Origin of the sequence: Cupriavidus oxalaticus (genome assembly GCF_004768545.1) — a bacterium.
In the GTDB taxonomy this organism is placed as follows: Bacteria; Pseudomonadota; Gammaproteobacteria; order Burkholderiales; family Burkholderiaceae; genus Cupriavidus; species Cupriavidus oxalaticus_A.
In genome coordinates this window covers 1,984,860-2,097,254 of sequence record NZ_CP038634.1, presented here as the reverse complement: position 1 = coordinate 2,097,254, position 112,395 = coordinate 1,984,860, and the positions used below count along the sequence as shown (strand labels likewise).

General features: G+C 67.4%; 109 protein-coding genes and 1 pseudogene (2 of these 110 running past the window's edge). 61 read left to right on the top strand and 49 right to left on the bottom strand.

Annotation, left to right across the window (positions count from 1 at the left end; all coding sequences use genetic code 11):
- On the top strand, positions 1-499 hold the 3' portion of the coding sequence (locus E0W60_RS09380) for a LysR substrate-binding domain-containing protein (RefSeq protein ID WP_133095281.1). 404 nt of this gene lie to the left of the window's left edge; only the last 499 of its 903 coding nucleotides appear in the window; the start codon falls outside the window, past its left edge; its stop codon occupies positions 497-499.
- Here the strand turns inward: E0W60_RS09380 and E0W60_RS09375 are convergent.
- Positions 496-1,725 carry a M20 aminoacylase family protein gene (locus E0W60_RS09375; RefSeq protein WP_135703749.1) on the bottom strand — a complete coding sequence of 410 codons (1,230 nt, stop codon included), beginning with the start codon at positions 1,723-1,725 and terminating at the stop codon, positions 496-498. The genes E0W60_RS09380 and E0W60_RS09375 overlap by 4 nt on opposite strands.
- Positions 1,726-1,733: 8 nt before the next feature.
- Positions 1,734-2,738, bottom strand: a complete 1,005-nt coding sequence (locus E0W60_RS09370) for a Bug family tripartite tricarboxylate transporter substrate binding protein (protein WP_135703748.1) — start codon at positions 2,736-2,738, stop codon at positions 1,734-1,736.
- 129 nt (positions 2,739-2,867) lie between these two features.
- On the opposite strand from E0W60_RS09370, the gene E0W60_RS09365 reads away from it, so the two are divergent.
- A complete protein-coding gene (locus tag E0W60_RS09365) occupies positions 2,868-3,779 on the top strand; it encodes a LysR family transcriptional regulator (RefSeq protein WP_133095284.1) in 912 nt (303 codons plus the stop codon).
- Between the two features lie 35 nt (positions 3,780-3,814).
- On the opposite strand, the gene E0W60_RS09360 is transcribed toward E0W60_RS09365, so the two are convergent.
- Positions 3,815-4,711, bottom strand: a complete 897-nt coding sequence (locus E0W60_RS09360; protein WP_135703747.1) for a LysR family transcriptional regulator ArgP — start codon at positions 4,709-4,711, stop codon at positions 3,815-3,817.
- Between the two features lie 74 nt (positions 4,712-4,785).
- Between E0W60_RS09360 and E0W60_RS09355 the strand changes: the two genes are divergently transcribed.
- Entirely contained in the window at positions 4,786-5,436 is a 651-nt protein-coding gene (locus E0W60_RS09355) for a LysE/ArgO family amino acid transporter (RefSeq protein ID WP_135703746.1), read from the top strand.
- 52 nt (positions 5,437-5,488) lie between these two features.
- Here the strand turns inward: E0W60_RS09355 and E0W60_RS09350 are convergent, their stop codons facing one another.
- The 5 genes from E0W60_RS09350 to E0W60_RS09330 all read right to left on the bottom strand — a co-directional run bounded on the left by E0W60_RS09350 (position 5,489) and on the right by E0W60_RS09330 (position 10,631).
- Positions 5,489-6,511, bottom strand: a complete 1,023-nt coding sequence (locus tag E0W60_RS09350; RefSeq protein WP_135703745.1) for a transketolase family protein — start codon at positions 6,509-6,511, stop codon at positions 5,489-5,491.
- A complete protein-coding gene (locus tag E0W60_RS09345; protein WP_135703744.1) occupies positions 6,508-7,353 on the bottom strand; it encodes a transketolase in 846 nt (281 codons plus the stop codon). The genes E0W60_RS09350 and E0W60_RS09345 overlap by 4 nt, the downstream gene beginning before the upstream one ends.
- A 56-nt stretch (positions 7,354-7,409) precedes the next feature.
- The gene (locus E0W60_RS09340; RefSeq protein WP_135703743.1) at positions 7,410-8,738 is read right to left on the bottom strand and encodes an MFS transporter; all 1,329 of its coding nucleotides are present in this window, start codon (positions 8,736-8,738) and stop codon (positions 7,410-7,412) included.
- 83 nt (positions 8,739-8,821) lie between these two features.
- The gene (locus E0W60_RS09335; RefSeq protein WP_135703742.1) at positions 8,822-9,571 is read right to left on the bottom strand and encodes an SDR family NAD(P)-dependent oxidoreductase; all 750 of its coding nucleotides are present in this window, start codon (positions 9,569-9,571) and stop codon (positions 8,822-8,824) included.
- 172 nt (positions 9,572-9,743) lie between these two features.
- Positions 9,744-10,631: a LysR substrate-binding domain-containing protein gene (locus E0W60_RS09330; RefSeq protein WP_133095291.1), complete on the bottom strand. Its 888-nt coding sequence runs from the start codon at positions 10,629-10,631 to the stop codon at positions 9,744-9,746.
- Positions 10,632-10,964: 333 nt separating this feature from the next.
- On the opposite strand from E0W60_RS09330, the gene phaP reads away from it, so the two are divergent.
- Both phaP and E0W60_RS09320 read left to right on the top strand, forming a co-directional pair.
- Positions 10,965-11,360: a TIGR01841 family phasin gene (gene phaP / locus E0W60_RS09325; RefSeq protein WP_167884564.1), complete on the top strand. Its 396-nt coding sequence runs from the start codon at positions 10,965-10,967 to the stop codon at positions 11,358-11,360.
- An 85-nt stretch (positions 11,361-11,445) separates the two neighbouring features.
- Entirely contained in the window at positions 11,446-12,306 is an 861-nt protein-coding gene (locus E0W60_RS09320; protein ID WP_240745768.1) for a response regulator transcription factor, read from the top strand.
- 307 nt (positions 12,307-12,613) lie between these two features.
- Here the strand turns inward: E0W60_RS09320 and E0W60_RS09310 are convergent.
- Positions 12,614-13,521, bottom strand: a pseudogene (locus tag E0W60_RS09310) (LysR family transcriptional regulator).
- Positions 13,522-13,716: 195 nt separating this feature from the next.
- Here E0W60_RS09310 and E0W60_RS09305 point away from each other — a divergent pair.
- Positions 13,717-15,690 (top strand): aconitase family protein, encoded by a 1,974-nt coding sequence (locus E0W60_RS09305; protein ID WP_135703739.1) that lies wholly within the window; start codon positions 13,717-13,719, stop codon positions 15,688-15,690.
- A gap of 47 nt (positions 15,691-15,737) precedes the next feature.
- Here E0W60_RS09305 and E0W60_RS09300 read toward each other — a convergent pair whose 3' ends face one another.
- The 4 genes from E0W60_RS09300 to E0W60_RS09285 all read right to left on the bottom strand — a co-directional run bounded on the left by E0W60_RS09300 (position 15,738) and on the right by E0W60_RS09285 (position 18,406).
- Positions 15,738-16,283, bottom strand: a complete 546-nt coding sequence (locus tag E0W60_RS09300) for a hypothetical protein (RefSeq protein WP_135703738.1) — start codon at positions 16,281-16,283, stop codon at positions 15,738-15,740.
- 28 nt (positions 16,284-16,311) lie between these two features.
- Positions 16,312-17,136, bottom strand: a complete 825-nt coding sequence (locus E0W60_RS09295; RefSeq protein ID WP_135703737.1) for a DUF2092 domain-containing protein — start codon at positions 17,134-17,136, stop codon at positions 16,312-16,314.
- 388 nt (positions 17,137-17,524) lie between these two features.
- Positions 17,525-17,980 (bottom strand): carboxymuconolactone decarboxylase family protein, encoded by a 456-nt coding sequence (locus tag E0W60_RS09290; RefSeq protein ID WP_135703736.1) that lies wholly within the window; start codon positions 17,978-17,980, stop codon positions 17,525-17,527.
- 9 nt (positions 17,981-17,989) lie between these two features.
- The gene (locus E0W60_RS09285) at positions 17,990-18,406 is read right to left on the bottom strand and encodes a cupin domain-containing protein (RefSeq protein ID WP_133095299.1); all 417 of its coding nucleotides are present in this window, start codon (positions 18,404-18,406) and stop codon (positions 17,990-17,992) included.
- Between the two features lie 87 nt (positions 18,407-18,493).
- Here E0W60_RS09285 and E0W60_RS09280 point away from each other — a divergent pair, with 87 nt between their 5' ends.
- Positions 18,494-19,909: a PLP-dependent aminotransferase family protein gene (locus E0W60_RS09280; RefSeq protein WP_135703735.1), complete on the top strand. Its 1,416-nt coding sequence runs from the start codon at positions 18,494-18,496 to the stop codon at positions 19,907-19,909.
- 160 nt (positions 19,910-20,069) lie between these two features.
- Here the strand turns inward: E0W60_RS09280 and E0W60_RS09275 are convergent, their stop codons facing one another.
- The gene (locus E0W60_RS09275) at positions 20,070-21,560 is read right to left on the bottom strand and encodes an HDOD domain-containing protein (RefSeq protein WP_135703734.1); all 1,491 of its coding nucleotides are present in this window, start codon (positions 21,558-21,560) and stop codon (positions 20,070-20,072) included.
- Between the two features lie 9 nt (positions 21,561-21,569).
- A complete protein-coding gene (locus tag E0W60_RS09270) occupies positions 21,570-23,405 on the bottom strand; it encodes a putative bifunctional diguanylate cyclase/phosphodiesterase (protein ID WP_240745767.1) in 1,836 nt (611 codons plus the stop codon).
- A gap of 302 nt (positions 23,406-23,707) precedes the next feature.
- Between E0W60_RS09270 and E0W60_RS09265 the strand changes: the two genes are divergently transcribed.
- Complete coding sequence (locus E0W60_RS09265; RefSeq protein ID WP_135703733.1) at positions 23,708-25,114, top strand: 3-deoxy-D-arabino-heptulosonate 7-phosphate synthase; 1,407 nt, start codon at positions 23,708-23,710, stop codon at positions 25,112-25,114.
- A 24-nt stretch (positions 25,115-25,138) separates the two neighbouring features.
- On the opposite strand, the gene E0W60_RS09260 is transcribed toward E0W60_RS09265, so the two are convergent.
- The 4 genes from E0W60_RS09260 to E0W60_RS09245 all read right to left on the bottom strand — a co-directional run bounded on the left by E0W60_RS09260 (position 25,139) and on the right by E0W60_RS09245 (position 31,346).
- Positions 25,139-27,505, bottom strand: coding sequence for a DNA polymerase II (locus E0W60_RS09260; protein WP_135703732.1), 2,367 nt, complete (start codon positions 27,503-27,505; stop codon positions 25,139-25,141).
- Positions 27,506-27,550: 45 nt separating this feature from the next.
- On the bottom strand, positions 27,551-28,597 hold the full coding sequence (locus E0W60_RS09255; protein ID WP_135703731.1) for a hypothetical protein: 1,047 nt from the start codon (positions 28,595-28,597) through the stop codon (positions 27,551-27,553).
- Between the two features lie 57 nt (positions 28,598-28,654).
- Positions 28,655-29,842 carry a monovalent cation:proton antiporter-2 (CPA2) family protein gene (locus E0W60_RS09250; protein ID WP_133095305.1) on the bottom strand — a complete coding sequence of 396 codons (1,188 nt, stop codon included), beginning with the start codon at positions 29,840-29,842 and terminating at the stop codon, positions 28,655-28,657.
- A 292-nt stretch (positions 29,843-30,134) separates the two neighbouring features.
- Complete coding sequence (locus E0W60_RS09245) at positions 30,135-31,346, bottom strand: NAD(P)/FAD-dependent oxidoreductase (protein ID WP_135703730.1); 1,212 nt, start codon at positions 31,344-31,346, stop codon at positions 30,135-30,137.
- 305 nt (positions 31,347-31,651) lie between these two features.
- On the opposite strand from E0W60_RS09245, the gene E0W60_RS09240 reads away from it, so the two are divergent.
- The 5 genes from E0W60_RS09240 to E0W60_RS09220 all read left to right on the top strand — a co-directional run bounded on the left by E0W60_RS09240 (position 31,652) and on the right by E0W60_RS09220 (position 35,741).
- The gene (locus tag E0W60_RS09240) at positions 31,652-32,236 is read left to right on the top strand and encodes a TetR/AcrR family transcriptional regulator (protein ID WP_135703729.1); all 585 of its coding nucleotides are present in this window, start codon (positions 31,652-31,654) and stop codon (positions 32,234-32,236) included.
- A gap of 53 nt (positions 32,237-32,289) precedes the next feature.
- Entirely contained in the window at positions 32,290-32,511 is a 222-nt protein-coding gene (locus tag E0W60_RS09235; RefSeq protein WP_133095308.1) for a DUF2798 domain-containing protein, read from the top strand.
- A 30-nt stretch (positions 32,512-32,541) separates the two neighbouring features.
- Positions 32,542-33,507: an alpha/beta fold hydrolase gene (locus tag E0W60_RS09230; protein ID WP_135703728.1), complete on the top strand. Its 966-nt coding sequence runs from the start codon at positions 32,542-32,544 to the stop codon at positions 33,505-33,507.
- Between the two features lie 283 nt (positions 33,508-33,790).
- Positions 33,791-35,119, top strand: a complete 1,329-nt coding sequence (locus E0W60_RS09225; protein ID WP_135703727.1) for an epoxide hydrolase family protein — start codon at positions 33,791-33,793, stop codon at positions 35,117-35,119.
- A gap of 193 nt (positions 35,120-35,312) precedes the next feature.
- Entirely contained in the window at positions 35,313-35,741 is a 429-nt protein-coding gene (locus tag E0W60_RS09220) for a hypothetical protein (protein ID WP_133095311.1), read from the top strand.
- A gap of 81 nt (positions 35,742-35,822) precedes the next feature.
- Here E0W60_RS09220 and E0W60_RS09215 read toward each other — a convergent pair whose 3' ends face one another.
- The gene (locus E0W60_RS09215) at positions 35,823-36,203 is read right to left on the bottom strand and encodes a VOC family protein (protein WP_133095312.1); all 381 of its coding nucleotides are present in this window, start codon (positions 36,201-36,203) and stop codon (positions 35,823-35,825) included.
- A gap of 305 nt (positions 36,204-36,508) precedes the next feature.
- Here E0W60_RS09215 and E0W60_RS09210 point away from each other — a divergent pair, with 305 nt between their 5' ends.
- Positions 36,509-36,697: a hypothetical protein gene (locus E0W60_RS09210; RefSeq protein ID WP_133095313.1), complete on the top strand. Its 189-nt coding sequence runs from the start codon at positions 36,509-36,511 to the stop codon at positions 36,695-36,697.
- A 33-nt stretch (positions 36,698-36,730) separates the two neighbouring features.
- On the opposite strand, the gene E0W60_RS09205 is transcribed toward E0W60_RS09210, so the two are convergent.
- On the bottom strand, positions 36,731-39,994 hold the full coding sequence (locus tag E0W60_RS09205) for a bifunctional cytochrome P450/NADPH--P450 reductase (RefSeq protein ID WP_135703726.1): 3,264 nt from the start codon (positions 39,992-39,994) through the stop codon (positions 36,731-36,733).
- Between the two features lie 177 nt (positions 39,995-40,171).
- Here E0W60_RS09205 and E0W60_RS09200 point away from each other — a divergent pair, with 177 nt between their 5' ends.
- Positions 40,172-40,819 (top strand): TetR family transcriptional regulator, encoded by a 648-nt coding sequence (locus E0W60_RS09200; RefSeq protein ID WP_133095315.1) that lies wholly within the window; start codon positions 40,172-40,174, stop codon positions 40,817-40,819.
- A gap of 21 nt (positions 40,820-40,840) precedes the next feature.
- On the opposite strand, the gene cyoD is transcribed toward E0W60_RS09200, so the two are convergent.
- The 4 genes from cyoD to cyoA form a co-directional block, all read right to left on the bottom strand.
- The gene (gene cyoD, locus E0W60_RS09195; RefSeq protein ID WP_133095316.1) at positions 40,841-41,266 is read right to left on the bottom strand and encodes a cytochrome o ubiquinol oxidase subunit IV; all 426 of its coding nucleotides are present in this window, start codon (positions 41,264-41,266) and stop codon (positions 40,841-40,843) included.
- Entirely contained in the window at positions 41,263-41,919 is a 657-nt protein-coding gene (cyoC, locus tag E0W60_RS09190; RefSeq protein ID WP_133095317.1) for a cytochrome o ubiquinol oxidase subunit III, read from the bottom strand. The genes cyoD and cyoC overlap by 4 nt, the downstream gene beginning before the upstream one ends.
- Complete coding sequence (gene cyoB / locus E0W60_RS09185; protein ID WP_135703725.1) at positions 41,912-43,915, bottom strand: cytochrome o ubiquinol oxidase subunit I; 2,004 nt, start codon at positions 43,913-43,915, stop codon at positions 41,912-41,914. The genes cyoC and cyoB overlap by 8 nt, the downstream gene beginning before the upstream one ends.
- Before the next feature lie 82 nt (positions 43,916-43,997).
- Positions 43,998-44,969, bottom strand: coding sequence for a ubiquinol oxidase subunit II (cyoA, locus tag E0W60_RS09180; protein WP_240745766.1), 972 nt, complete (start codon positions 44,967-44,969; stop codon positions 43,998-44,000).
- Between the two features lie 221 nt (positions 44,970-45,190).
- Between cyoA and E0W60_RS09175 the strand changes: the two genes are divergently transcribed.
- Entirely contained in the window at positions 45,191-46,510 is a 1,320-nt protein-coding gene (locus E0W60_RS09175; protein ID WP_133095319.1) for an MFS transporter, read from the top strand.
- 479 nt (positions 46,511-46,989) lie between these two features.
- Here the strand turns inward: E0W60_RS09175 and E0W60_RS09170 are convergent, their stop codons facing one another.
- Positions 46,990-47,940 carry a GlxA family transcriptional regulator gene (locus E0W60_RS09170; RefSeq protein ID WP_135703724.1) on the bottom strand — a complete coding sequence of 317 codons (951 nt, stop codon included), beginning with the start codon at positions 47,938-47,940 and terminating at the stop codon, positions 46,990-46,992.
- A gap of 397 nt (positions 47,941-48,337) precedes the next feature.
- Between E0W60_RS09170 and E0W60_RS09165 the strand changes: the two genes are divergently transcribed.
- Entirely contained in the window at positions 48,338-48,688 is a 351-nt protein-coding gene (locus E0W60_RS09165; RefSeq protein WP_135703723.1) for a hydroxyquinol 1,2-dioxygenase, read from the top strand.
- A gap of 88 nt (positions 48,689-48,776) precedes the next feature.
- On the opposite strand, the gene E0W60_RS09160 is transcribed toward E0W60_RS09165, so the two are convergent.
- Complete coding sequence (locus tag E0W60_RS09160; RefSeq protein WP_133095403.1) at positions 48,777-49,685, bottom strand: LysR family transcriptional regulator; 909 nt, start codon at positions 49,683-49,685, stop codon at positions 48,777-48,779.
- 148 nt (positions 49,686-49,833) lie between these two features.
- On the opposite strand from E0W60_RS09160, the gene E0W60_RS09155 reads away from it, so the two are divergent.
- From E0W60_RS09155 to E0W60_RS09140, 4 genes are all read left to right on the top strand, one after another.
- Positions 49,834-51,015, top strand: coding sequence for a M20 aminoacylase family protein (locus tag E0W60_RS09155; protein ID WP_135703722.1), 1,182 nt, complete (start codon positions 49,834-49,836; stop codon positions 51,013-51,015).
- 24 nt (positions 51,016-51,039) lie between these two features.
- Positions 51,040-52,047, top strand: coding sequence for a Bug family tripartite tricarboxylate transporter substrate binding protein (locus E0W60_RS09150; protein ID WP_135703721.1), 1,008 nt, complete (start codon positions 51,040-51,042; stop codon positions 52,045-52,047).
- 72 nt (positions 52,048-52,119) lie between these two features.
- Positions 52,120-53,028, top strand: coding sequence for a DMT family transporter (locus E0W60_RS09145; RefSeq protein WP_135703720.1), 909 nt, complete (start codon positions 52,120-52,122; stop codon positions 53,026-53,028).
- A 202-nt stretch (positions 53,029-53,230) separates the two neighbouring features.
- On the top strand, positions 53,231-53,854 hold the full coding sequence (locus tag E0W60_RS09140; protein ID WP_135703719.1) for a hypothetical protein: 624 nt from the start codon (positions 53,231-53,233) through the stop codon (positions 53,852-53,854).
- A 19-nt stretch (positions 53,855-53,873) separates the two neighbouring features.
- On the opposite strand, the gene E0W60_RS09135 is transcribed toward E0W60_RS09140, so the two are convergent.
- Positions 53,874-54,803: a 2-hydroxyacid dehydrogenase gene (locus tag E0W60_RS09135; protein WP_135703718.1), complete on the bottom strand. Its 930-nt coding sequence runs from the start codon at positions 54,801-54,803 to the stop codon at positions 53,874-53,876.
- 36 nt (positions 54,804-54,839) lie between these two features.
- Positions 54,840-55,610, bottom strand: a complete 771-nt coding sequence (locus E0W60_RS09130) for a class II aldolase/adducin family protein (protein ID WP_133095327.1) — start codon at positions 55,608-55,610, stop codon at positions 54,840-54,842.
- A 109-nt stretch (positions 55,611-55,719) separates the two neighbouring features.
- Here E0W60_RS09130 and E0W60_RS09125 point away from each other — a divergent pair, with 109 nt between their 5' ends.
- Complete coding sequence (locus E0W60_RS09125) at positions 55,720-56,424, top strand: Crp/Fnr family transcriptional regulator (RefSeq protein ID WP_135703717.1); 705 nt, start codon at positions 55,720-55,722, stop codon at positions 56,422-56,424.
- Positions 56,425-56,446: 22 nt separating this feature from the next.
- On the opposite strand, the gene E0W60_RS09120 is transcribed toward E0W60_RS09125, so the two are convergent.
- From E0W60_RS09120 to E0W60_RS09105, 4 genes are read right to left on the bottom strand one after another with little or no spacing between them, the layout of a single operon-like run.
- Entirely contained in the window at positions 56,447-57,403 is a 957-nt protein-coding gene (locus tag E0W60_RS09120; RefSeq protein WP_135703716.1) for a Bug family tripartite tricarboxylate transporter substrate binding protein, read from the bottom strand.
- A gap of 47 nt (positions 57,404-57,450) precedes the next feature.
- Entirely contained in the window at positions 57,451-58,605 is a 1,155-nt protein-coding gene (locus E0W60_RS09115; RefSeq protein ID WP_133095330.1) for an L-talarate/galactarate dehydratase, read from the bottom strand.
- Between the two features lie 2 nt (positions 58,606-58,607).
- Positions 58,608-59,489: a 2-hydroxy-3-oxopropionate reductase gene (glxR, locus tag E0W60_RS09110; protein WP_084254807.1), complete on the bottom strand. Its 882-nt coding sequence runs from the start codon at positions 59,487-59,489 to the stop codon at positions 58,608-58,610.
- A gap of 54 nt (positions 59,490-59,543) precedes the next feature.
- Positions 59,544-60,350: an HpcH/HpaI aldolase family protein gene (locus E0W60_RS09105; protein WP_135703715.1), complete on the bottom strand. Its 807-nt coding sequence runs from the start codon at positions 60,348-60,350 to the stop codon at positions 59,544-59,546.
- A gap of 351 nt (positions 60,351-60,701) precedes the next feature.
- On the opposite strand from E0W60_RS09105, the gene E0W60_RS09100 reads away from it, so the two are divergent.
- The 5 genes from E0W60_RS09100 (at position 60,702) to E0W60_RS09080 (ending at position 63,873) form a co-directional block, all read left to right on the top strand.
- Positions 60,702-60,983, top strand: coding sequence for a hypothetical protein (locus E0W60_RS09100; RefSeq protein ID WP_135703714.1), 282 nt, complete (start codon positions 60,702-60,704; stop codon positions 60,981-60,983).
- A 146-nt stretch (positions 60,984-61,129) separates the two neighbouring features.
- Complete coding sequence (locus E0W60_RS09095) at positions 61,130-61,324, top strand: hypothetical protein (protein ID WP_133095334.1); 195 nt, start codon at positions 61,130-61,132, stop codon at positions 61,322-61,324.
- A 119-nt stretch (positions 61,325-61,443) separates the two neighbouring features.
- Positions 61,444-61,965: a hypothetical protein gene (locus E0W60_RS09090; protein WP_133095404.1), complete on the top strand. Its 522-nt coding sequence runs from the start codon at positions 61,444-61,446 to the stop codon at positions 61,963-61,965.
- 136 nt (positions 61,966-62,101) lie between these two features.
- Positions 62,102-63,325: a phosphoglycerate dehydrogenase gene (gene serA / locus E0W60_RS09085; protein WP_135703713.1), complete on the top strand. Its 1,224-nt coding sequence runs from the start codon at positions 62,102-62,104 to the stop codon at positions 63,323-63,325.
- Positions 63,326-63,513: 188 nt separating this feature from the next.
- A complete protein-coding gene (locus E0W60_RS09080; protein WP_135703712.1) occupies positions 63,514-63,873 on the top strand; it encodes a hypothetical protein in 360 nt (119 codons plus the stop codon).
- A 38-nt stretch (positions 63,874-63,911) separates the two neighbouring features.
- On the opposite strand, the gene E0W60_RS09075 is transcribed toward E0W60_RS09080, so the two are convergent.
- The 4 genes from E0W60_RS09075 to E0W60_RS36985 form a co-directional block, all read right to left on the bottom strand.
- A complete protein-coding gene (locus E0W60_RS09075) occupies positions 63,912-64,907 on the bottom strand; it encodes a tripartite tricarboxylate transporter substrate binding protein (protein ID WP_135703711.1) in 996 nt (331 codons plus the stop codon).
- A gap of 234 nt (positions 64,908-65,141) precedes the next feature.
- Positions 65,142-65,453, bottom strand: a complete 312-nt coding sequence (locus E0W60_RS36995) for a hypothetical protein (protein WP_167884563.1) — start codon at positions 65,451-65,453, stop codon at positions 65,142-65,144.
- Between the two features lie 168 nt (positions 65,454-65,621).
- The gene (locus E0W60_RS36990; RefSeq protein ID WP_167884562.1) at positions 65,622-65,969 is read right to left on the bottom strand and encodes a hypothetical protein; all 348 of its coding nucleotides are present in this window, start codon (positions 65,967-65,969) and stop codon (positions 65,622-65,624) included.
- Positions 65,970-66,071: 102 nt separating this feature from the next.
- On the bottom strand, positions 66,072-66,761 hold the full coding sequence (locus tag E0W60_RS36985) for a hypothetical protein (protein WP_167884561.1): 690 nt from the start codon (positions 66,759-66,761) through the stop codon (positions 66,072-66,074).
- 22 nt (positions 66,762-66,783) lie between these two features.
- On the opposite strand from E0W60_RS36985, the gene E0W60_RS38060 reads away from it, so the two are divergent.
- The 15 genes from E0W60_RS38060 to ccmI all read left to right on the top strand — a co-directional run bounded on the left by E0W60_RS38060 (position 66,784) and on the right by ccmI (position 79,326).
- The gene (locus E0W60_RS38060) at positions 66,784-67,971 is read left to right on the top strand and encodes a LuxR C-terminal-related transcriptional regulator (protein WP_276609538.1); all 1,188 of its coding nucleotides are present in this window, start codon (positions 66,784-66,786) and stop codon (positions 67,969-67,971) included.
- A 137-nt stretch (positions 67,972-68,108) separates the two neighbouring features.
- On the top strand, positions 68,109-68,273 hold the full coding sequence (gene napE, locus E0W60_RS09065) for a periplasmic nitrate reductase, NapE protein (RefSeq protein WP_029044694.1): 165 nt from the start codon (positions 68,109-68,111) through the stop codon (positions 68,271-68,273).
- A gap of 86 nt (positions 68,274-68,359) precedes the next feature.
- A complete protein-coding gene (locus E0W60_RS09060) occupies positions 68,360-68,686 on the top strand; it encodes a chaperone NapD (RefSeq protein WP_133095339.1) in 327 nt (108 codons plus the stop codon).
- Positions 68,683-71,178 (top strand): periplasmic nitrate reductase subunit alpha, encoded by a 2,496-nt coding sequence (gene napA / locus E0W60_RS09055; RefSeq protein ID WP_135703710.1) that lies wholly within the window; start codon positions 68,683-68,685, stop codon positions 71,176-71,178. Before E0W60_RS09060 ends, napA begins: the two co-directional genes overlap by 4 nt.
- 26 nt (positions 71,179-71,204) lie before the next feature.
- Positions 71,205-71,735 (top strand): nitrate reductase cytochrome c-type subunit, encoded by a 531-nt coding sequence (locus E0W60_RS09050; protein WP_133095341.1) that lies wholly within the window; start codon positions 71,205-71,207, stop codon positions 71,733-71,735.
- Positions 71,736-71,793: 58 nt separating this feature from the next.
- Entirely contained in the window at positions 71,794-72,381 is a 588-nt protein-coding gene (locus E0W60_RS09045) for a cytochrome c3 family protein (protein WP_116319902.1), read from the top strand.
- Positions 72,382-72,384: 3 nt separating this feature from the next.
- Complete coding sequence (gene ccmA, locus E0W60_RS09040) at positions 72,385-73,035, top strand: cytochrome c biogenesis heme-transporting ATPase CcmA (protein WP_431189857.1); 651 nt, start codon at positions 72,385-72,387, stop codon at positions 73,033-73,035.
- Positions 73,032-73,709, top strand: a complete 678-nt coding sequence (ccmB, locus tag E0W60_RS09035; protein ID WP_135703709.1) for a heme exporter protein CcmB — start codon at positions 73,032-73,034, stop codon at positions 73,707-73,709. Before ccmA ends, ccmB begins: the two co-directional genes overlap by 4 nt.
- Positions 73,706-74,476 carry a heme ABC transporter permease gene (locus E0W60_RS09030; RefSeq protein WP_135703708.1) on the top strand — a complete coding sequence of 257 codons (771 nt, stop codon included), beginning with the start codon at positions 73,706-73,708 and terminating at the stop codon, positions 74,474-74,476. Before ccmB ends, E0W60_RS09030 begins: the two co-directional genes overlap by 4 nt.
- Positions 74,473-74,631: a heme exporter protein CcmD gene (gene ccmD, locus E0W60_RS09025; protein WP_133095344.1), complete on the top strand. Its 159-nt coding sequence runs from the start codon at positions 74,473-74,475 to the stop codon at positions 74,629-74,631. Before E0W60_RS09030 ends, ccmD begins: the two co-directional genes overlap by 4 nt.
- Positions 74,628-75,098: a cytochrome c maturation protein CcmE gene (ccmE, locus tag E0W60_RS09020; RefSeq protein WP_133095345.1), complete on the top strand. Its 471-nt coding sequence runs from the start codon at positions 74,628-74,630 to the stop codon at positions 75,096-75,098. Before ccmD ends, ccmE begins: the two co-directional genes overlap by 4 nt.
- The gene (locus E0W60_RS09015) at positions 75,095-77,131 is read left to right on the top strand and encodes a heme lyase CcmF/NrfE family subunit (RefSeq protein WP_135703707.1); all 2,037 of its coding nucleotides are present in this window, start codon (positions 75,095-75,097) and stop codon (positions 77,129-77,131) included. The genes ccmE and E0W60_RS09015 overlap by 4 nt, the downstream gene beginning before the upstream one ends.
- A complete protein-coding gene (locus tag E0W60_RS09010; RefSeq protein WP_135703706.1) occupies positions 77,128-77,670 on the top strand; it encodes a DsbE family thiol:disulfide interchange protein in 543 nt (180 codons plus the stop codon). The genes E0W60_RS09015 and E0W60_RS09010 overlap by 4 nt, the downstream gene beginning before the upstream one ends.
- Positions 77,663-78,130 (top strand): cytochrome c-type biogenesis protein, encoded by a 468-nt coding sequence (locus E0W60_RS09005; protein ID WP_135703705.1) that lies wholly within the window; start codon positions 77,663-77,665, stop codon positions 78,128-78,130. The genes E0W60_RS09010 and E0W60_RS09005 overlap by 8 nt, the downstream gene beginning before the upstream one ends.
- On the top strand, positions 78,127-79,326 hold the full coding sequence (gene ccmI / locus E0W60_RS09000) for a c-type cytochrome biogenesis protein CcmI (protein WP_135703704.1): 1,200 nt from the start codon (positions 78,127-78,129) through the stop codon (positions 79,324-79,326). Before E0W60_RS09005 ends, ccmI begins: the two co-directional genes overlap by 4 nt.
- A 3-nt stretch (positions 79,327-79,329) precedes the next feature.
- Here ccmI and E0W60_RS08995 read toward each other — a convergent pair whose 3' ends face one another.
- Together E0W60_RS08995 and kbl are read right to left on the bottom strand one after the other, a co-directional pair.
- Entirely contained in the window at positions 79,330-80,286 is a 957-nt protein-coding gene (locus tag E0W60_RS08995; RefSeq protein WP_135703703.1) for an L-threonine 3-dehydrogenase, read from the bottom strand.
- Positions 80,286-81,485, bottom strand: a complete 1,200-nt coding sequence (kbl, locus tag E0W60_RS08990) for a glycine C-acetyltransferase (protein ID WP_135703702.1) — start codon at positions 81,483-81,485, stop codon at positions 80,286-80,288. Before kbl ends, E0W60_RS08995 begins: the two co-directional genes overlap by 1 nt.
- A 113-nt stretch (positions 81,486-81,598) precedes the next feature.
- Between kbl and E0W60_RS08985 the strand changes: the two genes are divergently transcribed.
- Entirely contained in the window at positions 81,599-82,195 is a 597-nt protein-coding gene (locus E0W60_RS08985) for a helix-turn-helix domain-containing protein (RefSeq protein ID WP_133095352.1), read from the top strand.
- A 52-nt stretch (positions 82,196-82,247) separates the two neighbouring features.
- On the opposite strand, the gene E0W60_RS08980 is transcribed toward E0W60_RS08985, so the two are convergent.
- The 8 genes from E0W60_RS08980 to E0W60_RS08945 all read right to left on the bottom strand — a co-directional run bounded on the left by E0W60_RS08980 (position 82,248) and on the right by E0W60_RS08945 (position 91,058).
- Positions 82,248-83,414 (bottom strand): xanthine dehydrogenase family Fe-S subunit, encoded by a 1,167-nt coding sequence (locus E0W60_RS08980; protein ID WP_135703701.1) that lies wholly within the window; start codon positions 83,412-83,414, stop codon positions 82,248-82,250.
- Positions 83,415-83,424: 10 nt separating this feature from the next.
- The gene (locus E0W60_RS08975) at positions 83,425-84,252 is read right to left on the bottom strand and encodes an FAD binding domain-containing protein (protein WP_135703700.1); all 828 of its coding nucleotides are present in this window, start codon (positions 84,250-84,252) and stop codon (positions 83,425-83,427) included.
- A gap of 3 nt (positions 84,253-84,255) precedes the next feature.
- Positions 84,256-86,655 carry a xanthine dehydrogenase family protein molybdopterin-binding subunit gene (locus tag E0W60_RS08970; protein WP_135703699.1) on the bottom strand — a complete coding sequence of 800 codons (2,400 nt, stop codon included), beginning with the start codon at positions 86,653-86,655 and terminating at the stop codon, positions 84,256-84,258.
- Between the two features lie 128 nt (positions 86,656-86,783).
- Entirely contained in the window at positions 86,784-87,410 is a 627-nt protein-coding gene (locus tag E0W60_RS08965; RefSeq protein ID WP_135704017.1) for an N-carbamoylsarcosine amidohydrolase, read from the bottom strand.
- Positions 87,410-88,468, bottom strand: coding sequence for a 2,5-dihydroxypyridine 5,6-dioxygenase (locus tag E0W60_RS08960; RefSeq protein ID WP_135703698.1), 1,059 nt, complete (start codon positions 88,466-88,468; stop codon positions 87,410-87,412). The genes E0W60_RS08965 and E0W60_RS08960 overlap by 1 nt, the downstream gene beginning before the upstream one ends.
- Positions 88,459-89,313: an alpha/beta fold hydrolase gene (locus E0W60_RS08955; RefSeq protein WP_135703697.1), complete on the bottom strand. Its 855-nt coding sequence runs from the start codon at positions 89,311-89,313 to the stop codon at positions 88,459-88,461. Before E0W60_RS08955 ends, E0W60_RS08960 begins: the two co-directional genes overlap by 10 nt.
- 9 nt (positions 89,314-89,322) lie before the next feature.
- Entirely contained in the window at positions 89,323-90,075 is a 753-nt protein-coding gene (locus tag E0W60_RS08950) for a maleate cis-trans isomerase family protein (protein WP_135703696.1), read from the bottom strand.
- A gap of 20 nt (positions 90,076-90,095) precedes the next feature.
- Positions 90,096-91,058 (bottom strand): amidohydrolase family protein, encoded by a 963-nt coding sequence (locus E0W60_RS08945; protein ID WP_135703695.1) that lies wholly within the window; start codon positions 91,056-91,058, stop codon positions 90,096-90,098.
- A gap of 450 nt (positions 91,059-91,508) precedes the next feature.
- Here E0W60_RS08945 and E0W60_RS08940 point away from each other — a divergent pair, with 450 nt between their 5' ends.
- From E0W60_RS08940 to E0W60_RS08895, 10 genes are all read left to right on the top strand, one after another.
- Entirely contained in the window at positions 91,509-93,125 is a 1,617-nt protein-coding gene (locus E0W60_RS08940; RefSeq protein WP_135703694.1) for an MFS transporter, read from the top strand.
- A 164-nt stretch (positions 93,126-93,289) separates the two neighbouring features.
- Positions 93,290-94,507 carry an ABC transporter substrate-binding protein gene (locus E0W60_RS08935; RefSeq protein WP_135703693.1) on the top strand — a complete coding sequence of 406 codons (1,218 nt, stop codon included), beginning with the start codon at positions 93,290-93,292 and terminating at the stop codon, positions 94,505-94,507.
- Positions 94,508-94,515: 8 nt separating this feature from the next.
- Complete coding sequence (locus E0W60_RS08930) at positions 94,516-95,289, top strand: ABC transporter ATP-binding protein (RefSeq protein WP_135703692.1); 774 nt, start codon at positions 94,516-94,518, stop codon at positions 95,287-95,289.
- Positions 95,286-96,023: an ABC transporter ATP-binding protein gene (locus E0W60_RS08925; RefSeq protein WP_133095363.1), complete on the top strand. Its 738-nt coding sequence runs from the start codon at positions 95,286-95,288 to the stop codon at positions 96,021-96,023. The genes E0W60_RS08930 and E0W60_RS08925 overlap by 4 nt, the downstream gene beginning before the upstream one ends.
- 12 nt (positions 96,024-96,035) lie before the next feature.
- Complete coding sequence (locus E0W60_RS08920; RefSeq protein WP_133095364.1) at positions 96,036-96,920, top strand: branched-chain amino acid ABC transporter permease; 885 nt, start codon at positions 96,036-96,038, stop codon at positions 96,918-96,920.
- Positions 96,917-97,963 carry a branched-chain amino acid ABC transporter permease gene (locus E0W60_RS08915; RefSeq protein WP_240745765.1) on the top strand — a complete coding sequence of 349 codons (1,047 nt, stop codon included), beginning with the start codon at positions 96,917-96,919 and terminating at the stop codon, positions 97,961-97,963. The genes E0W60_RS08920 and E0W60_RS08915 overlap by 4 nt, the downstream gene beginning before the upstream one ends.
- Before the next feature lie 82 nt (positions 97,964-98,045).
- Complete coding sequence (locus E0W60_RS08910) at positions 98,046-98,351, top strand: non-heme iron oxygenase ferredoxin subunit (protein WP_133095365.1); 306 nt, start codon at positions 98,046-98,048, stop codon at positions 98,349-98,351.
- 11 nt (positions 98,352-98,362) lie between these two features.
- A complete protein-coding gene (locus tag E0W60_RS08905) occupies positions 98,363-99,643 on the top strand; it encodes an NAD(P)/FAD-dependent oxidoreductase (protein WP_135703691.1) in 1,281 nt (426 codons plus the stop codon).
- Between the two features lie 12 nt (positions 99,644-99,655).
- Positions 99,656-100,945: an aromatic ring-hydroxylating dioxygenase subunit alpha gene (locus E0W60_RS08900; protein WP_135703690.1), complete on the top strand. Its 1,290-nt coding sequence runs from the start codon at positions 99,656-99,658 to the stop codon at positions 100,943-100,945.
- A gap of 37 nt (positions 100,946-100,982) precedes the next feature.
- Positions 100,983-101,498: an aromatic-ring-hydroxylating dioxygenase subunit beta gene (locus tag E0W60_RS08895; RefSeq protein WP_195431450.1), complete on the top strand. Its 516-nt coding sequence runs from the start codon at positions 100,983-100,985 to the stop codon at positions 101,496-101,498.
- Positions 101,499-101,592: 94 nt separating this feature from the next.
- Here E0W60_RS08895 and E0W60_RS08890 read toward each other — a convergent pair whose 3' ends face one another.
- On the bottom strand, positions 101,593-102,123 hold the full coding sequence (locus E0W60_RS08890; RefSeq protein ID WP_133095369.1) for a MarR family winged helix-turn-helix transcriptional regulator: 531 nt from the start codon (positions 102,121-102,123) through the stop codon (positions 101,593-101,595).
- A gap of 111 nt (positions 102,124-102,234) precedes the next feature.
- Entirely contained in the window at positions 102,235-102,906 is a 672-nt protein-coding gene (locus tag E0W60_RS08885) for an ankyrin repeat domain-containing protein (RefSeq protein WP_133095370.1), read from the bottom strand.
- 472 nt (positions 102,907-103,378) lie between these two features.
- Between E0W60_RS08885 and E0W60_RS08880 the strand changes: the two genes are divergently transcribed.
- From E0W60_RS08880 to E0W60_RS08845, 8 genes are all read left to right on the top strand, one after another.
- Complete coding sequence (locus E0W60_RS08880) at positions 103,379-103,588, top strand: hypothetical protein (protein ID WP_133095371.1); 210 nt, start codon at positions 103,379-103,381, stop codon at positions 103,586-103,588.
- Between the two features lie 34 nt (positions 103,589-103,622).
- Positions 103,623-104,315, top strand: a complete 693-nt coding sequence (locus E0W60_RS08875) for an intradiol ring-cleavage dioxygenase (protein ID WP_135703688.1) — start codon at positions 103,623-103,625, stop codon at positions 104,313-104,315.
- A gap of 385 nt (positions 104,316-104,700) precedes the next feature.
- Complete coding sequence (locus E0W60_RS08870; RefSeq protein WP_133095408.1) at positions 104,701-105,744, top strand: TRAP transporter substrate-binding protein; 1,044 nt, start codon at positions 104,701-104,703, stop codon at positions 105,742-105,744.
- A gap of 19 nt (positions 105,745-105,763) precedes the next feature.
- The gene (locus tag E0W60_RS08865; RefSeq protein ID WP_133095373.1) at positions 105,764-106,390 is read left to right on the top strand and encodes a TRAP transporter small permease subunit; all 627 of its coding nucleotides are present in this window, start codon (positions 105,764-105,766) and stop codon (positions 106,388-106,390) included.
- A complete protein-coding gene (locus E0W60_RS08860) occupies positions 106,387-108,303 on the top strand; it encodes a TRAP transporter large permease (RefSeq protein WP_135703687.1) in 1,917 nt (638 codons plus the stop codon). Before E0W60_RS08865 ends, E0W60_RS08860 begins: the two co-directional genes overlap by 4 nt.
- A 37-nt stretch (positions 108,304-108,340) precedes the next feature.
- On the top strand, positions 108,341-109,831 hold the full coding sequence (locus E0W60_RS08855; protein ID WP_135703686.1) for an MFS transporter: 1,491 nt from the start codon (positions 108,341-108,343) through the stop codon (positions 109,829-109,831).
- A gap of 530 nt (positions 109,832-110,361) precedes the next feature.
- Positions 110,362-111,765: an HlyD family secretion protein gene (locus E0W60_RS08850; RefSeq protein ID WP_135703685.1), complete on the top strand. Its 1,404-nt coding sequence runs from the start codon at positions 110,362-110,364 to the stop codon at positions 111,763-111,765.
- Positions 111,766-111,809: 44 nt separating this feature from the next.
- Positions 111,810-112,395, top strand: the beginning of a protein-coding gene (locus E0W60_RS08845) for a hypothetical protein (protein WP_218959729.1). It continues 776 nt past the right edge of the window; only the first 586 of its 1,362 coding nucleotides appear in the window; its start codon is at positions 111,810-111,812; its stop codon lies off the right edge, out of view.

Genomic DNA, 112,395 nt, shown 5'->3' with positions numbered 1-112,395 from the left:
GTCGCTGGTCGACACCAGTTTCGACGTGGCGCTGTACTACCTGCGCGAAGGCCCGCCGCAAGGGCTGGCCGCGCAGCGGCTCTACGACGAGGAAGTGATACCGGTATGCGCGCCCGGCTACCTGCGCGGCCGGCGGCTGGCCGTGGCCGACCTGCCGGCCGAGACGCTGCTGGTGCTGGAAGACGCGCAGCGCCAGTGGATGTCGTGGCCGGCGTGGCTGGCGCAGAACGGGCTGGGCAAGGCGCGCGTGCAGAATACGGTGGTGTCGAACGCCTACCCGATCCTGGTGCAGCTGGCGATCGAAGGCCACGGCATCGTGCTGGGCTGGCGCCACATGATCGACGGCTGCCTGAAGGACGGCCGGCTGGTACGCGCGTGCGAGGCCACCGCCACGCTCGGCGGCGGCTACTACGCGCTATGGCACCGCGACCGGGTGGAGACCTCGGTCGCGCGCACCTTCCGGCAATGGCTGGTGCAGCAGAGCGGCAGGCCGGCCTAGGCGTTCGCCGCGTTCGCCGCGTTCTCCATGTGCTCCACGTGCTCCGGCCACGGCTGGTCCACCAGGAAGCGCTCGCATAGCAGCGCCCAATACGCCGCGCCAACCGGTATATTGCCGTCGTTGAAGTCGTAGCCGGGGTTGTGCACCATGCAGCCCCCCTCGGCCCCCTCGCCGTTGCCGATCCACAGGTAGCAGCCGGGCACCTCATCCAGCATGAAGGCGAAGTCCTCGCTCGCCGCGATCGGCGGCGCCTGGCAGTCGACGTGGCCGGGCCCCAGCAGCTCCAGCGCAACCTGGCCGGCAAGCGCCGTTTCCGCCGGCGTGTTGACCAGCACCGGGTAGCCGCGCGCGTAGTCGATCCGCGCCGTCACGCCATAGCTTTGCGCCTGCGCGGAGACCAGTGCGCGGATGCGCTGCTCGAGCTGGTCGCGCACGCGGCGGTCCAGCGCGCGCACGCTCAGGCGGAGCACGGCCTGCGCGGGAATGATGTTGGAGACGGTGCCGGCCTGGAACGCGCCCACCGTGACCACCGCCGTTTGCAGCGGGTCGACATTGCGCGCCACGATGGTCTGCAACGCCATCACGATCGAAGCGCCGGCCACGACCGGATCGGCCGCGTTGTGCGGGAACGCCGCATGGCCGCCGATGCCGGCGAGCGTGATGGTCACGCTGTCGGCCGAGGCCTGCGCGGCGCCCTGGCGCAGCAGCAACCGGCCCGGCGCCGTGCCGGGGACATTGTGCATGGCGAAGACGGCATCGCACGGGTACTTGTCGAACAACCCCGCTTCCATCATCCGCTTTGCCCCGCCCAGCCCTTCCTCCGCCGGCTGGAAGATCAGGTTCAGCGTGCCGCTGAAACTGCCGTGCCGCGCCAGATGTCTGGCGGCGCAGAGCAGCATGGCGGTATGCCCGTCGTGTCCGCAGGCGTGCATCACGCCGGGATGGCAGCTGGCATAGGGCAGCCCGGTGGCTTCGGCCAGCGGCAGCGCGTCCATGTCGGCGCGGATGCCGAGACTGCGCCTGCCGCTGCCCCGCCGCAGCCGGCCAACGACGCCGGTAGTGCCGAGCCCGCGTTCCACCTCGTAGCCCCATTCGGCGAGCAGGCTGGCCACGATGTCGCTGGTGCGGTGTTCCTCGAAGCCGAGTTCCGGATGGCGATGGATATCGCGGCGGATGGCGACGAAGGCTTCCGCACTGTCTTGCAGCGTTTCCAGGAGGGGATGCATGGCGTCCTTCATTGCGGCTGCAGGCCGATGGCACGCGCGATGCCGCGGTACTGGTCGATGCTCTGCTGGTACGCCTTCTGGCTTTCCGCCAGCGATGCCGGACGGGATGCGGGCAGGTTCGCGGCATCCAGGCTGGCACGCACCGCCGGGTCGGCCAGCGTCTGCGCCAGCGCCTTGTGCAGCGCCTGCACGACCGGCTCGGCGGTGTCCTTCTTCACGAAGACACCGGCCCAGGTCGAGTAGTTGAAGCCGCGCAGCGCCTTGCTTTCATTGACGCTCGGCACGGACCTGACCGCGTCGAGCCGCGTCGGCGACAGCACCGCCAGCATCCTGACCTGGCCGGTGCGCATGCGCTCGATGTCGGGCTTGCCGAACGGCGAGATAAAGATATCGACGATGCCGCCCACCAGGTCCTGGATCACGGGCGCGCCACCCTTGTAAGGCACGTGCGTCATCGGCGCGCCGATGGTCTGCGACAGGTGCGCCCCGAGCAGGTGGTAGAGCGACCCGATGCCGACGCTGGCATACGTCAGCGGCTTGCCCGCCCGTGCTGCCTGCGCGGCATGGGCCGCGAGCTCATCGACATCCTTCACCGGCAGGTCCTTGCGCGCCAGGATGGCCAGGTCGACCGCGCCGACCATGTGGACCAGCCGGAAGTCCTCGCTCTTGTACTTGATGGCCGCGTTCGCCAGCGGCGTCGTGATCAGTTCGCCGGGGCCGGCCTGCAGCAACAGGTGCCCGTCGGCCGGCGCATGCAGGACCTTCTGCGCGGCGATCGCGCCGCCGGCGCCGCCCAGGTTCTCGACGATGACCGGCTGGCCGAACTGCCGCCCCAGCGGCGCATTGAGGTTGCGGGCGACCACGTCCGACAGCCCTCCCGCCGGGAACGGCACCAGCAGCGTGACGGGCCGGTCGGGGTAGGCGTGGGCCGGCGCCAGGCCCACGCACAGCAGGCCGGCCACCGCGCCGCGCAGCAGCCGGCGGGCAATGTTCTGGAATCGGATTCGGGTCATGGCAGTCTCCTCGGCGCCTTGCGTCGCTTCGTGTGGGTGTTGTGCGACGGATCGTATCGGCCAGCCCGCTATGTGTCCAATGCATTACTCGTCTAAAATTTATTCATAAAACTCATCCACAAGGCATCGATGCACCTCAAACACCTGCGGCACCTGCTCATGGTCGCGGACGTGGAATCGTTCAGCCGCGCCGCGCAACGGCTGCACCTGACCCAGTCGGCGCTGAGCCGCAGCATCCAGGCGCTGGAGGACGAGCTTGGCGGCAAGCTCATCGACCGCCATGGCCGGCGCAATGTGCTGACCCCGCTGGGCGAACTGATCGCCGAGCGGGCCCGGCGCATGCTGTTCGAGGAAGCCGAGCTGCATCGCAGCGTCGAACTGTTCCACCGCCATCACCTCGGCGCCATCCGCGTCGGGCTGGGCGCTGGCCCCGGCGCGGTGCTGATGACGCCGTTCCTGCGCCACATGGCCATGCACCACCCCGGCATACAGGTGGCGGTGTCGCTCGGCACTTCCGACGCGCTGATGATCCAGCTGCGCCAGCGCACGCTGGACGCGGTCATCGTGGAGGTCACCAGCGTGGCGCCGGCCACCGACCTGCGCCACGAATTGCTGGCGCAGCTGCAGGGCCGCTTCATCTGCCGCGCGGGCCATCCGCTGCTGCTGCAGGCCGCCGCCGGCGAGGCCGTGACCTTCGACGATGTCATGCGCTATCCGCTGGCGTCGGCACCGCTGAGCCCGGAAGTCGCGCGCGGGCTGGTCAAGCGCTTCGGCCCGCGCGCCGATCCCGAGCATTGCCTGAGCCTGCGCTGCGAGAACGTGCGCAGCCTGGTCGAGGCCGTGCTGGTCTCGGACGCGATCCTGTTCAGCATCGTCGCGGCCGTGCGGACGGAAATCGCCGAGGGGAAGCTGTGCGAACTGGCGACCACGCCCGCGGTCGACGACGGCCCCCGCTACGCTTTCTTCACGCTGGCGGGCCGGACCGAGGCGCCGAGCATGGCGCTGTTCCGGCGTTTCGTGGACGAGCACCTGCACGACTGACCCCGGCACGCCGCCGGTGGCTTACCGCTGCCAAGTCAGGGCGCCAGCAACGCGGCGCGGCCGGCCGCCAGCACCTCGCGGCTCAGGCCGTCGAGCAGGCCGGACGCGGCGCGCGCGTATTGCCAGTGCAACGGCACGTCCAGCGGCGTGCCCGGCACCAGCTCGACCAGCGAGCCGTCGCCGAGATGCTGCGCGATCAGCGACTGCGGATGCAGCCCCCAGCCCATGCCGGCCAGCGCCGCAGTCACGAAGGCCTGCGAGGAAGGCAGCATGTGCCTGGGCAGATCAACATGCCGATGGCACAGCCGCCGCGCCCAGCGCACCTGCAGTTCATCCTTGGTGTTGAACAGCAGGCTGGGGGCCTTCGCCAGCGTGCCGGCTCCCACGCCGCCGGCAAAATGCTGCCGCACGAAGGCCGGGCTGGCGGCCGCCAGGTAGCGCATGGCCCCCAGCGGCTGGCTGTTGCAGCCTGCCGCCGGGCGCGCCGTCGCGGTCACGGCGGCCAGCACGGTGCCGCTGCGCAGCCACTCGGTGGTGTGATCCTGGTCGTCCACGGCGACTTCCATCAGTACGGGGCTGGCCGCGGCGAAGGCCGCAATGGCCGACGCGGCCCAGGTCGCAAGGCTGTCGGCATTCACCGCGATCGGCAGCGCGACGCGTGCGATGCCCTCCGGCGCCAGCGCCGGCAGCGCGCCCTGCAGATCCTGCTCGAGCAGCCGCACGCGGTCGACGTGCTGGCACAGCCTGCGGCCCGTCTCCGTCGCGCGGCAAGGCTGGTCGCGCACCACCAGCGCGCAACCCAGCCGCTCCTCCAGCAGCCGGACGCGCTGGGAAATGGCCGACGGCGTGACATGAAGCGCGCGCGCGGCACGCTCGAAGCTGCCTTCGCGTATCACGGCGGCCAGTGCGGAGAGGGCCGAATAGTCCAGCATCGCCTTAAGTTTTCCTAAACCAGATAAAGGAAAGATAGTTTGTCTTCATCTGCGCGGCCAGGCAAGCTGCCCCCATGATGACGCCGCTCGCCACTTCCTCCCTCTCCTTGTCTGTCTGGCTCCAGGGTATGGCCCTCAGCCTGGGCCTGATCGTCGCGATCGGCGCCCAGAACGCCTTCGTGCTGCGCCAGGGCCTGCGCCGCGAGCATGTCGGCAGCGTGGTGCTGTTCTGCGCCGTCGCGGATGCCCTGCTGATCGCAGCGGGGGTCATGGGCATGGCCCGGGCGCTGGGCGAGAACCCCGGCCTGGCGCGCGCGCTGGCGCTGGCCGGCGCCGCGTTCCTGGCGCTATACGGATGGCGAGCCCTGCAGCGCGCGCGCCAGTCGCACCAGCTGCGGGCGGGGGCAGGACAGGAGGGCCTCAGCCGCGGCGCCGCGCTGGCGCAGGCGGCTGCGTTCACGCTGCTCAATCCCCATGTCTATCTCGACACGGTGCTGCTGGTCGGCAGCATCGGCGCGCAGCAGCCGGCGGCGCTGCGCGGCTGGTTCGTGGCGGGCGCGAGTTCGGCCAGCCTGTTCTGGTTCGGGCTGCTGGGATTCGGGGCGCGCTGGCTGGCGCCGTGGTTCGCCCGGCCGTTGGCCTGGCGCGTGCTGGACGGGTTGATCGGCGTGACGATGTTCGTGCTGTCGGCACTGTTGCTGCATCACGCCGTTGCTGGAGTCTGAAGGTCATTCCCGCGGCAGCGGAAATGACCATGGGGGATGCGAAAGACGGCCGTCAGGCGATCCAGTCGCGGATCGATTGCGCCATCACGCCCGCCGAGATGCCATAGCGGTCGTGCAGCGTGGGCAGTGCGCCGGCATCGAGGAATGCGTCGGGCAACCCGACCTGCCGGAACGGCACCATGGTGCCCGCCTGCATCAGCGTGGCCGCGACCGCCTCGCCCAGGCCGCCGATCACCGTGTGGTTCTCGGCCACCACCACCAGGCGCCCTTGCCGCTTCGCTTCGCGCACGATGGTTTCGGTATCGAGCGGCTTGATGGTCGGCACGTGCAGCACCGCCACGCCGATGCGGTCCTTCTCCAGCGCCTTGGCCACCTCCAGCGCTCGCATGGTCATGATGCCCGACGAGATCACCAGCACCTCGGCGCCATCGCGCAGCAGCTTTGCCTTGCCGAGCTCGAACTTGTAGTCGTACTCGTCCAGCACCACCGGCACGTTGCCGCGCAGCAGGCGCGCGTACACCGGGCCGTTGTGCGCGGCAATGGCCGGCACCATCTGCTCGATGTCGATCGCGTCGCACGGGTCGATCACGGTCATGTTGGGCATGGCGCGCATCAGCGCCAGGTCCTCGGCGGCCTGGTGGCTGGGGCCGTAGCCGGTGGTCAGCCCGGGCAGCGCACAGACGATCTTCACGTCGAGGTTGTCCTCGGCGATGGTCTGGTGCATGAAGTCGTAGGCGCGGCGCGTGGCGAATACCGCGTAGGTGGTGACGAAGGGCTGTGCCCCTTCATGCGCGAAGCCGGCGGCGGCACCCATCAGCAACTGTTCGGCCATGCCCATCTGGTAGTAGCGCTCGGGGAACGCCTGCGCAAAGATATGCAGGTCGGTGTACTTGCCCAGGTCGGCGGTCATGCCGATCACGTCCTGCTTCTGGCGCCCCAGTTCCACCAGCGCGTGGCCGAATGGCGCGGATCGGGTGGCCTGTCCTTCGCCGGCGATGGAGGCGATCATGGCCGAGGTCTTCAGCTTAGGCTTGGTGTTGGTGTTGGTGCTGGCGGTGGCGATGGTATTGCTCATGCTTGTCTCCCGGCTTCCAGGGCCTGCAGTGCGAGTTGCCATTCGTGGGCATCCACGCGGATAAAGTGGTTCTTCTCGCGCTGCTCGAGGAACGGCACGCCGCACCCCATGCGCGTATCGCAGATGATCATGCGCGGCTGCGCGCCGCTATGTTCGCGCGCCGCACGGAAGGCGGCAGCCACGGCGTCGATGTCGTTGCCGTCGACGCGCTGCGTGAACCAGCCGAATGCTTCCAGCTTCGGCACCAGCGGCTCGAACGCCATGACCTGCGTGGACGGGCCGTCGGCCTGCTGGTTGTTGACGTCGACGATCGCGATCAGGTTATCCAGCTTCCAGTGCGCGGCGGACAGGATGCCCTCCCAGATCGCGCCCTCGTCCAGCTCGCCGTCGGAGAACAGCGTGTAGATGAAGTTGCCGGAGCCCTTGCGCCTGAGGCCGAGGCAGCGGCCCACGGCGATGGTCAGGCCCTGCCCCAGCGAGCCGCCGGACATTTCCATGCCGGGCGTGTAGCTGGCCATGCCTGACATCGGCAGGCGGCTGTCGTCGCTGCCATAGGTCTCCAGCTCTTCGGCGGGCAGGATGCCGGCCTCAAGCAGCGCCGCGTACAGCGCGATGGCGTAGTGGCCGTTGGACAGCAGGAAGCGGTCGCGCCCTTCCCATTCGGGATCTTCGGGGCGGTAGCGCATGGCGTCGAAGTAGGCCACGGCGAGCACGTCGGCGATATCGAGCGCCTGGCCGATATAGCCCTGGCCCTGGACTTCGCCCATCAGCAAGGCGTTGCGGCGGATGCGGTAGGCGCGTTCCCGCAAGGACACTGCCTTGTCGGTGGTTGCTTGTTGCATGGTGTCTCCAGCAATCGGTTCGATCAGAGTTTCAGAAATTCGGCAAAGAGGGGGTGTCAGCGGTTCACGGACCTGGCGGGGACCAGGAGCACCAGCATCGCGCCGAAGACAACCGTGCCCGAGATGAACATCAGGCCGGCGGTGGACTTCCCGGTCAGGTCGTTCAGCCAGCCCACGATGGCGGGCGAGAAGAAGCCAGCCAGGTTGGCCACGCAGTTGACCGCGGCGATGCCCGCTGCGGCCGACATGCCGCCCAGCAGCGCGGTAGGCAACGCCCAGAACTGCGACGACGAGGCCAGGATGCCGGCGGCGGCGATGCACAGGCATACCAGCGATGCACTGACACTGCCCAGCAGCGGCAAGGTGGCAAACCCGGTGGCGGCGACCACCATCGGCACGATCAGGTGGAAGCGGCGCTCGCGGCGGCGGTCGGCGCTCATGCCCACCAGCGGCAGCGCCACGATCGCGCACAGATACGGCAGCGCGGTGTAGATGCCCACCCACAGCGGATCGGCGACGCCGGCCTTGCGGATGATGGTCGGCAGCCAGAAGGTCAGCCCGTACTGGCCCAGCACCACGCAGAAGTAGATCGCTGCCATCAGCCACAGGCGGCGGTCCGCCATGAACGAGCGGATCGACATGTGTTCCATCTTGTGCACGTTGTCGCCCTCGATATTGCGCTTGAGCAGGGCCTTCTCGGCGTCAGTCAGCCAGTGCGCGTGGTCGATGCCGTTGTCGAGGTAGAACAGGATGGCCACGCCCAGGCACAGCGAAGGCAGCGCTTCGATCAGGAACAGCCACTTCCAGCCGGCCAGGTCGCCCACGCCGTGGAAGGCATGCATGATCCAGCCCGACAGCGGCCCGCCCACGATGCCGGCCAGCGGGATCGCCATGAAGAACATCGACAATGCCTTGGCACGCCGCTCGGAGGGGAACCAGTACGTCATGTACAGGATCACGCCCGGCGCGAAGCCGGCCTCCGCCACGCCCAGCAGAAAGCGCAGCACGTAGAACTGGGTTGGCGTGGTGACAAAGGCGAAGCACGCCGAGATCACCGCCCAGGTCAGCATGATGCGCGCCAGCCAGCGCTTGGCGCCGACCCGGTGCAGGATCACGTTGCTCGGCACTTCGAAGAGGAAGTAGCCGAGGAAGAAGATGCCGGCGCCGAGGCCGTAGATGGTTTCGCTGAACTGCAGGTCGCTCAGCATCTGCAGCTTGGCAAAGCCGACATTGACCCGGTCCAGGTAGGCGCCCAGATAGCAGAGCATCAGGAACGGGATCAGCCGCTTCACCACCTTGGCGTAGGTGCGGGTCTCGAAGGTGGCGGAATCGGCGTGCAGCGTCGCTTCGCCGCCGATGGGCGAAGCCGCGTATTTGGTCTTCATCGGTTGTCTCCTGCCTGGTGGCGCCGCGCTGCGGTGCCCCGGCTGTTGAAGGCTGCGCCTCTGTCGGGCGGCTTCACTTGAATTTAGTGGATCAGCATGCCGCCGTTGACGTCCAGCGTGATGCCGGTCAGGTAGGCGGACATGTCGCTCGCCAGGAACACGCAGGCGTTGGCCACGTCGGCCGCGTTGCCCAGCCGGCCCAGCGGGATGCCCTTGATGATGTCGGCGCGCATCTCGGGAGTGAGCTTGTCGCCGGTGATGTCGGTCTGGATCAGGCCCGGCGTGATCGAATTGACGCGGATGCTGTCGGGCCCGAACTCGCGCGCCATGGCGCGCGCCAGGCCCAGCACGCCGGCCTTGGCGGCGCTGTAGTGCGGCCCGCCGAAGATGCCGCCGCCACGCTGCGCCGACACTGACGACATGCACACGATGCTGCCGCGCTTCTGCTCGCGCATCTGCGGCAGCACCGCCTGCGACATGTACAGCGTGCCGCGCAGGTTCACGTCAAGCACGGCGTCGTAGTCGGTCGCCTGGATATCGAGCGTGCGCACCGGCTGGGTGATGCCGGCGTTATTGACGAGCGCGTCGATGCGACCGTAGCGCTGCAGCACGGTCTGCGCCGCGCGTTCGCAGGCGGCCTTGTCGGTCACGTCGCAGGCCAGGCCCATGTGGCGGTCACCCAGCTCACCGGCGGCAGCCTGCGCGTCTTCGAGGCGCAGGTCCAGGATCACCACGGTGGCACCCTGCGCGGCGAAGGCCCTGCCGGTGGCCCTGCCGATGCCGCGCGGCGAGGCGGCGCCGGTGATGATGACTACGTTGTTCTCGACCAGCATCTTTGTCTCCTTGCAATTGGACTTGGGATGTGTCGAGTTTTGTCGCTGGCGGCCTGACGATCAACGCGGTCTGCCTCAGCTATTGCTGAGAAATTTTCAAACATCGGCAGACGGTCGCCTCGAAGCGCGCCGTCTCGTTCACTTCATCGGCCGCGCATGTGGCATCGCGCGTTCAGCGCGGCGCCGGCAACTGGCGGTCGAGCCAGGCCAGGAAGCGCGCCACACGCGGCAAGCCGGCGTTCTGCGCCGGGCAGACCACGTGGTGGCTGCCCACCTCCAGCGCGTGGCTGTCGTCGAACACGGGCATCAGTGCGCCCTTGCGGATCTGCACCGATGCCAGCAGCGTGCTTTCCAGCGCCACGCCCAGGCCCAGTGCGGCGGTCTCCAGCGACATGTAGGAGCGGTCGAAGCTGAAGTCGAAGGTCTTGTGCGAAGCCGGCACGCCGAACCGCGCGAACCACTGTTGCCACTGCACCAGCGGCGTTTCGGAATAGATCAGCCGCTGCGCCAGCAGATCCTCGGGCGTACGGATCGGATGCTTTTCGAGATAGGCAGGAGAAGCCAGCGGCGCGATCGTCTCGCGCCGCAGCGTCTTCACCTGCAGGTCGCGCCAGTGCGCGTAGCCATGGCGGATATCGACATCGTAATAGCCGCTGGTGAACGATACGTCTTCATACGAGCACGACAGGTTGAGCTGGATATCGCCATTGTCGGCCTGGAACGATTCTAGCCGTGGCAGCAGCCACATCAGGCCGAAGCTCGGGCTCGAATGGACGCGCAGGATCTCGATATTGGCCGGGCTCGAGGCGCGTTCGGTAGCGCGGTTGAGATCGGCCAGCACGCCGGTGATATCGCGCAGGTACTGCTCGCCCACCGACGTCAGCGCCAGCCCGCGCCCTTGCCGGAAGAACAGCGGCTGGCCCAGGATCTCTTCCAGGTTGCTGAGCTGGTGGCTGACGGCGGAAGCGGTCAGGCCGAGTTCTTCAGCGGCGCGGCTGACGCTCTTGGTCCTGGCGACGCTTTCGAAAGCGATGATGGCCTTTACCGGGGGAATCCGCATGGCATGTCGAGGGGATGGAGTCGCAGCGATTCTACTTGCCGCTATGCCGATCTCCTCCGTCATTCGTCGCGCATTGCGGCTGTGTTCCGGAACGCGCCGGCCGAAATGCCAAACGAAAACGAAAAAAACAAAATCGTACAGAAACGCTGAAGCCATCGGGGAATCCCCCTAGGCCTGCGGATCACATTGTTTAGAGTGCTTACTCTAAAATTGGGCGCGAATGATGCAACGCAGCACGCCGGGCGCCTCCTCCGACGCACTCCTCCGGTCGTGCGTTCACCCGCAAACCTGTCGTCGGGCACCATGCCCCGGCGGATCCAAGGAAACCATTGCATGCCCGATTTCGCGCCCGATCAGTTCCCTGCCAGTCACGGCAGCGGCTTCGCTGACTGCTTCGCCTACTCCAGCATCCTGTTTGCCGGCTTCCAGCGGATCGCCGAGCTGAACCTGCAGACCGCGCAGGCAGCCTTCGACGAAAGCCAGCAGCGGATGCAGGCGCTGCTGGCCAGCAGGGACCTGCGCAAGGTCCTCGACATGCAGAACGGCCTGACGCCCGTTGCCGCAGACAAGGCCTGCGCCTACACGCGGCAGCTGTATGAAATCGCGTCCGAAACGCAGGCCGGGCTTGCCCAGCTAGCGCAGGCCCGCTTCCAGCAAGCGGTCGAGCTTGCGCAATCCAGGCTGAGCCACGCCACCATGTCGCCAGTCGCAACGCGAGCCGCCGCATAAATCACGGCCGCCGGACGTACGATGCCGCATGCCGCTCCCTGCCGCGGCCGCGGCGCCGCGTCCGCGCGCAAGAGAGACATGTGCAATGAAGGTGCTGTTGATTGAATCCCACGCTTTGCTGCGGGTGGCGTTGCGCAGGACACTGGAAAACGTCGACGCCGTCGGCGAACTCGTTACCGCCGACCCGGCTGAACTCGCGGGGCACTGCGCTGCCGGCGAAGGCATCACATTGGTCGTGCTGGGGCTGCCGGACGATCCGGAGGCTGCATGGCAGCTGCTGTGCCAGGTCGGCAGGATTTGGCCCGCGGCGCGGCTGCTGGTACTTTGCGACATCGCGCCCCGGAACTGGGTCGATGACAAGGTCACGGCGGGCGTCGTGGGTTGCCTGCCGAAATCGGTGCAGCCCGATGTGCTGGAAGCAGCGATCCGGCTGGTCGGCAGCGGCTACCAGGTCAGCCTGAGGCCGTTCAGCCGGCGGGCGGCGCTGGAACCGGATATGGCACCGGATACTGCGCCGGCATCGCACGATGGCATGCGCCAAGGCAGCGCCGGACGAAACGCGGAGCGCCGCGCCAAAGGCGCCTTTACTGCAAACGACGACACGGTGGCCGACGTCCGTTCGCCCGGCGAGGCCCACGCGCTCGGCCTCACGCCGCGCCAGTACGAAATCCTCGTACTGCTCGCACGCGGCTATCCCGCCAAGACCATCAGCCGGCAGCTGAACGTTTCAGTGGCGACGGTCAAGTGCCATTGCAACGCCCTTTACAAGGCGCTCGGCGTCCGCAGCAAGGGCGAAGCCGTCCATGTGGCGCTGCAACGCGGTGCGCGTCTGGGACAGGCCCTGGCTCCCGGCCCTGGGCAACCGGCACCGAAGCCCGTGGCAAGCACAACCAAGCCGGTGCCGCGTGCGGCTGTCGCGGATCCGGAAGACTGCGCCGCACTGTAACCGACTGGCCCAGGTGCTTGCCCAGCGGCTGGCTCAGCGCACGCGCCACGGCGTCGGCCTGCGATCCCGGCTGGGTTGGCACGATCAGCCTGACCGGCCTGGTTTCCTGGGCGTTGACCGCGCCAGGCAGGCCGCCCAGCATGGCCAGTGTGGTGATACCCGCAAGCGCATGGCACGCCCGCCGAAACAGCGTTGTCCGCATTCCTTGTCTCCGTTTATTGAAATCGCACCGTGGGCGGTGGCCTTGGGTCGGAGTGTAGGGCTGCGTCGCTGCGCGGCAGAGTGCTAATCCGCTGGACCGGCTATCTCAGCCCGGCATAGCCTCCGTGGTGCCTGGCTGGAGCGCGCGGATCATGGCCGCGATCGCGCGCAGCCGCGGCTGCTTGTAGGGCGCGTAGATCAGCAGCTGCCGCTCGCGCCATGGCTCGTCCAGCGGCACGCGCACAAAGCCGCGCGTGCCGGCATAGGCAGCGCCGGCACTGGCCGGCAGCACGGCGATGCCCAGGCCGGCCTCGACCATGCGGCATGCGGCTTCGAAGCTTGACACCGTCACGCTCTGGTTGAACGGCAGGCGCAGGTTCGCCGCCTGTTCGCGCAGCTCCTGGTCGAGCGCGCCGCCGGGCTGCACCACCACCAGCGGATGCTCCAGCACTTCGGCATAGCGGATGCGCTTGCGCCGCGCCAGCCGGTGCGACGACGGCAGCACGACATTGAGCGGATCGCTGGCGAACGGCCACGACTCCAGCCCAGCAGGCGTCTTGGCCGCGACGCCGATGCCGATGTCGACGCGGTCATCGAGGCAGGCGCGGATCGATTCGGCAGTGGAACGTTCGTACAGCGCGATCTCGACCAGCGGATGCGCCGCCTTGAACGCATGCAGCCGCTCCGGCAGGAAGCCGATGATGGCCGACGGACTGGCCGACACGCGCACCACGCCGGCCACCTGGTCGCCGAGATCCTGCACTTCGCGCGCGAAGCTGGCGATGTCCTCATTGAGCTTGCGGCCCAGTTCGAGCGCGCGGGCGCCAGCATCGGTCAGCACCACGCCGGCGGGCGAACGCACGAACAGCACCACCCCAAGGCTGCGCTCCAGTTCGGCGATGCGCCGGCTAGCGCCGACTGCGCAATGTGTTCGGTCTCCGCCGCGCGCTTGATCGAGCCTTCGCGTGCCGCGGCCAGGAACAGCTGGATATTGACGGGGTCGATGCGGTGCATGGTCTTCAGGATGCCGGCGGCGAGCCGCGTGTCGCCGAATACTAACGCCTGCGCACAGGCCTGCCGCATGCACCACGCCGAACACATGGGTTAACCCTGATATGCCACCCGCAGATAGCAGACATGCCGGATCAGCGCTTCGTGCCGGCGCGATGCAGCCAGTAAAGTGCCGCCAATATGCCACTGGAGACCCGCATGAGCGCCCAAGATTTCGCAGGCCGCATCCTGTTCCTCGCCGACTCGGCGGATGCCATGGCGCGCCAGCTGCAAGGCGAGGCCCTCACGCCTGAGCAAGCCGGGCCCCTGCGCGACGACGTGTCCACCGACGAGATCACGCCGGTGCCGATCCTGACGCACTATGACGACAAGCTCGGCCGCTACCCCTATACCGGCTACAAGGTCGGCGGCACCTGCCCGGTCGCGCCCGGCGCGATCCGCGAGGGCGGCTTCTCGGTGACGGTCGCGGGCAACCGCTACGGCAAGGGATCGTCGCGCGAGCATAGCCCGGCGGCAGAGAAGCTCGCCGGCATCCGGCTGGTGATCGCGCGCAGCTTCGAGCGCATCTACCGACAGAACGCCGACAACATCGGCCTGTTCACCTCGACCGACTTCGGCCTGCTAGCGCGCCTGCAGGCCGGCGAGCCGATCGCCGCGCAAGCGCTGGTGGCCGGGCGCGACGCGCTGGCCGCCGCCATCCTGCTGAGCGGCGGGCTGCTGAAGTTCGGCCAGCAATACCTGGGCAAGGTCGAACCGGCCGCCGCGACGCCGCCCGCGGCACCGCAAACCCTCTTTGAGAAGATCGTCCACCGCCACCTGCTGGCGACGCCCGTGACGCCGATATCCCTGGCGGGCCCGCAACCGGGCGACGGCATCTTCGTGCGCGCGGACTGGCGCTTTATCCACGAGTACTACACCGGCATGTGCGCCCACATGCTGCACGCCACGTTTGGCAGGCCGCTGCGGCTTGAGGATCCCGAGCGCATCGTGGTATTCGAGGACCATACCTCCTACGTCAATGAAAGCCCCGCGCATGTGCGTGGCGGGCTGGTCGACAACATTGCCCGGATGTGCGCGGCACAGCGGGAGTTCGTCGACGCCTACCAGCTGCGTTGCCACCGCACGCTCACAGAGGAAGCGTCCCGCACCGACGACGGCAGCCACGCCGCGGGCATCTCGCACGCGATGATGGCCGAGCGCTATGCACTGCCGGGACAGGTCGTGGTGGGCACCGACTCGCACACCCCCCATAGCGGCGCGCTGGGCTGCGTGGCCTTCGGCGTCGGCACGACCGACATGGCCAATGCGTTCATGACGGGTGCGGTGCGCATGACCATGCCCGAGGGCATCCGCGTCGCGCTCCACGGGGCACTTGCGCCTGGCGTCACGGCCAAGGATGTGGTGCTGCACCTGCTGGCGCAGGCCGGGATCAAGGCAGGCGCCGGGGTCGGCAAGGTGTTCGAGTTCACCGGTCCCGTCGTGCGCGCGATGTCCATCGACGAACGCGCCACGCTGACCAATATGTGCGCCGAGTTGGGCGGCTTCACCGGCATCGTCGCGCCGGATGCGCAGACGGTGCGCTTCCTCAGGGAGCGCCGGGGCATCGATTTCGTGATCGAGCCGTGGATGCGCAGCGATGACGATGCCGCCTTCGCAGCCACCATCGAACTGGACTGCAGCACGCTCGGCCCGATGGTGGCCCGCCCCGGCGACCCCGGCAACGGCTTGCCGCTGGCCGCGCTGGACCGGCGCGTGCGCGTGGATATCGCCTACGGCGGCTCCTGCACTGCCGGCAAGCGCGAGGACTTCGACCTGTACCACGAGGTGCTGCACTGGGCGGTGCAGCGCGGCCTGCGGCTGCCGCCGCATGTCACGCTCTACCTGCAGTTCGGCACCACCGACGTCCGGGACTACTGCATCCGCCAGGGCTACATGGAAACGTTCCATGCGGTCGGCGCGCGCATCCTGCAGCCATCGTGCGGGGCGTGCGCCAACTGCGGCCCGGGTTCGTCGGAACGGGCCGGGCAAGTGACAGTGAGTTCGATCAACCGGAATTTCCCCGGGCGCTCGGGTCCCGGGCAGGTGTGGCTGGCCAGCCCGCCCACCGTGGCTGCCAGTGCGATGGCCGGCGAGCTGGTGTCATTCCATGACTTGCAGCGGCGCCATGGGTAAGCCCGCCGGGCCGGCGAGGTAGCCCGCCGGCGCGCCCAGGCCTGTCGTCAGTACGGCGGATTGACCACGACGTACTGCGCGCCCTGCGGCATGTACCAGGTACTGCCGCACTGCTGGTAGACCATGCCGCCGTAGTTGACCGGCACGCAGCTCGGCGGGACCGAGCGCACCATGGAACCCACCACCGCCGACGTCACGGCGACAGTGGCCGTGACCGCAGCGGCCGTCGCCACCGGGTGGTAATCGTTGTCCCAGCCGCAGCAGCCGCCATGACTGTCGACGTTCACGTTGACGTTACGGCTCGTATTGACGTTGACGTTGCGGTTGGCGTTGACGTTGTTGACGCTGGTGTTGCGGACGTTGTTGGTGCGCGCGTCGGCACGCTGGTTGTTCACCTGTCGCGCTTCGCGGTTGGCGCCGCCGGCAGCGGCGCGCTGGCCGCCGGCAGCGTGTCCACCGCCCGCGGCAGGTCCGCCACCGCCGCCATGCCCGCCGCCACCGCGGGCGGCCTCGGCCACCGGTGTCCAGCCGGAGGCCACCAGCACGAGCGCGGCCGTGCACACTGCGAGCGGCTTTGCGAATGTGTAGGTCATGGCAATGCTCCTTTTGTCCATGGTCCCGTTACCGGGTGGCCTTCAGTGGAACGAACTCCGCCTTCCTGGCGTCCTTGGGCGGCGTGAAGGCGAACGCCGAATTGCCGAACTTCGGATTGAGGTTCCACTTGTACAGCGTGACCGATTGCGGCCTGGCCTCGTCGGCCCGGTTGGTGATGACGAGCTTGCGCGGCAGCGGACGGTTGCCGCTGGCGATCCATATCTGCCAGTCGAGCTGCCCCTGGCGGAAGGCATAGTGGTCGCACAACTCGCCGCCGATGATGTCCTGGCCGGCGTTCATCGCCGATTCCATGTTGTCCAGCGGCGCCGCGGGCGTGCCCCACAGGAACAGGTCGGCCGACGGAATCTCCACGCCGAAGCGTTCGCGCAGCCGCTGCGCCAGCACGCCCAGGTTGTCGCTGAAGTTGACCTGCGAGTACGACTTCTGCGCGGGCGAATACAGCGTGACCTGCTTGCCGTCATAGATCAGGTCGCGCTGCGAGCGCGCGCTGCGCATCAGCGCGCGCAGCCGGTCCGGCCGCTGCACATCCAGGTCCGCCATGGCGGTGTGCTGCAGTTTCTGGCCGTCCTGCAGCACCCGTTCACCAGACAGGTCGATAAAGACCTCGAACTGGCGCAGGGATTGCAGGTACTTGCCCATGTCGTTGAGCGCCTGGATCGCTGCAGGGTCGACTGCGTTCGGCTGGGGTTGCGCCTGTGCCTGCACGTTACCGGCCGGTCCCGCGGCGGATGCGGCCGATGACGCGGGCGTTGCGGGTGGCGGCGCGGGCGGCGTACTGCTGCAGGCCGCCAGCGCGATGACAAGCAGGGTCAGGGCCGGTATGCGTGCCATGGTGAACTCCCAATTGACTGGACAATCGCCCGGCCGCATGCGGCTTCAGGCCGGAGATGGAGATGCTGGGGAATCTTCTATGACGGAAGGTGGGAAGTGAAGTGAATCTTTTTGTGGGAGCGGTAAGCCGTGTTGTAGTGGGGGTGCAGTGGGTCGTACCGGCGGGCGGATGGAAGCCGAGCCAGACCGGAATGCCGTGCAAGTCATTTCGGATTCACCCCAGGAACGAGGAGGCGGTCAAGAAAAGCGAAATTCTTGTGTGCCGGGGCTGTTTTGCTGCTGACCAAGAAGTCGCCGAAGGAACTACTGGCCGCAATCAGGAAAAACGCGCCAGAACAGGCGCGTTTTCTCTCAACCGGCTCCGCTCGATACAGAGGGACGACAGGCCTCAGTCTTGCGCAGCCAGCGCGGAATCCGGTGCGCGGCGAAAGCTGATGGCAAGCCGGTTATAGGCATTCATCAGGCTGATCGCCATCGTGAGGTCAGCGAGTTCTTTCTTGCTGAACACCGCGGCCGCGGCCTTGAAGTCCTCCTCGGGCACATGTGTGTCCGCCACCAGCGTGACCGACTCAGCCCATGCGAGTGCGGCCTTCTCGCGGTCGCTGAACAACGGCCCTGCTTCATGCCAGGCTTGCACGAGCGCGAGCTTTGCAGGGGTGATGCCCTTCTTGATCAGGTCACGGGTATGCATGTCGAGGCAATAAGCGCACCCGTTGATCTGGCTCACGCGCAGATAGACCAGTTCGACTAGCACGTCTTCAAGGCCCGATTGCATGACATAGCCGTACACGCCGCCAAATGCCTTGACACCGCCCGGCGATGCTTTGGTGTAATCCAGTCTCATTTCAAACTCCTAGTTGTCGTTGATCGTCAGTTCCTTGTCGGCCGAGTCGACCACGAACACGGCCAGCAGCTTTGCCGGCTTTGTCTTGCTCGCGTTGCGGCTCACCGGATGGCGGGAGCCAGGCTCCTCGAAGAAGCTCTCCCCCGCCTTGTACACACGTTCCGGTTCGTCATTCACCTTGCTCGCGATGCTGCCCGAAACGACGTATGCATAGATGAACGACGATTTGGCATGGCTATGCGGCAGCGAAGCGCCACCGGGCGGATAGAAAACCTCCACGGCAATGAGCGACTTGCCTGGGATATTGGGAATCTCTTTCGAGAAGTTGGGCTTGACCGTGTCGCCCGCGCCGTGGGCCGAAGCGACCCCGGTAAAGGCCATGCCCGTAGCCGCCACCAGCGAGAGAAGAAAGCGTTGCAGTTTCATGTTTGGCTCCTTGGAGGCTAGAATCATGCGCTCCACCTGGTTCACAAAAAAGAACCAAAAACGCAATTTCTGAATGCACCAGAAGCGATGACGAAGATCCTGGCGCTGAAGCTGGACCGTGCGTCCAGGACTTCACTGGCGGAACAGATACGGCTGGGTATCACCGCTGCCATCGAGAGTGGCGTACTCGTTCCGGGCGCCAGATTGCCTTCGTGGATGGACCTCGCTGCCCAGCTTGGAGTGGCTCGAGGCACCGTCAAGACAGCGTACGAGCGGCTGACCGATGCGCAACTGGTGGTCTCGTCGCGCGCCGGCGGGACCAGGGTTTCCGACCATACCGCGGTCGCAAGGCCTGTCGCGGAACAGGCGCGCTCGGTCGAGTCGGATCTGCGCTCGGAGCTGTACCAGCACTTCCTGCCCGGTCCCGCGGTCTTTCAGATGGGCGTGCCGGCATCGGATTGCTTCCCTGCCACCTTGTTCGCGCGGCTGCGATCGCGTGCGGCACGTGACGAGGTGGAGGCGCCGGCGGCCTACCCGGATCCGCGCGGCGAGCATGAACTCCGGCGGGAAATCGCCGCACACCTGGCCTTGTCGCGAGGTATTGAATGTCAGCTCTCGCAGATCTTCATTACCACAGGCTTTTCGGGGGCGCTCGGTGTAACGCTGCGGGTGATTCAGGCCGAGGGCCGAAAAGCCTGGGTCGAGAACCCCGGATTTATGCCCAGTCGCAGGGCCATGTCACTTTCCCGGCTCACGACGGTTCCCGTTCCTGTGGACGAAGATGGCATCGACGTCAGCTATGGCGAAGAGCATGCACCGGATGCCGCGGTGGCCCTGGTCACCGCAGGGCAACAGGCGCCTCTGGGCCCGACACTGTCGCTCGGTCGTCGCGTGCAACTGCTCGAATGGGCAAGCCGCGCGGGTGCCTGGATCATCGAGGACGACTACCTTGGCGAACTCCAGCTCAGGCGCCGGGCGGCTCCCGCACTGGCATCGCAGGATCGGGCGGGACGGGTCATCCATATCGGGTCTTTCAGCAAGACGCTCAGCCCGACGCTGCGGCTCGGCTTCGTCGTCGTGCCGCCCGGCCTGGTATCGCGCTTCGATGAAGTCGTCGCCTGCCTTGCTTCCGCGCCCGGGCCGGCGGTGCAGATGGCGACGGCCGAGTTTATGCGCGATGGGCACTATATGCGGCATCTGCGTCGTATGAAACGCATTTACGCAGCCCGCAGCGATGCGCTTCTGGCGGCGCTCAGTGCCAGGGGATTCCAGGCCTATCCGGCAGGCCTTGCCGTAGTGGTGAGGCTGCCGGACGGCGCCGACGACAAGAGGATCGCCCGGGAAGCCTATGCCTACGGGCTGGCGCCCGCACCGTTATCGGGCTGGTACTGCTCTGCCTCCACGCAGCGGTCTGGCCTGCTTCTTGGTGTCGCGACAGCGATTGAACACCAGGTCCCGGCCGCCTGCGATCGCTTGCAACACCTGATCCGCAAGTTTTCGTAGGGCAAGGGCACTGGACCCGGCGCCGCGGCCTGGCCGCCTGGCTGGCGTGGCGGCTGCATTCCGTCTATGGCACGCCGTGGGGCGACGCCGCCTGGAACGGGCTGTTCCATGCCATTTCCCGCGTGAGCGCGGCGCCGCCAGCCGCGCCTGCCCTGCCCGCCTATCGCGCCGGCGCCGACCGCAGGAAGCCGGCCGAAATCTCCGCCGCCAGCTGGACGATCGCGTCGGCCTCCTCCGCGCTCAGCGCACCGGTGAAGCGCGCGTCGCCCCAGTCGCCGCAGATCAGGGCCACGCAGCGATTGCGCACCCGCACCGGGATCAGCAGCAGCGCGCGGGCATCGGGCATGGCTTCGCGATACCAGCGCGGCACGCGGTGCGCGGCCTCCCTGTCAAAGGTGTCCTCGATCAGCAAAGGCCGGTCCGCCAGCGTGGCGAAGTGGAACACGTCCGGAACGAAGCCCTCTTCGAAGGACAGCTGGTCGAGCTTCTCGCGCATGCCCTCGCCAAAGCCGAGCCGCGCGCCGAAGCGCCTGGCCGATGGGTTGAGCAGCATCAGGAAGCAGCGCGAGAAGTTCAGCGCGCGCATTGCCGACTCCAGCGCAAAGGGCGCCAGCTCGGCAATGGACATCGCCCCGCCCTCCTGCCGGACTTCCGCGACGGCGCGCTGCAGCCTGGCCAGCGCATCGGCGGGCTTGCTGCCTTGCTGGCCGGCGTCGTCGCCGGCCTGGCTGGCGGCGTCCGTGGCTGCCATCGAGGTCGTCAGCGCCCTGGCCTGTGCCAGCGCCTGCCCGAGATGCGCCGGCTCCAGGCCGAGCCGTTGCGCCGCGGCCAACAACGGATTGGCGGCCTGCAGCGGACTGTCGGCGCGTAGGGAACTGTTGGCCCGAACAGGGCTTTCGGCCAATGGATCATCCTGCCCCGCCAGGATCGAAGCGGCCGCCTGCGACGACAGCCGGGCAACGGCGCCCAGCCAGCCGGCATGCGTCTCCGGCATGGCGCCTTCCGGTAACGGGGGCGCGCTCATGGCGCCGGCGATCAGCGGGGGTAGGCGCCATTTGACGGCAGCCGCCCGGGCGATCTCGCCCAGCGACACGCCCAGGACTTCGCGGCAGGCATCGTCCTCGCCGATCTGCTCGCCGGCCTCGCACACGGCGGCAATGCGGTCCCACGCCTCCGGCACATACAGGACCAGCAGCAGCCGGCTCACATGGTGCATCAGCGTGCAGACCACGGCCTCTTCCCCGTCGGCGATGCCGCGCGCTTCGGCCAGTGTCCGGGTGAATTCCGCCGCCACCATGGCCTGCTTGAGCGCTTGCGCGGCCCGTGGCCGGTTTTCCGGCATGGTCTGGAAAAAGTCGAGCACGCGCACGCCCAGCGTCAGGTGGATGACCGTATCCACCCCCAGCACCATGATCGCGCGCGAAACGGTGGTGACCTCGCCGCCGAACGACCGGTACATGGCGGAATTGGACAGCCGGATGATCTTCTGCGACAGGCTGAAGTCCGACAGGATGCTGCTGGCCATTTCGCCGACGTTCCGCTCCGCATCGAGCGAACTGAAGACATGATCGATGCAATACTGCAGCGTCGGGAAATCGCCCTGCTCGGCGAGCCTGGCCCATAGCTGGTCGAGGAATGCCTGCTTATCCATGGCCATGCCTCACCGCGGCAGCAAGGTCGGGGCGTCCAGGCGCCACCTGCCCGCGGCGAAAGCCGCCTCGAGGTCGGCGGGACTCATCGCGCGCCCATAGTGCCAGCCTTGCGCCATCTCGCAGCCCTGCGCGGCCAGCAACTCGCGCTGGCATGCCGTCTCGACGCCTTCGGCGATTGCCGCCAGCCCAAGCTCGCGCGCCAGCGAGAGCACCGCATAGACGATGGTCTGCGCGTGCGGCGAGTCGGCCATGTCGGCGACGAAGCTGCGGTCGATCTTCAGTGCCGACAACGGAAACCGGCGCAGATACGACAGGCTGGAGTAGCCGGTGCCGAAATCGTCCACGGCAAAGCGGATGCCCAGCGCCCGCAATTCGGTCAGCACGCTGCCCGCCGCTTCGGGATCGATCATCAGCGCGCCTTCGGTAATTTCCAGCACCAGCCGGCCGGCGCTGACACCGGTATCGCGGATCGCGCTGCGCACCTGGTCGGCGAAGCCGGGATGGCTGAACTGTACCGGCGACACGTTGACCGACACGTAGCCGACCTGCGCACCCTTCGCATCCCACATGGCAAGCTGGGCGCAGGCGCAACGCAGCACCCAGGCGCCGAGATGATGGATCAGGCCGTTGTTTTCCGCGACCGGCACGAAAACCTCGGGAGACACGGCGCGGCCGGCCCGCTCCCATCGCATCAGCGCCTCGACCGCGCACAGGTTGCTGCCGTCGAGGCTGACGATGGGCTGGTACTGCAGCGACAATTCGCCGTGATGCACGGCCTCGAACAGGTCTTGCTCGATGCGGAACTGCTCGTTCAGCTTCTCGTCGAACTCCGGCGAATAGCGGAAACAGCGATTGCCGCCCAGCGCCTTCGCCTCGTACATGGCCCGGTCGGCGCGTCGCAGCAACTCGGCGTCGGAATCCTCGCCGCCGGTGGCGAAGGCCAGCCCGATGCTGGTGGTGACGCGGATCTGGCGCGCCGATAGCTGGAAGGGCTGCCGGCAAATCCGCATGACCTGGTCCAGGATGTCTGCGGCGGCCTCGTCGGTTGCGATGTCTTCCAGCAGCAGGACGAATTCATCGCCGCCCAGCCGCGCCACGGTGTCCGTCCCGCGCAGCACGCCGCGCAAACGGGCCGCCATTTCCTTCAGCAAGGCATCGCCGGCGCCATGCCCGAGGGAATCGTTGATCTTCTTGAACCCGTCCAGGTCCATCAGCGCGACAGCGAGCCGGTGTCCCGCCGGATGCTGCCCGTCCAGGTACTGTTCAATCCGGCCGCGAATGAGGTCGCGGTTGCCGATCCCGGTCAACGGATCGTTCTGCGACTGTTCCGTCAGCTGCTGCAGCTTCTGCGTCCACGCCGTGACATCGGTCCCGAACAGCAGCAGCGACGCCTGCCCCGCCTCGTCGGTGTCGCGGCGGATCCGCATATCGAAATAGCGGCTTCCCGCCGAGGCATCCGTGAACCGGACGGTGGTCCGGCGGGCCTGGCCATCCAGCAGGCAGGCCTGCCACAGCGCGGCGGTGCGTTCGTATTCGCCCAGGGGAAGAATGTCGCGCATGGCCGCACGGGCCAGGTACTCGTACGGAAGGCCCAGCAGCGCCCCCGACGCACGCGTGGCGTGCAGGATCTGGCCGGTCGCGCTGACATGCAGGGCCAGTCCTTCCGACGCTTCCAGCAAGGCCCAACCGTGCCGCCCGGCGGGGGATGGCGGCGCGCGATCCGCCTCGTCGTCGCGGGCCCATTCCGCTTCGTCATTCGCCAGGACGGCGTCATACGTGAATGCGCGCATACGGTGAATCGACCCGCCCTGCCCGGCCACGCTGTCGCCGGGAATCGTTGTCATGCCGGGACCTTGACGACAGGGCGCGTCAAGCCTGTCGGTACCCCGCACGGTATTTTGTGAAGGCCCGATTCTATTACGGCGCAAGGCGAATAAGGAAGCACACGAGCCGGGCTGTGGAAACGCCGCGACGCCCATGCGGCCAGCGGCGCTCGCGGCCGGATTGCCGGCAACGCGCCGTATGCCGAAAAACCGGATCTAACGTACAGTGAGCCGTCCCGGCGATGGACAAACCGTTGTGGATTGCCGAGACTTGACCAGGTCCGCGTGCGTCGCCCTTGATTACCCCTGTGCCGTCCTCTGCCATGCCACCGTTGCCCGCACCTTCCCTACTCGATGCAACGCTTCGCACCGTCGCGCGCCGCTACCGCCTGCCGGCCAGTGCCGCTGCAATTTCCGGACTGCAGTCACCCAGCCCGGCCACCACGCTCGCGCTCGCGATCGAACAGGCGCGCGCCACCGTGGCACGAGGCGAAGCACCCGCTGCGGCACTGAAGGAACGCTTCATCGACGCGCTCGCGCAACTGATCCGCGAAGCGCTGCGCGCGGATGCGGGCGACCCGGTGTTCCTGGCCATGGTCATGCGGCACCGGGCGCCGCACGTGCGCGAGTACGCCTCGCTGTCCGCGGGCGCCGACCAGGACCGCCGCGAAATCCGGGCCGCCGTCAATGCGATCGCCCATCCGGGCCGGCAGCAACGCCTCGTGCCAGGTCCGTGGCGCGAGGCATTGGCCCTGCTCCACGCCTGCGCCGCCGCGTCATCGTGGTCCGCGCTGCACGATGCCGTGCGCAGCCTGGCCGATCTGCCGGAGATCGCGAACGGGGCCCCGGGCCTCGCCAGGCTGCTCGACAGTCCCGCGCTGAAGCGCTTGCAGCGTCTTGATGCGCTGGCGTCCGATGACCAGGTGCGCCAGTACCAGCTGCTGTGGGAACGGCATGGCCCCCGCTCCGGCAGCGCCGGCGCCAGTGCGCAAGGCGTCGCCGCCCGCCAGCGTGGCGCTGCCACCGAAGCACAGACCGCACAGGCACTGGAGGCACTGGCGCGGCAACTCAATGAGGCCGAGCGAGCGAGCGCGTCATACCGCGTCGTGACCTCGATGCGCGTACCGGCTTCGATCCCCGCCGAGCATGAACGCGCCAAGACCGAATGGGATGCGGTCCTGCTCAGGCAGCTGCCGCCGATCGAGGAAATACCGGTTTGGGAGATCTGCCTGCTCGCGGAGGCCAAGGCCTCCGTCGATGCCGCCACTACCGACCTGCCCAAGCTGCTGCGCGGCTTGCGCTTGCTGGCGCATGCCGACAAGGACGCGGTCTATGCGTTCGAGACGCGGCAAGGAACGGTACGCCTCCATGGTGCCTCGCTGAGCGCGCTGCGCGCCGACGCGGCCGGCGTTGCCGGCACGGTGCTGTATTGCTGCGATGCGCCAGCCGAAGCCGGACCGCGCCTGCTCGGCGCCGCCAGCCGGATGCAGCTGCTGTCGGCGCACGCCAGCCTTGAATTCGCCAGCGCGCTGGCGCTCGCGCAAACGGCGCAAACCTCGGATACCGCGGATACCGCGGATATGGCCGTACTTGAGCCGGTCTGGCACCAGCTATTGGAATCGCCCCGCTGGCACAGCGTGCTCAACCAGTATCCCACGCTGTGGCAAGTGCGCGAACTGATGGTCCATCCTGATGACCTGATGGCCGCGATAAACAGTATCCGCGACTGACGTGCCCGGGGCGGCAACGCTGCCCTACTGCGCAAACAACGTCATCTGCCCCGTCAGCAGCCGCTCGAAATCATCGTCCAGGAACGGCAGGATCGCGTCGGCAATCGGCTGCAGCTGCTTGCCGACGTAGTGGTCGTAGTCAATCGGGGCCGAACGGCACTCGAGCGGCTCCGGCCCTGCCATGGTCATCACATAGCTGATCCAGCCGCCCTGCTGGTACTGGCGCGGGCGCCCGTGGCGCTGGTTGTAATCATCGGCGATGCGGGCGGCCCGCACGTGCGGCGGCACGTTGCGCTGGTACTCCTCCAGCTTGCGCCGCAGCCGCTTGCGATAGACCAGCTGCGCGTCGAGCTCCCCCGCCAGCGTGCGGCGCACGATGTCGCGCACATAGTCCTGGTACGGCTCGCGGTTGAAGACCTTTTCATAAAGCGTCTGCTGGAACTGCTGCGCGAGCGGCGACCAGTCGGTGCGCACCGTCTCGAGCCCCTTGAACACCATCTCGACCGTGCCGTCTGGCCGCTCCACCTGGCCGGCGTAGCGCTTCTTGCTGCCAAGGTCGGTGCCGCGGATGGTCGGCATCAGGAAGCGGCGGAAGTGGGTCTCGAACTGCAGTTCAAGCGCGCTTTCCAGGCCATAGGTCTGCCACAGGTGGTCGCGCCACCAGTCGTTGACGTAGGCCACCAGGCTGCGGCCGATCTGCTGCGCATCGGCTTCGGTGCGCGCGCGGCGCAGCCACACGAACGTGGAATCGGTGTCACCATAGATCACCTCGTAGCCGCGTGCCTCGACCAGCGCGCGCGTCTGCCGCATGATCTCGTGCCCGCGCATGGTGATCGACGAGGCCAGTCGCGGATCGAAGAAACGGCACCCGCTTGACCCCAGCACGCCGTAGAACGCATTCATGATGATCTTGAGCGCCTGCGCCAGCGGCTTGTTGCGGTCGCGCTTGGCCGCCTCGCGTCCCTGCCAGACCCGCGCGACGATCGCCGGCAGGCAGTGCTTCGTGCGCGAGAAGCGGGCGCCGCGAAAGCCGGGCACCGAGTCGGCATCGTCCGGATGCGCCAGTCCCTCGACCAGGCCGATGGGATCGATCAGAAAGGTGCGGATGATCGACGGATAGAGGCTCTTGTAGTCCAGCACCAGCACCGACTCATAGAGTCCCGGGCGCGAATCCATGACGAAGCCGCCGGGGCTTGCCTCCGGCGCCAGCTCGCCGAGGTTGGGCGCGACATAGCCCTGGCGGTGCATCAGCGGCATGTAGAGATGCGTGAAGGCCGCCACCGAACCGCCACTGCGGTCCGCCGCCAGCCCCGTGACCGTGGCGCGCTCCAGCAGGAACGACAACAGCTCCGTCTTCTCGAAGATGCGCGTCACCAGCTCGCAATCGCGCAGGTTATAGCGCGCCAGCGCCGGCTTGTCCTGCTCGAACATGCGGTCGATGGCATCCATGCGGTCGTACGGATTGTCGATCGCCTTACCCTCGCCGAGCAGGGCCTGCGCCACCGATTCCAGGCTGAACGACGGGAAGCTCCACGTGGCCGACCGCAGCGCCTCGATGCCATCGATGATCAGCCGGCCCGGCGCGCTGGCGAAATAGTGCTGCTGCGCGTTGTGCTCGCGCCATTCCATCTCCGCGCCGCCGCGGCCGAGGCGCAGCGGTAGCTGGAACCGCCGCGCATGCTCGACCAGCACGCGCAGGTCGAACTGGACCAGGTTCCAGCCGATGATCGCGTCGGGGTCGTGCCGGGCCAGCCACTGGTTCAGCTTCTCCAGCAACTCTGGCCGTGTCGCGCAGTATTCAAGGGAGAAACCGGCAGCGGCCGGCTCCTGCGGCGCAGCGCCAAGCATGTAGACCTGGCGCTGGCCGCAGCCTTCGAGCGCAATCGAATAAAGCTCGCCGAAGGCGTTGGTTTCGATATCGAGCGACACCTGCCGCAGCGTGGGCCGGTAGTCCGCCGCGGGTTTCAGCTGGGCGCTGCACAGCACGCCGTCGCTGTCCGGTTCGCCCTCGAACCAAACCGGCGCCGTGATGAAGCGCTCCATCAGGTAGCGCTCGGGCGGGCGGATATCGGCTTCATAAACGTCGATGCCGGCGTCGCGCAGCGAACGGCCGAGCTGGATCAGTTGCCGGTGCTGCTGGCAATACAGGCCCATGACCGTCCTGCCGCGAAAGTCCTGCAGCTTTAGCGGGCGCAACTCGACCTCGCGCTCGCGGCGTAGCAGCGCCTCGGCACGTTCGCGCTGTGCCTCGGGGATGAATGCGATCGACGGCTGATACGGCAGGCGCAGCCGGCGCGGCCCCTCGTCGGTGGCCAGCCAGACCTCGACCTCGGTGCCGGCCGGGGTATCGCGCCAATGCCGGGTAAGGATGAAACCCTGCTGGAGTGCCACGCTTAGGCCTTCTGTGATGAAACCATGATCGAGGCGATTTTAGCGTCACAGCATGCGCGCAGCCTCATCGAGCAGCTGCATCGGCGACAGCATCCCGGCGCGGGCCACGCACACCAGCGAGAAAGTGCGAACCAGCGGCGGATTCCCCGGAACCCGCGCGGTCATCAACTGGAGGTCCGCGCCGGGCCCGGCACTGCCCGGCGGCACGACGATGTTCATGGGGCTCAGCCGCACCGCCTCCCGCTCCACCACGAAGCTGGCTTCGGCATGCGTCAGCACGTCGACCAGCGCCTGCAGCTGCCTGTCCGGCATGCCGGCCCGGCCGCCCGGTGCGTCAGGCGCTTCAGTTTCACTAAGGGCGGCGAGCGCGGCCTCGTTCTGTGCCACCTGCTCGCGCAGCCGCTCCGACTCGTCGGCTTGCGTGTCGGCGCTTTCGCCAAGCACGCTGCGCATGCCGACGCCCTGCTTCTCCAGCAGGTGCAGCCGCGTGGTCAGCAACGCCTGTTCGCGCTCGATGCGGTCGCGGCGGGTCGTGCCGCCGGCGACCTCGGCCAGTGCCTGCAGCGCGAACTGGTCCAGCATGCGGCAGGCGATTTCCTCGCGCAGCGCCGCTTCGGTCGCTGCGCAGATCCTGACCCGGTGATCGACGAAGCTGACCGTGGTCTGGGGCACCTCCGTGCGCATCACATCGCCTTCCAGCGCCACGCCCAGCGTGCGGCGTTCCTGCTTTTCCATCCCGAGCACGCAATAGGCCTCGGTGGCGGACGCCGAGCCGCTGAAATAGTCGCGCAGGTCCGATGACCGGCTGAATACCGGCATGACGTCCTGGGCCGTGGCAAAGAAGGCATGGATGTACGGATCGCTGTTCCAGGTGGCTTCGCTTGCTGGCGAAGCCGGCGGCAAACCCGCCACGACATCGCGCACGTACCGGTCTGCGATGGCCAGCGCCGGGGCAAGCCGCTTGCGATAGCCGCCGACCAGCCGCACGTAAGGACAGAGCCGGGTCACGCGCTCCGCCAGCGCGGCGCGCTCCGCATCGCGCGCTCCGTCAGAATGCTTGCCGCGACGGCGCAGCCAGTTGAGGACAGTCATCGCATGGCACCTCCATGGCGCGATCGGTTGGCTTGCGGCGCAGGCAAGCCCGGCAGGCTACTGGCCATCCGCTTCGGCCTGCCGCGGTGCCGCGCGAGTGCGCGGCAGCTTGCGGTGGGCGAGCAACAGCAGCGGTGTCGTCGCCATCGACAGCGCCACGACGACCGTGACGACGGAGAGCTGCTCGGCATCGATCAGGTTCGCCGCCTGCGCGGCGCCCATCACGACAAAGGCGAACTCACCGCCCTGCGACAGCAGGATGGCGAAGTAGACGCGATGCTGGCGCGGCATGCCGATCTGGTTCGCCAGGTACATCAGCGCGAGGAACTTGCCCACTACCAGCGCGACTACCAGCACCGCCACCAGGAGGGGCCTGTTGGCCAGCACCGAGAAATCGATCGACATGCCGACTGCGATAAAGAACAGGCCGAGCAGGATGCCCTTGAACGGGGCCATGTCCGATTCGATCTCGTGGCGGCATTCGGACCCGGCCAGCAACAGGCCGGCCAGGAAGGCGCCAAGCGACATCGACAGGTGGACCACATGCATCAGCAGCGCGATGCCGATGACCCACGCCAACGCAAAGATGGTAAAGATCTCGCGGGTGCCGCTGCGCTGGATCATGCGCAACACGTACTTGAGCACGAAGCGCCCAACGAGGACGACCGCCGCGATCATGGCCAGCGCCTTTGCCGCCGAAACCCACCCGCCCGACATGCCGTCGCCCGCCGCAACCGGCGCAAGCAGTGGCAACAGCGCGATCATCGGGATCGCGGCGATGTCCTGGAACAGCAGGATGCCGAAGCTGGATTGCCCGACCGGCGCCTCCATCAGCCGGTTCTGCTCCAGGATCGCGATCACCATCGCCGTGGAAGACAGCGACAGCGCGAAGCCGGCCGCCACGCCCACGCGCCACTGCACGCCGAAGACAATGAAGATTACCGCCAGCAGCGCCGCGCACAGCGCAACCTGGATCCCGCCGTAGCCGAAGATGGAGCGGCGCATTGCCCACAGCTTCTCGAAGTCCATTTCAATGCCGATGATGAACATCATCAGCACGATGCCCAGCTCGGACACGTCCAGGATCGAGTTGACGTCCGTGACCAGCCTCAGCCCCCAGGGGCCGATCACCGCGCCCGCAACCAGGTAGCCCAGCACGGAGCCAAAGCCGAAGCGCACCGACAGCGGCACGGCGATCAGCGCCGCGGCGAGGAAGATTACCGCGTCAACCAGCAGTTGTTCCACATTCCCCTCCCGAGGAGATGACGGGGCGATAGCCCGCGTCGTGTCGTGGTTCCCCGCTGCAAGTCGGGCACAGGCCGACCTTTGCGCGAGGTAACGGCTTGGATACGTATTACATCATCCACGGCGAAGTATAGGCCGGACGGCGCTCGCCGGATCGCGTTCCGCTATGCGCCCGGCGGCACACGCGGCTGTCCTGGCCGGTGTCACCGCTCAGTCCAGCCGGTCGAACAAGGGCTGAACCAATGCAAAGAGGGCGACCCACCGGATCGCCCTCTTCTCTTCCTGCGCCCCGTCAGGCGACAACGATCCGGCGCGGGTCAGCCAGCGCCAGCGCTTCGGCGCGGTCCGCGCTCGGCGGGTAGATCCACTCGGAATTGATCCGCGTCTTCAGCGCCTTGGCGACGCCTCCGGTCAGCTTGACTTGCCGGTTCCAGCCTTCCGTGTAGACAGCACCCCACGGCCCCAGGTCCAGGCAGGTCACATACTTCGGCTGGCTATACGGGATCAGCGTCTCACCCACGAGGTCCGCCGCCACGTTATGCCCTGCCGAACGGCCGAGGTTCATCGCATGCTGGCAGGACATTGCTGCAAAGTTGCCTTCGTCATCGGTCGCGGCGTAGGCGCAATCGCCGGTGGCGAACACCGACTCGACACCCTTTACCCTGAGATCGCGGTCGACGTGCAGCCGGCCAAGGCCATCGCGCTCGGCCGGAATCTGCGCGGTGAGCTCGCTGGCGCGGGCGCCGGCGGTCCAGATCACCGTATCCGCCTCGATGCGCTCGCCGTTCTCGAGGGTGACGCCGGTCGCATCGACGGCCGCGACGCCGGAGCCGAGCTTCCAGGTCACGCCCAGTTCGGTCAGCGCCTGCGTGATCACCGGCCGCGGCCCCGCGCCCAGGTCAGGTCCGACCTCGGCATTGCGCTCCACCATGATCACGTTCACGGCAGCGTCCTCGCCCAGGACTTCACGCAGGCGGGCCGGCATTTCCGCGGCAGTCTCGATGCCGGTGAAGCCGGCACCCGCGATCACCACGGTATTGCGACCGGCGCGCTCCGGGCGGCTGGCCAGCCCATGCAGATGCGATTCGAGCTCCGCGGCGTCGGCGATCTGGTCGACATTGAACGCATGCTGGTCCAGGCCGGGAATCTGCGGACGGAACAACCGGCTTCCCGCAGCGAGCACCAGGCGGTCATAGCCGACGCGCTGGCACGAGCCATCCCCACCGGCGGCCGCAATGCTCACTTCGCGGCTCGCGACGTCGATGTGTTCCACCTTGCCCCGGATAAACCGCACGCCCACGGCCTTGAAGATCTCCTGCAGCGGCGCCTTCATCCCGTTCGGGTTCTGCTCATAGAGACGCGGGCGGACGTGCAGTTCGGGTTCCGGTGCGACCAGCGCGATTTCCACGTCGGTGCGCCCGACCTGGTCAAGCAGACGGGCCGAAGCCAGTGCGCTCCACATGCCGGCAAAGCCGGCGCCAATGACAAGAATACGTTTCGACATCCTCAAGCTCCTGAATCAAACCTCGGTTTCATGTAACAGGGCCGGTGCGAGAAGCCACGACCCTTAACTACGATCATATGAGTCGTAGTTTAAATGCGCAAGATCTTTTTTCGCCGGTGACGCAAAGCGAACCCGCGCGCCGGGCTTGCGCTTTTGCGAACGATCCACTGAAACGGCGAAGGAGGAAGGGAGCGGGAAATGAGACTGGACTGCGCGTGTGTCGGCAAAGCCTCATGCGGCATGTACCCGCCTTCACATTGGCGCCTGTCCTTGACAAAAATACCGATTGGTATATTCTGGCCTGCATGAACAAAGCCGAACGCACCCGCCAGCTGATCGTCGAGAAGACAGCGCCCATTTTCAACACGAAGGGCTATGCCGGAACATCGCTGGCAGACATGACCGCGGCCACCGGCCTGACCAAGGGCAGTGTCTATGGCAACTTTGCCAACAAGGAAGAGGTAGCGCTGGCGGCATTCGACCACAATTGGAAGCAGGCGCAAGCCGCGGTTCGGGACCAGATGGCCACCAAAAGCACCAGCAAGGAAAAGCTGCTTGCCCTGACTGGCGTGTTGGGGAATCTTCCTGCGTGCTTCCCGAAGGGAGGATGCCCGCTGCTCAACACTGCGATTGAAGCCGACGACACCCACCCTGCCCTGCGCGACAAAGCCATGGAAGCGTTCCGGGGCTGGAAGGCGAATCTCGTCTCGGTCATCAAGGCGGGCATTGCCTCCAGCGAGTTCCGGAAGGACGTCAACCCCGAGGAGACTGCCATCACGCTGATCGCATTGATCGAAGGCGCGATCATGATCTCCCGGCTCACCGACAACCCGGCCTACAACCTGGCCGTCATGTCGGCGGTGAAGAAGACCGTCATCGATCTCACCTGATTTTTTTGAGCAAAAATATACCAATCGGTATTTTTTACGGAAAGGAAGTAGCCATGAACGTGCAACTGAAACGGAAAGTCGCCTTCGCGCTGTCGATGGGTGTCGTGACGACGGGGATCATCTCGTTCGCCCTGCTTGCCCTCAACATGGGATTCTCGGAAGGCTTTGCGCTGACCTGGCTGCGCTCGTGGGGCATCGGCTATGTGATCGTGATCCCCGCGATCCTGCTGGTCGGGCCGCGCCTGCAAGCGCAGGTCGAGCGCTGGGTCCATTGATGCCGCATGCCGTTTCCACGAACTACTGACATGCCCAGACCCCTGCTGCAGCGGCTGCTTGCCTTCGTGTTCATCCTTGGCGCTGCCATGGCGTCGGCCATCGCCCATGCCGCCCCCGGCGCCAGGATGCCTGCACCACAGCCCGAAATCGGATGGATCGAAATTGACGCGGACATTTCGCTGAGACGGATGGTCGTGCACCAGCCCGGCGCCAAGGGAACCGTCCTGTTCCTGCATGGATTCCCGGAAACGCTGTACGCATGGAAGGACATCGCCCAGCCGCTGGGCGACGAATTCGAAGTGCATGCCATCGACTGGCCTGGCTACGGGCTCTCATCGCGTCCAACTGCCGACAGGTTCTCCTATGCGCCCCGGGACTATGCCCGTGTCCTGCAGGCATACATCCGCAAGGCTGGCATCGACACGTCGCAGCTGGTCATCTACGCCACCGATATCGGCGCGCTGCCGGCATTGCTGCTCGCGCTCGAGGCGCCGGACATTGCAAGAGCGATCATCGTCGGCGACTTCGCCCCGTTCGACAGGCCGCAGTACATGTACGAAAGCCTGCAAAGCCTGAAATCGCAGCCGTCGGCCGAACTGGCTCGCGTCCAGCTGAACAAGAACCGCGACGATGTCCTCAGGAACGCCTACCGGCGCGGCCTGCCGGCACACGAGCAGTTCGACATCCCGCCAGAGCTCCAGGACGACATGGCGCGCGGATGGAGCCACGGCGCGATGACGTCTGCCGACGCCTTCTATTACTACTACTCGCACTTCACGCGGGACCAGGCGTACCTGGAGGCGAACCTGCACCGGCTCAAGACACCGGTCAAGGTGGTCTGGGGCGAGAAGGACCTCTATATCCGGAAAGAAATGGGCATCGAATTCGCGCAGAAGGCGCATGCGGAATTCACCGTTCTGCCAGGCATCGGGCACTACCCGCATCTGCAGGATCCCCGTCGAACCGAGGCAGACGTTCGCGCCGCATTTCGTTGAATCGCATCAGCAGGCGGCACACGTCAGCAGTCCGATCCAGTCCGCCTGCATCGCGCCGCCGGTACGGCCACCCCGGCGACGCTCGACTCCGCGTGGCAAACCAACTCTCACTCTGGACCATCCTGTTCCAAACCTGCCTCATGAACATGTCCCGACTTTTCCGCCCTGCCAATTGCCGGCGGCAGCCTGCCCATGCTGAACACGCAGCCCCATACCGATATCGAGCGCTGCTGGTACCCGCCAAGCCGTCCCGCCCGACGAACGCGCAATGAAAGAGCATTCCATGAACGCCAAATCGTCGAATAACGCCACCGACCTGTCGCGCCGGTCCCTATTGCTGGGCGGCGTGGCAAGTGCGGCGCTCTCGCTGTTTTCGTCACGCCTGGCTTTCGCCGCGCAGCCCGCGCCAGCGCGCGCCGTGGCGTCGGATGCGATCCGCCCGTTCCGCGCACGCATTCCGCAGCCGGCGCTGGACGATCTGCGCCGCCGCCTGATGGCGACGCGGTGGTCCGATCCGGAAACCGTCGCGGACCGGTCCCAGGGCGTGCAAGTCGACAAGCTGCGGCCGCTCGTGCGCTACTGGGCCACGGGGCATGACTGGCGCAAGGCCGAGGCAAGGCTGAATGCCTGGCCCCAGTTCGTGACGAACATAGACGGTGTGGACATCCACTTCATCCATGTTCGCTCGCGCCATGAGAACGCGCTGCCTCTGGTCATGACGCACGGCTGGCCCGGCTCCGTGTTCGAACTGCTCGACAGCATCCGCCCGTTGACGGATCCGACCGCTTACGGCGGCAGCGCGGCCGATGCGTTCCATCTCGTGATCCCATCGCTGCCGGGCTTCGGCTTTTCACAGAAGCCCAAGGACACCGGCTGGAATGCGGAACGCATCGCCCGCGCGTGGGACGTGCTGATGAAGCGGCTTGGCTATGCGCGTTACTTGTCGCAAGGCGGCGACTGGGGCGCGATCATCTCCGACGCACTTGGCCGCGCCGCGCCCGAAGGGCTGCTCGGCATCCACGTCAACCGAATCGAACGCGGCACGACGCTGCCGCCCGCGCTCGCCATGGCGCTGAAGACCGGCGAGCCCGCACCCTCTAACCTGAGCGCCGGGGAAAAGCAGGTGTTCGACGAGGCCAGGGATTTCCTGAACAAGGGATTCGGCTACGCCGCCCTGATGCAGACGCGTCCGCAGACCATCGGCATTGGCCTGGCCGATTCGCCGGTGGGGCTGGCGGCCTGGATCTATGACAAGCTGGCCGACTGGGTCTACACGCGCGGCGATCCCGAACGGGCGCTGGGCCGTGACGCGATCCTCGATAATATCTCGCTCTACTGGCTGACGAACACCGGCGAATCCAGCGCCCGGATCTACTGGGAAACGAGCAACACACCGGCAAGGACCGGCCCCGTTACCGTTCCGGCGGCAGTGACAGTCTTTCCCGGCGAGGTCTACCGGCCACCGAAGGCCTGGCTGGCGCGGGCGTATCCCAACCTGGTCTATTACAACCAGGTCGCCAGGGGCGGTCACTTTGCGGCCTGGGAAGAGCCGGAGTTGTTCAGTGCGGAGGTCAGGTCGGCATTCCGGCCGTTGCGCCAGACAGCCCAATAGATCGGGATAGGCCGTGTCGTGACCTGGTCCTGTACTGCATTTATGCAGCCTGTGACTGTCCCGGCACGGACTGGCTTCTGGCAGCCATCAGGCCCGGGATGGAGTCCTATGGTAAGGTTGGCAGCATGATTTCACGGACTTCGACTGGTGATGTATGGGGCGCATTTGTTTGGTGCCGGGAGAGTGATGCAGCGTGAGTGATGCGAAGCGGGAAACGCAGCGCACGCTGGCCGAGAAGGTTTCAACCAGCAGGGCCTTGCGCCTGAGCGTGCCGCCAGAGGCCAGGCCCGCGCCGGTCAACCGGAGGGACTGGCTGCGCCAGAGGAAAGAGCAATTGCAGGCTGCCCGCGCCGCCGCAAGGAAGAGGCGCGAACTGCTGAGAGCCGAAATCATGTCGGCCGTGCAGGATATTGCCCGCGAAGAGCGCGCAGCCGCGCGGCTGGAAGCCGAACGCCTGAAGGCGGAAACCAGGACCGCGCAGGCGTTCGCGCGCGAGGACGCGCGTGCCGCCGCCAAGTTCGAGCGCGGCCAGCCAGCCCGCCCGACGAACAAGCGAAAGACGCTTTCCAATGAGAAACGCAAGCTGGTCTCCTACGGCGACCTGTTGCGGATGCGCGGGTGATCGGGCAGAAGTTTCGACAGAGCGGAAGCGGGCTTCTCACCCATCGCAGTCCTGCTCATCCCGCGGGCTCTGCGGGATAAGCTACGTCAGCGCTCCGGGCTCCTGGCAAACCACTTCGATGTTGTGCCCGTCCGGGCCAATGACAAACGCTGCATAGTAGTTCGCGTGGTAGTGCGGGCGCAGACCAGGCGCTCCATTGTCCTTGCCGCCCGCCTCCAGCGCCGCGCGATAGAAAGCATCGACCTGCTGGCGATTCTCGGCCGTGAATGCCAGGTGAAGATGCGCGGGCTTCTCCTCGGTCTGGAACAGGCACAATGAGGCCTTGCGCTTCGAGCTAAGCTCGACACCATACGTCGGCACCCCCTCCGAGACCACAGCAACACCGAGCGGTTCTAGTGCCTTGAGGAAGAACGCCTTGCTCGCTGCATAGTCGCTGACGCCGAACTTGACGTGGTCAAACATGAGTTCTCCTGCGGTCTGTGGGCTTGCGCGAGGATTCTAACCCTTCCATCCAGGGACTCAGTGCCGGCCAGGGCGCCCGCTTGCTGGCCGTGCCGGAGACGGGGAGCGAACACGCCGGTGTTGGCACTCCGCCCATCCCTGATCGCACCAGTGTACGGCGCCACCCAACACCGCATGGGATGCGCGCGCCGTCAGCATCACCCCCGAGCCGCTGGCATGTTGAAAGCTGCGCCAACCCCCGACAGGCACGATGATTGCGATTCCCGGTCAGAGCGCCCCGCTCGCCAATCCTTGGGAGAACTGCCATGAGTACCCTGATCATCCGCGACCTTGCCGGTTACCGCACCCTCGACACCAGCGCCATGTCTTCGATTCACGGCGGCATCTATCGCACGCCGCCGCAGATCCTGGCGTTCGAGCTCACCCATCTGCCGGCGACGCCGGATGGCCGTGTGCTTGGCACCGATGGCCAGTTGCATGTCCCTGTGATCTGACGGCTTTCGCCCGGGGGCGGGTACGTACGCTGGTCAGTTGAACACGTCCTGCCGATAACGCCCCGCCGCAACCAGCGCCGCGAGCCAGTCCGAAGCCGCCGCTTCCGTCATCCCGCCCTGCTCCGCGGCGATCCGGATCAGCGTTTGCCTGACCGCCGGCGCCATGTGCCGGCCGTCGCCGCAAACATAGAACACAGCGCCTGCGTTCAGCTGCGCCCAGACGTCCGCCTGCCGCTGCCAGAGCAAATCCTGCACGAAGCACGGTGCGCCATCGACGACCGAATACGCCGCATGGACTTCGGCCACGCCCTGCTCTTGCCAGCGCGCGACGTCGTCACGGTACAGCCAGTCGTGCGCAGGGTGCCGGCAGCCGTAGTACAGCTGCACCGGCCTCACCGCCTCCCCCGCGGCCTGCTGCGCCGCGCGTTCCTCCAGGAAGCCACGGAACGGCGCGATGCCCGTCCCGGGCCCGACCAGGATCATCGGTACGTCCGGCGCTTCGGGTGCGAACGGCGGATGGGGCGTGCGGATCACGCCCGCTACCACCGCGCCCGGCGCCAGGCCCTGCAACCAGGTGGACGCGACGCCACGGAACAGGCCACGGCCAGACAGCGCCGGCGCGCAGACCGTGCCGACGGTGATGGTGGCCACATCCGGCGAGACCAGCGGCGACGACGCGATGGAGTAGAACCGTGGCCGCATCGGCACCGTGCAGGCGAGCAGGCCGGCCAAGTCCAGTCCGATCGCAGGGAACCGGTCGAGGATGTCGCCCAGGCCCAGCCTGCGCTGCACCAACTGTGCGGCATAGCCAGCCGCTTCATCGTCCGAGGCAAGCTGCTGCAGCGACTGCCGCGTGAACGGGCAAGGCGTTGCCTGTGCGAGGCTGCGCAGCGTCTGGCGCGACACCACGTCCTGCAGCTCCACGAAATGCGTCAGCAGCTGCCGCGCGGAGAGCGCCTCGCCAACCGGCAGCCCGCGCGCCGCCCCTGGCGCGGCGGACAAGGTGACGATGGCGTCCGGGTCGACATCGATCCGCTCGCAAATCGCCGTGACAGTTTCAGGCTGGTTCTGCGGATAGACGGCCAGGTGGTCGCCGGTGTGGTAGCGCACGCCTTCCGGCAAGCGCAGCCGGATGTCGCGCGTGGATGTCCGCGGCGCCTCGCGCGCGAAGTCCCACAGGCCGTCGGGATCGTTCACCAGTTCGGTGTTCGATAGCACAGTGAAGCCCTGCGCATTGGGCGGCAGCGTCGTCGCGCGGATCTCAGCCACGCCGCGCAGCTGTACCTGCACTGCTGGCACTTGCGGCAAGGCGCTGGCGGCGTCGCCGCCCTGCAGCGCCTGCCACAGCAACGCCAGCCAGCGTTCCGCGGCCTGATCGAAGTCGCCGTTGCCATCGGCCTCGCCACGCGGCAGCAGTGGCGTGGCGCCGGCGCTGGCGAAGAATTCGAATACCCGGCGCGGGAAGGCCTGGTACGTAGGCCATTGCGAATTGCCGCAGCCCAGCACCGCAACGCGCAGGTCCGGTGCGCGGTAGTCTCTGGCTGCGCCGCTGTTGAGCAGGTCCTCGAAGCGGCGCGCCGAGTCCGGCGCACGGCCGTTGTAGGTGGCGGCAACGATGACGGCCAGGCCGCTGGCCGGCAACGCATCGGCAATCTCGTCGAGGTCGCGCAAGGTGGCGTCGAAGCCCGCTGCAAGCGCGCCGGCGTGGACCTGCTCGGCCAGTTCGCGCGCGGTGCCCAGGCTGGATCCGCACAGCACCGCAAGCGCCCGTCCCGCGCCCCGCACTTCCGCGCCAGCCGGCGGCGCCTGCTCTGCCCCGGCGACCGGCATCCCGACGATGCGCTCGTGCGGCCGGCGCCGTCGCGCGCGCACGGTGAAGCCGTCAGGCTTGATCGTCAGCGTTTCCTTGATGCGGAACTGGTAGTCGTGCGCATCGGTGAACTGGAAATTGCGCAGCATCAGCGCCAGCGCCAGCTTGGCCTCGGTCAGCGCGAACTGGCGGCCGATGCAGGCGCGCTCGCCATTGCCGAACGGCATGTAGGCGTGGCGCGGCAGCCTGGCTTCGTTATCGGGCAGGAAGCGGTCGATGTCGAAGCGTTCGGGATCGGCCCAGACCCTGGGGTCGCGGTGCAGCGCGGTCAGCACGACGGACACGCGGCGGTCCTTGCGGATCAGGTAGCGGCCGCCGAGCAGCGTGTCCGCGTACGGCGCGACGGCGAAGGCGGGCGCGGTGGGCCACAGGCGCAGCGTTTCCTTGAGCACGCGGTCGAGCACCGGCAACCGCGCCAGGTCGGCATACACCGGCGCAGCGTCGCCGGGCAATACCGCATCCACCTCGGCATACGCCTGCGCCATCACGCCGGGATTGCGCAGCAGCTCGTACAGCGCGAAAGTCAGCAGCCCGCTGGTGGTCTCATGGCCGGCGATCAGGAAGGTGATGACCTGGTTGCGGATGTTCTCGTCGTCCAGGCGCTGGTCGGTGTCGGGATCGCGTGCTTCGAGCATCAGCCCGAGCAGGTCCATGGCGGTGCCCTGCCGCCCGCCTTCGTCGGCGGCGCGGCGGCGCCTGATCACGTCGTCGACCAGTTCGCGCATGAAGCGCGTGTCTTCGTCGAACTTGCGGTGCGCCGCGTGCATGAAGCGGTCCTGCAGGCCAAGGCGCGTGAGCCTGGACATCGCCTCTCCCAGCGCGCCGACCATGGCCTCGATAAACGGGTGCAGCTGCGCACTGGCGAACGAGTCGAAGTCATAGCCGAAGCCGGACAGCGCGATGGTGTCGAGCGTCAGCCGCGTCATGTCGTCGGCCACGGCGATATCAGCGTCGGGGCCCTGCCGGTCCCATTTGTCGACCAGCCGGTTGGCCACGCGCAGCATCACCTCGAAATACCCCTTCATCGCGCGCTGGCTGAACGCCGGCATCAGGATGCGGTGCGCCTTGCCCCAGTTGGCCTCGTCGGTGTGCGCGGTGAACAGGCCGTCGCCGGCCATGCCGCGCAGGTAGGACAGCGGCGGGCCGATGTATTTGCGGAAACGCGCCGCATCGCACACCTCGGCCGCCAGCGCGACCGACGTCACGAACGGCACGCACCGTCCGGCGAAGTCCAGTTCGAAGATGCCGTCATGGTGGCGGCTGCGCGCCAGCAGGTGCTGCCCCACCGTGCCCGGCTTGATCTGCAGCAGGTTGCCGACCAGGGGCCAGCCGGGATCGCGCGGGATCGGCTCGGGCGCGGTCGGGGCGGCGGGATGCGCTGGCTGGGCAAGGGCTTCGGTGCCCGGTGACACGGTAGGCTGCGGCATGACTCGGGGGCGATCTGCGCTATTTGTAGTGAGGTCCGGGGGCCGGCGGGGCGATTGCCATCTGCCGCCACTTCGTCTAACGTAGACAACTGTCTACACCCGGCGAAGGGTAGACAAGCGTAGACACCGTGTCAACGCAGCGTGTCGACCAAAAACCGAGCATCACTACTAATCCGCATGGAAGCCATTGCCGACGGCAAACGCCGCCTGATCGACGCCGCGCTGAAGCTGGCCGCCGCCAAGCGCAGCTTCGCGGCCCTGAAGCTGCGCGAAATCGCGCGCGAAGCCGACCTCAACCCCAATACCTTCTACCGGCATTTCCACGACATGGAAGACCTGGCGCTGACTGCAGTGGCCGAGGCCAGCGCCGAGTTGCGCCCGATGCTGCGCTCGGTGCGCTGGGCCGCTGCGCGCGACAACCCCAACGAGGTGGCCAGCCGCGCGTGCGAGGCGCTGTTCCTGTATGCCCGGCGTCACCCCGATGCGTTCGTGGTTGGCGTCTGCGGCATCACCGGCCCGCAGCCGGCGCTACGTGCGGCAATCCGCGCGGTGCTGCACGACATCGCCGCCGAGATGGCCGACGACATCGAGCGGCTCGAACTCTGTCCGCAGCTCTCGCGACCGCTCGTCGATGAATTCTGCGCCTATGTCGTGCCCCACCTGTTCCACCAGTGCGTCGACTACATCGAAGCCGACAGCGCCGGGCGCCGCCGGCTGATGGAGCGTTCGGTGCAGCTGTGCTGCTGGCTGCTGGTCGGGGCAGCGGGAGCCCACGCGGCGAAGCCGCGTACGCAAGGCCGCGCACAGAAGGCAGCGGCCCATTAGTTTGCAAGCGGGACTACGGGGCTACGGGGTCTTGGGCGGCACGATGGTCGCACCGGGCTCCACGGTGCGCTCGTGATGCATCTTTGGCATCATGTTGCTGTTCAGGTGGAACATCACCCACAGTGACCCGGTCAGCGTGATCACCACCAGCGTCAGCGTGAACATCAGCGACAGCATGTTCCATCCGCCTTCCGATTTGGCGTTCATGTGCAGGAAGTAGATCATGTGGACCACGATCTGCACCGCACCGATCAACAGGATGACGATGGCCGTGGTGCGGGATTTTTCGAACACCCCGCCCATCACCAGCCAGAACGGTATCGCGGTCAGGAAAACCGACAGCACGAAGCCGGTCAGGTAGCCGCCCAGCGTGGCGTGCGGCCCCACGTCTTCCTCGTGCTCGTGGCCATGCCCGTGGCCGTCCAGCGTCTCGTCATGCGCGCTCATGGCAGGGCCCCCATCAGGTAGACGAAGGTAAAGACGCCGATCCACACGACGTCCAGGAAGTGCCAGAACATCGACAGGCACATCAGCCTGCGCTTGTTGGCGGTGATCAGCCCGTGCCGCGCCACCTGCGTCATCAGCACGACCAGCCAGATGATGCCGAAGGTCACGTGCAGCCCGTGCGTGCCGACCAGCGCGAAGAACGAGGTCAGGAACGCACTGCGCTGCGGGCCGGCGCCCTGGTGGATCAGGTGCGCGAACTCATACAGCTCGACCGCCAGGAAGGCCGCGCCGAAGACGCCGGTGATCGCCAGCCAGATCTGCGTGCCGGCGATCCGGTTCTGCTGCACCTGCAGCATGGCAAAGCCATAGGTGATCGACGACAACAGCAGGAAGGTGGTGTTCAGCGCCACCAGCGGCAGCTCGAACAGCTCGGCCCCGGTCGGCCCGCCCGCGTATTCGCGGCCCAGCACGCCATACCCCGCGAACAGGCACGCAAAGACCAGGCAGTCGCTCATCAGGTAGAGCCAGAACCCGAGCAGCGTGCCGTTCTGCGGGTGGTGCTCTTCGGTCAGGTGGAAGGTGAAGCCCCCCGGCGGCATGTCATCAGCCGCGGAGGTGCCGCTCACGTACTGGGGATAGGTGGTCTCAGCCATGGCCAGCCATCAGTTGTGTGCGCGCCGATTCGGTCCCGACCACCTGCTCGGCCGGAATGTAGTAGTCGCGCTTGTAGTTGAAGGTATGGATGATCGCGCCGATGATGATCGCCGCGAACGACGCCACCACCAGCCACCAGATGTGCCAGATCAGCGCGAAGCCGCACAGCGTGGACAGCCCCGCCAGCACGATGCCGGCCGCGGTGTTCTTCGGCATGTGGATGGGATTGAAGCCCTGCAGCGGCCGCTGGTAGCCGTTCTGCTTCATGTGCCACCAGGCATCGGTATCGTGCACCACCGGCGTGAAGGCAAAGTTGTATTGCGGCGGCGGCGACGAGGTGGACCACTCCAGCGTGCGGCCGTTCCACGGGTCGCCGGTCAGGTCGCGCAGCTCCTCGCGGCGCAGGAAGCTGACCACCAGCTGGATGATGAAGCAGGCGATGCCGATGGCAACCAGCGCGGCGCCGAAGGCGGCGACCTGGAACCAGATCTGCAGCGACGGATCGTCGAAACGGTTCATCCGGCGCGTCACGCCAAGCAGCCCCAGCCAGTACAGCGGCATGAAGGCAAAGTAGAAGCCGGTCAGCCAGAACCAGAACGAGGCCTTGCCCCAGGACGAGACCAGGCGATAGCCGAATGCCTTGGGGAACCAGTAGTGGATGCCGGCCATCAGCCCGAACACCACGCCGCCGATGATCACGTTGTGAAAGTGGGCGATCAGGAACAGGCTGTTGTGCAGCGAGAAGTCCGCCGGCGGCACCGCCAGCAAGACCCCGGTCATGCCGCCAATGACAAAGGTGACCATGAAGCCGATGGTCCACAGCATCGGCGCCTCGAAGCGGATCTTGCCGTGGTACATCGTGAACAGCCAGTTGAAGATCTTGGCGCCGGTCGGGATCGAGATGATCATCGTCGTGATCCCGAAGAACGAATTGACGCTCGCGCCCGACCCCATGGTAAAGAAGTGGTGCAGCCACACCAGGTAGGACAGCACCGTGATCACCACCGTGGCGTAGACCATCGACGCATAGCCGAACAGGCGCTTGCGGCAGAACGTGGCGACCACTTCGGAGAAGATGCCGAACACCGGCAGCACCAGGATGTAGACCTCGGGGTGGCCCCAGATCCAGATCAGGTTGACGTACAGCATCGCGCTGCCGCCCTGGTCGGCGGTGAAGAAGTTGGTGCCGACGTAGCGGTCGAGCGACAGCAGCGCCAGCGCGGCGGTCAGCACCGGGAAAGCGGCGATGATCAGCACGTTGGTGCACAGCGCGGTCCAGGTGAAGATCGGCATGCGCATCAGCGTCATGCCTGGCGCGCGCATCTTGACGATAGTCACCAGCAGGTTGATGCCGGATAGCAATGTCCCGACCCCGGCCACCTGCAACGACCATATGTAGTAGTCGACGCCGACATCCGGACTGTGGATGATGCCGGACAGCGGCGGATACGCCAGCCAGCCGGTGCGCGCGAACTCGCCGAGGAACAGCGACATCATCACCAGGATGGCGCCGCCCGTGGTCATCCAGAAGCTGAAGTTGTTGAGGAACGGAAACGCGACGTCGCGCGCGCCGATCTGCAGCGGCATGACAAAATTCATCAGCCCCGTGACCAGCGGCATGGCCACGAAGAAGATCATGATCACGCCGTGCGCGGTAAAGATCTGGTCGTAGTGGTGCGGCGGCAGGTAGCCCGCGTTGTCGCCGAAGGCGATGGCCTGCTGGATGCGCATCATGACCGCGTCGGCAAACCCCCGCAGCAGCATGATGATGCCCAGGATCACGTACATGATCCCGATCTTCTTGTGGTCGATGCTGGTGAACCACTCGCGCCAGAGATAGCCCCACAGGCCGTACTTGGTCACCGCGCCGACCAGCACCAGCCCGCCCAGCACCACCACAGCAAAGGTGCCGATCAGGATGGGCTCATGCAGCGGAATGGCTTCCCACGTCAGCCGTCCGAAGATCAAATTGGCGAGTTCCGAGCGCTCGGGCATGTTTGTCACCTGGGGCCTGAAGTAACCAACCGTGGCCGATGGTAGCTGGCCAGTACCGCTGGGAGAAAAGGGGATCCGCGCCTTACTGCAGCAGCAGCCGGCCCTCGTTGCGTGCAGTGCCGTCCGCGAACGCAGGCGCAACCGCCTGGGTGTTGCTCGCGGTGCAGATCTCGCGTGACGGGTCGAACTTGCCGCGGCTGCGGTCGAGTGCCATGGTGTCGGCCAAGCACCGGCCGCCGCTCACGCAGCGGTTCAGGATCAGGTCATAGAGGCCGGGCGCCACGCTGGCGTAGCGCTGCACTGGCACGCGCTCGCTGGGCTGCGCGAGCTGCAGGTAGGCATCTGTCGACAAGCCCTGGCCCGAGGACTTGACCTGCTGGATCCAGCGGTCGAAATCTTCGTTCGACAGCCCGTGGAACTTGAAGCGCATGTTGGTGAAACCCTCGCCGCTGTAGTTGGCCGACATGCCCTCGTATTCGCCGGGCTTGTTGATCACGGCGTGCAGCTTGGTTTCCATGCCGGGCATGGCGTAGACCATGCCGGCCAGCGACGGCACGAAGAATGCATTCATCACCGAGGTGGCGGTGATGTGGAAGGCAATGGGCCGGTCCACCGGTGCCGCGACCTCGTTGACCGTGGCGATGCCCTGCTCCGGATACAGGAACAGCCATTTCCAGTCCATCGCCACCACCTGCACCGGCAGCGGCTTGACGTCTGCGGTCACGGGCCGGTTGGCGTCGATGCGCGTGAGCGGTCGGTAGGGATCGAGCTGGTGGGTGCTGACCCAGGTCACCGCGCCGAGCGCGATGATGATCAGCAGCGGCGCGGCCCAGATCGCCAGTTCCAATACCGTGGAATGGTCCCAGTCCGGGTTGTAGGGCGCGTCGGTCGCGCTTTCACGGTAGCGCCACGCGAATGCCAGCGTGAGGATGATCACCGGCACGATGATCAGCAGCATCAGGCAGGTGGCGATGATGATCAGGTCGCGCTGCCGCACGGCCATGTCGCCGGATGGCGAAAGCAGCACTGCATCACAGCCGGACAAGCACGCCATGATGACTACCGCGCCACATCCTTGCAGTGGTCTTCTCGGTACACGGGAATGCGGGACTGCAGTGTCGAAGTGGCCCATAGTCACAGAAGTGGCGTCTGAGGAATATCGGCATGCACCGATGAATCCACCTTTCGATTTTCTATGGCAGTTTAGGCGCTATTCTTGTGACTGTGCGAGTTTAAGTGCAGTATCGAAGCACTCCTGTCGAGAGGAGACTGACGATGGCCAGCCTGACCCACCAGCACCGAGCGTCGCCGACTGCACCTCCGGCCCCCGGCCACCATGATGTGGCACCTGCCGAAATCGCCACTGGCGTGGTGATCGGGCGGGCGTCGGAGTACTTCGATTTCTTCGTCTACGGCATTGCTTCCGTGCTTGTCTTCCCGGCGGTCTACTTTCCGTTCGCGAGCGAGCTGGCCGGGCTGCTGTACAGCTTCACGATCTTTTCCTTCGCGTTCATCGGGCGGCCGTTCGGCACGGCCCTGTTCATGCGCATCCAGCGGCGCTGGGGGCGCGGCATCAAGCTGACCGCATCGCTGTTCCTGCTTGGCACCGCCACGGTGGGCATTGCGTTCCTGCCGTCGTACGCATCGATCGGGGCCGCGTCGATCTACCTGCTGGCACTGTTCCGCTTCCTGCAGGGCATCGCCTTCGGCGGTTCATGGGACGGCCTGCCGTCGCTGCTGGCGCTGAACGCGCCGGAAGACAAGCGCGGCTGGTATGCAATGGTGGGCCAGCTTGGCGCGCCCTCCGGCTTTATCATCGCCGGCGCGCTGTTCCTGTTCCTGCATACCAGCCTGACCCCGCAGGAGTTTATCGAATGGGGCTGGCGCTATCCGTTCTACGTGGCCTTCGCCATCAATGTGGTGGCGCTGTTCGCGCGGCTGCGGCTGGTGGTCACGCACGAATACACGCGTTTGCTGGAAGAAGACGAACTGGAGCCGATCAGCACGCTGCAGATGGTCAATGCCCAGGGCTTCAACATCTTCCTGGGCGCGTTCGCGGCGCTGGCCAGCTATGCGCTGTTCCACCTGGTCACGGTGTTCCCGCTGTCGTGGGCGGTGCTGCACCAGGAGCAGACGATTTCCGCGGTGCTGGCGGTGCAGATCGCGGGCGGCTTTATCGCGTTTATCGGCACGCTGATCTCGGGCTGGCTGGCGGACCGCATCGGCCGCCGCACGACGCTGGCGACGATGGCGGTGCTGATCGGTGTTTTCAGCCTGGTCACGCCGTGGCTGCTGGGTGGCGGCGCCACTGGCCAGAATATTTTCATCCTGGTCGGATTCGGCCTGCTGGGGCTGTCGTACGGGCAGGCGGCGGGCGTGGTGACTTCCAACTTCGAACCCCGCTTCCGCTACACGGGGGCCGCTCTGACCACGGATTTCGGCTGGTTGTTCGGCGCGGCGTTTGCGCCGCTGGTGGCGCTGGGGCTGTCGTCGCTGTTCGGGCTGGTGGCGGTCAGCCTGTACCTGCTGTCTGGCGTGATCAGCACGCTTGCGGCACTGCGCATCAGCCGGGCGCTGGGGACGCCGGAGCTGTAAGGGAACGCGCCCGGTACGCGCCCATCTGGACAAAAGGAAGAAAAAGAAATGAAGACGTTGGCGCTGCGCACGCGGTGAAACTAACCGCGGCAGCGCCATGCGATTGTCAGCTCTGGATCAGCGCAGGCCGAAGAAGCTGAGCACCGCGAGGATGATGACAACCGCGCCAACTAGCCAGACGATATTCATGGCGGCTCCTTGGTGATGTCCGTAGGGACGTGGACGAGGTGACGGGCCGGATGGCTCACCTGCCCTTGTCCAGCAACAAGCGTGCCGTAGCTGCGCAAGCACTATTTCACGTTGCGCGGGCAGTATGCTGCGCCGGCGTGGGGGATGCGCCGCCAGCGCGCCAGGGGCCAGTGCAATGGCGTGAGGCGGTTATTACAAAATCGTTTCAACCGGCGTGACGGATGCGGCGCGGGCTCATGAGCCACCCGTGGCCGCAGTTGTCAACGCGCCCGGCCCGACTGGCCCGAGCGCTACGCAGCCTGCGGCTCGACGCCGCGCGCCAGGCGCCGGATCGCCTGCGGCGGCTGGCCATAGGCCCGCAGGAAGGCCCGCCGCATGCGCTCGCGGTCGTTGAATCCGGTATCCCGCGCCACCACATCGATGGCATGGCGCCCGCTCTCCATCATCAGCCTTGCTGCCTCGACGCGCAGGTGCTCGACCGCCTTCGCCGGCGTCTGGCCGGTCTCGTCCCGGAAAGCGCGCGCGAACTGCCGCGGGCTCAGGTGCGCCGCCTCCGCCAGTTGCTCCACTGAGAGTTCGCTTTGCAGGTTCTGCCGCGCAAAGTCCAGTGCGGCACGGATGCGGTCGGAGCGCGGCTCGAGGTCGAGCAATGCCGAGAATTGCGATTGCCCGCCGGCACGGCGGTGGTACACAACCAGCTTTTTCGCCACGTCGCGCGCGACCGCGCCGCCGGCGTCTTTCTCCACCAGCGCCAGCGCCAGGTCGATGCAGGCCGACATGCCGGCCGACGTCCACACCGGGCCGTCGATGATGAAGATCCGGTCCTCTTCCACGCCCACGTTGGGAAAGCTCCGCCGCAGCTGTTCCGCGTAGTACCAGTGCGTGGTGGCACGGCGGCCATCCAGCAGCCCGGCCTCCGCCAGGTTGAAGGCACCGGTGCAGGTGGCGCCGATGCGCCGCGAGGTACGCGCCGCACGCTGCAGGAACCTGACCAGCGCCGGCGGCGTGGGCGTGATGTCGTTGTCGCCGACCACCAGCACGGTATCGAAGCGGCGCCTGCCGAATGGCTCGGTGCTGACGGCGAAGCCTCCGGAGCACATCACCGGTCCGCCCTGCTCCGAGAGCAGATGGACCTGGTACAGCGGGGTGCCGAGGGTCCGGTTGGTGAACTCCAGCACCGTTGTCACTGCCAGGTTCATCGCCTGGAAACCAGGGTACAGGGCGAGCGCTACGTGATGCATGATCGGCGTCCTTGAGTGGCAGGAAAGGTGGCACATTCAGTTTTGATGCCACGCCATTGTGCCCCGGATCACGGGATGGCGCGCGGCGGTCCGCCGCTCTCGACTGAATTCAGGACTGCCAGCCATTCGAAGCCGCGCGCAGCGCACTTCCGGCGGACTCTCGCGTGGCGTGGACGCGGCTGAATGCCGCCCGCAAACGGCATCCCGGGCACGTGTTTGTACCGCTTTGTATCCGCCGCCAGCATCGATACGAGTCCTGACAGAATCGCCTTTGACCCGCTACAGGGCAGATACACCGGTCTTCTTTAATGCTTCTCGTGGCCGGCGGCAAAGACAAAGCCCCGGCCGCGCAGATACGCAAACCCAGGCAGATCCACTGACATAAAGGAAACCGATCATGGCTACCCAATTCACCCAACGCATCATCTTCGCCATCGCCCTGGCCGCTGCCGCCGCCGGCGCACAAGCCGCACCGGGCGCACGCGACCCGTTCAGCGAAGGCGCACGCGCCGTCCAGGATGCACGCAGCCCGTTTGCCGATGGCGCGCGCAGCGTGCAGGACGCTCGCAGCCCGTTCACCGATGGCGCACGCGGCGTGCAAGACGCTCGCAGCGCGTTTGCCGATGGGGCACGCATCGTCGATCCGTACAGCGACGGCGCACGCACCCTTGCTGGCCTGGATCGCACCGGTCCGTCCGCCGATCCGGCGCGCTCGATCGATCCCTACCTGGACGGTGCGCACGCGTGAGGGCGCGGCATGCGCCGTCGCACATCAGTGCATGACAAGAGGGCAGGCTATCCGTTGCATCCGATGCAACGATGCCTGCCCTGCCCCTTCAGATCTGCGGGAACGCCTTCATCACGTGCCGCAGCATGCTGCCGGCCACCGGCGAAAGATGCCTGCCCGCCCGCGTGATGATATGGATGCGGCTATTGTTCAAAATCGGGTTGGCCAGCGGCAGCGACACCAGTTGCCTGAACTGCGCGCCCTTCAGCGGCACCGAGCGCGGCGTCAGGATGTAGCCGAGCCCCATCGCGGCAAACTCCCAAAGCACCTTGAATGAGTTGGTCACCAGCATCGGCTTCAGCGTGATGTGCTCGTCCAGCTCGGCCGCCTGCACGTGCTTGCGCACGCCAAACGATTCCGCCAGCGCCGCGCCCTGGTGCGCGGCCAGGTCCGCCAGGGTCAGCGCGCGCCGGCGCCGCGCGAGCGGATGGTCCTTGCGCACATGCACGCGGATCGGCGACAGCCGCGAATAGTGCGAGCGCAGCCGCACGTCGTCGGGCGGTTGGAAGGCGAAGCCGATATGCGCCAGGTCTTCCAGAATATGGCGGACGGTTTCGTCGGTGCCAGCCACCTGGATGCTGCAGGTGACGTCCGGGTGCTTGCTCAGGAAGCCTTGCAGCACCGGCTCCAGCACGAGGTCCACGAAGCCCTCGCCGAATACCAGCTCGACATGGCCGCGCTGGGCGTTCTTCAGGTTGTTGACCTCGGCCAGGAAGGTATCGTTCAGATCCTGCTGGCGCCGCGCGAACAGCGCCAGCAGGCGCCCCGCGTCGGTGGCGACCACGCCGCGCCCGCGCCGCTCCAGCAGCGTCAGGCCGGTGTCCTGCTCCAGCTTGGCCACGGCGCGGCTTACCACCGAGGGGTCCAGCTCGAGGACCTCGGCCGCGCCGCGCACCGTGCCGGTTTCAATGATCTGCAGCAGGCACATCGCCCGCTTGCGGTCCAGCACGTCATCCATCTTTGCTCCCCTTTGCGTGGTCATGCCCGGTCATGCCGGGCCGTTTTTGGATTGTTGCTATTTATACAACGTTTCTGCCACAGCATTGTCATGGATGCCGCGGCCAAGGGCGGAGAGAATAGGCCAAAGACCACGTACGCCGACAACCATGACCCAGTCCCCCACCGCCAGCCTGCGGCAGGCCGTCCAGGCCATCGCGCCCGAGTTTGTCCGGATCCGCCACCAGATCCACGCCCATCCCGAACTCGCCTTCGAGGAGCGACGCACCAGCGACCTGGTCGCTGAACAACTGGCGGCGTGGGGCTACACGGTGCATCGGGGCCTGGGCACGACCGGGGTGGTCGGCACCCTGCGCAAGGGCGACGGCAGCAAGGCCATCGGCATCCGCGCCGACATGGACGCACTGCCGATCCAGGAGCAGACCGGCCTGGCCTACGCCAGCACCATCGCCGGCAAGATGCACGCGTGCGGCCATGACGGGCATACGGCGATCCTGCTGTGCGCGGCGAAATACCTGGCCGAGTCGGTCGATTTCAACGGCACGCTGAACCTGATCTTCCAGCCGGCCGAGGAAAACGAAGGCGGCGCGCTGCGCATGCTGGAGGATGGCCTGTTCGAGCGCTTCCCGTGCGACGAGGTCTACGCGCTGCATAACTCGCCGGGAATGCCGGTCGGCCAGATCGGCGTGATCGCCGGCCCGGCGATGGCATCGTTCGACCGCGCCACGGTCACGCTGCGCGGCCGCGGCGCGCATGGCGCCATGCCGCACCACGGCATCGACCCGATGCAATGCGCGGCCAGCATCGTGCTGGGCCTGCAGTCGATTGTCAGCCGCGAGATCGATGCGCTGAAGTCGGCGGTCATCACGGTGGGCTCGATCCAGGCCGGCAGCACCTACAACGTCGTGCCGGAAAGCGCGACGATCAAGATCGGCGTGCGCACGCTCGATCCCAAGGTACGCACGCTGGTGGAAACGCGCATCCGCGAATTCGTCACGACCCAGGCGCAAAGCTACCAGCTCCAGTCCGATGTGGTCTACGAACGCAAGTACCCGGTGCTGGTCAACCATGCCGCGCAGACTGAATACGCGCGCGAGGCCGCCATCCGGCTGGTGGGCGCTGACAACGTGGTCGAGCGCCCGCCGGTCATGGGCAGCGAAGACTTCGCCTACATGCTGGAACAGCGGCCCGGCGCCTATATCAGGCTCGGCAACGGCCTGGGCGAGGACGGCGGCTGCATGGTTCACAACCCCCTGTACGACTTCAATGACAAGGCCCTGCCCGTGGGCGCCGCATTCTGGGCGCACCTGGCGCAGGGCTACCTGGTTTGAGCATCGCTATTTTCGGGAGTCTTCATGCATTCACTGAACCGCCGCCGCTTCCTGCAACTGGCCGGCTGTGCCGCCGGCAGCTCGGCACTGGGCACACTACCCGCGCTTGCCGCTGAAAGCTTTCCCGCCCGACCGCTGGCGCTGGTGGTGCCGTATCCGGCCGGCGGGGCCAGCGATACCTCGGCCCGGATCTTCGGCGAATCGATCGGCAAGAGCGTCAAACAGCAGGTCGTGGTCGAGAACTACGGCGGCGGCACCGGCCTGATCGGCGCCAACAGGGTACTGGCCGCACCGGCCGATGGCTACACCTTCTTCCACGGTTCGATCAATGAAGTGTTCCTGGCCCCGCTGCTGAACCCGGCCGCGCGCTACAAGCCGCAGGACTTCATGCTGGTCGCGCCGATCAGCGATGCCAATATCGTGCTGATGGCCAGGAACGGCCTGGCCGCCGACAGCCTGGACAAGTTCCTCGACCTGGCGAAGCAGAGCAAGGCCAAGCCGCTGACCTATGCGACCGTCGGCATCGACTCGATCTATCACCTGATGGGCGACGCGCTGGCCGCCAGGCTCGGCGCACCGCTGCTACACGTGCCGTACAAGGGCGGCGCGCCGGCGCTGCAGGGCCTGGCGGGCGGCGAAGTCGACTTCGCCATCCTGCCCTACCAGTCGAGCTTCGACGCGATGCAGCAGCAGGGCCGGCTGCGGATCCTGACCAGCTTCTCCAGGGCGCTGCCGCCGGCGCTGAAGCACGTCCCGCTGATTTCGCAAAGCAAGCAGATCCCCGACTTCGAATACACCATCGGCGGCGGCTATTTCGTCAAGGCCGGCACGCCGGCGGACCGCGTCACGGTGCTGCGCAAGGCGATCGGCGAAGCGCTGGTCAAGCCGGATATCCTGGGCAAGCTGGAGGCGGAAGGTCGCACCGTCGCCAAGCCCACCGACAGCCAGGCGCAGGCGAACCAGGCGTTCGACCAGTACATGACGCGGGTCACGCAGCTGATCCGCAGCGTGGGGCGCAAGACCAACGCCTGATTTGCGGTCCCGCCGCTGCGGACCATGCCGGTGTTGGCGGATAATGCGCGATTCGCCAACACCGCCTTCGCCATGCAAGCAAGCCGCGCCGGCTCCGGACGCATCGACTGGACCACCCTGTTCCTGCTGACTTTCCCGCCGCTGAGCTGGGCGGGCAACGCCATCGTCGGCCGCCTTGCAGCGGGCACGGTGCCGCCGATCACGCTGAATTCCGTACGCTGGGTGCTGGCCGGCCTGCTGCTTGCGCCATTCGCCTGGCGCGGTGTGCTGGAGCATCGCGCGGCGCTGCGCCGGCACGCCGGCGTCATCATGGCCATGGGCGTGCTGTCCATCGGCAGCTATAACGCGCTGCAGTACCTGGCACTGACCACGTCGACGCCGATCAACGTGACGCTGATCGGTGCGTCCACGCCGCTGTTCCTGATCGTGATTGGCGCCCTGTGCTTCCGCGAGCGGGTCAAGCCACTGCAAGTGGCGGGCGCGCTGCTGTGCCTGGTCGGCGTGTCCTTCGTGCTGGTGCGCGGCGAGCCGGCACGGTTGGCCCAGCTCGACCTCGTGCCCGGCGACCTCTACATGCTGGCCGCCACCATTGCCTGGAGCGCCTATACCTGGCTGCTGCGCAAGCAACGGCCCGACGTACCGCTGCCGGTCCTGCTGTTTGCCCAGATCGTCGCCGGCGTACTGGCGAGCGCGCCGGTGACGGCATGGGAACTGATGGCCCAGGACCAGCCCCTGCCCTGGAACGGCAAGGTCGCCGCGATCCTGCTCTACGTGGCGACGATTCCTTCGCTGCTCGCCTACTTCGCCTGGGACCGCGCCATTGCCCGGGCTGGCGCGCAACTGCCGGTGTTTTTCATCACGCTGACACCGGTGTTCGCGGCGCTGCTGTCCACGCTGCTGCTGGGCGACTGGCCGCGCTGGTATCACGGGGTGGGGCTGGCGGCGATCGGGGCGGGGATCTGGCTGGCGCAGCGGCGGTAGGCGGCTGCGTGAAGATTGCCCTGGCGGCTTGCCCAGGGCCTCACATCGATACCCGTCACCGCCATCGCCTGTCGCGGCCCGAGCCGGCGGGCGCACAGCGCTATTAATTGCAGGCCGCCGGCCTACAGGCGCGCTCGGGAAAGCCGTAGAATCCGCGGTGACCTATCGATCCCGCCACGCAAATCCGTCCAGCACCCTGAAGATGAAGAAAGCTTTCCCCCACTGCGCCGCCCTGATGGCCGCGTTTGCAGCATTGGCCGCGCATGCCGCCCCGCAGGCAGCGGCCACCGCCCCCACGACTACCGTCACCACCACCGCTGCCGCCTCCAATACCGCGGCACCACTGGGCTTGGAGCTTGGCAAGTCGAAATGCGCACGGCTCGCCCCGGCGGAAAACCATGCCCGCACCGGCAAGTCCGAATGGGCCGGCGGCGATACGGTTGAGCTCAAGCGCCTGGAGCGCTTCCACCTCGCCGGCCTGACACGCGTGACGCTGAACTGCGACGCGCAGGATACGGTGGCGCTGATCACGATGACCTTCGACCGTGCGGCGCTGGAAGACGTGCGGGGCAAGCTCGATGCGCGCTACGCGTCGCTGCGCAAGACCGAAGCCTCGGCGGAGAACGGCTATGCGGAGTGGGCCGCGGCCAATGGCAGCCTGGAACTGCTGTACGGCCGTGACGGCAAGCACTTCACCGTGGCCTACTGGGCCCGCAACGCCAAGGCAAAGTACTTCTCCTACAGCGGTGCCGGCAGCAAGCCGGCCGCTGCGGCCGCTGCGGCTGCACCTGCAGCGCCGGCAGCGCCCCAGCCCGCGCCGCTGTAATGCAACGCGGGCGCTCCGCTCAGTAGCCGGCCCGCCGGTCGACCTGGTTCAGCAGCGGCCGCCCGTCGCGCGCGCGGCGCAGGTTTTCGATGCACTGCTGCGCGACCAGCTCGTACGACGGATCGGCGGCGATATGCGGCGTCGCCTCGATGCGCGGGTGGGTCCAGATCGGGTCGTCGGCCGCCGGCGGCTCCTTGGCGAACACATCCAGCGCCGCGCCGGCAAGGTGGCCTTCGTCGATCAGCGCGAGCAGGTCGGCTTCGACCACATGCTCGCCGCGCCCCACGTTGATGAAGTAAGCGCCCTGCGGCAGCCGCGACAGCGTCTTGCGGTCGAGCATGCCGTTGGTCTGCGGCGTCAGTGGCAGCGTGCAGACCAGGATATCGGTCTGCGCCAGCATGGCGTCCAGCCCGTCGTCGCCGGTAAAGTCCGCCACGCCGGGCAGGTGCTTGGGGCTGCGGCTCCAGCCCGCCACCGGGAAGCCGATGGCCGCGAACATGCGCGCCACCTCGCTGCCGATCTCGCCCAGCCCAAGCACGCCCACGCGGCAGCGCGACAGCGCGCGCCCGCGATGGCGTTTCCATTCGCCGCGGCCCCGCTGCTCGGCATACACCCCCAGTTCGCGGGTATGGCGCAGCGCCATGGCCAGCACGAAGTGGGCGATGCCGGTCTGCTGGCCGGGATCGACGATGCGCGTGACCGGCATGTCCTGCGGCAGGTCCGGCGCGGCCAGCAGCTTGTCGACGCCGGCGGTGGCGGCGCAGACCAGCCGCAGCTTCGGGTAGGCGGGCAGCACGCCCGGCTTCAGGCCCCAGGCGATGATGGCCTCGACCTCTTCCGGCACGGCGGCTTCGCGGCCGTTCCAGATGGTGATGTCCGGCGCTTGCTCGCGCAGCAAGGCCGTGATGGGGACCGCCATGAACGACGGCAGGTGAACAAGAATGGCCATGGTCAGGTGTGGCTCAGTTGCGGCTCAGTTGCCGGCTCAGTTGCGATAGTCGGGGTTGATGCGATCCAGGCGGCGCAGCAAGCCGGGCCAGGCCAGGTTAGAGCCCTTGCCCTTGGTCGCCTGGCGCGCCTGCTGGCCCATGTTGGCGCTGGCGGCTTCGGGCACCATGGTCAGCGGCGTGCCGCCGCTCTGCGCCAGGATCTGGATGCGGCAGGCCGACTCCAGCGTGTACATGGTCAGGAAGGCATCGGACACGGTGCGCCCGCACGTCAGCAGTCCGTGGTTGCGCAGGATCATCTGCTTGCAGCGGCCGAGGTCGGCCACCAGCCGCGCCTTCTCGTCCTCGCGCAGCGCCACGCCTTCATAGTCGTGGTAGGCCAGCCCGGTCAGCGCGAACATCGATTGCTGCGAGATCGGCAGCAGGCCCGCCTGCTGCGCCGAGACGGCGACGCCGTGCGAGGTATGCGTGTGCATCACGCAGCCGACCTCGGGGCGTGCTTCGTGAACGGCGCTGTGGATGATGAAGCCGGCCGGGTTGACGTCGTACGGCGTCTCCAGCACGGGCTGGCCCTCGTGGTCGACCTTGACCAGGCTCGACGCCGTGATCTCGTCGAACATCATGCCGTACGGATTGATCAGGAACTGGTCCGGCGCATCGGGCACGCGCGCCGAGATATGCGTGAAGATCAGGTCGTCCCAGCCGAAGTGGGCCACCAGCCGGTAGGCCGCGGCAAGGTCGACGCGCATTTGCCATTCCGCGTCGGAAACGCGGTCTCTTACTGAATCGACGAGCTGGATCTGCGCCATCTGCATGGTCTCCCGGGGGTGAGGTGTGTGACTGGACGCAGGCATTGTCGCGGCGCACCGTGCCAAAGTCTGTTAAGTATTGGACAATCTCGGCTCAACCGGAACGGCAATGAGAAAGCAGGTGGCCAGCAAAGTGAAGCGCATCGAACCCGTGCGGGCGCTGCCGCGCAGCGTGCTGGCCAGCGGCTGGCTGCGCAATGCGCCGCCCCGCGTGCTCGACGCCGTGGCCGGCGCCGCACGCCGGCTGCGCTTTGCCGATGGCGAGATGGTGTTCGCGCGCGGCGATCCGCCGACTTACTTCTGCATGGTGGTGTCGGGGCGCGTGCGCATGAGCCGCGTCAGCAGCGGCGGGCGCGAGTCGGTGTATTCGGTGATCGGGCGCGGACGCTGGTTCGGCGAGATCTCGCTGCTCGACGGCAAGCCGCGCACGCATGACGCCTTCGCGGTCGGCAATACCGAGTTGCTGGTGCTGGACCGGCGCGCATTCGACCGGATCCTGGCGCAGCATCCGGAGGGGATGCACCTGATCGTGCAGCAGATCTGCGCGCGGCTGCGCGTGGCCTTCGACCACGCCGAGAGCGCGGCGCAGGCGCCGGTCGATGCGCGCATGGCGGCGCGGCTGCTGGAACTGGCCGACCGCACCGACCATGTCGTGCAGATCAGCGCCGAAGACCTGGGCGACATGGTCAACCGCTCGCGCCAGACGGTAGCCAAGTACCTGCAGGCATGGGAAGACGCCGGCTGGATCCGGCGCCAGTACCGGCAGATCGAATTGCTGGAGCCGGGCGCGCTCAAGCGGCTGGCGCGGCGCTGAGCACGCCCCGGGATAGCTCAGCTCAGTCGGCCGTGATCTTGCCCACCTCGATCACCTTCTTCCAGCGCGCATACTCCGACGCCTGGAACGCCGTGAACTGCTCCGGCGTATTGGCGACGATCTCGAAGCCCAGGTCGAGCAGCTTGGGCTTGACCGCGGGATCGTTGAGCGCCGCCACCACGGCCGAATGCAGCTTCGCCTTGATCTCCGGCGCCAGCCCCTTCGGCGCCGCCACGGCCTGCCACGAGTAGACCGTCACGCCCTTCACCCCGGCTTCATCCATGGTCGGCACGTCAGGCAGGATCGGCGAGCGCTTGCTGCTGGTGATGGCCAGCGCGCGCAGCTTGCCCGCCTTGATATGCGGGATCGCGGTGTTGATGTTCATGAAGGTGGCATCAACCTGCCCGCCCAGCAGATCGTTCAGCGCGGGCGCGCCGCCCTTGTACGGCACGTGCAGGCCGGCGGTGCCGGTCTGCTGCCAGAACAGCTCGGCGGTCAGGTGGTCGCTGGTGCCGTTGCCGGCAGAGGCGAAGGTCATCTTGCTGGGATGGGCCTTCTCGTAGGCAATCACGTCCTGCAGGCTCTTGTGCGGCGAGTTAGCGGGAACGGCCAGCACATTGGGCGCCTGCACCGCCACGCTGATGTAGTCGAAGTCCTTGAGAGGATCGTAGCCGGCGTTCCGGGTCAGGTGCGGCCCGATCACGAACGGGCCCAGCGACGACACGAACACCGTGTAGCCGTCGGCCGGCGCACGCTTGACCATGGCGGCGCCGATCATGCCGGCCGCGCCCGGCTTGTTGTCGACCACGAAGCTGCCGCCGAACTGCGACTGCATCTTGGCGCCCAGGATGCGGGCGACGTTGTCGCTGGAGCCGCCCGCGGGGAACGGCACCAGCAGCGTGACGGGCTTTTCCGGCCAGGCGGCGTGCGCGGTGGCCATGGCTGTGCCGAGCAGCAGGGATGCGATCAGCTTTTTCATGGGTTGTCTCCTGTTTGCTGTGTGTCTTGTATATGGGTTGTTCGGGGTTACGGCTGCTGGCCGAATTCCGCCTGCTGGCGCGTCCAGGCCCTTGCCTGCTCGCTCAGGCTCAGGCCCAATCCCGGCGCGGTCGGCACCTGGATGCGGCCGTTGCGGATCTGCAGGCGCTCGTTGAAGAGTGGCTCGAGCCAGTCGAAATGCTCGACCCACGGCTCGCGCGGATACGCGGCGGCAAGGTGCACGTGCAGTTCCATCGCAAAATGCGGCGCGAGCATCAGCCCCGCATGCTCGGCCAGTGCCGCCACCTTGAGGAAAGGCGTGATGCCACCGACGCGCGGCGCATCGGGCATCAGGTAGTCCGCGGCGCGGTGGCGGATCAGGTCCCAGTGCTCGGCGGCGCTGGTCAGCATTTCGCCGGTGGCGATCGGGGTGTCGAACTGCGTCGCCAGCGCGGCGTGGCCTTCGTGATCGTAGGCGTCGAGCGGCTCTTCGATCCACACCAGGTTGAACGACTCGAAGGTGCGGCACATGCGCTGCGCGGTCGGGCGGTCCCATTGCTGGTTGGCGTCGACCATGATCGGCACCGCGTCGCCCAGGTGCTCGCGCACCGCGGCCACGCGCTTGATGTCGAGCGCGCCGTCGGGCTGGCCCACCTTGAGCTTGATGCCGCCGATGCCGCGCTCGACCGAAGCCGCGGCATTGACCTTCAGCTGGTCCAGCGGCGTATGCAGGAAGCCGCCCGAGGTGTTGTAGCAGCGCACCGCGTCGCGATGCGCGCCCAGCAGCTTGGCCAGCGACAGGCCGGCGCGGCGGGCCTTGAGGTCCCACAGCGCCACGTCGAAGGCGCCGATGGCCTGCGTCGACAGGCCGCTGCGGCCGACCGACGCGCCCGCCCAGCACAGCTTGTCCCACAGGCGCGCGATATCGCTCGGGTCTTCGCCGATCAGCGCCGGCGCGATCTCGGCCGCGTGCGCGAATTGGCCGGGGCCGCCCGCGCGCTTGCTGTAGCTGAAGCCCAGCCCCTCATGGCCGTTGGCGGTGCGGATCTCGGCAAACAGGATCGCCACCTCGGTCATCGGCTTCTGCCGGCCGGTCAGCACCTTGGCGTCGCTGATCGGCGTGGCCAGCGGCAGGTAGCTGGAAGACAGCCGGATCCAGGCGATGCTGTCGGCGGGTTGGGTGGACGATGTGGTTGCAGTCATGTTCAGGATCCGATTTCGTGGTTGGCCAGCAGCTCCAGCGCGCGCACCAGCGCGGAATGGTCCCAGCCAGCACCGCCGTGGCTCACGCATGCGTTGAACAGCTCCTGGCAGGTCGCCGTGTTGGGCAGCGACACGCCCATTTCGCGCGCGTTGGACAGCGCGAGGTTCAGGTCTTTCTGGTGCAGCCCGATGCGGAAGCCGGGCTCGAAGGTGCGCTTGATCATGCGCTCGCCATGCACCTCCAGCACCTTGGACGAGGCAAAGCCGCCCATCAGCGCCTGGCGCACGCGCGCGGGGTCGGCGCCGGCCTTGGCGGCGAACAGCAGCGCCTCGGCCACGGCCTCGATGTTCAGCGCGACGATGATCTGGTTGGCGACCTTGGCGGTCTGGCCGGCGCCGTTGTCGCCGACCAGCGTGATGTTCTTGCCCATCAGCTCGAACAGGGGCCGCACGGTCGCGAAGGTTGCTTCGGGCCCGCCCACCATGATCGAAAGCGTGCCGTTGCGCGCGCCGACCTCGCCGCCGGACACCGGCGCATCGAGGTACCGGCAGCCCAGCGCGTTGATGCGGCTGGCGAAGCCCTTGGTGGCGATCGGCGAGATCGAGCTCATGTCGACCACGATCTTGCCCTCGCTCAGGCCGGCGGCCACGCCGTCTTCACCGAACAGCGCCGCTTCGACGTGCGGGGTGTCGGGCACCATCAGGAAGATGATGTCGGCGCCCTGCGCCACTTCGCGGCCCGACGCGCAGGCGATGCCGCCCAGGTCGACCAGCGCCCGCGGCGCACCGCTGCGGCTCGACAGCCTGACTTCATGCCCGCCGGCGATCAGGTTCTGCGCCATCGGGCTGCCCATGATGCCAAGGCCAATGAATCCGAGTTTCACGTTTTGCTCTCCTTGCGTTCGGTACGGTTCGGTGTTGTTTGTGGCCAGGCGGGCCTAGTAGCCGCTGCTGCCGGGCGCCGGGGCCGCGGTCTGCCGTGGCTGTCCGGCGCGCATCTCGGCCATGACCTGCTGCGCGCCTGCAGCCATCAGCCGCGCATCGGAACTGACCGTGACGAAGCCGAAGCCTTGCCCGATGCGGCGCAACGCGGCCGCCGGCGCGCCGTTATGGACGCCCGCGAGACGCCCGTGCGCCCTGGCTCGGGCAACCACGTGCTCGATGGCCTGTGCCACGGGCGGGTCGACGTCGTCGAAGGTCGGCCGGCAGCCCAGCGCGAGCGACAGGTCGGACGGGCCGATATAGACGCCGTCGAGCCCGTCGACCGACAGGATCTCGTCCAGGTTCTCCAGCCCTTGCCGGGTCTCGATCATCGCCAGCACCACCACGGTGTCGTTGGCGTGCTGGGCGTAGTCGGCGCCGCCGTACAGCAGCCCGCGGATCGGACCGAAGCTGCGCGCGCCCAGCGGCGGATAGCGCGTGGCGGCCACCAGGCGCTCGGCGTCGGCGCGGGTATTGACCATCGGGCAGATCACGCCATTCGCGCCGGCATCGAGCACCTTCATCAGGATGCCGGGCTCGTTCCACGGCACGCGCACGACCGGCACGGTGTCCGTGGTCGAGATCGCTGTCAGCAGCGCCAGTGCATCGGCGTAGTCAAGCGCGCCATGCTGCAGGTCGATCGTGAGCGAGTCCCAGCCCTGGTGGGCCATGGTCTCGGCGGCAAAGGCGCTGGGGATGGACAGCCAGCCATTCACCACGGCCTGGCCCGCCGCCCACATCTTCCGGATCCGGTTCTCGCGCATCTGGGTCTCCCTTGGCATTCGTAATACGTTGTCGTACAACATTTTATGAGGATACGACAAAGATTGTGCTGGGGATTACCCGGTATACTTGGTACTTCAGTCGGAACAATGTGCCGTATATTGGCCTATAAAGTTGCAAATTCCACCGGTTTAAAACTTTGAGTCCGCCAGAATCCGCCAAGGCGTCGAATTGCTCAATGTTATATGATGACTGATGATGGCTAGGTGGCGACCGAGTAACAATCTATTACACCCACGGCTAGCAAGCTCGGCTATGCTCCCGTCGCCCGCACGAAGCCGCGACACATCCGTCTGCCACGTGCCGTACGGCACCGACGACCGGAACCTTCCATGCCTCGACTTCCTGCCCTCCCCCTTGTTGCCGCCGCGCTGCTGGCCGCGGCTTCCGGCATCGCCCATGCGCAGCACGTTACCGGCGGCATGGGCGAGCCCGTCAGGATCGGGGCATTTTCCGCGCCGGCGGAGCGCATCGACGGCGACCGCCGGCTGACGGCGCCTCGCGGTACCGGGCAGGCCAAGGCCGGCCCGGCACGCCGGCAAGGCACCGCGGGCCAGGCCGCCCGCCCCACCGGCGCGCCGGCATCCCGGCTGCCCGGCCGGCACCTGCCGTAACGTCGCGGCTCGAATATTCCAGCACGCATCCGGGCGCCATCCCCGGCGCCGGGCGCGGCTCGTCTATTCACTATTCCTTACAATTGACGACAGGCCGACGCACTATCCTGCTGCGCATTCGGATCCCCCACAACAAGGAGAAATCGATGAAATCCGTCCTGGCATTGCTCGTTGCGTGTAGCGCCCTGCTCGGCGGCTGCGTGGTTGCCCCGTATGACACGTATGGCGGCGGGGGTCCCGGCTGCCCCCCGGGCCAGGCCAAGAAGGGCAATTGCCGCGTCGACCCGTACGGCAACGAATCCTTCTGTCCGCCGGGCCAGGCCAAGAAGGGCCGCTGCTGATCGTCCCGGCGGCGCCCGGCGCCCCGGCACGTCGGGCACCTGTTGCGCCGGGCATCGCACTGGTCAGAGAATGGCGGATGCGGGCATGACGCCCGCAGGAGAACGCCATGCAGCTTCGCATGCAACTTCGGCTCGCCGGCCGCCTGTGCGCGGCCGCATGGCTGGCCGGCACGCTCGGGGGCTGCGCCACGCTGCAGCCCGTACAGACCGGACAGAAGTTGATCGGCAGCCCGGAAAGTGCCGTGCGCCAGACCTTCGGGCCACCCACCGAGACTTTCCGCCTGGCTGACGGCACCACGCGCTGGCTGTGGTCGCGCCAGCCCTTCGGCCATGAGGTCTACGCCGCCGATTTCGATGCCGGCGGCAGGCTCACCAGCTACCGCCAGATGCTGACCGAAATGGAGGTCTATCGTGCCCAGGTCAATGTCTGGACCAAGAAAGACATGCAGGAGCATTTCGGCCTGCCCCGCGAACCCATCCAGTACTATCCCCTGATGAAGCGCGAGGCGTGGTCGTGGCGGATGTACAAGGACGGCCTGCAGAGCGCGCATTTCAGCGCTTACTTCGATGACGGCGGAGTGCTGCGCCAGACCATGATCATCGTCGACCCGCTCGGCGGCGACTCGCGCCGCTCGCGCTGAACCGGCACGGGGCAACGCACGGGCGCGTTGTCCCAGGCATGCCGGTGTCATTGCCGGCAGCAGGGACTCCCGGGGTCCCGTGCCGTTTTGCGCGCAGAATGGAGGGTAGACCCATCCCTCCACGCGGAAAACGAACGTGACCACTGCGATCCTGCTCGAGAACATTCACCAGAGCGCCACCGCACGGCTGGCCGAAGCCGGCTTGCAGGTCGAACGCCGGACCGGTGCACTGGCCGGTCCTGAATTGCGCGAAGTACTGGCCAGCCATGACATAGTCGGCATCCGCTCGGCCACGCACCTGCGCGGCGACGATATCCGCAGCGCCCCGGGGCTGCTGTCGATCGGCTGCTTTTGCATCGGCACCTCGCAGGTCGACCTGGAGGCCGCCACGCATGCGGGCATTCCGGTATTCAACGCGCCCTTTTCCAACACGCGCTCGGTGGCCGAACTGGTCGTGTCCGAAGCGGTGATGCTGCTGCGCCGGATCCCCGAGAAAAACACGCTCGCGCATGCCGGCAAGTGGGCCAAGGGGGCCAGCGGCGCCTTCGAGGCGCGCGGCAAGACCATCGCCATCGTCGGCTACGGCAATATCGGCTCGCAGGTCGGCGTGCTGGCTGAATCGATGGGCATGCGCGTGGTCTACTACGACGTGCTGGCGCGGCTGTCGCACGGCTCGGCGCGTGCCGCGGGCTCGCTCGAAGAAGCGGTGTCGCAGGCCGAGGTGGTGACGCTGCATGTCCCGGCCACGCCGCGCACCAGGAACATGATCGATGCGAGCGTGCTGGCCGCGTTCAAGCCTGGCGCGATCCTGATCAATGCCTCGCGCGGCAGCGTGGTCGACATTGGCGCGCTGGCCGCGGCGCTGCGCGAAAAGCGCCTGGGCGGCGCCGCCATCGACGTGTTCCCGCAAGAGCCCAAGACCAACAACGATCCGTTCGTCAGCGAACTGCAGAACCTGTCCAACGTGCTGCTGACCCCGCACGTCGGCGGCAGCACCGAAGAGGCGCAGGAGAATATCGGCGCCGAGGTCGCGGCCAAGCTGGCGCACTTCCTGGCGACCGGCGGCACCATCGGCGCGGTGAACTTTCCCGAGGTCGATCCAGGTCCCCTGCAGGCACCGGCGCGGTTGCTCAACGTGCATGGCAACGCGCCGGGTGCGCTGGCCGCGCTCAATACGCTGCTGGCGCAGGAAGGGGTCAACATCACCGGCCAGCACCTGCAGACGCGCGGCACCACCGGTTATGTGGTGACCGATCTCGACCGCGTGCCGTCGGACCAGCTGATGCAGGCGCTGCGCACGCACGCCGGTTTCGCGCGCTCGCGCCTGATCCTGCGGGAAGGCACTGGCCAGGCTGGCTGATGCTGTTGCAGGGCGCCCTGCGCCCCGCTTGCCGGAGCAATGGTCACAGCATTGTTCCAAGTCCCAAGAAATCACTATTGCGGCCACTATCATCAAGTGGCGCATGTTCTGCCCCTACCGTTCGCGCAGTGGCAGCACCGCATCGCTCGGGGCTTGCATCCGCACCACACCGACAGCGGAGTGATGACATGAGATCAATGAAACGAAGCGGGGCAGTTCCCGGCATCACCGGGCAGCTGATAGTGGGTGGAGTCCTGGCGCTGGCCCTGGCCGGCATCGCGGTGGCGCAAACGGGCACGATCACGTTTCGCGGGGCCATCGTCAATCCGTCATGCGGCTTCACGCCCACGGCGGTACAAGTGCACGCGCGCTGCGTCGATGCTACGGGACGGACGGTCTCGGCACCAGTGCCGATGCCGCCGGTGCGCGCCGGCGCGCACGCGCGTGTCGCCACGGCGACGATGCGCGTGGAGCCGGTGTTCCGCAGCCTGCTCGGCGGGCGGCGCGGCAGGCCGGACGGCCACATGATGGTAGTGACTTACCAGTAGGCGTGGCACACGGGCGGCGCGGCCGCCCGTGCTTTCGTTCAATCGAGCCGGATATCCGAGGCGCGGATCGCCTCGGCCCAATAGGCCTGCTCCTGCTTCACTACGTCGGTGAACGCCGCCGGCGATGAACCCTTCAGCAAGATGCCGAGGTCAACCATGCGCGCGCGCAGGTCGGCGTTGGTCAGCACGCGATTGACGTCGACCGACACCTTGTCGACGATGGCGCGTGGCGTTCCCGTTGGCGCGAACAGGCCGATCCATCCCTGCCGCTCCAATCCCGGCACGCCGCCCTCCTGGAACGTCGGCACGTCGGGCAGCAGCGGCGAGCGTGCCTGCCCGGCAACGGCGATCACCTTGAGCTTGCCGGTACGCGCATGCTGGCGCGCCGACACCGCGGCCACCATGGCGGCAGGCAGCTGGCCGCCGAGCAGGTCATTGAGCATCGGGCCCTCGCCCTTGTACGGCACGTGGGTCAGCGGCACGCCCGCGTTGCGGCCGAAGATCTCCATGTAAAGGTGTCCGCTCGAGCCCAGCCCGTACGAACCGTACGGCAGCGGCTTGCCGAGCTTGCGAATGTAGTCGACCAGCTGCCTGATGCTGGCGGCGGGCACGTCGGGCTGCACCACCAGCGCGAGGTGCGACGTTGCCAGTTCGGAGATCGGCGCAAAGTCCCGCACCGGGTTGAAGGTCGCCTTGGTATAGAGGCTGGGCGCCTGCACCAGCCCGGTCAGCGCGAACAGCAGCGTATAGCCGTCGGGCTCGGCCTTGGCCACCATGTCGGCACCGATCATGCCGCCGGCGCCGGGCCGGTTGTCGACCACCACGGCCTTGCCCCAGGCCTTGGCCAGGCCGTCGGCGATGGCGCGCGCGACCACGTCGCCGGTGCCGCCCGCCGCGTACGGCATCACGATGCGCACCGTGCGTGCCGGATAGGCCGCGCCTTGCGCTCGTGCCGTCCAGCCGGTGCCCGCCAGGGCCGCGCCCGCGGCGCCAAGACCCAGTTGCCGCAGTACCCTGCGCCTGCCTTGCTGCATTGCTTGTCTCCTTGGTTTCCTGTCATGGGGCCGGTGGCATCCGGGCAGCGCCCGTGCCGGCCTGTACTGCGCCACGCTGCCGGCCGGCCTCTGCGTGCCGTTCCGGGCAGGTGCCGGTATGGCTCCCTGCTGCGCGCCCAGCGGCGCGTGCGGGCCACTTTAGGCGCGGCACGCGGCGGTGTCGTCCATCGAAAGGAGCAAAATCCCACCGGCCGCCAAAATCGTCCAAACGAACTAGGACGCAACCCTGAGGCACGTGGAAGAATCGGCCGCACTCAAGCCCCGCCCGCGCCATGGCGCCCCAGGAACGTCTTGCACCCGCCTGCCCTTCACGCCACCGCCGGGGCCGTCCGGCCCCGGCCCGCCGTCCTTGCCTCCAAGCTCGCCCCGCCGGTGGCGCATGCGGCCATGTTGCACCGCCCGCACCTGGTGGCGCAGATGGCCGAAGCGCGCGCGGCACGCGTGATCGTGCTGCGCGCCGCCGCCGGCTTCGGCAAGACCACGCTGATGCAGCAATACGCCGCGCATTGCCTGGCGCAGCACCATGCGGTCGCCTGGCTGCGCCTGGACGCCGGCGACAACGACCTGGAGCGCCTGCTGGTGCACCTGGAAGCGGGCCTGGCGCCATTGCGCGGCAAACGTGGGGCGTCGGCCGAGACAGGTGACAGCGGCCCGCGGCTGGCGCACGCCCTGCTCGAGCGGGTGGGCAGCGCGTCACAGCCGTTCGCGATCGTGCTGGACGATCTCGAAACGCTGCATGGCGCACCAGCGCTCGACTTCCTGCAGCAGCTGATCGCGGCTCTGCCACAGTGCGGCACGCTGGTGGCCGGGTCCAGGGCCACGCCGGAACTGGGCCTGGGGCGCCTGCGCGCGCGCGGCCAGCTGCTGGAGATCGCGCCGGCGGCGCTGCGCTTTTCTCTGCAGGAGACCTCCGAGCTGCTGCGCGGCCGCTGCGCCCTGCCGCTGCGCGACCCCGACATCGCCACGCTGCACCGCGGCACCGAGGGCTGGGCCACGGCGATCTACCTCGCGGCGCTGTCGCTGCAGCAGCGCAGCGACCACGCGGCCTTTGTCGCGTCGTTCTCCGGCACACACCTGGAACTGGGCGAGTTCCTTGCCGAAGACATCCTCGCGCGGCAGTCCGACGCCTGCCGCGCCTTCCTGCTAGACACCAGCGTGCTCGGCCAGCTCAGCGCACCGCTGTGCGATGCCCTCACCGGCCGCGACGACGCGCGCCAGATGCTCGACCACCTCGAGCGCGCCAACCTGCTGCTGTTCCCGCTCGACGCCGAGCGCAACTGGTTCCGCTACCACCGCCTCTTCGCCAGCTTCCTGCAGCACCGGCTGGCCGCGCAGGCACCGGGCCGCGCGCCGCAGCTGCATCTTGCCGCCGCGCGCTGGTACCTGGCCAACGGCTACCCGGTACCGGCTGTTGACCACCTGCTGCAGGCAGGCCGCCACGACGAAGCGCTGGCCGCAATCGCCAGCGAATCGGGCGCGCTGCTGGCCACCGGCCGCGTGCGGCTGCTGCTGCGCTGGTTCGACCAGGTTGCACCGGCGGCGCTGGGCCGGTTGCCCACGCTTGCGCTGACGCGCGCCTGGGCGCTGCTGCTCAACCGCCGCCACGGCGAGGCCATGGCCGCGGTCGAGCCCTTCCTGGCGCAGGCAGCGGTTGCCGACACCAGCGTGGCCGTGGAGGCGCAGACGCTGCACTGCGTGGTGCTGGCCATGGCCGACCGGGTCCAGGCCTGCCGCGACGCCGCCACGGCCCACCTGCACCGGCTCGCGCCGGACGACAGCTTCCAGTACTGCATCCTCGCCAATTCGCTGGCCTATGCGCTGATCTGCACGCACCAGCTACGACGAGGCCCGCAGCGTGCTGTCGCGCGCCATGCAGCGCGCGCCGCGCCCGCTGCCGATGCGCGGCATCACCGACAGCCTGGAAGGCGTGATCGATCTGGTACAGGGCCGGCTCGGCAATGCGCTGGCACGCTTCCGCGCGGCCTCCGGCGGCAGCTGGGGCGGCTGGAGCGCGACGCCCGGCGAAGTCACCGGCGGCAAGCCTTCCAGCGACATCTGCTGGGCGCAGGCACTGTACGAGCACGATGCCATCGACCATGCCGAGCGGCTTCTCGCCGGCGCGCTGCCCTACAGCAAGGGCAATGGCCCGCCCGACGCACTGATCGCCTGCCACGTGCTGAGCGCCCGCGTGGCGCTGTTGCGCGGCGACCGCGGCCAGTGGCTGCAGCGCCTTGCCGAACTCGAGCAGCTCGGCCAGCAGGCCGGTGCCGCGCGCGCGGTGTGCTCGGCGTGGCTGGAGCGCGCGCGCGTCGCCACGCTGGAAGGCCGGCTCGAAGCCGCCGCCCAAGCCGTGCGCGCCGCGCAGCTGTACGGCGCCTGGGAAGCCGGCGACGCCGCCGGCCACGCCAACGATATCGAGCGGCCGAGCGTGGCGCGTTGCCGCCTCGCCATCGCGCAAGGCGAATTCGCCCACGCTCGCGACCTGCTCGAACCTGCCATCGCCACCGCGCTGGCACACCAGCGCTACTGGCGCCTGATCCGCCTGCGCCTGCTGCGCGCCGCCGCGCTCGACGGCCTGGGCCAGCGCGATGCGGCACTGCAGGATATCACCGAGGCATTGCGGCTGGCGAGCCATGAAGGCTTTGTGCGCAGCTTCCTGGACGAAGGCGAGCGCGTGGCCGCGCTGCTATGCGGCTGGGCTGCCACGCACCTGCCGCAGGCTGCGGCGCTGGGTGTGGCGGCGCCGTTCGTGGCCGGGCTGCTGGCACGGCTGCAGCAAGGCCGTGATGCCGGCACGCAGGCAAGCCCGCCCGCGGTTGAATCGCCCACGGCCAGGGCTGGATCGGCCGATCCGCTGACCGCGCGCGAACTCGAAGTCCTGCATATGCTGTCGGCCGGATACCGCAATCGGGTTATCGCGCAGAAACTGTTTGTCTCGGAACTGACGGTCAAGTCGCATCTGCGCCGCATCCATGCCAAGCTGGGCGCGCAGAGCCGCACCGAGGCCGTCGCGCTGGCGCGGGCGCGCGGGCTGCTTGCGTGAGCCATCGCACCAAATCTTGCAAAAGCCGCCAGAACGCCGCACGAGTGCAGTCTTGACACCTTCGACCGCGCTTCCTTTAATGGTGTTACGCATCAGGTGCATTGCCTGACCACTTTCACCGATTACTTCAAGTCATGATGGAAACCGGGGAAGTCCACGATCCGCAGCGCAAGAAAGAAGAACTGCGCAGCTTCCTGTTCCTGACCGCCGTGATGGTGCCGGTGCTTTCCGTCATCGTCGTGGCAGGCTATGGGTTCATTGTCTGGATGACCCAGCTGGTCAGCGGCCCCCCAACGCACTGAACGCGTGGCGCGCCTTTGGCGCCATTGATGTTAGATAAGAACAAGCTGCAGCACAGACTGAAACGGCATTGAACCGGAGCTTCCGCATGCCCGCAGCCAGATGTGCGATCCCCATCCAGCCGCTGCCAGCCAGCGACGAGTGGCATATTGCCGGTATCGTCGTGCATGCGCATCCGGCCAGCGTGGCGCAAGTGCGCAGCGCCATCGAATCCCTCACCGGCGCAGAGGTCCACGCCGCCAGCGATGCCGGCAAGCTCGTGGTCACCATCGAAGCGCCCACTTCGCGCGCCATTGCCGCGCACCTCACCTACCTCCACCAGCTCCCCGGCGTGCTGTCGGCCGCGCTTGTCTACCAGCACAACGAAGACGCCGATGCCATGAGCGAGACCATCTACGAGGAGGGCGCCAGATGAACATCTCCCGCCGCGATTTCATCAGGCAGACCGCCGTCGCCGCAACGGCATCGGTGGCCGGCGTCACGCTGCCGGCCGGAGCCGCCAACTTTGTCACGGACAGCGAGGTGACAAAGCTGAAATGGTCCAAGGCGCCGTGCCGCTTCTGCGGCACCGGCTGCGGGGTCACGGTGGCGGTCAAGGACAACAAGGTGGTTGCCACGAACGGCGACCCGCAGGCCGAGGTCAACAAGGGGCTGAACTGCGTCAAGGGCTATTTCCTGTCGAAGATCATGTACGGCCAGGACCGGCTGACCAGGCCGCTGCTGCGCATGAAGAACGGCCAGTACGACAAGAACGGCGAATTCGCGCCGGTCACTTGGGAACGCGCCTTCGACGAGATGGAGCGCCAGTTCAAGCGCGTGCTGAAAGAGAAAGGCCCGACCGCGGTGGGCATGTTCGGCTCGGGCCAGTGGACCGTATGGGAAGGCTATGCTGCGTCCAAGCTGTACAAGGCCGGCTTCCGCTCCAACAATATCGATCCCAATGCACGCCACTGCATGGCATCTGCGGTGCAGGGCTTCATGCGCACCTTCGGCATGGACGAGCCGATGGGCTGCTATGACGATTTCGAGGCGGCCGATGCCTTCGTGCTGTGGGGCTCGAACATGGCCGAGATGCATCCCATCCTGTGGACCCGCATCACCGACCGGCGCCTGAGCCATCCCAAGACCCGCGTGGCGGTACTGTCGACCTTCACCCACCGTTCGTTCGACCTGGCCGACATCCCGGTCATCTTCAAGCCTCAGACCGACCTGGCGATGATGAACTACATCGCCCACTACATCATCAAGAACAACAAGGTCAACAAGGACTTCGTCAACAAGCACACGGTGTTCAAGGAAGGCGTGACCAACATCGGCTATGGGCTGCGTCCCGAGCATCCGCTGCAGAAGGCGGCCAAGAACGCGGCCGATCCCGGCGCCTCGCGCCCGATCACGTTCGACGACTTCGCGCGCTTCGTGGCCAAGTACGACGCCGATACCGTCAGCAAGCTGTCGGGCGTGCCCAAGGCCAAGCTCGACCAGCTGGCCGAGCTCTATGCCGATCCCAACATCAAGGTGATGTCGCTGTGGACCATGGGCTTCAACCAGCATACGCGCGGCAGCTGGGCCAACAACATGGTCTACAACCTGCACCTGCTGACCGGCAAGATCGCCACGCCGGGCAACAGCCCGTTCTCGCTGACCGGACAGCCGTCCGCGTGCGGCACCGCGCGCGAGGTGGGCACCTTCTCGCACCGGCTGCCGGCGGACATGGTGGTGACCAATCCCAAGCACCGCGAAGAAGCCGAGCGCATCTGGAAGCTGCCGGCGGGCACCATTCCCGACAAGCCGGGCTACCACGCCGTGCTGCAGAACCGCATGCTCAAGGACGGCAAGCTCAATGCGTACTGGGTGCAGGTCAACAACAACATGCAGGCGGCGGCAAACCTGATGGAAGAGGGCTTGCCGGGCTACCGCAATCCCGCCAACTTCATCGTGGTGTCTGACGCCTATCCCACCGTCACCGCGCTGGCGGCGGACCTGATCCTGCCCAGCGCGATGTGGGTCGAGAAGGAAGGCGCCTACGGCAATGCCGAACGCCGCACGCAGTTCTGGCACCAGCTGGTCGATGCGCCGGGCGAGGCGCGCTCCGACCTGTGGCAGCTGATGGAGTTTTCCAAGCGCTTCAAGGTGGAGGACGTCTGGCCCGCCGACCTGATCGCGAAGAAGCCGGAATACCGTGGCAAGACCCTGTTCGACGTGCTCTACCGCAACGGGCAGGTCGACAAGTTCCCGCTCAAGGAAGTCAGCACCGAGTACCACAACGCCGAGGCCAAGGCCTTCGGCTTCTACGTGCAGAAGGGGCTGTTCGAGGAATACGCCACCTTTGGCCGCGGCCACGGCCACGACCTGGCGCCGTTCGACGCCTACCATGAGGCGCGCGGCCTGCGCTGGCCGGTGGTCAACGGCAAGGAAACGCGCTGGCGCTACCGCGAAGGCAGCGATCCCTACGTGAAGGCCGGCACCGGCTACCAGTTCTATGGCAACCCCGACGGCAAGGCGGTGATCTTCGCCCTGCCCTACGAGCCGCCCGCCGAATCGCCCGATCAGGAGTATCCGTACTGGCTGGTCACGGGGCGCGTGCTGGAGCACTGGCATTCCGGCTCGATGACGCGCCGCGTGCCCGAGCTGTATCGCGCCTTCCCCAACGCGGTGGTGTTCATGCATCCCGAGGACGCCAAGGCCATGGGCCTGCGCCGCGGCGTGGAAGTGGAAGTGGTGTCGCGGCGCGGGCGCATGCGCTCGCGCCTGGAGACCCGCGGGCGCGACGCGCCGCCGCGCGGGCTGGTGTTCGTGCCGTGGTTCGACGCCAGCCAGCTGATCAACAAGGTAACGCTGGATGCGACCTGTCCGATCTCGCTGCAGACCGACTTCAAGAAGTGCGCGGTCAAGATCGTCAAGGTCTAGCGCGGCCGATACCACAGGGAGACGCCATGAAACCGAGTCGATCCTGGCTGCCACTGCTGGCCTTGCTCACGCTGCTGCTGGCGGTGCTGGCGGCGTTGCCGCTGCCGGCGCGCGCGCAGCAGCAACAGCAGCAGGGGGTGGTCGATGCCATGCGCGGGCCCACCCCCATCGCCAACGAAAGCAAGGCGCCGATCCTGTACCCGACCGAGAACAAGGACATCCGCCGCAACCGCAACTACACCATGCAGCCGCCGACGATCCCGCACAAGATCGACGGCTACCAGCTCGACAAGGACTTCAACCGCTGCATGTTCTGCCACGCGCGCACCCGCACCGAAGAAACCCAGGCGATCCCGGTCAGCATCACGCACTACATGGACCGCGACAACAACGTGCTGGCCGAGGTGTCGCCACGCCGCTATTTCTGCACGCAGTGCCACGTGCCGCAGGCGGACGCCAAGCCGCTGGTGGGCAATAGCTTCATCGATGTCGAGCAGATGCTCAAGCGCAAGCCCGGCGCCAAAGGAGCAGCCGACACCAAGGGAGCGGCCAAATAAGGGAGCAACCAGATAGCAGCGCCCGGCCCCGACCTCAACCTCATTGCGGATGCGCGCCATGCTCGACCTGCTCAAGCGCTACTGGCGGACCATCAACCGGCCCAGCGCGTATTTCAGCCTGGGCTTCCTGACGCTGGGCGGCTTTATTGCCGGCCTGGTGTTCTGGGGCGCGTTCAATACCGCGCTGGAACTGACCAACACCGAGCAGTTCTGCACCGGCTGCCACGAGATGCGCGATAACGTCTACCAGGAGCTGCAGGGCACCATCCACTTCACCAACCGCAGCGGCGTGCGCGCCAAATGCTCGGACTGCCACGTGCCGCACAACTGGACCGACAAGATGGCGCGCAAGATGCAGGCGTCCAAGGAGGTCTGGGCCAAGATCTTCGGCACCGTCGACACGCGCGAGAAGTTCCAGGCGCACCGTCTCACGCTGGCGCAGCACGAATGGGCCCGCTTCAAGGCCAACGATTCGCTGGAATGCCGCAACTGCCATGACTACCAGTCGATGGATTTCACGCGGCAGAGCCCGCGCGCGCAAGCCATGCACTCGACCTACCTGGCCAACAAGGAAAAGACCTGCATCGACTGCCACAAGGGGATCGCGCACCACCTGCCGGACGTATCCAAGGCCGAGGAGAAATGACGCGTGCTGCCACCCGCCGCCCGGCCCGGTTCGATCCCTCCCGCGCTGAGCGGTGAAGGGCTCGGGCTGTCGCGCGCCGGCCGCCCGGTGCTGCGCGGCATCGACCTGGCGCTGTCGCCCGGCTGCCTGCTGCAGGTACTGGGCGCCAATGGCAGCGGCAAGACCAGCCTGCTGCGCGTGCTGTGCGGCCTCGCCGTGCCGGACCAAGGCACGCTGCACTGGCACGGCCGGCCGCTGCGCGCCGGCGATCCTGCCTACCTGCAGGCGCTGGCCTATGTCGGCCATGCCAATGGCATCGACCCGGACCTGAGCCCGGCTGAAAACCTGCGCTTTGCCGCGCGCATGGCCGGCACCGACGCGGCCGGCACGGTCGCGAGTGCCCTGGCCGCGCAGGCGCTGGAGCGTGTCGCGCACACGCCGGTGCGCGCGCTGTCGCAAGGGCAGCGGCGGCGCGTGGCGCTGGCGCGCCTGTCGCTGGCGCGGCGCGCGCTGTGGCTGCTCGACGAACCGGTGGCAGCGCTGGATGCCGACGCCTGCGCGCGCTTCGACGCGCAGCTCGACGCGCACCTGGCAGCGGGCGGCATGGCCGTGATCGCCACCCACCAGCTGCTGCGCGCCGGCGGCACGGTGCTGCGGCTGGAGGCGATGGCATGACCCGCACCCTGGCCGCCATCGTCGCGCACGACGTGTCGCTGTCCTGGCGCCGGCGCGCCAGCCTGTTCGGCAGCGTGGTGTTCTTTGTCATCGCGGCGAGCCTGTTCCCGCTGGCGATCGGTCCCGAGCCGCAGCAGCTGCGCGCGCTGGCGCCCGGGATCCTGTGGGTCACGGCGCTGCTGGCGTCGATGCTGTCGCTGTCGCGGCTGTTCGCGCAGGAGCACGCCGATGGCAGCCTCGACCAGCTGCTGCTGTCGCCGCATCCGCTGGCGCTGCTGGTGCTGGCGAAGATCGCGGCGCACTGGCTGACCAGCGGGCTGCCGCTGTTGCTGCTGACACCGTTGCTGGCGCAGCAGTACGGGCTGCCATGGGGTGCATCGCTGCTGCTGTCGGCCTCGCTGCTGGTTGGCACGCCGGCGCTCTCCCTGATCGGCGCGGTGGGCGCCGCGCTGACGCTGGGCGTGCGCGGCGGCGCGGTGCTGCTGTGCATCCTGGTGCTGCCGCTGTGCGTGCCGGTGCTGGTGTTCGGCGCCAGCGCCGCGGCCGCGGCCGACGCCGGGCTCGACGTGGTGCCGCAGTTCTCGTTGCTGGGCGCGTGCCTGGCGCTGTCGCTGTTCCTGTGCCCGCTGGCCACTGCCGCGGGGCTACGCATCGCCATGGAGACACCGGCATGAGCCAGCCGCTGCCATCGCTGCCCACTGCCGGGGCGCCGCGGGCGCGTTTTGCCTGGACGGCATACGCGGCGCCAGTACGGTTCTATCCGCTGGCCGGACGCATGGCGCCGTGGTTCTTCGCCGCGGCGGCGGTGTTCGCCCTCGCCGGCTTGTATGTCGGCTTTGCCCTGGCGCCCACCGACGCGCAGCAGGGCGAGGTCTACCGCATCATCTTCATCCACGTGCCGGCGGCATGGATGTCGATGTTCATCTACCTGGTCATGGCCGGCTACTGCGCGCTGGCGCTGGTGCTGCGCACACGGCTGTCGTCGATGATGGCCTCGGCGCTGGCGCCCACCGGCGCGCTGTTCACGGCGCTGGCGCTCTGGACCGGTGCGCTGTGGGGCCAGCCGACCTGGGGCACGTGGTGGGTCTGGGATGCGCGGCTGACCTCCGAGCTGATCCTGCTGTTCCTGTACCTCGGCTTTATCGCACTGGAATCTGCCATCGACGAGCCGCGCCGCGCCGAGCGCGCCTGCGCGGTGCTGGCGCTGGTGGGCGTGGCCAATATCCCGGTGATCTACTTCTCGGTGCAGTGGTGGAACACGCTGCACCAGGGCGCTTCGGTCAGCCTGACGGCGGCGCCGTCGATGGCGGCCACCATGCTGGCGGGCATGCTGCTGATGACGCTGGCGTGCTGGATGTACACCATCGCCGTGGCGCTGGTGCGCGTGCGCTGCATCCTGCGCGAGCGCGGCGAAGTGCCGGTTACCGGAGAGACATCATGACCCATTCGCTGCTCCCGCAGGTGCTGCCATACGGGCACCATGGCCTTTTCATCGCCGGCGCGTTCGGCATGAGCGCGCTGCTGCTGGCGCTGGAACTGGTGCTGCTGGCGCGCCGCTGCCGCGCCAGCGCGCGACAGGCCAGCACGCGCCAATGACGCCGCGCCAGCGCCGCTTCGGCATGCTCGCCGCGGCCCTGGCCTGCGGCGGCATCGCGCTGGCGCTGGTGCTCAATGCCTTCCGCTCCAACCTGGTGTTCTTCTTCAGCCCCAGCCAGGTGGCCGCGCAGGAAGCGCCGGTGGCGCGCAGCTTCCGGCTTGGCGGACTGGTCGAACCCGGCTCGATCCGGCGCGAAGGCGACGGCATGACCGTGCGCTTCGTCGTCACCGACACCGCGCGGCAGGTGCCGGTGCGCTACCGCGGCCTGCTGCCCGACCTGTTCCGCGAGGGCAAGGGCGTGGTCGCGCGCGGCAAGCTGGAAGCCGACGGCACCTTCGTCGCCAGCGAGGTGCTGGCCAAGCACGACGAGAACTACATGCCGCCCGAAGCCGCCGATGCTCTCAGGCAGGCTGAACAGGTGAACCGCCGCATGGCCGGTGCGCCGACGCAGGGAGCGCGTCAATGATCGCCGAACTGGGGCACTTCGCGCTGATCGTCGCGCTGCTGGTCGCACTGGTGCAGGCGGCAGTGCCGCTGGCCGGCGCGGCAAGCGGCAGGCTGGCGTGGATGGCGGTGGCGCGGCCGGCGGCGCGCGTGCAATGCGTGCTGGTGGCATTGTCGTTCGCGGCGCTGGCATGGAGCTTCGCCGCCAGCGACTTCAGCGTGCGCTATGTCGCCGCCAACTCCAACAGCGCCCTGCCGCTTGCCTACCGCATTGCAGCGGTATGGGGCGGGCATGAAGGCTCGATGCTGCTGTGGACGCTGATGCTGGCGCTGTGGTCGCTGGCGGTGGCGCGCTACAGCCGGCAACTGCCACTTGCGGCGGTGGCGCGCGTGCTGGGCGTGATGGGGGCGATCAGCGCGGGCTTCCTGCTGTTCCTGCTGTTTGCCTCCAACCCCTTCATACGGTTGCTGCCGCCGGCGATGGCGGGGCGCGACCTCAATCCATTGCTGCAGGATCCCGGCATGGTCTTCCACCCGCCGCTGCTCTACATGGGCTATGTCGGTTTCTCGGTGACCTTTGCCTTTGCCGTGGCGGCGCTGCTGGCCGGGCGCGTCGACGCCGCCTGGGCGCGCTGGTCGCGGCCGTGGACCACGGTGGCGTGGGCGTTCCTGACGCTGGGCATCATGCTGGGCAGCGCGTGGGCATATTACGAGCTGGGCTGGGGCGGCTGGTGGTTCTGGGATCCGGTCGAGAACGCCTCGTTCGTGCCATGGCTGGCGGGGACCGCACTGATGCATTCGCTGGCGGTCACGGAGAAGCGCGGCGCGTTCCGCGCGTGGACCGTGCTGCTCGCCATCTTCACGTTCTCGCTGAGCCTGCTCGGCACCTTCCTGGTCCGCTCCGGCGTGCTGACCTCGGTGCATGCGTTCGCGGTCGATCCCAGGCGCGGCATCTTCATCCTGGCGCTGCTCGGCCTGCTCACCGGCATCGCGCTGGCGCTGTACGCATGGCGCGCCCCGCGCTTGTCGTGCGTGTCGCGGCGGGCCGAGTTTGCCGCGGTCTCGCGCGAATCGCTGCTGCTGGCCAACAACGTGCTGCTGGCGGTGGCGGCGGCGACGGTGCTGCTCGGCACGCTCTACCCGTTGCTGGTCGATGTGCTGGGACTGGGCAAGATCTCGGTCGGCCCTGCCTACTTCGAACAGGTGTTCGTGCCGCTGATGGCTCCGGCGGTGCTGCTGATGGGCGCGGCGCCGCTGGCGCGCTGGCGCCATGGCAGCCTGCCCGACATGGCACGGCGGCTGCGCTGGGCCGGCATCGCCAGCGTGGCCATCGGCCTGGGGCTGCTGCTGGTGCTGCGCAACGCCTCCGCCATGACCGGGCTGGGGCTGCTGCTGGCGGCATGGTGCGTGCTGAGCGCGGTGGCGAGCCTGGCGGCCCGGCTGCGCCACCAGCAGGGGCGCAGGTTCAGCGCGCTGCGCCAGCTCGCGCCCAGCTACTGGGGCATGCTGCTGGCGCATGCCGGCGTCGGCATCTTCATCGCGGGCGTGACGCTGGTCACCGGGCAGGAAAGCCTGCGCGAACTGCCGATGCGCGCGGGCGATACCGTCAGCGTCGGCGGCTACGACTTCCGCTTCGCCGGCGTGAGGCAGGTCGCCGGTCCCAACTACGACGCGCTGCGCGGCACGCTGTCCGCATCGCGCGACGGCAAGCGCGTGGCGGTGCTCCATCCCGAGCGCCGCATCTACCGCAGCCAGGACATGCCGACCACCGAGGCCGCGATCGACAGCGGCCTGACGCGCGACCTGTATGTGGCGCTGGGCGAGAACGTGGCCAACAGCGTCGATGGCAGCGCCTGGGCCGTGCGCATCCACGTCAAGCCCTTTGTCGACTGGATCTGGGCCGGCTGCGTGCTGATGGCGCTGGGCGGATTGGTGGCCGCGTGCGACAAGCGCTACCGGCTGCGCCGCCGCGTCGCGGCCGAAGCCGCGCCCGCACCGGTGACTGAACCTGCCGCGCCCGCGCTGGCCTCCACGCGCGAGGAGACGCCGGCATGACCCGCTTCCTGCTGCCGCTCGCCGCCTTCCTCGCGCTCGCCGTTGCGCTGGCGGCGGGGCTGCGCCACGATCCGCGCGAGCTGCCCTCGCCGCTGGTAGGCAAGGCCGCGCCGGCCTTCACGCTGCCGCTGCTGGAACCGGAAGGCCGCACGCTGGCGTCCGCCGACATGCGCGGCAGGGTGTGGCTGCTGAACGTGTGGGCCTCGTGGTGCGCGGCCTGCCGCACCGAACATCCGGTGCTGATCGACTTCGCCGCGCACGCGCCGGTGCCGCTGTACGGCCTGAACTACAAGGACGAGGCCGGCGCCGCACGCGACTGGCTGCAGCGGCTCGGCAACCCCTACACCGCATCGCTGGTCGACGCCGACGGGCGCGTGGGCATCGACTACGGCGTCTATGGCGTGCCCGAGACCTTTGTCATCGACCAGCAGGGCGTGGTGCGCTACCGCCAGGTCGGCCCGGTCACCCGCGAGGTGCTGGAGCAGAAGCTGATCCCGCTGATCGAGCGGCTGCAGCGCCAGGGAGGCGGCCATGCGTAGGCTGCGCGCTGCGCTTGCCCTGTGGCTATGCTGCCTGCCGCTGCTGGCGGCTGCCGCGCCGACCGAGGCCGAGCTCGATGCGCGCGTGCATGCGCTGTCCAATGAACTGCGCTGCCTGGTGTGCCAGAACCAGACGCTGGCCGATTCCAACGCCGACCTGGCCGTCGACCTGCGCCGCCAGATCCGCGAGCAGCTGCGCGGCGGCGCCAGCGACCAGGCGGTCAAGGACTACCTGGTGCAGCGCTATGGCGACTTCGTGCTGTACAAGCCGCCGCTGCGGCCGCTGACGTGGCTGTTGTGGTTTGGTCCGCTGCTGCTGGTTGCCGGCGTCGCATGGGCAATCGTGCGGGCTCGCGCGCGTCACTGCGGCACGGGCGCTGCACTTGACGACAGCGCGCGGCGCGACCTCGAAAGCCTGCTCAACGCCTCCGCCGATCCTGCCCGCCCCAGACAACCATGACGACCTTCTGGCTGCTCGCCGCCGCGCTGATCGCCGCCGCCATGGCCGGACTGCTGTGGCCGCTGCTGCGCCGCCACGCCATTACCGACCCTGGCACACCGGAGCGCACGCTGCTGGTCGACCTGTACCGCGACCAGTTGCGCGAACTCGACGCCGACCTGCGCACCGGCACGCTGAGCGCGGCCCGGCATGCCGAGGCCCGCGACGAACTCGGCCGCCGGCTGCTGGATGAAGCCGCGGACACCGCCACCGGCACACCCCGCGCGAGCACGTCTGCACTGCTCGCCGCGGCGTTGCTGGCGGCGTTGCCGAGTGCCGCCATCCTGCTCTACCTGCACCTGGGCAACCCCGTCGCTCTCTGGCGCGCCGGCGACATGCCTGAGGCCGGCGGCAGCCAGCACCAGCTCAGCGGCGCGCAGGTAGAAGGCATGGTCAACCAGCTGGCGCAGCGGCTTCGCGAAGCGCCGGCCGATCCCGCAGGCTGGGCCATGCTGGCGCGCTCCTACAGCGTGCTGGAGCGGTATGCCGACGCGGCCGCGGCCTACGCCCGCGCAGTCGAGCTGGCGCCCGAGGTGGCATCGCTGCGCGCCGATTACGCCGACGTGCTGGCCAGCCTCAACAACGGCTCGCTGCAAGGCGCGCCCATGGCGGAGATCAGCCGGGCACTGGCGCTGGATCCGGATGACCCCAAGGCCCTGGCGCTCGCGGCCAGCGCTGCGGTGGAGCGCGGCGACAAGCAGGCGGCGATCGGCTACTGGGAACACCTGCACCGGCTGCTGCCCCCGGACTCGCAGACCGCGGCGCGCGTGGCCGCCAACCTCGCCGCGGCGCGTGGCACGTCCGCCGCGCAGCCGGCGCAGATTACCGGCATGGTCACGCTCAGCGAAAAGGCCGGGCGCACGCCGCAGCCGGGCGACACCCTGTTCGTCTACGCCCTGCCCGCCGACGGCTCGCGCAAGCCTCTGGCGGTGCTGCGCCGGCAGGCGCGCGACCTGCCGCTGACGTTCACGCTGGACGACGCGATGGCAATGCGGCCCGACCGCAAGCTGTCGGCACACACGCAGGTGGTGGTGGAGGCGCGCATTTCCGCGAGCGGGAATGCCATGCCGCAGTCGGGCGACCTGGTCGGGCGCAGCGGTCCGCTGGCAGTCGGCAGCGAAGGCGTGCGGATCGCCATCGACGCCGCCGTGCCATAGCGCTCAGGCGGCCAGCGCCGTCCTCAGGTTGGCCAGCATGTCCGCGACCATTTCCTCCAGGCCGTACTGCGCCTTCCACCCCCAGTCAGCGCGCGCCACCGAATCGTCGATCGAATCCGGCCAGCCTTGCGCGATCGCCTGGCGGTAGTCGGGTTCGTAGCGGATCTCGAAGTCCGGCACATGCTTGCGGATCGCCGCGGCGATCTGCGCGGGCGTGAAGGTGGTGCCGGCGATGTTGTAGCTGCCGCGCTCGCCCAGCCGTTCCGCCGGCGCCTCCATTAGTTCGATGGTCGCGCGCAGCGCGTCGGGCATGTACATCATCGGCAGGGCCTCGTCTTCCTTCAGGAAGCACGTGTAGGGCTCGCCCTTCACGGCTGCATGGAAGATGTCGACCGCATAGTCCGTGGTGCCGCCGCCCGGCGGCGTCTTGTGCGAGATCAGTCCCGGATAGCGCACGCTGCGCACGTCGACGCCGTGGTTGGCGTGGTACCAGCGGCACCAGCCCTCGCCCGCCTGCTTGGAAATGCCATAGACGGTGGTCGGCTCCATCACGGTCTTCTGCGGCGTATCCACGGCTGGCGTGGTCGGTCCGAACGCAGCGATCGAGCTGGGCCAGAACACGCGCTCCAGCCCGGTCTGCCGCGCCAGCTCCAGCACGTTGAGCAGGCTCGTCATGTTCAGGTTCCATGCCCACTGCGGCGCCTTTTCGCCGGTGGCCGACAGCGCCGCCGCCAGCAGGTAGACCTGCGTGATGCCATGGCGCTCGACCACGGTCGCGAGTTCGCCGCGGTCGGTGGCGTTGAGCATCTCGTGCGTGATGTGCACGTGGCGGCCGGTCGGCACTACGTCGGAGGTGATGACGCTGGTACGGCCGTAGCGCTCGGCCAGCGCCAGTGCCAGCTCGGAGCCGATCTGGCCGTTGGCGCCGACGATCAGGATCCTGGGAGTGCTGTCGGCCATCAGATCAGCCCCAGTTCGCGGCCGGCCGCGCCGAACGCATCCAGCGCCGCCTGCAGCGCGGCCTCGTCATGCAGCGCGCTCATCTGCACGCGGATGCGGGCCTGGCCCTTGGGCACCACGGGGTAGAAGAAGCCCACCACGTACACGCCCAGTTCCAGCAGCCGCTGCGCGAGCTGCTGCGCCTTCTCCGCGTCGTAGACCATGATCGGAATGATGGGATGCTCGCCCGCCTTGACGTCGAAGCCCAGCTTGTCCAGCCCCGCGCGGAAGAACTTCGTGTTGCGCTCCAGCCGGTCGCGCAGCTCGGTGCTGCCTTCCAGGATATCGAGCACCGCGATCGATGCCCCGACGATGGCCGGCGCCACGGTATTGGAGAACAGGTACGGCCGCGAGCGCTGGCGCAGCAGCGCCACCACTTCCTGGCGCGCGCTGGTAAAGCCGCCGGACGCGCCGCCCAGCGCCTTGCCCAGCGTGCCGGTGATGATGTCGATCTTGCCGAACACGCCGCGCAACTCATGCGTGCCGCGCCCGCGCGCGCCCAGGAAGCCAGTGGCGTGGCATTCGTCGATGCCAAGCAGCGCGCCATGCTCGTCGCAGATCGCGCGCATCTCGTCCAGCCGCGCGATGGTGCCGTCCATCGAAAACGCGCCGTCGGTAAATACCAGCACGAAGCGCGCGCCGTCCGCGCGCGCCTGCGCCAGCTGCACGCGCAGGTCGTCGAGGTCGTTGTGCTGGTAGCGGTAGCGGCGCGCCTTGCTCAGGCGGATGCCGTCGATGATCGAGGCATGGTTGAGCGCATCGCTGATGACTGCATCCTCGGCTCCCAGCAGCGTCTCGAACAGCCCGCCGTTGGCATCGAACGCCGAACCATAAAGGATGGTGTCCTCGGTGCCCAGGAACGCCGACAGCCGCGCTTCCAGCGTCTTGTGCAGGTCTTGCGTGCCGCAGATAAAGCGCACCGAACTCAGCCCGAAGCCATGCGTGCGCAGCGCCTCGTGCGCGGCCTCGATCACGCGAGGGTGCGACGACAACCCAAGGTAGTTGTTGGCGCACAAATTGATCACCTCGCGGCCGTCGGTGGTGCGCACCCGCGCGCCCTGCGGCGTGGCGATCACGCGCTCCTGCTTGAACAGCCCGGCCTCGCGGATCGCGTCGAGTTCGGTGCGGATGGATGCGTAGAATGCCTCGGCATTCGACATGGCTGGCTCCCGGTGAGGTGCAGTGGTGTGCTGGGGATATGCTACGATTCGATCGATAAATCGAACGTGTTCTGTATATCGAACATTTTGCGCAATATAACGAACATTCATCCATGACGCAAGCCCCGGTCCAGACTCCGCAAGCCGAAGGCCCGCCGGCAGTCGGCCTGGCGCTGCAGGCATTGCGCCAGCAGCAGCGGCTGTCGCTCGACGAACTGTCCCGCCGCGCCGGCGTATCCAAGTCGATGCTGTCGCAGATCGAACGCAACCTGGCCAACCCGACCGTTGCGGTGCTGTGGCGGCTGGCCAATGCGCTGGGCGTGAGCCTGGCCGACTTCCTCGCTGGCGGCGCCGCCGAGCGTCCCGGCGCCGGTATCACCGTGCTGCAGCCGCACGCGATCCCGTCGCTGAAAAGCCCCGATACCCGCTGCGACCTGCGCATCCTTGGCCCGATCGAACTGGCCGGGCGCTTCGAGTGGTATGAACTGACCATCCAGGCCGGCGGCGTGCTGGCCTCCGAGCCGCACGAGGCCGGCACGCAGGAACACCTGACGGTATTGGGCGGGTCGATGACGGTGCGCGCCGGCGCCGACGAGAAGAAGCTGCGGCACGGCGAGACCGCGCGCTATGCGGCTGATGTCGCACATGCGATCTCCAATGGCGGCAAGACCACTGCCACCGCACTACTGGTTGTAGTGCATCCGGGGTAAGGCGGGCAAGGGAGGCCACGCCCCTACCTTCCCCCAACCCGGCCAGCGTTGTTCAGCGGGCGCCGAACAAGCGCTTCACACGCTCCCACAGTACGCCGAAGAACACTGCCACCGGATTCAGGCGCACGGCCTGGTTCCGTTCGGCGTCGGAGAGCGTCGGGTCCATCCTGCGCGATACCGATTTGCCGAAGTCGGCGATCATCCGCCGCACGAAGTCCCGCACCAGCCCCGAGCGCGAGAACTGGGCCAGCGGCCCTTGCAGCGAATACTGCAGATCGACCGCGACTTCGGTCCCGCCGGCGGACAAGGCCCTGAGCTGGTAAGCGATATCGCCCGCGGCCTTGGAATTGCTGAGCGAGTCCTGTCCCGCACCCTTCAGCACGCCGCGCTTGTTCGCATCATCGCGCTGCAGGCGCGCGGCCCCCTCGAACCTTGCCGACATAGGGCCGAACTTGATCGCGATATGGCCCCTTACCTTCTCCCCGGCCACTTCCGTCAGCACCGCGCCGGGCAGGCAGCCGGCCACGGCCGGCAAATCCGCCATGAAGGTCCATACCTCGTCCAGCGCATAGGGCACGTTAAAGCCGCCTTCGATGCGCGACCAGCCCTTGCGGTCGGCCGAGCGCTCGGGCTCGGCGCTGCCCGCCGCAGCCAGGTGCGGCTGCGTGCCGAGCGCCTCGTCCGCGACCGTGAAGCCCGCAAACGCCAGCGGTGCGGCGGCCGCGCCGGCATGCCGCGCGATCACGCCGGCGGCCGCGCGGCGCGCGTCCAGCACCGAACGGATCGCGGCGACGATGCCCATATAGCCGGTGCAGCGGCACAGGTTGCCCGACAACTCATGCCGGATGGTGGCTTCGTCGGCATCGGGCAGGCGCAGCACGATATCGCGTGCGGTGGCCAGCATGCCGGGCGTGCAGTAGCCGCATTGCAGGGCGTGGTGCCGGTTGAAGGCGGCGCGCAGGTCGGCCATGACCGCGTCGTCCTCGTAGCCCTCCACCGTGACGATGTCGGCGCCCTGGCAGGCGGCGGCAAAGGTGATGCACGAGCGCACCGGCTTGCCATCCACCAGCACGGTGCAGGCGCCGCACACGCCATGCTCGCAGCCAAGGTGCGTGCCGGTCAGACGATGCGTGTCGCGCAGGTAGTCGCCCAGGTGCGTCCGGTCCGCGCACGCGCCGGACACCCGGCGGCCGTTGACGGTGAATTCGATGGTCTGCACGGGGTGCTCCTCAGTTCAGCAGTTGCGCGACGCAGCGCGTCACGACGGTTCGGTACAGCTTGCGGTCGATGGCGTCCTTGCCCGGCGCGGCTTGCGCGACGGCTTCGGCCACGGCGTCAGCCGTCAGGGCGGCCGCGCCCTGCGCCGCAACGGCGCGCGTCAGGCCGGGCAGCACCATGGGCGGGCCGTCCAGCGCGCCGAGCACGACGCGGGCAAAGCGGCGGCTGGCGTCGAAGTACGCGGCGCAGCTGGCCTCGGCGAATTCGCCGGTCTTGCGGCACAGCTTCTGGTAGCCCCAGCGGGTGTGCGCGGTCTTCGGCGGCACCCGCACCGCGGCGATCAGTTCGCCGTCGGCCAGCACCGTGGTGTAGGCGCCGAGCATGAACGACTCCATCGGCACTGCGCGCGTGCCGGCGGCGGACGCGATCTCGATATGAGCGCCCAGCGCGGTCATGGCCACGACCCAGTCGGCCGCAGGGTCCGCATGCGCGAGGCTGCCGCCAACGGTGCCGCGGTTGCGGATCGCCCGATAGGCGATGCCGCCGGCAACGGCCTGCAGCATGGTGCCGCGCAGCGGCTCGAACACGCCGTCCTCGATCTGCGCGTGGGTCACGCAGGCGCCGATGCGGATGCCGTCGGCGGTTGCGGTCACGTCGCGGAGTTCGCGCAGCGCCGACACGTCGACCACCGTATCGGGCCGGGTCAGGCGCAGGTTCAGCATCGGCCCGAGCGATTGCCCGCCGCCCATGGCCTTGGATACATCGGTGCCCGCGCGCAGCCGGGACAGCGCCTCCGGCAGCGAGCCGGGTGCGTGGTAGGAGAATGCAACGGCTTTCATCGGTCAGGCTGCCTTCCGGTTATGCGCATCGGCCTCGGCCGCTTCCAGCGCTTCCAGGATCTTGCGCGGCGTCAGCGGCGTCTCCTTCAGTTCAACGCCGAAATCGCGCAGCGCGTCGTTGACGGCATTGAAGATGGCCGCCGGCGGCGCGATCGCCCCGCCCTCGCCCATGCCCTTGGCGCCGAACTCCGTATGCGGCGACGGCGTCTCGAAATGATGGATGCGGATCGACGGAATCTCGGTCGGCCCCGGCAGCATGTAGTCGGCCAGCGTCGATGCCAGCGGCTGGCCGTTGCCGTCGTAGTGCATGGCTTCGAACATCGCGGTGCCGATGCCCTGCGCCACGCCGCCGTAGGTCTGCCCTTCCACCACCATCGGGTTGATCATGGTGCCGCAGTCCTCCACCACGACGTAGTCGAGGATCCCGACATGGCCGGAATCAATATCGACTTCCACTGCCACGGCATGCGTGGCGTAGGTGAAGCTGCCGGTGTCGACGGCCGGCTTGAAGCCCATCGTCACTTCAAGACCTTGTGCGTCGACGTCCGGCGGCAGCAAATGCGGGTTGATGTACCAGGCGTTGGCGATGCGCGCGATATCGGCTGCGGTGCCCGCGTTCCCGGACGCCACGGCGCCATCACGGAACGCCACGGCATCCTGCGGCTGGCCGAGCATGTGCGCGCCGATCTTCAGCAGGCGGGGCAGCAGCGCCTTGCATGCGCGCGACACCGCACCGCCCGACATCACCAGCGAGCGCGACGCATATGTGCCCGTCGAGAATGGCGTCAGGCCGGTATCGCCGTGCACCACCTTGATCCGCGCGATATCGATGCCAAGGATCTCGTTGGCGATCTGCGCGAAGGTGGTCTCCATGCCCTGCCCGTGCGAATGCACGCCCACGCGCACCTCCAGCCCGCCGTCCGGCGTGATGCGTACCGTCGCCGAATCGAAGCCCGGGATCACCGGCGTGCCCCACGCGGCAAACACCGAGGTGCCGTGCGCCGATTGCTCGGTGTAGGTGCCGAAACCCACGCCGACATAGGTGCTGCCCCGCGGCCCCGCCTGCTGGCGCGCGCGGATCGCGGTCAGGCCGATCATCTCCATGGCCTTGCGTACGTTGGCCGGGTAATCGCCGCCGTCGAAATGCTTGTTGGTGACGTTGACATAAGGCATCGCTTCGGGCGGCACCAGGTTTTCGCAGCGCACCTCCCACGGTTCGCGTCCCACTTCGCGGGCGATGGCGTCGATCATCAGTTCCATCGCAAAGCAGACGCCGGTGCGCGCCACGCCGCGATAGGGCACGAAGCCCGGCTTGTTCGTCGCCACGCAAGTGGTCTCGCAACGGTAGCCGTCAAAGGCGTACGGTCCCGGCAGGTTGCCAATCGCCTGCCCGGGCTCCAGCCCGATGGTGAACGGCCACACCGAATAGGCGCCGCCATCGATCACGATCTTCGCATCGAGGGCCAGCAGGCGGCCGCGCGCATCGGCATACGCGGTCAGGTCGTAGTGATGCTCGCGCGAGTTCGCGCCGGCGGTCAGGTGCTCGCGCCGGTCCTCGATAAAGCGGAACGGGCGCTTGTACGTCAGCGCCAGCCACGCGACGCACAGCTCTTCCTGCTGCAGCACGCACTTGTAGCCGAAGGCGCCGCCCACGTCGGGCGAGATCACCCGCACGCGCTCCTGCTCCAGTCCCAGGCAATGCGCCAGGATCGTGCGGATCATGTGCGGCACCTGCGTCGCGCTATAGACCACCAACTGGTCGAACTGGTGGTCCCAGTAGGCCAGCACCGCCTTGCCTTCCATCGGCACCATGCACTGGCGCGCCAGGTCGATCTTGCGGCGCACCACGACCGTGGCCTCGTGCTGGCGCGCCTCGAAGTTCTTGTCGGCGGTCAGCGTCAGGAAGGTGTTGTCGCGCCAGTGCTCGTGCACGCGCACCTCGCCGGCGAGCTGGCGCGCCTGGGTCACGTCGGCCAGCGCGGGCAGTTCGTCGAACGACACGGCAACCTGCTCGGCAATGTCTTCGGCCTCGGCGCGCGTAGGTGCGAACGCCATCGCCACCGGCTCGCCGACGAAGCGCACCTTGCCGCTGGCCAGCGGTGGCTGCGCCGAGGGCTGGTAGGACGGAAAGGCCGAGTCGGCAACGATGTCGCTGGCCGCCGCCATGTCTTCACGCACGATCACCGCGGCGGCGTGATTGGACGGCTTGGTCACCGACAGCAGCCGGGCGTGCGCCACCGGGCTGCGCAGGAACGCCACTTCCTGCAGGTCCGGCATGGCGATATCCGCGACGAAGCGGCCCTTGCCGTGCAGGTGCCGCGCGTCCTCCTTGCGCGCCACGCGGGCGCCGACCCCCTGGCCGCGCGGGCTTTCCGGGTAATCCGGTTCCATCGACGATGTCATTGCCCTGTCCGTTCCGATGATAAGCGTGGTTTATTCAGCATACTGACCAAAATCCTATGGAAATGCGGGCGGCCCTGTCAATTGCGGCTTTACCGCATCCCGGCGGCCGCCCAGCGCCATTCAGGCGGCTATTCCCGCACGCCGATGGCGGCAAGCCCCTCGGCACGCGTGGCGACGGTTGCGTACTTCTGCGCCATGTCGAACAGGTTGGCCTCATGCGGCCCCAGCGCGCGGTCGCCCACGCAGTCGGACAGCACGAGCGGGCGGAAGCCGTACTGCATCGCATCGACCACGCTGGCGCGCACGCACCCGCTGGTCACGGCGCCGGCCACCACCAGCGTGCGCACGCCGCGCTGCGTCAGCCACGCCGCCAGCGACGTGCCGAAGAACGCCGACGGCACAGTCTTGCGCACCACCAGTTCGCCCGGCTGCGGCGCCAGTTCCGCCACGATGGCGCTGTTGAAGGCACGCTCCTTCAGCGTCAGCATGTTCGGCACCTTCATCGAGAAGACGTTGTGGTCGGCACCATCGTCGGCATAGACGATGCGGCTGTGCGCGACCGGCCAGCCTTCGCGCCGCGCCACCGCGAGCAGCGGCACGGTGCTGGCGATGGCGTCGCGGATATTGCCGCCGCCGAAGACCGCCGGATCGGCAAAGCCATTGACGAAGTCCACGATCAGCAGCCCGAAGGGCCCATCCATCTCCAGCGCATTGCCGAAGCCCTGGCGCTGGTACGCGCCGATTTCCTTGTGCATCACGACTTGTCCTCCGGGTAGCGGAAACCGTCGGTCACCTTGCCCGCCGTCACCACGTCGACGCCGTCCAGGCGCACGGTGCAGCGCCGCACCGGGATGTCGATATGGCAGGCCGTGGTGCGATGGCCGCCGGCCTCGTTGTTCGGGCCGAGCGAGAACAGGAAGTTGCCCTCGAACGCGCGCGCATCCATGCCGATGGTGGCCTCGCGGTCGTAGAGGCCCAGCGTCGACCAGTGCGCGCGCGGCTGCAGCCCCCAGCCGATATGCGAGATCGCGTACGCTTCCGGGTCATTGAACGACGCCATGTACTCGCTCAGCAGCTCGGCATGGAGCCCGCCTTCGATGCGCGTCGCAAAGCCCGCTTCGACCGTCAGGCGGATCGGTTCGGTGACGTAGGTCTTCTGCGGCAGCAGGATGTCGCCTTTGTCCAGCACGATGGTGCCGTGGGCGGCGCCTTCGTTCGGCCAGGTGAGCGCGAAGCCGCTGGGCCAATGGTCCCAGCGTCCGGGCTCGTCGACAAAGCCGTACTCGCTGATGGCAGGGAATTCACCCAGCGGGCAGCGCAGGTCGGTGCCGGCGGGCGAGACGACGTGCATTTCCTGCGCGCTTGCCAGCCGCTGCGAGGCCGCCTTCACCCGTTCGCGATCGGCCTCGCAGGGCACCATGCGGGCCAGCACCTCGGGCGGCTCGACGGCCAGCAGGATTTTGGTGCCGCCCTGCAGGATCTCGTGCTGCTCGGGCGAGAACAGCAGCGTCATCAGGTCCAGCACCAGGTCGCTCGCCTTCAGCGCGGCGATGGCGGCCGGGTTGCCGGTCAAAGGCGTGGTGCCGAGGTAGGCGAGCGCATCGCGGCTCAGCGCCTTTTCGCCGTTGACGGGCGGCAAGTCAAGCCGGTTGACGATGGCGCCCATCGACTGCGTGGCGGTAAGCGCCGTGGACAGCGTCTGCGGGTAGGTGGCGGCGCTGGTCAGGATGGTGACGGTCTGTCCCGGCTCCAGCCGGGACAGCCGCAGCACCTTGCGCCAGGCCTCGATCATCTGGTGGTCACTTACCGGCATGTCGGCTCCTTGCTCGCTGATTGCGCCAGCGGCGCGCCGAGAAAATCATCTAGCGCCGCGTAAAAGCCCGCTTCGTCGTCCCACGGGATCATGTGGCCGGCATTGGCGACGTGGCTCACCAGCACGCCGGGCAGCAGGGTGCGGATTTCCGCGACGTCTTCGGGCCGCACCACGTCGCCACGGCCCGCGGTCATCAACAGCGTGGGCACCCCGACCCGCGGCATGTCGGCGTGGATGTCGTCACGGTGGAAGTCCTCGAAGCTGCGCACCACCGCGTCTGCGTTGCAGGTGTGCAGCCATTCGGCGCGCAGGCGCAGTTGCGCGTCGGTCCAGGTCGGGCAGAAGCGGCGCATGCCTTCCAGATCGGTGCCTTCCCGGGACAGCCGGATCGAATCGACGTACCACGGCAGTTGCGAAGGATATGGGCGACGCCCGGGGCCCGAGACAGGCGGGTCGACCATCACCAGCCGCGCCAGCCCGTGCGGCTTTCCCGCCGCGGCACGCAGGCCGATCCGAGCGCCCATCGAATGGCCGACCACGCTGTAGCGTCGCAGGCCCAGCGCTTCGGCAAAGGCGACGACGTCGCGCGCCTGCGCATCGAGGCCATAGTCGAGCCCCGGCTCCGCCGACGACAGCCCGCGGCCGCGCACGTCGAGGATGTAGGTGTCAAAGCGCGTGCCGAACTGCTCGCCGACAAAGCCCCACGTGATCGCGGGGCTGGTGATCCCCGGCACGATAACGACCGCGTCGTGCTCGGCACGCCCGCCCTCATTGCCGCCGTAGCGCAGGTAATGCTGGCGGATGCCATTGGCATGAACCTGGCCTCCGTACTGGAAGGTACTCATGGCCGCTCCTCAGTATGCGCCGGACAGCAGCGCACCCGCGCCCGGCACGACCGGCTCGAGGTCGAGCGCACGCAGCATCGCGTAGGTGGTGGCAATGGCGGCGGTCAGCACCGGCTTGCCGGTCATCGCCTCGACCTTCGCCACGGCCGGCAGCGACGGCATCTGCACGCAGGCAGACAGCACGATCACGTCGGCATCCCGCGCGTTCATCTGCGCGACGATGCCCGGCAGCCGCGCGGGATCGTGCCGGGCGACTTCCAGGTTGTCGGGGATTTCCAGCGCGCGATAGTCCACGACTTCATAACCCTCGTTGCGGATGTAGTCCACGACCAGTTCGGTCAGCGGCTTCATGTAGGGCGCGACCACCGCAATGCGCTTCGCGCCCATCACCTTCAGCGCATCCACCAGCGCGCCGGCACTGGTGATGACTGGCGCGTCGCCGCCGTTCGCGGTGGTATGTGCCTTCAGTCGCTGTTCGGATTGCCGGTGGTAGCCACGGCCCATCGCCATGATCGCGACCAGGCAGGCGTAGCCGAGCACGTCAACGCGGGCATCGCTCAGTTCCACCGCGCAGCGGTCGGATTCGGCATCCATTGCCGCCAGTTCTTCCTTGACCACCTTCTTCATCCGCATGCGGCTTGAATGGAAGGTGAAGCGTTCCGGGCGGATCTGCTGGCGCGCCATCAGCATGGCGGGGATTTCGGCTTCCATCGTCGTGTTCGAGCTGGGGACGATCTGGCCGATACGAAAGACTTTTTGCATGGGGTTTCCAGGTTGTGCGATCAGAGCTTGAGCAGGCGTTGCGCGTTGCCGTGGCAGACCAGTGCGCGCGTGGTGCCGTCGAGCGGCGCGCTGTCGATGAACCGCGCAGCCACTTCGGTGGATTCATAGGGATAGTCGACCGAGAACATCACCGCCTCGGGTCCCAGTTCGGCGATGGCGCCCATCAGCGCGCCGTGCGAGCACACACCCGAGGTGGTGATGACGATATTGCGGCCGATGTACTCGGACGGCGCGCGCTCCAGCTTGACGCCGTGTGAATAGACCGCGAAGCGGCTGTCGAAACGCCAGCGCTGGTAAGGCAGGCCCTCGCCCATATGGCCGAGGATCAGCTTGAGGCGCGGGAACCGGTCGAACACGCCGCTGAACAACAGCCGCAGCGCGTGCGAGGCGGTTTCCACACCCCACCCCCACGCGGCCCCGGCCAGCTCCGGATGGCCGGCGAGCACTTGCGGCGACACGAAGGCATCGGTCGGATGCAGGTACATCGGCACGTCCAGCGCCTGCATGCGTTCCCAGAACGCGTCATACGCCGGGTCGTCGTAATAGCGGCCATGCGTATGGCCGTTCACCAGCGAGCCCTTGAAGCCGAGCTGCAGCACGGCGCGCTCCAGCTCGGCCGCTGCCTGTCCGGGATCCTGCATCGGCAGCGCGGCAAAGCCGGCATAGCGCGTCGGATGGCGGGCGATCTGCGCCGCCAGGAAGTCATTGCTTTCGCGCGCCCGTGCCAGCGCCAGTCCGGTATCGGCTTCGCCCTGCACGCCGGGTCCGGTTTGCGACAGCACGGTGATGTCGATGCCGCACCGGTCCATCTCGGCAAGCCGCTCCTCGTCGAAATCGGCAAGGCGGCGGCCAAGCCCGGCGAACACCGCCGGATCGATATGCTGTGTGAACCCTTTGGAATAAGCCTGGAAGCCGGGGGTCATGAAATGCTCTTCCAGGGCGATCTTCTTCACGTTGGTCATGCTGGTGGGGGCTCCTGATGAGTGGAATCGCTGCGTGCCGAGCTTGTCCCGCGTGCGCAAACGCGTTGCTTCGTTAATTGCTCAGTACACTGATTAGTTTCGGATTCTAGTCAGCGGATTTTCAAAAGTCCAGACGCCGCGCGGAGGGTTAACACCTATAACGATGGCCGGGGGCGCTCAGTACACTGATTCCAGATGCTCAGTATGCTGACAATATGAAATAGCCATTTAATTCGGGCTTTCCGGCGCCTTCGCTAGACACCACGCGGCGCCGGTGTTGGCCCGCATTTTGCTCAGCATACTGCGTATCTCATCAGCATACTGACTGATGCACCGGCAGGATGCGGCGCTGCACATTGGCGGGTCATGGATGACCCTCACCACCGGCGCCGGCACCTCCGGGAAGCAAACAAACAATAGAGACAACGGCCTGACCAAGGAGCCCCCGCCATGACGATCAGCCTGACCCGCGCCAAAACACGCGCCGAAACGCGCGCCCCCGCCTCCGGCATGACCGCCGAAGAACGCAAGGTCATCCTTGCCTCATCCTTCGGCGCCCTGATGGAGTGGTACGACTTTTACATCTACGCGGCGCTGGCGGTGTACTTCGGCGCACTGTTCTTTCCGCCGGGCAATGAAACGGCCGCCTTCCTGGCCAGCCTGGCCACCTTCGGCGCCGGCTTCCTGATCCGGCCGGTGGGGGCGCTGCTGTTCGGCCGCCTGGGCGACCTGATCGGCCGCAAGTACACCTTCCTGGTCACCATCCTGCTGATGGGCGTGGCCACGGTGGGCGTGGGCGTGCTGCCGACGTACGGGCAGATCGGCATCACTGCCACGGTGCTGCTGGTACTGCTGCGCTTGCTGCAGGGCCTGGCGCTTGGCGGGGAAGTGGGCGGAGCGGTCACCTACGTCGCCGAGCACTCGCCAACAAGCAAGCGGGGCCTCTACACCAGCTCGCTGCAGACCACCGCCACGCTGGGGCTGCTGTCCTCGCTTTTCGTGGTCTACCTGCTCAAGACCTTCCTGACCGAGGCGGAGTTCCGCGCATGGGGCTGGCGTATCCCGTTTATCGTGTCGCTGGTGATGCTGGTGATCTCGGTCTATATCCGCGGCAAGCTGCATGAATCGCCTGTGTTCGCGCGCATGAAGGCGGGCAACGCCACCTCGAAGTCACCGATCCGCGAAAGTTTCACACAGTGGCAGAACCTGAAGTCGGTGCTGCTGCTGTTCGTGGTAGCCGCCGGGCTCGGCGCGATCTTCGGCACCGGCCACTTCTACAGCATGTTCTTCCTCAACAAGACGCTGCACGTGCCCATCGAAACCGTGCACAAGCTGATCGCGATCGCACTGGTGGTGGCCACGCCCTGCTACCTGTTCTTCGGCTGGCTGTCGGACCGCATCGGCCGCAAGTACATCATGATGGCGGCATGCCTGCTGGCTGCGCTGTGCACCCAGCCGGTGTTCAAGGGACTGACTCACTACGCCAATCCGGCGCTGGAGCAGTTCCAGCGGCAAGGCACGGTGCAGGTGACCGCCGGCGACTGCAAGGCGCGCCTGTTCGGCGAGCCGGTGTCGGCCTGCGACAAGATCCGCGGCTACCTGACCGACCTGGGCGTGGGCTACACCTTCGTGCCTGCCAGCGATCCGGCACAGGCGGAAGTGCGGATCGGCGAGCGCACGCTGCAGGGCTTCGACCGCGCCGGCATCAAGGGCGCGCTGATCGAGGCCGGCTGGCCGGAGCGCGCCGATCCCGCCAGCATGAATACGCCGATGGTGTTCATGCTGCTGCTGGTGCCGATCCTGTTCCTGGCCATGGTCTATGGTCCGATGGCCGCCTTCATGGTCGAGCTGTTCCCGGCCAGGGTGCGCTACACCTCGCTGTCGCTGCCCTTCCACCTTGGTGCGGGCTGGGTCGGCGGCATGCTGTCGTTCGTGGTCACGGCGATGAACGTGTCCAGCGGCGACGTGTACTTTGGCCTGTGGTATCCGGTGGTCATCGCCGGACTCGCCTTCGTCATCGGCATGGTGTTCGTGCCAGAGACGCGAGGCCGTGACCTGTCCACCTGAGCTGCTTCCCGGCGCAATTGCAGGGCGGAGAAATCCGCCCTTTTCATCGGCACATATTCAGCATGCTGACTTGTTTCCCGAGCGAGCATGGCGATGGCGCCCGCGTCGGGCGAATGCAGCCGTCGCCAACTTCCATCCCTTCGCGCAGACAACCTGGAGCCCCCATGTCCACCTCTCGCATCCTCCGCACCCTTGCCGCGTCATCCGCCCTGCTCGGCCTGGCGCAGGCCACGCCCGCCCTGGCCGACGCCAGCGGCGTGAAGATCGGCGTCATCACCGATATGTCCGGCTCCTATGCCGACCTGTCCGGCAAGGGCTCGGTCGTCGCCGCCCAGATGGCCGTCGAGGAGTTCGGCGGCAAGGCGCTGGGCAAGCCCGTCACGGTGCTGTCCGCCGATCACCAGAACAAGGCCGATATCGCCTCGTCGCTGGCGCGTCGATGGTTCGATACCGACGGCGTCGACATGGTGATCGACTTCCCCAACTCATCGACGGCGCTGGCGGTGCAGGAAGTCGCGCGCCAGAAGCAGAAGATCGACATCGTCTCCACCGGCGGCGCCATGGCGCTGACCAACCAGAACTGCTCGCCCACGGGGTTCCACTGGGCCTGGGACACTTACTCGGTGTCGTATCCGCTGGTCCGGCGCCTGATCGACCAGGGCCGCAACAGCTGGTACTACATCACGGTGGACTACGCCTTTGGCCAGTCGCTGGAAGCCGATTTCCGCAAGGCGGTGGATGCCGGCGGCGGCAAGAACGTGGGCAGCACGCGCCATCCGCTCAATGCCAGCGACTTCAGCAGCCCGGTGGTCGCGGCCTCGGCGTCCAGGGCCAAGGTAGTGGTGCTGGCCAATGCCGGCAATGACATGATCAACGGCGTCAAGGCCGCCGGCGAGTTCGGCCTGATCAAGGCGGGCCAGACGGTCATCACGCCGTCCACCTTCATCACCGATATCAAGAGCCTGGGCCTGCCCGCCGCGCAGGGCCTGACCTATGTCGATCCGTTCAGGCTCGACCTCGACGCGAAGTCGAAGGACTTCGTCGAGCGCTACTACAAGCGCCACAAGGCGTATCCCACGCACGGCCAGATCGGCGTCTATTCCGGCGTGCTGCACTACCTGAAGGCCGTGGAAGCCGCCAAGACCGTCGAGGGCCCCGCGGTGGCGGACAAGATGCGCGCGCTGCCCGTCAACGACGCCTTCGTGCGCAATGGCAAGGTCCGGATCGATGGCCGCATGGTGCACGACATGTACCTGGCCCAGGCCAAGACGCCGGCGGAATCGAAAGGCCCGTGGGACCTGGTCAAGTACATCGGCACGATCCCCGGCGACGAGGCCTTCCGCCCCCTCTCCGCCAGCGAATGCCCGCTGGTCAAGAAGTGAGCGCGCCAATGCCTGAGCAAGACGTGATCCTGCGCACGCAGGGGCTGACCAAGGCGTTCAAGGGCTTTACCGCCGTCAGCCATGTCAGCCTGTCGGTGCGGCGGGGCTCGATCCATGCGCTGATCGGGCCCAATGGCGCCGGGAAGACCACCTGCTTCAACCTGCTGACCAAGTTCCACGATCCCTCGTCGGGCTCCATCCATTTCAACGGTGCCGACATCACCGCGCTGCGCCCGGCGCAGATCGCCCGCATGGGCGTGATCCGTTCGTTCCAGATTTCCGCGGTGTTCCCGCAGCTGACCGTGCTGGAGAACGTGCGCATCGCGCTGCAGCGCAAGCTGGGCACGTCGTGGCATTTCTGGCGCGGCAGGCGCTCGCTGTCGCAGCTGGATGCGCGCGCCATGGAGCTGCTGGACGACGTGGGCCTGGCCGGCTTCGCGCACCTGGGCACGGCCGAACTGGCCTACGGCCGCAAGCGCGCGCTGGAGCTGGCCACCACGCTTGCCACGGATCCCGAGCTGATGCTGCTGGACGAGCCCACGCAGGGCATGGGCCATGAGGACGTCGAGACGGTGACCGCGCTGATCAAGCGCGTGTCGGCGGGACGGACCGTGCTGATGGTGGAGCACAACATGAGCGTGGTGTCGTCGATCGTCGATCGCATCACGGTGCTGCAGCGCGGCGCCGTGCTGGCCGAGGGCACGTATGACGAGATCTCGCGCAATCCGCAGGTGAAGGAAGCCTATATGGGAACCACGGAAGACCAGCAGGAGGCCGCATGACCGCAACCGCCACCCCAGCCCTGGAACTGCGGGGCCTGCATGCCTGGTATGGCGAATCGCACATCCTGCACGGCGTCGACCTGTCGGTCCAGCCGGGCGAAGTGGTGACGCTGCTGGGCCGCAACGGCGCGGGACGCACCACCACGCTGCGCGCCATCATGGGCCTGGCCGGCACGCGCAAGGGGTCGGTACGCGTATTCGGCAAGGAAACTATCGGCATGAAGACGCACCGCATCGCGCCGCTGGGGCTGGGGTATTGCCCGGAGGAGCGCGCCATCTTCGCCAGCCTGTCGTGCGAAGAGAACCTGATGCTGCCGCCGGCTTTCGAGGCAGGGCCGGGCGCGACGGGGCTGCGCGAGCCCATGTCCGTTGCAGAGATCTACGAAATGTTCCCCAACCTGCATGAGCGGCGCAAGAGCCAGGGCACGCGCATGTCGGGCGGCGAGCAGCAGATGCTGGCGGTGGCGCGCATCCTGCGCACCGGCGCCAGCGTACTGCTGCTCGACGAGATCTCCGAAGGGCTGGCGCCGGTGATCGTGCAGAAGCTGGCGAAGATGATCGCCACGCTGCGCCGCCGCGGCTACACCATCGTCATGGTGGAGCAGAACTTCCGCTTCGCGGCACCTCTGGCGGACCGCTTCTTCGTGATGGAGCACGGCCGCATCGTCGAGGCCTTCGGTGCCGGAGAACTGGAACGGAAGATGCCCGCGCTCAATGCCCTGCTGGGCGTGTAAGGAGACCTTGTCATGGAATTGTTTGGAGTGCCCCTGCCCGCGCTGCTGAGCCAGCTGCTGCTGGGGCTGGTCAACGGATCGTTCTACGCGATCCTGAGCCTGGGGCTGGCAGTGATCTTCGGCCTGCTCAACGTCATCAACTTCGCGCATGGCGCGTTGTTCATGCTCGGCGCTGTGCTGGCCTGGATGGGACTGAACTACCTCGGCATCAACTACTGGGTGATGCTGCTGCTGGCGCCGCTGGTGGCCGGCGCGCTCGGCGTGGTTCTGGAGCGCACCATGCTGCGCCACCTGTACCGCTTCGACCACCTGTATGGGCTGCTGCTGACGCTAGGCATCTGCCTGCTGATCGAAGGCTTGCTGCGCTCGGTCTACGGAGTTTCCGGCCTGCCCTACCCTACGCCGCAAGCGCTGACCGGTGTCAGCCAGCTCGGTTTCATGGTGCTGCCCAACTACCGTGCCTGGGTCGTGGTGGCTTCGCTGGCAGTGTGCTTTGCCACCTGGTACATGATCGAGAAGACCCGGCTGGGCGCGTACCTGCGCGCCGGCACCGAGAATCCGCGCATGGTCGAGGCCTTTGGCGTCAACGTGCCGCTGCTGGTGACGCTGACCTATGCCTTCGGCGTGGGCCTGGCGGCGCTCGCCGGCGTGCTCGCCGCCCCGGTGATGCAGGTGTCGCCGCTGATGGGGCAGAACCTGATCATCACGGTGTTCGCGGTGGTGGTGATCGGCGGCATGGGCTCGATCCTCGGCTCGATCTTTACCGGCCTGGGGCTGGGTGTGTTCGAAGGCATTACCAAGGTCTACTACCCCGAAGCTTCCGCGACCGTTGTCTTCGTCGCCATGGTCTGCGTGCTGCTGGTGCGGCCGGCCGGTTTGTTTGGAAAGGAGAAATGATGGCAAGCCCCACTTACGCAACGCGGCCGCTGCTCGCGTACGGACTGGTGCTGGCAGCACTGCTGCTCGCGCCCTGGCTGGGCGCCTACCCGGTGCTGGTGATGAAGCTGCTGTGCTTCGCGCTGTTCGCCTGCGCCTTCAACCTGCTGCTGGGCTATACCGGGCTGGTGTCGTTCGGCCATGCCGCCTTCTTCGGCGGCGCGGCCTACGCCTGCGGCTACGCGATGAAGTCGCTGCAGCTCACGCCGGAACTGGCGCTGCTGGGCGGCACCGCCTTCGGCGCCCTGCTGGGGCTCGTGTTCGGCGCGCTGGCGATCCGCCGCCAGGGCATCTACTTCGCCATGATCACGCTGGCGCTGGCGCAGATGTTCTACTTCTTCTGCCTGCAGGCACCGGTCACCGGCGGCGAAGACGGCATGCAGGCGGTGCCGCGCGGCGAGCTGTTCGGCGTGTTGCCGCTGGCGTCCGACCACACCATGTACTACGTCGTGCTGGCGATCACCGTGGCTGCCTTCCTCGGGATCATGCGCATCGTCAACTCGCCCTTCGGGCAGATCCTGCGGGCGATCAAGGAGAACGAGCCGCGCGCGGTCTCGCTGGGCTATGACGCGGACCGGTTCAAGCTGCTGGCGTTCGTGCTGTCCTCGGCGCTGGCGGGGCTGGCGGGGGCGCTCAAGACGCTGGTGCTGGGCTTCGCCACGCTGACCGATGTCCACTGGATGATGTCGGGCTCCGTGATCCTGATGACCCTGGTCGGCGGCATGGGCACCCTGTCCGGCCCGCTGGTCGGCGCGCTGGTCATCGTCGCGCTGGAGAACAAGCTGGGGGATGCGGGCAACGCGCTGGCGGCGATGACCGGGATCGGCTGGTTCGATACGTTGGGCGAGTCGGTGAGCATGGTGACAGGGCTGATCTTTGTGGTCTGTGTGCTGACATTCCGCCGCGGCATCATGGGCGAGATCCTGGCGCGGTCGCAGGCACGTCCGACGCTGCAGCACAATGCCGCGGCTACGCCAGGGACGGCACGCACCAGCCAGGGTTAACGAGGATATTTCGCGCCCAAAACATCAGTACACTGATCTCATATATTCAGCATACTGACAAATTAGATTCACGGAGATGACCATGGCATGGATTCACATCGATGCGGCCGACACGCTGCAGAACGACGAGGTGATGCCGCTGACGCTGGGCGATCGCCAGCTTGCCGTCTATCGCAGCGATGACGCGTACTTTGTCACCGACAACGTCTGCACGCACCAGTACGCGCTGCTGTCGGACGGCTACCTGGAAGACGGCTGCATCGAATGCCCGCTGCACCAGGCCCGCTTCGACATCCGCACCGGCAAGGCGATGTGCGCGCCCGCCACCGGCGATATCCGCACCTACCCGGTCAAGATCGAAGACAGCCGGGTGTGGGTCGAGCTGTAAGGGAGCCGGTCATGACACAGCACACGCCCATCCTGATCGTCGGCGCCGGCCAGGCCGGGGCCATGGCCGCCGCCGCGCTGCGCGGCCTTGGCTATGGCGGCCGCATCGTCATGGCAGGCGGCGAACGGCACGCGCCGTACGAGCGCCCGCCGCTGTCCAAGTCCGTGCTCGCCGACGCCGGACAGGACGGCAAGATCGGCGTGCACCCCGCCAGCTTCTATGCCGACCAGGGCATCGAGCTGCGGCTCGGCACCTGCGTCACCGCGCTCGATGCCGCGCGGCAAGTCGCGCACCTTGCCGACGGCAGCGCCATCGGCTATGGCGCCTGCCTGCTCGCCACCGGCGGCAATGCCCGCGCGCTGCCCGCGCTGCCGCCCGGCACGCCCCATGTGCATTACCTGCGCTCGCTGGACGACGCGGCGCGCCTGCGCGACGCCATGCAGCGCGTTGGCGAGTTGGTGGTGATCGGCGGCGGTTTCCTTGGCCTGGAGACCGCTTCGACCGCTGCAGGCATGGGCCTGAAGGTCACGCTGGTCGAGAGCGCGGACCGCCTGCTGGGTCGCGCGCTGCCGCCGGAGCTTGGCGCATGGCTGGCGGATCGGGTGCGGGCGCAAGCCGTGACCCTGCGTCTTGGTTGCGGCATCGCTCACTGCGATGTCCAGGGCGATGGCGTGCAAATGCGGTTCGACGACGGCTCCGCGCTGCCCGCTCCGCTGGTGGTGGTCGCGATTGGCCTGATACCGGAAGTGGCGCTCGCCGCCGGCGCTGGCCTGGCGCTGCATCCGCAGAATGGCGGCATCCAGGTCGACGAACAGTGCCGCACCAGCGCGCCGTCAATCTATGCCGCTGGCGACTGCTGCAGCCAGTACCAGCCGCTGTTCGGCGCCGAGATGCGGCTCGAGTCCTGGCAAAGCGCCAATGAACAGGCGCGCATCGCGGCGGCGGCGATGCTGGGCGTGGCGGCGGAGCCCGCGGCGCTACCGTGGTTCTGGACCGACCAGTTCGGATGCAACGTGCAGATGCTCGGCGCCGCGCATCCGGATATCCGCTATGCCTGGCGCGGTATCGCGGCCCACGATGCCGCCGCCCCGAAGTTCATGCTGCTCGGCACCCGCCACGGCCGCCTGCGCCATGCCATTGCCGTGAATGCCGGCGGCGACCTGCGCCAGCTGCGCGCACTGGTCGGACACGACGTCTCGGCGCATCTGGCACGCCTGTGCGACGACACATTGCCGCTGCGGCAGGTCGTCCGCGAACGGCAGGCGGAAGCAGACAGCTCCATCACACTCTGAGAGGACTCCCACATGTACCAGACACAAGCGGTGATCCAGCACACGCTGGGCAAGAAGAACCCGGGACTGGATGAATGCCGATGGCCCGAGGACGGACTGCACTACATCCCGGACTGGGTCTACACCAGCCAGGCCGTCCATGACCTGGAGCTGCAGAAGATCTTCCGCGGCCGCTCATGGAACTATGTCGCGCTAGAAGCCGAGATCCCGAACGCCGGCGACTTCAAGCGCTCGTATGTCGGCGCGACGCCGGTGGTCGTGTCGCGCGCCGAGGACGGCTCGATCCATGTCTTCGAGAACCGGTGCGCGCACCGCGGCGCGGAGTTCTGCCGCCACAGCCAGGGCAATGCCAAGGAATTCGTCTGCCCTTACCACCAGTGGTCCTACGATCTCAAGGGCAACCTGCAGGGCGTTCCGTTCAAGCGCGGCGTCAACCGCGCCGGCGGCATGCCCCGGGATTTCCGCAACGAAGACCACGGGCTGGTAAAGCTGCACGTGGCGACGCGCAACGGCGTGATCTTCGCCTCCTACGCAGCTGACATGGAAAGCCTGGAAGACTACATGACGCCGGAAATCCTGAAGGATTTCGACGTGGTCTTCAACGGCAAGCCGCTCAAGGTGCTCGGCTACTACAAGAACGAACTGCCGTGCAACTGGAAGATGTACCACGAGAACCTGAAGGACCCTTACCACGCCACGCTGCTGCACTCCTTCCTGGTGGTGTTCGGCCTGCTGGTGGCGGGCAACGAGTCGGCAATGATCGCCGACCCCGTGCACGGCCGCCACGGCACCATGGCATCGGCCAAGAAGGAGGACAAGTACGCGGCCGTCAGCGACGAGAACAAGAAGGAGATGCGCTCGTACCACGAAGGCATGCGCCTGGAGGACGAGCGCTTCCTGGAGTACGTGCGCGAGTTCGACTCGCCGTGGTCGGTAACGATGCAGACGATCTGGCCGAACCTGATCGTGCAGCGCGAGATGAACACGCTGGGCGTGCGCCAGATCGTTCCCAATGGCCCCGACAGCATGCTGATGCTGTGGACCATGTTCGGCTACGAGGACGATACCGACGAAATGACGCAGCACCGGCTGCGCCAGGGCAACCTGATGGGCCCCGCCGGCTTCCTCGGTCTGGAGGACAACGAGGCGATGAAGTTCGTGCAGGAAGGCGTGCGCCGCTCCAGCAGCGACCTCAACGTGCTCAAGCTTGACGCGCAGCAGGTCGGCACGTCCAGTTCCCTGATCTCCGAATCCGCGATCCGCGCGATGTACCAGTACTACCGCGGCGTGATGGGGTTCTGAGGGCGGCCTGACGGGAATCCAAAAGCATATGAAACCAATGAACTACTCCCTCTATCGCGAGAGCACCCTCGGCACCGCGCGCGCGATCGAACTGCGGCTGGAGATCGATGCCTTCCACGCGGACTATTGCGCGGCACTGGACGCCGGCGTGGTCGAGCGCTGGCCGGGCTTCTTCACCGACGATGCGCTTTACCGCATCACCGCGCGCGAGAACGCCGAACGCAACCTGCCCGTCGGGCTGGTCTATGCCGAAGGCATCGGCATGATGCGCGACCGCGCCGCGGCGATCGCCAGTACGCAGATGTTCGCGCCGCGCTACAACCTGCACCTGGTGACCAATACGCGGGTCAGCGATGAAACCGCCGACGGCGACATCGTGGCGCAGGCCAACTTCATGCTGTTGCAGACGCTGGTGGAGGGGCCCACCACGATCCATCTCGCTGGCACCTATCACGACCGCTTCCGCCGCCAGGGCGGCAGGCTGCTGCTGCGCGAGCGCCAGGTGGTGTACGACACCACCATCATTGCGAACGACCTGGTCTATCCGGTCTGAGGCAGCTGACAGGTCAAACCGGCGATGATGGTCTCCCCTCTGCCGCAAGCGGGAGAGGGGAGCAAACCGACGCCCGCCGTTGTTGCTTACTTCATTACATGCTCCGCAGCACCGTGCGGCTGTACTGGTTGTTGGCTTCCACCAGCGTCGCCAGCAATTCCATGAACACCTCCCGCTGCGCCGGCTTCAATGGAGCCAGCATGCGTTCCTGCGCGCGCGCCATGTCGGCGCGCAGCGACGTGACCACGCTCTTGCCTTCGCGCGTCAGGTGGACATGGCGCGTGCGCCGGTCCGCGGGGTTCTCGCGGCGCTCGACCAGGCCGCGGTCTTCCAGCCGGCGTACCACGTCCATCGTCGTGGTCCGGTCCAGTCCCACTTCCTGTCCAAGCGAAGTCTGGTCCAGTCCCGGCAGCACCGACAACACGGTCAGGATGGCGTACTGCACCGGCGTGATATTGGGCGCCTTGCACTCCTCGAAGAACATCGCCACGTGGATCTGATGAAGCCGCCGCACAAGAAACCCGGGACGTGCCCAGAGCAACTCCTTGGCGGGATCCGCTTCCGGCACCGCAGTTGCCGTACTGCCGTTTTCACTCGTTGCGCTGCGCTTTGCTCTCGGAGACATCGCCTTCACCATTTTGTATGCACACTGACAGTATATATGAGGCACGGTGGAGACGACTCGCCCTGAACGGGCCAACAGCGCGTCGCGTGGATGGCCCGAAGCGCCGGCGCCTCAGCGCGCGCCAGCGGCGCTGAGAATGCGCTCGATCTGCGCATGGCCGCGCTGGCGCGCATGCTGCAGCGGGGTGACGCCCTCGCCGTCGGCGAGATTCACATTGGCGCGCGCCTGCACCAGCAGGCGTACGATCTCGGTATGCGCGGCGCCGCCGTTGCCGAGGATGATGGCCTCGAGCAGCGCCGTCCATTTCAGCCGGTTGACATGGTCGACGTCCACGCCCGCCGCGATCAGCATGCGCACGGTCTCGACATGCCCGCGCTCGGCGGCGGGAATCAGCGCGGTGCCGCCGTAGCGGTTGGTGCTGCGCAGGTCTGCGCCGTGGGCCAGCGCCATGCGCAGGATCTCGTTGTGGCCGCGCGCGCCGGCGTAGAGGTAGGGGCTGTCCTGGATCGCATCCTTGGCATTGACGTCGGCGCCGGCCTCGATCAACGCCTTTGCCGCCTGCACCTGGTTGTGATGCGTGGCGACCAGCAGCGCGGTACGTCCCTGCGCGTCGCGGGCGTCGATGGTAGCGCCGCTGGCAAGCAGCGCGCGCACGCGTGCGGCGTCGCCGCTGGCAGCGGCGGCATGGAGTTCGGTGGCCGGCAAAGCGCCGGCCGCGGAGGAAACGTGGGTCAGCATGGCAATGACAAAGGCAAGGCAGAGGAGCAGGCGCGCGGCCAGCATGCAAGGAACTCCGTGCGAAATGAGAAGGAGACGATAGCGGCCATGGTCGCGCAGCAGGAGCGGCCTGGCCGCGCATTCTGTCACGCCGGCACCGCGCGCCGGAAGTTAAGGTTCTGAATGGGATCCAGTGCCAAAGCGAATGGCTGGCCGCGTGTGTCACTGGCCAAGCCCACGCCACCGGCATGGCCATCACACTGTCATCGTCGCTGGCCGATAATGGCTCCGACACCGGTGCCCGCGAGGCAACTTGTAACGGCAAGTACTGGCAAGGAACCGTGCGCCACCGGTGCCGTCAAACAAGCTAGCCGCTTGAGACCGGACATGCCACCGGGCACCGCGCTGCAGCATTCGTGCCGCAACGCAGCACGCACGGCCGCACATGCCAGGGTCTCCACGGCGCGCTTCTTCGCGCGGGCGCCGCGTGCGCCCTGCAGACTCCCAGCAAACGCCCCCTCTAGCCAAGGAGATGAACGTGCTGAGCCCGCATGAATTTGCCACGCTATTGCTATTGAGTGACGGCCCCGACTCCCTCGATTCGAGCGATTCCCGCCAGATAGATCCCACCGACCTGAAGGCCCTGGTCGAAAAACAATTGGTCCAGCTGGAAGTCCTGCACGGTTGCCGGCAGGAACCGCGCATCACCAGCCACGGCTATTCGATGCTGAAAGCCATGGGACGCTGAGGCGTCCCGCCCATCACCCAACCGGCTGACCCACATGGACGTGCGCCCTGCCGCCGGTATTGTCGGGACAGCCCATTCCGACACCGCGCGCCGCCGCTTCCTGCAAGAACTTGCGGGCCTGCTCGCGCTCGTCGGCGCCGGCACCGCAGGAGCGCAGGCGCCGGCAGCGTGCCTGCTCACCCCCGAGGCAACCGAAGGACCCTTTTACCTTGACGACGCGCTGCTGCGCGCCGACATCCGCGACGGCCGCCCCGGCCAGCCGCTGCGGCTGCGGCTGCGCGTGGTCGAGGCACGGCGCGGCTGCGCGCCCGTCCAGGGCGCGCTGGTCAGCGTGTGGCACTGCGACGCCAGTGGCAGCTACAGCGGCGAGAGCGCCACCAATCGCCAAACCCGCTACCTGCGCGGCGTGCAGCCCACCGGCGCCGACGGCGTGGCGACGTTCACCACGATCTATCCCGGCTGGTATCCGTCGCGCGCCATCCATATCCACTTCAAGGTGCTGCTGGCGCACGCGGAAGTCCTGACCAGCCAGCTGTATTTCGACGATGCGCTCAGCCGCCAGGTGCTAGGCAGCCACCCTGCCTACCGCGCGCATGGCGTGCCGACGCGCCCAACCACAGGGGATCCGATTGCCGGCAGCAGACCCAGCACTGTGCGCGTGAACCAGCCCGGGGAAGCCGGCGGCGCGCTCGAGGGGGAGTTCACGATAGGGATTGTGCGCGCCTGAATCTTGCGGCAATGCCGCATCGGCGTCCGCGCTGCAACGCCAAAGTGAGCCAGCCCTCACCGCCCGGGTAATCCCTACATTGTGGTTCTCTGTCCATTTCCTACCATGAAGGGAATCAAGGGCCACCCTGCGCAGCGCGAGCGCAGCCTCCTGGTCCAGCGCTTTCCCGATTTTCCCGACTTTTCCGGTGTTCAAGACAGTGGCGAGCTGCCTCGGCCCATGGCCGGCGCTCGCGGTCATCCACCCACACATGGAGGCAATCATGGCATCCAGGACGAGGAAAACGCAGGCGAAGCAGGCTGCTGCGGAGACTGGCGGCGGGGGTGGCGTCTCGCGGCGCGGCTTTCTCGGCGGCGCCGCCGGGGCAGCTGCCGGCGCTGCGGCAATGGGATTCCCCGCGGTCGTCAAGGCACAGGGCCCGATCACCATGCGCTGGCAGAGCACATGGCCGACCAAGGACATCTTCCACGAGTTTGCCGGCGATTTCGTCGCCAAGGTGAACAATATGTCGGGCGGCGACCTGAAGATCGAACTGCTGCCCGCCGGCGCGGTGGTCAAGGCGTTCGACCTGATCGATGCCGTCAGCAAGGGCACCCTCGACGGCGGCCACGGCGTGATCGCGTACTGGTACGGCAAGAACTCCGCCCTGGCGCTGTGGGGCTCCGGCCCCGCCTGGGGCATGGATCCGAACATGCTGCTGGCCTGGCACAAGTACGGCGGCGGCAAGCAGCTGCAGGAAGAGATCTACCGCAGCCTGAACCTCGACGTGGTCTCGTTCCTGTACGGGCCGATGCCGACGCAGCCGCTGGGCTGGTTCAAGAAGCCAATCACCAAGCCGGAGGATTTCAAGGGACTGAAGTTCCGCACGGTCGGTCTGTCGATCGATATCTTCACCGGGCTGGGCGCCGCCGTGAACGCGCTGCCCGGCGCCGAGATCGTGCCGGCCATGGACCGCGGCCTGCTCGACGCCGCCGAATTCAACAATGCCAGCTCCGACCGCGCGCTGGGCTTCCAGGACGTGTCCAAGGTCTGCATGCTGCGCAGCTTCCACCAGGCCTCGGAGCAGTTCGAAATCCTGTTCAACAGGAAGCGCTATGACGCGCTGCCCGCCAAGATGAAGGCGCTGATCGCCAACGCGGTGGAAGCGGCCTCGGCGGATATGTCGATGAAGGCGATCGACCGCTATTCCAAGGACTACCAGGCGCTGCAGGCGCAAGGCGTGAAGTTCTACGCCACGCCCAACTCGGTGCTGCAGGCACAGCTCAAGGTCTGGGACGAGATCGTGGCGCGCAAGGAAAAGGAAAACCCGATGTTCAAGAAGGTCAACGACTCGATGAAGGCCTTCGCGCAACGCGCCACCCGCTGGCAGAACGACACCAACGTCGACTTCCGGCTGGCGACAAGCCACTACTTTTCCAAGCGCAGCTGAGCGGCGCCGGGGCACCATCGTGCAACGCCTGCTGTTCGGCATCGACCGGGTCAGCACCTTCGTCGGCCAGGCCGGCTCGTGGCTGATCATCGCGCTTACGCTGATGATCAGCTACGAGGTGTTCTCGCGCTACGCGCTCGGCGCTCCGCACGCGTGGGTGTTCGATGCCAGCAACATGATGTACGGCACACTGTTCATGCTGGCCGGCGCCTACACGCTGGCCAAGCGCGGGCACGTGCGCGGCGATATCCTGTATGGCTTCCTGTCGCCGCGCATGCAGGCGGCGATCGACCTGGTGCTGTACCTGGCCTTCTTCTTTCCCGGTGTGATCGCGCTGGCCTGGGCCGGCATCGACTTCTTCGAGGTCTCGCTGGCGCAGAACGAACACTCATCGATCGCCGCCGACGGCCCGCCGATCTACCCGTTCAAGGCAGTCATCCCGATTGCCGGCGCGCTGTTGCTGTTGCAGGGAGTGGCCGAGACTATCCGCTGCATCCTGTGCCTGCGGCGCGGGCAATGGCCGCCGCGCGAAGGCGATGTCGAGGAAGTGGACGTCGACAAGCTTAAGGAAATGGTGCAAGGCACGCCGACCGCCGAGCTGGTTGACACGCCCCCGCCACCCCACCGCGAGGACGCCGCGCGATGAGAAAGGAACTCTGGTTCGGCGTGACGCTGATGGCGCTGATTGTCGGCGCCGTGATCTGGTTCATGCCCGCGCCCGGCGACTGGACCAACGGGCATCTCGGCCTGCTGATGCTGGCGCTGATCGTGGTGGCGATCATGCTGGGCTTTCCCACCGCGTTCACGCTGATGGGCATGGGCGTGCTGTTCTCATGGCTGGCCTATCGCCACGCCAACCCCGAGATCGCGGTGCAGCAGACGCTGGACCTGATGGTGCAGCGGGCCTATGCCGTCATGACCAATGACGTGCTGATCTCGATCCCGCTCTTTGTCTTCATGGGCTACCTGGTCGAGCGCTCCAACCTGATCGAGAAGCTCTTCCGCAGCCTGCACCTGGCGCTGGCCTGGATTCCCGGCTCGCTGGCGGTGGCCACGCTGGTGACGTGCGCGATCTTCGCGACCGCCACCGGCATTGTCGGCGCGGTGGTCACGCTGATGGGCCTGCTGGCATTTCCCGCGATGCTGCGCGCCGGCTACAGCACGGCGCTGTCGGCCGGCGCGGTCACTGCCGGCGGATGCCTGGGCATCCTGATCCCGCCGTCGGTGCTGCTGATCGTGTATGGCGCCACGGCGGGCGTCTCGGTGGTGCAGCTCTATGCCGGCGCGTTCTTCCCGGGGCTGATGCTGACCGGCCTCTACATCCTGTACATCCTGCTCATCGCCAAGCTCAGGCCGCAAATGGCGCCGCCGCTGCCCGAAGACGAACGTGCGGTGCCGCTGCCGGCACTGGCCGGCACGCTGCAGGCTGGCGGCGCGGTGCGCGCACTGCCCGCCTTCGGCGCCGGCATGCTGCGCGCACTCAAGGGCCCGCGCAATGCAGACGTATCCACCGCGGCGTTCGCGCGCCAATTGGGCATCGTCTTGCTGCCCGCGCTGGCCGTGGCAGTGATCATGGGCACGTTGTACGAGGCCATCACCGCGCCCGCCGCCAGCGTCGCCGCCGAAGCGCCGCTGGCGCTGGGCGGTGCCGAGGAAAGCAGCGCGCCGCTCGATGAGCTGCAGGCGCCGCCGGAGGAAACTCCGATCCCACCGGGGACCGTGCCGGCACCGGCGGCGGATACGACCGCCGCCGCGGCTTCCGCGCCGCAGGATGTACAGCCGGCGCCCGCAGCGGCCGCGGCATCACCCGCGCCGCGCTGGTTCTGGGTCACGCTAGGTGTGGTCGTGGTGCTGATGGTCTATTTCTACTGGCGCTTCAGCTTTGCCCGGCTGGAGATCTTCAAGATGCTGCTGTCGTCGTTCTTCCCGCTGGCGCTGCTGATCCTGGCGGTGCTGGGCTCGATCGTTTTCGGGCTGGCCACGCCGACAGAAGCGGCCGCGGTGGGATCGCTGGGCGGCGCGTTGCTGGCAGCCGCCTATCGCCAGCTCAATTTCCGCGTGGTCAAGGAATCGGTACTTCTGACGGCCAAGACCAGCGCCATGGTGTGCTGGCTGTTCGTGGGCTCGTCGATCTTCTCGGCGGCGTTCGCGCTGCTGGGGGGGCAGGCGCTGGTCGAGCAATGGGTGCTGTCGCTGAACCTGTCGCCGGTGCAGTTCATGATCCTGGCCCAGATCATCATCTTCCTGCTCGGGTGGCCGCTGGAATGGACCGAGATCATCATCATCTTCATGCCGATCTTCATCCCGCTGCTGGATAACTTCGGCATCGATCCGCTGTTCTTCGGCCTGCTGGTGGCGCTGAACCTGCAGACCGCGTTCCTGTCGCCGCCGGTGGCAATGGCCGCGTTCTACCTGAAGGGCGTGGCGCCGCCGCACGTGACGCTGAACCAGATCTTCCTCGGCATGCTGCCATTCATGGGCATCCAGCTGATCGCGCTGGCAATGCTGTACGTCTTCCCCGGCATCGGCCTCTGGCTGCCCACGGTGCTGTACCGCTGAAGCCGGGGGGGCGCCGCGGCGCCTATACTGGTTGGCAATGCCGAACGCAACGCCAGCCGATAGCGCGCTCGCCACCCTTCCGCTCGATACCGCATTCCGCACCGACATCCCCGGGCGGCTGGACCGCCTGCCTTGGTCGCGCTGGCACTGGCGCGTCACCATGGCGCTGGGCATTGCCTGGGTGCTCGACGGGCTCGAAGTCACGCTGGTGGGTTCGGTCGGCGCCGTGCTGGAGCGTCCGGACACGCTGGGGCTAAGCGCGACGCAGGTCGGCTGGACCGGCTCGCTCTACATCCTCGGCGCGGTCATCGGCGCGCTGGTCTTCGGCCGCATGGCCGACCGGCTCGGGCGCAAGCGGCTGTTCCTGGCCACGCTGGCGGTCTATATGCTTGCGACGCTGGCCACCGCGTTCGCGCCGGGCTTTGCCTTCTTTGCCGCTTGCCGCTTCCTGACCGGGCTGGGCATAGGCGGCGAATACGCGGCAATCAATTCCGCCATCGACGAACTGATCCCCGCGCGCGTGCGCGGGCGCGTCAACCTGGCGATCAACGGCAGCTTCTGGCTCGGCGCGGCATTGGGCGCGGGCCTGAGCCTGCTGCTGCTCGATGCGCGCGTGCTTGGGCCGGTATGGGGCTGGCGCGCTTGCTTTGCGCTGGGCGCGCTGCTGGCAGTGGCGATCGTGCTGGTGCGCCGGCACGTGCCCGAGAGTCCGCGCTGGCTGGCCACGCACGGACGTCTGGAGGAAGCCGAGCGCGTGGTCGCCACGATCGAAGCCGAGGTGCGCGCGAGCCATGGGCCGCTGCCGCCGGTTGCTTCCGATTGCGCCGCGGTCGCGATGCGCCCGCGCGCTGCCCCCGGCGTGGGCGAGGTCTTGCGCCTGCTGCTGCGGCGCTATCGCCAGCGCAGCACGATCACGCTGGCGCTGATGGTGGCGCAGGCGTTCTTCTACAACGCCATCTTCTTTACCTATGCGCTGGTGCTGACGCGCTTCTACCACGTGCCGGAAGCGAGTGTGGCGCTCTACATCTTCCCGTTCGCGCTGGGCAATGCCGCCGGGCCCTTCCTGCTGGGCCCCCTGTTCGACCATATCGGACGCCGGCGCATGATTGCCGCGACCTATGTGCTTGCCGGCATCGGGCTGGCGCTGACCGGCTGGGCCTTTGTCGAAGGCTGGCTCGATGCGCGCGCGCAGGCGTTGTGCTGGTCGGCCGTGTTCTTCCTGGCTTCGGCGGCAGCGAGTTCCGCCTATCTCACCGCCAGCGAAGTGTTCCCGCTGGAAATGCGTGCCCTCGCGATCTCGGTGTTCTACGCCCTCGGCACGGGCACCGGTGGCTTTATCGCGCCATTGTTGCTGGGTGCGTTGATCGAGAGCGGCAGCCGCGAGGCGGTGGCAGCGGGCTATGGCCTCGGTGCGGCACTCGTCACCATCGCTGGCCTGTTGGCGTTGCGTTATGGCATCGATGCCGAACGGCGTCCGCTGGAACAAGTCGCGCCGCCGCTTGCTGCGGATGATCACCCGCAACGGTAAGCCAGTGCTTAGTCAGCGCCTGTCCGAAAGTCTGCAGCCCGCGCCAGACAACGTTCCCGGCCCCTGCGCGCGCCCGTCGCGTCTTGCTGTCGCAACTGCCATTATGAAGGCCGTATTAAGCAGGACTAGGACCTCCCCTTACACATTCTTACAGCAAGCCAAGGGGCAACTGACTAGCCTTAACTCACGCGCGGCGGCCTGAGTGCATGAATCTTAGCGTCAACAGGCTGCCACCTCGTGGCCATCGCCTTGCTGCTCGCAGCAGCGATCGGCCATTGTTCAACGCTGCCCGAAACAGACCGGGCAAATCCACGGACCGGACCGAGGTCCGATGCAAAGTGCGCCGCAGCGGCTGACTGCCTCAGCGCGCGTGCTGCAGACAACAAGCTGAATTGGGGACTAGCAGGCCCGGGCATCGCGCGACAGCTCTTGCGCGACGCCACGCGCTTGCCTGCGAATTTGCTCGTCCGGCATGCGTTGCGTGCAGCCGGAAGGGACGCTTTTGACTTGCTTGCCGGAGAACAACGACCATGGCCGACCAGCGCAACAACCCACCTCCGCCTTCCACACACCCGCCGCGTAACACGCTGGCCCCCGCATCGCAGCGCCAGCCGCACGGTGACGGGGTGGTCCAGCGCCAGCAGCCGGTCGCCATACCGCTGTGGCATATCGTGCCGCGCATGGCCGGCTATGGCGTGGTGCTGTTCATTGTGTGGGCGGTGCTGACGATTATGTTTCCGAATGTGTTTACGCGTTCGTCGGAGCGTGCCGTGATCAATAGTCCCGTCAGCCTGGTGACCTCGCCGGTCGAAGGCATCGTCATGCAGCAGAAGGTGGCAGCGGGCCAGAGCTTCACCGCCAACCAGCCGCTGATGGTGGTGCAGAACCCGAACATCGACCGCTCGCTGCTGGTCGAGCTGACCGGCAAGAAGCTCGATACGCAGCAGCGCTACGATTCCGCGCGGGCGCGGCTGGAATCGAACCGCCGGCTGATGGGCGCCACCGAGCAGGACCTGCAGCGCTACAACAGCGCCGCGCAGCGCGAGCATGCGACGCGCGTGCGTGCGCTGCAGGCGCGGCTGGCGTCGGCCACCGCGCAGGAGGACCAGCAGCAGGAGGTCGTCAACCGCAACCAGAACATGCAGTGGGCAGGCGCGGTGAGCGAGGCCTACACCAATGCATCGCGCTACCAGTTGTCGATGCTTACCAACGCCAAGGCCGCGGTGAAAGCCGAACTGGACAGCGCCGTCGGCGAAAGCGAAGCGTCGCGCAACAAGGTCTATGCCTCGTCGGCGGACGGCCCCAGCGCTTCTCTGTCGCAGCGGCGCCAGGCGCTGAGCGCCGAATCCGCGCAGCTGACCGCCGAACTGGAGCAACTCGAGGCGTACGGCAAGTCAGTCGACGAGCTGCTCGCCACCGAGCAGCAGCGCATCGACCGGCTGTCCAACCTTGAGATCCGCTCGACCGAGGCCGGCACCATCGAAGACCTGATCGCGCAACCCGGCATGCGCGTGGCAGCGGGCGCCACGCTGGCACGCGCCAGCAACTGCGCGCAGACGCGCGTGGTGGCGGTATTCCCGCGCAGCCTCAGCGACAACCTGTTGCCGGGGGCGCGCCTGAACGTGCATGTCGACGGACTGCCGGCGGCGCTGCCGGCATCGGTGGCGGAGGTCCTGCCGCGCGCGCCCGACGGCGACCAGGCGCGCTACTTCGTGCCGTTCCCGCCGATCGAGAAGAACGAGATCTACGTCATCGCCAAGCTCGACCGGCCGCTGGGCAAGCTGCCGGACAAGCCGAATGCGGCCGCATCGGCGACCACGGCCAGCGCGGGCGGTACCGCACCGGCGACCTCGGGCCACTGCGGCATGGGCCGCTGGGCACGCGTGACGCTTGATCAAAGCTGGCTGGGGCAGCTGCGGGCATCGCTGACTTGAGCCACCGACCTGAACGGGCCTGAACGGACACCACGGAGACGAGCATGATCCGACCACCGTTGCCTCCACCGCGCATGCGCCGGCTAGCCGCTGCACTGTTGCTGCCGGCAGCGCTCGCACTCGCCCCGGCCGCCGCGCATGCGCAGGCGTCGCAGCAAACCCTGCTGGCCGAAGGCTGCAAGGTACTGGCCGAGCGTGTCGGCCGTGAAGCCGGCAACGGCCCGGTCTTCCTCGCCAGCTATGAGCCCGCACCGGGCGGCGAGCCGCTGGTGCCGGCGCTGCGCAACGCCGCCTTCGTCTACGACAACGCGCTGGCCGGCATCGCGCTGGTGGCGTGCAAGCGTCCCGCCGAAGCGCGCCGCATCGCCGACGCCGTGCTGCAGGCGAGCCGGCAGGACCGCCACTATCGCGACGCACGGCTGCGCAACGCCTATCGCGCCGGCCCGCTGCCCGCAGGGCCGGCACCGTTGCCCGGCTGGTGGGACGAGCCCAGCAAGCGCTGGTTCGAGGACGCCTACCAGGCCGGCACCGCCACCGGCAACGTCGCCTGGGCCGCCCTGCTGCTGCTCGCCGTGCACGAAGCCACGCGCGACGCACGCTACCTGGACGGCGCCGCTGCGCTGATGGGCT

Coding starts and splice junctions, on each gene's coding strand:
- E0W60_RS09375 (WP_135703749.1), bottom strand. CDS start 1,725: ATGCATCCCCTCCTGGAAACGCTGCAAGACAGTGCGGAAGCCTTCGTC.
- E0W60_RS09370 (WP_135703748.1), bottom strand. CDS start 2,738: ATGACCCGAATCCGATTCCAGAACATTGCCCGCCGGCTGCTGCGCGGC.
- E0W60_RS09365 (WP_133095284.1), top strand. CDS start 2,868: ATGCACCTCAAACACCTGCGGCACCTGCTCATGGTCGCGGACGTGGAA.
- E0W60_RS09360 (WP_135703747.1), bottom strand. CDS start 4,711: ATGCTGGACTATTCGGCCCTCTCCGCACTGGCCGCCGTGATACGCGAA.
- E0W60_RS09355 (WP_135703746.1), top strand. CDS start 4,786: ATGATGACGCCGCTCGCCACTTCCTCCCTCTCCTTGTCTGTCTGGCTC.
- E0W60_RS09350 (WP_135703745.1), bottom strand. CDS start 6,511: ATGAGCAATACCATCGCCACCGCCAGCACCAACACCAACACCAAGCCT.
- E0W60_RS09345 (WP_135703744.1), bottom strand. CDS start 7,353: ATGCAACAAGCAACCACCGACAAGGCAGTGTCCTTGCGGGAACGCGCC.
- E0W60_RS09340 (WP_135703743.1), bottom strand. CDS start 8,738: ATGAAGACCAAATACGCGGCTTCGCCCATCGGCGGCGAAGCGACGCTG.
- E0W60_RS09335 (WP_135703742.1), bottom strand. CDS start 9,571: ATGCTGGTCGAGAACAACGTAGTCATCATCACCGGCGCCGCCTCGCCG.
- E0W60_RS09330 (WP_133095291.1), bottom strand. CDS start 10,631: ATGCGGATTCCCCCGGTAAAGGCCATCATCGCTTTCGAAAGCGTCGCC.
- phaP (WP_167884564.1), top strand. CDS start 10,965: ATGCCCGATTTCGCGCCCGATCAGTTCCCTGCCAGTCACGGCAGCGGC.
- E0W60_RS09320 (WP_240745768.1), top strand. CDS start 11,446: ATGAAGGTGCTGTTGATTGAATCCCACGCTTTGCTGCGGGTGGCGTTG.
- E0W60_RS09305 (WP_135703739.1), top strand. CDS start 13,717: ATGAGCGCCCAAGATTTCGCAGGCCGCATCCTGTTCCTCGCCGACTCG.
- E0W60_RS09300 (WP_135703738.1), bottom strand. CDS start 16,283: ATGACCTACACATTCGCAAAGCCGCTCGCAGTGTGCACGGCCGCGCTC.
- E0W60_RS09295 (WP_135703737.1), bottom strand. CDS start 17,136: ATGGCACGCATACCGGCCCTGACCCTGCTTGTCATCGCGCTGGCGGCC.
- E0W60_RS09290 (WP_135703736.1), bottom strand. CDS start 17,980: ATGAGACTGGATTACACCAAAGCATCGCCGGGCGGTGTCAAGGCATTT.
- E0W60_RS09285 (WP_133095299.1), bottom strand. CDS start 18,406: ATGAAACTGCAACGCTTTCTTCTCTCGCTGGTGGCGGCTACGGGCATG.
- E0W60_RS09280 (WP_135703735.1), top strand. CDS start 18,494: ATGACGAAGATCCTGGCGCTGAAGCTGGACCGTGCGTCCAGGACTTCA.
- E0W60_RS09275 (WP_135703734.1), bottom strand. CDS start 21,560: ATGGATAAGCAGGCATTCCTCGACCAGCTATGGGCCAGGCTCGCCGAG.
- E0W60_RS09270 (WP_240745767.1), bottom strand. CDS start 23,405: ATGACAACGATTCCCGGCGACAGCGTGGCCGGGCAGGGCGGGTCGATT.
- E0W60_RS09265 (WP_135703733.1), top strand. CDS start 23,708: ATGCCACCGTTGCCCGCACCTTCCCTACTCGATGCAACGCTTCGCACC.
- E0W60_RS09255 (WP_135703731.1), bottom strand. CDS start 28,597: ATGACTGTCCTCAACTGGCTGCGCCGTCGCGGCAAGCATTCTGACGGA.
- E0W60_RS09245 (WP_135703730.1), bottom strand. CDS start 31,346: ATGTCGAAACGTATTCTTGTCATTGGCGCCGGCTTTGCCGGCATGTGG.
- E0W60_RS09240 (WP_135703729.1), top strand. CDS start 31,652: ATGAACAAAGCCGAACGCACCCGCCAGCTGATCGTCGAGAAGACAGCG.
- E0W60_RS09235 (WP_133095308.1), top strand. CDS start 32,290: ATGAACGTGCAACTGAAACGGAAAGTCGCCTTCGCGCTGTCGATGGGT.
- E0W60_RS09230 (WP_135703728.1), top strand. CDS start 32,542: ATGCCCAGACCCCTGCTGCAGCGGCTGCTTGCCTTCGTGTTCATCCTT.
- E0W60_RS09225 (WP_135703727.1), top strand. CDS start 33,791: ATGAACGCCAAATCGTCGAATAACGCCACCGACCTGTCGCGCCGGTCC.
- E0W60_RS09215 (WP_133095312.1), bottom strand. CDS start 36,203: ATGTTTGACCACGTCAAGTTCGGCGTCAGCGACTATGCAGCGAGCAAG.
- E0W60_RS09210 (WP_133095313.1), top strand. CDS start 36,509: ATGAGTACCCTGATCATCCGCGACCTTGCCGGTTACCGCACCCTCGAC.
- E0W60_RS09205 (WP_135703726.1), bottom strand. CDS start 39,994: ATGCCGCAGCCTACCGTGTCACCGGGCACCGAAGCCCTTGCCCAGCCA.
- E0W60_RS09200 (WP_133095315.1), top strand. CDS start 40,172: ATGGAAGCCATTGCCGACGGCAAACGCCGCCTGATCGACGCCGCGCTG.
- cyoD (WP_133095316.1), bottom strand. CDS start 41,266: ATGAGCGCGCATGACGAGACGCTGGACGGCCACGGGCATGGCCACGAG.
- cyoC (WP_133095317.1), bottom strand. CDS start 41,919: ATGGCTGAGACCACCTATCCCCAGTACGTGAGCGGCACCTCCGCGGCT.
- cyoB (WP_135703725.1), bottom strand. CDS start 43,915: ATGCCCGAGCGCTCGGAACTCGCCAATTTGATCTTCGGACGGCTGACG.
- cyoA (WP_240745766.1), bottom strand. CDS start 44,969: ATGGCGTGCTTGTCCGGCTGTGATGCAGTGCTGCTTTCGCCATCCGGC.
- E0W60_RS09175 (WP_133095319.1), top strand. CDS start 45,191: ATGGCCAGCCTGACCCACCAGCACCGAGCGTCGCCGACTGCACCTCCG.
- E0W60_RS09170 (WP_135703724.1), bottom strand. CDS start 47,940: ATGCATCACGTAGCGCTCGCCCTGTACCCTGGTTTCCAGGCGATGAAC.
- E0W60_RS09165 (WP_135703723.1), top strand. CDS start 48,338: ATGGCTACCCAATTCACCCAACGCATCATCTTCGCCATCGCCCTGGCC.
- E0W60_RS09160 (WP_133095403.1), bottom strand. CDS start 49,685: ATGGATGACGTGCTGGACCGCAAGCGGGCGATGTGCCTGCTGCAGATC.
- E0W60_RS09155 (WP_135703722.1), top strand. CDS start 49,834: ATGACCCAGTCCCCCACCGCCAGCCTGCGGCAGGCCGTCCAGGCCATC.
- E0W60_RS09150 (WP_135703721.1), top strand. CDS start 51,040: ATGCATTCACTGAACCGCCGCCGCTTCCTGCAACTGGCCGGCTGTGCC.
- E0W60_RS09145 (WP_135703720.1), top strand. CDS start 52,120: ATGCAAGCAAGCCGCGCCGGCTCCGGACGCATCGACTGGACCACCCTG.
- E0W60_RS09140 (WP_135703719.1), top strand. CDS start 53,231: ATGAAGAAAGCTTTCCCCCACTGCGCCGCCCTGATGGCCGCGTTTGCA.
- E0W60_RS09135 (WP_135703718.1), bottom strand. CDS start 54,803: ATGGCCATTCTTGTTCACCTGCCGTCGTTCATGGCGGTCCCCATCACG.
- E0W60_RS09130 (WP_133095327.1), bottom strand. CDS start 55,610: ATGGCGCAGATCCAGCTCGTCGATTCAGTAAGAGACCGCGTTTCCGAC.
- E0W60_RS09125 (WP_135703717.1), top strand. CDS start 55,720: ATGAGAAAGCAGGTGGCCAGCAAAGTGAAGCGCATCGAACCCGTGCGG.
- E0W60_RS09120 (WP_135703716.1), bottom strand. CDS start 57,403: ATGAAAAAGCTGATCGCATCCCTGCTGCTCGGCACAGCCATGGCCACC.
- E0W60_RS09115 (WP_133095330.1), bottom strand. CDS start 58,605: ATGACTGCAACCACATCGTCCACCCAACCCGCCGACAGCATCGCCTGG.
- E0W60_RS09105 (WP_135703715.1), bottom strand. CDS start 60,350: ATGCGCGAGAACCGGATCCGGAAGATGTGGGCGGCGGGCCAGGCCGTG.
- E0W60_RS09100 (WP_135703714.1), top strand. CDS start 60,702: ATGCCTCGACTTCCTGCCCTCCCCCTTGTTGCCGCCGCGCTGCTGGCC.
- E0W60_RS09095 (WP_133095334.1), top strand. CDS start 61,130: ATGAAATCCGTCCTGGCATTGCTCGTTGCGTGTAGCGCCCTGCTCGGC.
- E0W60_RS09090 (WP_133095404.1), top strand. CDS start 61,444: ATGCAACTTCGGCTCGCCGGCCGCCTGTGCGCGGCCGCATGGCTGGCC.
- E0W60_RS09080 (WP_135703712.1), top strand. CDS start 63,514: ATGAGATCAATGAAACGAAGCGGGGCAGTTCCCGGCATCACCGGGCAG.
- E0W60_RS09075 (WP_135703711.1), bottom strand. CDS start 64,907: ATGCAGCAAGGCAGGCGCAGGGTACTGCGGCAACTGGGTCTTGGCGCC.
- E0W60_RS36995 (WP_167884563.1), bottom strand. CDS start 65,453: ATGGTGCTGCGCCAGGCAATGCGCGGCGTATTGCTGCATCAGCGTGGT.
- napE (WP_029044694.1), top strand. CDS start 68,109: ATGGAAACCGGGGAAGTCCACGATCCGCAGCGCAAGAAAGAAGAACTG.
- E0W60_RS09060 (WP_133095339.1), top strand. CDS start 68,360: ATGCCCGCAGCCAGATGTGCGATCCCCATCCAGCCGCTGCCAGCCAGC.
- napA (WP_135703710.1), top strand. CDS start 68,683: ATGAACATCTCCCGCCGCGATTTCATCAGGCAGACCGCCGTCGCCGCA.
- E0W60_RS09050 (WP_133095341.1), top strand. CDS start 71,205: ATGAAACCGAGTCGATCCTGGCTGCCACTGCTGGCCTTGCTCACGCTG.
- E0W60_RS09045 (WP_116319902.1), top strand. CDS start 71,794: ATGCTCGACCTGCTCAAGCGCTACTGGCGGACCATCAACCGGCCCAGC.
- ccmB (WP_135703709.1), top strand. CDS start 73,032: ATGACCCGCACCCTGGCCGCCATCGTCGCGCACGACGTGTCGCTGTCC.
- E0W60_RS09030 (WP_135703708.1), top strand. CDS start 73,706: ATGAGCCAGCCGCTGCCATCGCTGCCCACTGCCGGGGCGCCGCGGGCG.
- ccmD (WP_133095344.1), top strand. CDS start 74,473: ATGACCCATTCGCTGCTCCCGCAGGTGCTGCCATACGGGCACCATGGC.
- ccmE (WP_133095345.1), top strand. CDS start 74,628: ATGACGCCGCGCCAGCGCCGCTTCGGCATGCTCGCCGCGGCCCTGGCC.
- E0W60_RS09015 (WP_135703707.1), top strand. CDS start 75,095: ATGATCGCCGAACTGGGGCACTTCGCGCTGATCGTCGCGCTGCTGGTC.
- E0W60_RS09010 (WP_135703706.1), top strand. CDS start 77,128: ATGACCCGCTTCCTGCTGCCGCTCGCCGCCTTCCTCGCGCTCGCCGTT.
- E0W60_RS09005 (WP_135703705.1), top strand. CDS start 77,663: ATGCGTAGGCTGCGCGCTGCGCTTGCCCTGTGGCTATGCTGCCTGCCG.
- ccmI (WP_135703704.1), top strand. CDS start 78,127: ATGACGACCTTCTGGCTGCTCGCCGCCGCGCTGATCGCCGCCGCCATG.
- E0W60_RS08995 (WP_135703703.1), bottom strand. CDS start 80,286: ATGGCCGACAGCACTCCCAGGATCCTGATCGTCGGCGCCAACGGCCAG.
- kbl (WP_135703702.1), bottom strand. CDS start 81,485: ATGTCGAATGCCGAGGCATTCTACGCATCCATCCGCACCGAACTCGAC.
- E0W60_RS08985 (WP_133095352.1), top strand. CDS start 81,599: ATGACGCAAGCCCCGGTCCAGACTCCGCAAGCCGAAGGCCCGCCGGCA.
- E0W60_RS08975 (WP_135703700.1), bottom strand. CDS start 84,252: ATGAAAGCCGTTGCATTCTCCTACCACGCACCCGGCTCGCTGCCGGAG.
- E0W60_RS08970 (WP_135703699.1), bottom strand. CDS start 86,655: ATGACATCGTCGATGGAACCGGATTACCCGGAAAGCCCGCGCGGCCAG.
- E0W60_RS08965 (WP_135704017.1), bottom strand. CDS start 87,410: ATGCACAAGGAAATCGGCGCGTACCAGCGCCAGGGCTTCGGCAATGCG.
- E0W60_RS08960 (WP_135703698.1), bottom strand. CDS start 88,468: ATGCCGGTAAGTGACCACCAGATGATCGAGGCCTGGCGCAAGGTGCTG.
- E0W60_RS08955 (WP_135703697.1), bottom strand. CDS start 89,313: ATGAGTACCTTCCAGTACGGAGGCCAGGTTCATGCCAATGGCATCCGC.
- E0W60_RS08950 (WP_135703696.1), bottom strand. CDS start 90,075: ATGCAAAAAGTCTTTCGTATCGGCCAGATCGTCCCCAGCTCGAACACG.
- E0W60_RS08945 (WP_135703695.1), bottom strand. CDS start 91,058: ATGACCAACGTGAAGAAGATCGCCCTGGAAGAGCATTTCATGACCCCC.
- E0W60_RS08940 (WP_135703694.1), top strand. CDS start 91,509: ATGACGATCAGCCTGACCCGCGCCAAAACACGCGCCGAAACGCGCGCC.
- E0W60_RS08935 (WP_135703693.1), top strand. CDS start 93,290: ATGTCCACCTCTCGCATCCTCCGCACCCTTGCCGCGTCATCCGCCCTG.
- E0W60_RS08930 (WP_135703692.1), top strand. CDS start 94,516: ATGCCTGAGCAAGACGTGATCCTGCGCACGCAGGGGCTGACCAAGGCG.
- E0W60_RS08925 (WP_133095363.1), top strand. CDS start 95,286: ATGACCGCAACCGCCACCCCAGCCCTGGAACTGCGGGGCCTGCATGCC.
- E0W60_RS08920 (WP_133095364.1), top strand. CDS start 96,036: ATGGAATTGTTTGGAGTGCCCCTGCCCGCGCTGCTGAGCCAGCTGCTG.
- E0W60_RS08915 (WP_240745765.1), top strand. CDS start 96,917: ATGATGGCAAGCCCCACTTACGCAACGCGGCCGCTGCTCGCGTACGGA.
- E0W60_RS08910 (WP_133095365.1), top strand. CDS start 98,046: ATGGCATGGATTCACATCGATGCGGCCGACACGCTGCAGAACGACGAG.
- E0W60_RS08905 (WP_135703691.1), top strand. CDS start 98,363: ATGACACAGCACACGCCCATCCTGATCGTCGGCGCCGGCCAGGCCGGG.
- E0W60_RS08900 (WP_135703690.1), top strand. CDS start 99,656: ATGTACCAGACACAAGCGGTGATCCAGCACACGCTGGGCAAGAAGAAC.
- E0W60_RS08895 (WP_195431450.1), top strand. CDS start 100,983: ATGAACTACTCCCTCTATCGCGAGAGCACCCTCGGCACCGCGCGCGCG.
- E0W60_RS08890 (WP_133095369.1), bottom strand. CDS start 102,123: ATGTCTCCGAGAGCAAAGCGCAGCGCAACGAGTGAAAACGGCAGTACG.
- E0W60_RS08885 (WP_133095370.1), bottom strand. CDS start 102,906: ATGCTGGCCGCGCGCCTGCTCCTCTGCCTTGCCTTTGTCATTGCCATG.
- E0W60_RS08875 (WP_135703688.1), top strand. CDS start 103,623: ATGGACGTGCGCCCTGCCGCCGGTATTGTCGGGACAGCCCATTCCGAC.
- E0W60_RS08870 (WP_133095408.1), top strand. CDS start 104,701: ATGGGATTCCCCGCGGTCGTCAAGGCACAGGGCCCGATCACCATGCGC.
- E0W60_RS08860 (WP_135703687.1), top strand. CDS start 106,387: ATGAGAAAGGAACTCTGGTTCGGCGTGACGCTGATGGCGCTGATTGTC.
- E0W60_RS08855 (WP_135703686.1), top strand. CDS start 108,341: ATGCCGAACGCAACGCCAGCCGATAGCGCGCTCGCCACCCTTCCGCTC.
- E0W60_RS08850 (WP_135703685.1), top strand. CDS start 110,362: ATGGCCGACCAGCGCAACAACCCACCTCCGCCTTCCACACACCCGCCG.